This window comes from Pseudomonas sp. NPDC087817, from assembly GCF_044742875.1.
Classification (GTDB): domain Bacteria; phylum Pseudomonadota; class Gammaproteobacteria; order Pseudomonadales; family Pseudomonadaceae; genus Aquipseudomonas.
Window position 1 is genome coordinate 98346 of record NZ_JBIUVJ010000002.1, and the last position, 115343, is coordinate 213688.

Here is a 115343-nt window from a genome sequence, read left to right on the forward strand (position 1 = left end):
TCAGGCTTCATCACGCCCAACTCAGCACTAAGCGCATAACCATCAAGATCGGGAAGCAGTCGCCTCGCGGAGTCACAGTAAGGCCCCGCCAGGTTGGAGCAAACAGCGATTTTGACGCCGTTAGCCCTTAACAAATCTATCGCTACTACGGCGTCATCAAAGATCCGAATCGATGCCAGCTCAAGCTCTAGGGCGTGCTGCAGCTCTGCCAGTGCCCAAGGGCTCAGCGTGATCCCGAGGCTCGCTGCGGCCTCCCTGAGCCCACCACTCAATGTCATGATCAGGCGCATGTCACCGGGGGACGCCGAGCACCCCTGCTCTGCCCCCATGCGGAGGAGTCGCCGATACGGATTCTGGCGATCCTGGATTTCCAAGACTGTACCGAACAGATCGAAAATCACCGCCTCAGCTACCATGATTCGCTCCCATTGTGGCGAGGCCTCGCTTTATACCGTGCTATCCGAAAAGCCTACTCTATTGGATGAAGTAGGCTAGCGCACTACTACACCATGCGCTGCCAGGTCATTTACTAATGTTTGGCGACGCAACATTTTCGGAAACTTGAAAACACTTCTATAACTCAAATAAAGCCCATAAGGGATGAATAACAAACCAAGCCCGTACGTAGCCGTCGCGATGATCACACCTGCGGGAATAGCAAGCACTCCATATACGAGACCTTTAAGAATAGTAGATCTAGCGACACGTCGCATTTGATCAATATCGTACTCAACCTTTCCGTTAGCCTTCTCAACTGCGATGAGAATGATTGCCTTCTTATTAAGATGCTTATAATACCAAATGTGCGGCGTATCGGTGTTCATGGCACCATGCCTTTTCAGATAGTTAAGCATTACAACTTGTTTGAAGTGGACAGTATCACCCTTATCATCTTCGCATCGAACCATGCTGTAAAGAGCGTCAAGATCACTACTACCCTGCAGGTCATAATTCTTGACGGTGAGTGCTTTCTTAATAAGTTCAGACATACCTTTCCTTAAGTACTTAAATGAGTTTTGCCCTAAGCGCTGAGCAGCCGGAAGCCTCGCTGGCATACTTGAGCCCACCCGAAACTTTCAACCAGCCGCCCCGTTGCTATCCCGAGGGAAATTCAGGCAGCGACAACACCCCTGGCCGCAGTGTTAAAAATTAGATTTTCCACAGTACCCTTTCGTGGGTAGACGGAGCTTCAGGCCCTGCCCCTCGATCTACGAAAGCGTGGATACGATCACGTAATGATCCTGGCCACCTAGACTACGCACCAGAGTGCAACCGCCATGCTCACGGACAGCCCGAACTTCAGGCGTTACTACAGTCATGCCATCTGCGTTGACCCCGGATAAGTCTTGATACACCAGAGCGGTGTAGCGGTTACCCACCATCGCGGCGTCCAAGAGATATGCATCGATGGTCACGCCCCACTCGATCACGGTCGCTCGCGCAACCCGCGCGGGGAACTCGGTCAATTCACACACTAAATACTCTCCACACTTCAAGCAATTTCAATGATTTTGCGAGGATCGAACCCGCATTCTTCCTGCGGATAACCGCGCTGGTTTGACAGTAAGCGGCACCCGCCCAGCACCCTGTCGATCGAGTGGTGCGTGTGACCAAATGCCCAGAAATCCGCTTGCTCGACCAACCCATGCCATCTGTTGAAGTAGGCGGCACTGACATGCCCATCATGTTCGTCACCCGCCACTTCAGGGATTGGGCAGTGATGCGTTACAACGAAGGTCTTGCCAGGAAACGGCTCGCTCAATTCTCGACTGATAAAGTCTTTACTGGCTGCGTTCTTGGCAATCACATCAGCTGGCCGTAGACGACGATAATTTGAGTCAGCCCTGATCACCTTGAAGTCGTTCATCTCGCGGGCGCACGTCATGCTCGCTGCGACCACGTCGCCAGTACTACTGAAGTCCGTCCACCCTGTAGCAACCAAAAACCGTACGTTGCCCACAATCAAAGACTCATTCTCCATCACATGGACATGGACATTGGCAGCGGCTGCGGCCTTCATCTTTTCGACCGTCCTGTCGATGTTGCCCTTGTAGTGCTCATGGTTGCCGGCGCAGTAGATCACCTTGCTTTTGAAGGTCTCGTTTGCCCACAACACACCTCTTGCTTGGATACCGATGTCGCCGGCGAGCACGACCAAGTCGACCTCCACCTCGGGTGGCTGGAACGGTGCGAACTCCACGTGGAGGTCTGAGTAGAGCAGTACTTTCATTGGTTTGAGCGCTTCGGGCCTTGCTGCTGGAGGCGTGGCTGAGAGGGATGACCCGGCTCGCGACACCTCGGAGCTAAAATTCGGTTTAAGCGTATATTGAAGAAGATGGCTGGCTTTGGCCTCATGCGAGCGCGCCAGTGCCCCTCAACTTGAATGCACTGACTATAGGCATTTGCTTGTGACAAGGCAATCCCAGCATATCGTTGCGTTTGCCAGGAACGTTCATGTCGCTTCGCATCGCATACGCCTCCGCGCTTCGTTTTCTCCGTAAACGGAGTGAGGTCTCACAGCAGCAACTGGCACCAGCCGCCAATCCTTCCTATGTGAGCCGCTTGGAAGCTGGGGCTCGTTCGGTGACCCTCGACGTCAGCCAAGAGCTTGCTAAAGCCCTGAATGTGGATCCCCTAACCTTGCTTGTGTTGGCGTATGCAGCGGAGCGTGATCAAACCCCGCAGGAGGTCGTAAATCACCTATGGGGCGACCTCAGTGATCAAGACCTGCTGGGGAGCAAAATCCCTTCTGGGATTACCAAGGATCCACATCCAGAGGTCGTCGCTGGAATGGAGCTGCATGCTCAGATCATCGAACTTATGGATCAGGGGCTAACCCAGGCGGAGGTTGCGAGGCGGCTGGGAATCGCCAGGCAGACAGTCAGCAACCACCTGAAAAGGAAATGATTGTCGGCGAAGTGAGTTCAGCGGGAGGTGAGTGCTGGGCTGGTGGAGCTTCTGCTGCGTCAGGTTTTGCAGGGTAACCATGTTCCCTGGCTGAGAGGGACTGAGACATTCCGTCTGGCCTGACCGCCACCGTAGCAGCACGCCGCGAAGTTGAGACTGGAAGAACTCTCAACCTGAACTCGAAAAATAGAGATCTTCGATGCACGTAAGGCAAACGTGACGCTGTGTCCACTTTACACACTCCAAGAATCTATGATTTTTGAGGGATAGCTCCGGATTCAATTGACCTTGTTGTCTCGACGGTGAGTAAGAACGGACAGGCATCGGGGCATAGGAGGATCATTGACGGCAAGATCCAAATCGACGCTTCTAAAGCGCTCGTCTCGGATCACGGGCCATGAGGTTCAGCTCCCGTCCGACCTGCGGGGATGGCGCTGCTTTCAGCGTGTTCAAGTCCTCATCAATTCCATGGACTCAACGCTTTCGTGACCCTTAAAAACGCCACGCTGTGATAACGTACCTAAGCTGTTTTTAGCCGTCCCAACGTCCCCATTCTGTGGTTACGACGCTGGCTGTGGCACTGGCTGTGAAGACGATCTGGACGAGAGCAGTTTCATAGTATGTTGAGCCCCTTCAATGGCGAGGCGCTCAGCCATCTGTGAGTCCAACCACTTCAGGCCGGATGCCTACTCACCGCTCTTCACTGGATTTAAATTACGTGCCTACCGGCGATCCTAGAAACCTGAACGATTTGTTTTACTTCGCTAAGGTTGTCGAATCAGGCGGCTTCGCTGCAGCAGGCCGTATCTTGGGAGTACCCAAATCACGACTCTCCCGTCGAATCGCTGAGCTTGAGGAGCGCTTGAATGCTCGGCTGATCCAGCGCACCACCCGCAAGCTGCAGTTGACCACTCTGGGCGAGCGGTACTTGAGGCATTGCCAAGCGATGCTGATTGAAGCCGATCTGGCTGATGAGATGGTGGCTAGCGCTGCTAGCGTGCCACGAGGGCCGCTACGAGTGAGCAGCCCGGTGGGTTTGGCGAGTCAATTTCTGACGCCGATTGTGCGGGAATTTTTAGAGAAGTACCCGCAGGTGGAGCTCGATCTGCTGCTGGTCAATCGTCGAGTTGACCTGATCAATGAGGGGATTGATGTCGCCCTCAGGGTTCGCGAGGCGGACGATGAGGAGCTCAACCTAATCACAAGGAGGCTACGTGAAGCCCATACCGAAGTGGTGGCTTCGCCTGATTTCGCGGACGGTCGAAAGTTCGGGCATCCGCGAGAACTGACTGCTCTACCGTTCCTCGGAGCACTGGATCCGGATCGCTTATCGCGAACGCGGCTTTTCAACGAGACAGGTGAACGGTTTGAGTTGACCATGCCCGCAAGGCTAGGGGTCGAAGATTTTTCGATGCGTAAAGAAATGGCGCTGGCCGGACTGGGCTTTACGGTGCTTCCGATGATGTATTGCGAATCGGAACTCGCCGAGGGGAAGCTCGTGCGACTACTGCCAGAGTGGCACTGCCCTCCTGCCTGGTTGCAAGCGGTGTACCCACACCGGAGGGGAGTCTTGCCAGCCGTAAGGGCCTGGCTCGAATGTCTGGCGCATGCATTCGATCAGTGCGGCGACCGTCCTCTTTAAGTATCTCAATAATTGATGAACCGGAGGGGTTGATTCGGGTGGTTTGAGCGCTAGTCTCAGGGAGAGCATCAGTGACGTTTCGAGCGTTATTATTGACGAATCGTCAAAACCTTTTGGGCCTTAACACATTGGTTTTATTCAATAAATCTAGTTTTGATTAATGGTGCGGCTAGGAAAACAGGTCATCTCTACTACTTCGCCAAAGTCGTCGAAGCTGGCGGCTTTGCAGCTGCCGGCCGATTGCTGGGTATTCCCAAATCGCGGCTGTCGCGACGAATCGCCGAACTGGAAGAGCGTCTCGGCGCGCGCCTGTTGCAACGCACCACCCGCCAACTCAATCTCACCGCCGTGGGTGAGCGTTATCTGCGCCACTGCCAGGCCATGTTGCTGGAAGCGGAAATGGCCGACGAAGCCGTCGCCAGCATGTCCACCGAGCCACGCGGGCGCCTGCGCGTGTCATGCCCGACGGGGCTGGCTCGGGAAATGCTGCCGTGGGTGATCAGCGATTTCCTCGGCAAATTCCCTCAGGTGCAACTGGAAGTCGTGCTGCTCAACCGTCGGGTGGATCTGGTTGCAGAAGGTTTCGATGTGGCCTTGCGCGTGCGAGAACTGGGCGACGAAGATCCGCTGCTGGTGACGCGACGTTTGCGTCAGGCGCAAATGGTCGTGGTGGCCAGCCCGGAGTTTATTCAAGGTCAGTCGATCAATCATCCGCAAGACCTGAAGAGCCTGCCGGTGCTCGGTGCATTGGAGGCCGATCGCATGGTCCACGTACGCCTGCTCGATCAACAAGGCGAAAGCTTCGAACTGAACATGGAAGCACGGTTGGGCATCGACGACTTTATCGTGCGCAAGACCTGTGTGCTGGCCGGCCAGGGCTTCACGATGTTGCCGATGATGTATTGCGAAGCGGAGTTGCAAAGCGGCGCGCTGGTGCAGTTGCTGCCCGAATGGTCGCTGCCCGGCGGCTGGCTGCAAGCGGTGTATCCGCATCGGCGCGGCGTGATGCCAGCCGTGCGCGCGTGGATCGATCACCTGGTCGAATCGTTCAATGCCTGTGGGGAGCGGTTGTTATGAAGAAGGGAAAGATGAGCGAAGCGGACGTTGCGGCGTTCTGTCTGGCATTGCCCGGTGCGCGGGAGGACTACAAGTGGGGTGGCGTGCGGGTATTTTCGATTGCCGGCAACAAGATGTTTGCCTTGCAGGGGCTGCGCGGCGACTCGCTGGCATTCAAGGTCGACAAGGATCTGTTTCTCGGCCATTGCGATCGACCGGGCATCCACCCCGCGCCGTATCTGGCCCGGGCACAATGGATCATCATGCACCCGCCCTACCCGCTGGGCGCCGAGGAATTACAGGGGTTGTTGCAGCGCTCACATCAATTGGTGGTGAGCAAGTTGCCGAAGAAAACTCAGGTGGGCTTACTGCTTTAACTCTAATCCCCTCTGGGAGCGAGCCTGCTCGCGAAAGCGGACTTTCATTCAACAATGATGTTGTCTGACACAGCCTTTTCGCGAGCAGGCTCGCTCCTGCATTGGTTTTTTGCAGGTCTTTAGAACAGATTGAGCAGGTTCAAACGGAGGAACAGTTGGTCGATCCAGAACACCTGGTGCAACAGGACGATGACCCAGAACAGAACCTGAAACGACACCTTGCGCGTCTTGTGCCGAAACACCTGCTGAGCAATCAACGCGCCTGGCCAGCCGCCGGCCAGTTCCACCGCGTGCAGGATGTTCTCCGGCGTACGCCATGCATCCGTCCGGGCCTTGCGTTTGTCGGCCCAGTACATGAAGAACGCCAACACGCTGACGATTCCATACGCGGCCATCGGCACCAGTGAAATCCCGCGCAGCCACATCGACAGCGAGCCGAACAACGGCAGCGCGCAGACGATCACCAGCACCACCAGTTTCAATTTCAGATGCTGAATATGGCCGCCAGAGGGGCGACCTTCAGGACGGCGTGCGCGGGAATCGCTCATGGCTTGGCCGCCGCCCAGTCCACCCAGCCGAACTGCCACGTCGCCAGAATGAACAGGCCAAAGACGATCCGATACCAGGCGAATGCCGCGTAGCTGTGGCTGCCGATAAACTTGAGCAGGCCACGCACTGCGATCATCGCGAAGATAAACGCGGTGACGAAACCGATGGCGAACACCGGGAAATCCGCCGGGACAAACAGATGGCGGTATTTGAAGCCCGAGTACACCGCAGCACCGACCATGGTTGGCATGGCAAGGAAGAACGAGAACTCGGTGGCCGTCTTGCGCGACAGACCGAACAGCAAGCCGCCAATGATGGTCGAGCCAGAACGCGATGTGCCGGGGATCATGGCCAGGCATTGGGCGAAACCGATTTTCAGCGCATCGGTCCAGCGAATCTCATCAACCGTTTCTGCGTGCACTTCATGCTGACGTTGTTCAGCCCACAACATGATGATCCCGCCGACGACCAACGCCGCCGCAACGGTGATCGGGTTGAACAGGTATTTGTGGATCAGGTCGGCAAAGATCACGCCCAGCACGACGGCGGGCAAAAACGCGATCAGCAGGTTGGCGGTGAAACGCCGTGCGCTTGGCTGTGTTGGCAAACCGACCACCACATCCAGAATCTTGCGGCGAAACTCCCAGACCACCGCGAGGATCGCGCCGAGCTGAATAATGATGTTGAACGCCATGGCCCTCTCGCCGCCGAAGTCGAGCAAATCGGCAACGATGATCTGGTGTCCGGTACTGGAAATGGGCAAAAACTCCGTCAGCCCTTCTACAACTCCTAGTATCAGTGCCTGCAAGGCGGTCCAAAGATCCATCAATCCCCCAAAGAGCGATGCACGCAGGCATGCCCCGATAGTATTTTTTTACGTTCACTGCGATCAGCGTAGCTGGTTGTTGCTGTACCGATTCCGCGCGCACAGGATCCACACGAAAGGGTCAAAATTCCGTGAAATATCAACTTGGATTCAGGTTTTCACGCGCGGGGCCGAAATCCTAACAGACAAGCCTTAATAGCGCTGCCGCGTTATACGACTTGGGTCGCGTATGCCTGACCGCGAAATCGTGGTTGGATGCTGGCGGTCGTTTATTACAAGAAAAAGAATCCGGAGTGACAGCGTTATGAACAGCTTGCGCAGTGTGTCGATCAGCCGACGCTTGTGGCTCATTTTGGTGGTGGCAGTGGTCATGTTGCTGACCTTGGGCGTATTGATGCTCAAGCAGATCCATGATGACCTGTATCGCGCCAAAGCCCAGAAAACCCAGCATGTGGTGCAGACCGCCAGCGGTTTGCTGACCTACTACCACGACCTGGAAACCGCCGGCACTCTGAGCAAAGAGGCTGCGCAAAAGCAGGCGCTCACCGCCATCCGTGGTCTGCGTTATGACCAGAGCGACTATTTCTGGATCAACGACCTCACCCCCGTGATGGTCATGCACCCGACCAACCCCAAACTCGAGGGCCAGAATCTCTCGGCAATTCGCGATCCGGATGGTTTCGCGGTGTTCAACGAGATGGTTGCCATTGCCAGGTCCAAAGGCGCCGGCATGGTCGATTACCGGTGGCCGAAGCCCGGTGCCAGTGAGCCCGTGGCAAAAACCTCGTACGTAAAACTGTTCGAGCCATGGGGCTGGGTGCTCGGTTCTGGCGTGTATGTGGACGATGTGCAGGCCGAGTTCCAGGGACAGGTGATCAAGGCCACGGTCATTGGCTTGGCCATCGCCGTGATCATGGCATTGCTGGTGATCCTGATTGCGCGCAGCATCGTCCGTCCGCTGCAGGAAACCGTGAACGCCATGGCCAACATCGCCAGCGGTGAAAGCGACCTGACCCGCAGCCTCGATACCCATGGCAAGGATGAAGTGACTGAGCTGGCTCATCATTTCAACGCGTTTACGGCCAAACTGCGCCGGGTGATCGGCGACTTGCAGGTCTCGGCCAGCGCGCTGGGCCAGTCGTCCAGCGAACTGGGCAACGATGCGTCGCAGGCCCAGCAGCGCAGCCAGCAGCAATCGCAGCAGATGGAACTGGTGGCCACCGCGATCAACGAGGTGACCTACGGTGTGCAGGATGTGGCGAAAAACGCCGAGCATGCCGCCGCCGAAATGCGTGATGCCGAGGCCCAGGCGCAGCAAGGCCAGATCAACATTGACGGTAGCCTGCAACAGATCGACAAGCTGTCCGGCACTATCGATCAAGCGGTAGAGGTGATTCGCACCCTTGCCGCCGAAAGCACGCAGATCGGCAGCGTCCTGGAAGTGATTCGCTCGATTGCCGAGCAGACCAATCTGCTCGCACTGAATGCGGCCATCGAAGCGGCCCGGGCCGGTGAACAGGGGCGTGGTTTTGCCGTGGTGGCAGATGAAGTGCGCTTGCTCGCGCAGCGTACACAGAAGTCGACGGCGGAAATCCAGTCGATGATCGAGCGCCTGCAAAACCACTCCGAGGCAGCGGTCAAGGTGATTGGTGACAGCAGCAAAGCTTCGCAACTGACCATTGAACAAGCCGGACTGGCCGGCGCCAGCCTGAACGCTATCGGCCAGGCGCTGCGCAATCTCAATGGCCTGAATGCATCGATTGCCAGCGCCACGTTGCAACAGGCGCATGTGGTCGAGGACATCAATCAGAACGTGACCCAGGCTGCCGGGCTGTCGCACAGCACGGCCATCGCAGCCGAGCAGTCGAGTGCCGCCAGCGTGCGGCTCGGCCAGTTGAGCGAACAATTGAACAGCCTGCTGCGTCAGTTCCGCGTCTAGCACCGCCCCAGTATAGGAGTGAGCCTGCTGGAGACAGGTTTATGTCAGCCAATATCTACCGTGCTGACATACCGCCTTCGCTGGCAAGCCAGCTCCCACAAGGATTTATGCCATGCCCACCCATCTTGGGCATTACTCAAAACCCTGTGGGAGCTGGCTTGCCAGCGATGAGGGCGGAACATTCAACATCATTGTTGACGGAGCCGAAGCCATCGCGGACAGGCTCACTCCTACAGCTTTTCTGGGTACAATCCGCCCCCTCCTCAACTCCCTCCAAGGAACCCACATGTCCGGGCTTGAACTGTTTGCCGCCGCTCTCGGTGTGATTGCCGTGTGGCTGACGGTTAAACAGAATCCGTGGTGCTGGCCGATCGGGCTGGTCATGGTGCTGCTCTATAGCTGGGTCTTCTTTGAAGTGAAGCTCTATTCGGACATGTTGCTGCAAGTGATCTATGCCGCGCTGCAAGTCTATGGCTGGTGGCAATGGACCCGCGCCGGGACGATGCACGACGGACGTCAGGTCACGCACCTGGATGCTCGCTCGATAATGCTGGGGCTGAGCGTGGGCGCCATCGGCAGCGTGTTGCTGGGCGCCGCCATGGCGCACTGGACTGACGCCGCGCAACCCTGGCTGGACGCGGCGCTGACCGGTTTCAGCCTGGTGGCGCAGCTGTGGATGGCACAGAAACGCCTGCAATGCTGGGCGCTGTGGTTCGTGCTGGATGTGATTTTCGTCGGATTGTTTCTTTATAAGGGTCTGTACCTCACCGCCGCCCTGTATGCCTTGTTCACGCTGATTGCGATTCAGGGCTGGCGCGAATGGCGCGCCGATCCGGCGTTGCGCACATGAAGGTCGTGGTGCTGACCGGCCCCGAGTCCACCGGCAAGAGCTGGCTGGCGGCCGGCCTGCAACAACGTTTCGGCGGGCTGCGGGTAGACGAGTACGTGCGCTGGTTTATCGAGCAGAACCCTCGCGACACCCGTCTGGCCGACATTCCCGAGATCGCTCGCGGGCAACTGCAATGGGAAGATCAGGCTCGGGCGCAACGGCCGCCGCTGCTGATTCTCGACACTCATCTGCTGAGCAACATGCTCTGGAGCCAGACGCTGTTCGGCGACTGTCCGGCCTGGCTTGAGCCGCAATTGCTGGCGCGGCATTACGACCTGCACCTTCTCCTGTCTCCCGAGCAGATCGACTGGACCGATGACGGTCAGCGCTGCCAGCCGGGTCTGGATCAGCGCCTGGCGTTCTACCAGGCCACCCGCGAGTGGCTGGAACGCCATGACCAGCCATTCAAGGTCATAGAGGGCAATTGGGCTGAACGCCAGACTCGAGCCTTCGCAGCGGTCGAGGAACTGCTCGCGCAATAACCCGTCTTTGTGGGTCCGTTTACCCGGTTTCGGGGGCAAAGTGTCCGTTCCTGAAACACTTCCTCGCGTGCAAACGGCCCGTTTCAGCGGATTGATCAGTTTGACACTGTCGTTGTTACGTTACTGAAACACTGCGCCGCAAACCCTTGTCCCAGAGCATTGTTCAGCCAATAGACAGCTCAACGCAGCAGTGCCTGTTTCACCGCTGAAACAGCTTGTGTATCAAGTGCGCGCTCTTTCTGCGTAACTCATTGAAAATCCTAAGCAATTAAAAAGCGGCACAGCTTTCGCTCTCTCCTTCACAACGCTGACAAGGGCAGCCCACTGAAGAAGGAATTGCAGCCGTGGGGAACTTCAATAAAACCTTTACCTGCCTCCTGCTGATCGGATCAGCGGCCAGTGCGTTCATCAGTTTCAACGTTCAGGCCGAAGGCAATGGCGTGATCGTCCTCAACCGCGATGTCCAGCCGATCCCTATCGGTCGCAGCGGGGGCAAAGACCCCTACCCGACCACCGTCAACGCCAACCCTTCGGCGCGCATCAATCAAGCGATGACCAGCACCGAACTCAATGACGGTGACTTTGCCAGTATCGCCAGCGGCTCTTCGATTCGCGGCAACATCACCACCCCTACTTCGAACATGCCTGGCATGAACGTGCTGAGCAATCCCAACGGCCTGCCAGGGATGAGCTCCGGTCATGGCGGCGGCGGTGGCGGCTCGATCTCCAACACCGTCAACCGCGCAATGGGCGCCGGCCTGGCCCCGCTGACCCGCATGGCTGGAGGCCAATAAGATGAATCGCTCCCTGCTCCTGCTTGCCCTCTTCGGCTGCGCCAGCGCGATGGCGGACCCCAGCTCAGTGAACGACGCGAACATTCAAGACACCGGCATCCAGTACCGCGGCAACTACAACATCAACCAGGCCGCCGGCGACCAGATGCAACAGACCAACACCAAGGCAATCGCCATTGGCACCTCGGCCAGCGCCACCACCATCGTCAGGCAGAAGCTCGATACACCGGCCGATCCGTCGATGAATGCCAGCGCAACCATTGGCGGCAACTCTTTCAGTAACGGCAACGGGATCCTTGGTGTGAACCAGGGCGCCGGTGCCAACAACCAGATGGCCAACGTGACGCGCGTCAGCATCAGTGCTGCGCCGCAGAGCGTTGACGACAGCGCCCTGTCGCAACAGAACGTGGCGCTTTTACCGAGCTCAGGAGCAACTGGCACCTCATCCGGCAGTCGCCAGATCACGACAAGTGATCAGGCCTTCACCGGCAGCCGAGGGGTGATTCAGGTGAACCAGAGTGCCGGGGTGGGGAACCGAATGGCTAACACCCTGAGCATCCGGGTCGCTGACTGACCCAAATAACAAAAGCAGTGCAATTAGAAAGTACCAACACTTAACCAACTAATAAGCACGATGGAGAAACACCATGAAACCTACAATGGCTCTCAAACCACTGGTTTTCGCACTTGCAGCAGTGATGGCAATCGCAGCACAGGCAGGCGGTCGTGATGACGATCATGGTAATGGTAATGGTAACGGGCACGGCAACGGTCATGGCAACAACCATGATCCGAAAGGCCCTACCCTCGAAGAACTGCTGCAAATCGGCGCTGGCGCCGGTGCCGCAGTGCTCGATGTGCAGAACAGCCAAGGCAACGTAGTCGGCAACCAAGGCACAAAAAATAGTGCCGGTATCGAAAACTCGGCCAACGGTTCCAACGGCAACCTGGGCATGAACAACACCGCTGGCGACGGCAACCAACAAGACAACGCCGCCGCACTGGCCACTGCTGACGAAAGCTTCATTTTCGGCACCGCAGTCGCTGCATCCAGCGCTACTCAGGTCAACGCCAGCAACTCCGTTGCCAACTACTCCACCACCAACACCGCAGGCTTGAACAATGTGGGTAACGGCGGTTCCGGCAACATTGGCGTGAACAACAGTGCCGGCAACTTCAACCAACAGAAAAACAACCTCGCAATCGCCGTATCCGGTGGCCGTGTGGCCCAGGCTGCTGCCGCTGCGAACCAAAGCTCCACAGGTCTGAACGTAGGCAACTACGGCACTCAAACCTACAAAAAAGATACCCTCACTGGCACTGTTGCCGCCGTCGGCGTGTTCGGCGCCGTTGGCGAAGCTACCATCAAAGATGACGATCACGGTCACGGCGGTGGCGGCTACGGCAACAACGACCGTGGCGGTAACGGTGGGCATGGCGGTAGCAAAGATCAGAAAGCTACCTTCGAAGCTGTGGGTGTCTTCGGTCTGGCTGGCGTAACCACTCAACAAGTGATGACTCCAGACGGCTGGAAAAACCCTGTAACCAACAATGCTGCAGTCAGCAACGTTGGCAACAACTTCTCCGGCAACGCTGGCTTCAACAACGCCGCAGGTGTTGGCAACCAACAAAGCAACTCGCTGTCCATCGCTGCAGGTTGCAAAGCCTGCATGTAATCGCGATCGAAACGAAAGCCCCGGAAACGGGGCTTTTCCTCAGTCCGCAAAGGCGTATCGATCATGCGTAAGACTGCCCTCATCGCTCTGCTTTGTCTGTCTGGCCTGACCCAGGCGGCGCAGATGCCCGTGGCTGCCCTTCCCGGCGGCACACTCATCTACAAGAACGTGCAAAGCATTCGTGAGCGCAAGTTTGCCGACATTGTCGAACAGAAAACCGATTTCAGCTGCGGCGCTGCTGCACTGGCCACGGTGTTACGCCAAGGCTATTGGCTCGACGTCGATGAGGAGCACATCATCAAAGGCATGCTGGTCAACGCTGACCAGGACCTTGTTCGTACTCAGGGTTTTTCCATGCTCGACATGAAGCGCTACATAGAAAGCATCGGCATGCGCGCCAGAGGCTACAAGATTCCGCCGGAAAAACTCGACGCTGTAACAATCCCGGTGGTGGTACTGATGGAAATTCGCGGCTACAAGCATTTCGTGGTGTTGCAACGTGCGGACAAGGATTGGGTTTACATCGGAGACCCGGTTCTGGGCCACAAACGTTACTCCCATGATGACTTTGTCAAAGGTTGGAACGGCATCGTCTTCGCCATCGTCGGGCCCGGATATGACAAGGCCAACGCCTTGCGCAGCCCGCCGACACCGCTGACGGCCAAGAACAAGCTGGATAACTTCAACCCTGTCAAAGATGCTGAATTGATGGACTTCGGGTTCATACAGAGCGACTTCTTTTAATCGCCGATTATAAAGAATGGGGCTGGATGTCCCGGGAGCAGCAGATGAAAACCTCATACTGGCTGGCCGCCGCCTGCCTGGCAGCGAGCGCGTCAGGCTATGCCAATGCAGGATTCAAACCTATAGAAATACAGGACAAGGAATTGTCCGAGCTACGTGGTCGTTATGTCATGCCGGGGCGGATTATCAGCTTCGGCATTGTCATGAGTAGTACCTGGCGCAACGCCAGTGGTGATCTGATCGGGGCTGCGACCTCGATGCAGCTTCAAGCAGCGACAATCAAACCAGAATTCTATGTGCAAACCATCAAGGAGCACGGCAACGGCAGCACGCTGCCAACGGGCACCGGGACAATCACCGGTGGCGCTGGCCTCGACAGCAGCCAGGGCGTGACGCAAAGCGTGCGTGCCGCTGGCGACAGCAATACGGCCTATAACAACGTTGCCATTAACGTTTCGGAAGCCAGTCAGGCACCGGCACTGGTGCCCGCGCAAGGACAGGCCCTGATGGCCGGGCAAACCATCGGCGCCAGTAACGCCGCCGGCAGCGTCGCGGTCTCGGCCACCGGCAGTGGCGTACAAATGGCCATTCAGGCTTCTGGTAATCAGGGCACGGCCCTGCAACAAGTGGCCCAGGGCGGTTTGCTGCAGAACACCCGTCTGCTCGGCAGTGCCAACGTGGTCAATAACATGACCCAACTCAACGTTGTGTTGAACAATAACGGCATGAGTGCCGGCGCACTGGACTGCAACCTGACTCAACTCAGGGCACTACGCAATATCGGATATTGAACTACGCTGAGTCTCGATCATTGGGCTTAAAGGGACGGCTTATTCATGTATCGATCAGTATCACTGCGTGCCGCTGTATGTCTGAGTACGCTTCTACCGGCCGCGATGCTGCAAGCAGCACCCGACGCTGACGTGGAAACGCTGAAACAGGAACTTCTGGAGCTGAAGCAACGATACGAAGTACAACAAAAGGCCCTGGCGGTACTCGAACAACGGGTCCGCCAGGTCGAAGATCAACCCGCCGCTCCACAACCCAAACGCCTGGCCAAATCGCCATCCGACATGAAAGGCAATCCGAAAGTGGCCACCGGCACCGGGGCCGCAGCAGCGTCGGGGGGCGCCGCCGGGGGCAGTGGCGCTTCCTACGGGCAATCGCTGGCCGACGATTCGCAACCGGCACAGAGTGTGTCCAACCTGTACGACGAGGCCAGCGGCTTCTTCGGTGGGGGCAAATTCAGCTTTGAAACCGGCATCACCTATTCGCGTTATGACACTCGCCAGTTGATTCTCAACGGCTTCCTGGCGCTGGACTCGATCTTCCTCGGCAATATCAACCTTGACCGGATCAAGGCGGATACCTGGACGCTTGACCTCACCGGTCGCTACAACTTCGACAATCGTTGGCAGTTCGACCTGAACGTGCCAGTGGTCTACCGCGATTCGACCTATCAGTCCGGCGGCGGCAATGGCGGTGCGTCCAACGTCACCACCGAGCAGGATGTCGACCGCGACCCGACCATCGGCGACGTCAACTTCGGCATCGCCTACAAGTTCCTCGACGAGTCGGTCAACACCCCGGACGCCGTGGTCACCTTGCGCGTCAAGGCGCCTACCGGCAAAGACCCCTTCGGCATCAAGTTGCGTCAGACCGATGCCAACTCCAACCTGTTCGTGCCTGACACCCTGCCGACCGGCAACGGCGTCTGGTCGGTCACGCCCGGCATCTCGCTGGTCAAGACGTTCGACCCGGCGGTGCTGTTCGGTAGCCTGTCCTACACCCACAACCTGGAAGAGTCGTTCGACGACATCAGCTCCACCGTCAACCAGAAAAACCCGGGCAAGGTGAAGATCGGCGACAGCTTCCAGATCGGTGCAGGTATCGCCTTTGCACTGAACGAGAAGATGAGTATGTCGTTCTCGATGTCTGACCTGGTGCAACGCAAGAGCAAGCTGAAACAGGATGGCGGAGATTGGCAATCGGTGGTGTCCAGCGACGCCAACGCCGGTTACTTCAACGTCGGCATGACCATTGCGGCCACCGACAACCTGACCATTGTGCCTAACCTGTCCATCGGCCTTACGGATGATGCCCCGGACTTTTCCTTCAGCCTCAAATTCCCGTACTACTTCTAAACCACGCACAAGCAAAAGATCGCAGCCTGCGCTAGCGCCTACAAGATTCAAATGTAGGCGTTGGCGCAGGCTGCGATCTTTTGATCTATGGCTTCTACCGAATCTGATGCTTGTGCAACAGCCGATAAAACGTCGGCCGTGAAACCCCGAGTACCTTGGCGGCCACGCTGAGATTATCGCTGTGCCGGTTCAACACATCGCACAACGCCTGACGCTCAGCGCGGGTCTTGTAGTCCTCCAGCGTCCCCATGGGCGTGGCGATCGACTGCTGACTGATCAGGCCCAGATCACGCGCCTCAATCTGCCGACCTTCAGCCAGGACCAGGCCGCGACGCACCCGGTTGGCCAGTTCGCGCACGTTCCCTGGCCAATCGTGTTTGCCCATCGCAATCAGCGCATCCTCACTGAAACTGCGCGGACGACGCCCGGTTTCATGACTGTAGAAATGCGAGAAGTGGTTGGCCAGCATCGACAGATCGCCGTGCCGTTCTCGCAACGGTGCCGTCACGACTTGCAGCACGTTGAGCCGGTAATACAGGTCTTCACGAAAACGTTTTTTCTCGATGGCGGCCTCAAGATCGACGTGAGTCGCCGCCAATACCCGCACATCAACCGGGATCGGCTGACTGCCGCCCACGCGCTCGATGTGTTTTTCCTGCAGGAAGCGCAGCAGATTGGCTTGCAATTCCAGCGGTAGATCACCGATTTCATCGAGAAACAACGTGCCGCCGTTGGCCGCTTCAATCCGCCCGACCTTGCGCTGATGAGCGCCGGTAAACGCACCTTTTTCATGACCAAACAGTTCGGACTGGATCAAGTGTTCGGGAATTGCCCCGCAGTTGATCGCGACAAAAGGTTTGCTGTGGCGCTGGGACTGACGGTGCAGCGTACGCGCAACCAGTTCTTTACCGGTGCCGCTTTCACCGCGAATCAACACCGGCGATTCGGTCGGCGCCAGTTTGCTCAGCAGCTTGCGCAGTTCGCGGATCGGCTTGCTGTCGCCCAGCAGTTCGTGTTCGGGCTGATCGACGTGAATCGTGCCCTGCCCGCGCAGTCGCGCCATGCCGAACGCCCGGCCGAGGGTGACCTGCACTCGCGACACGTCGAACGGCAAGGTATGGAAATCGAAAAACCACTCGCAGACGAAGTCACCGACGTTCTGCAAACGCAGGACTTCCTGATTGAGCACAGCGATCCATTCGGTGCCGCTGCGGCTGATCAGTTCTTTGACGGCTTCAGGGCGTTCAAGGTGAAAAGGCTGCAAACGCAGCAAGCCGACATCACAACTGCGGTCGGCGGCGTTTTCCAGAGTACAACTGTCGACATCCCACCCTACCGCTCGCAAACCGGGCAATAAGCGGTGACAGTCGTCGCAGGGGTCGACTACCAATAAACGTCGTAACGCAGGCGCTTCGCTCATGACTGTTCCTTGGCGCCAAATTATTAGAAATGATTGTAAAAACAGTCATTTGGCAGACCCGACTGTAACGTTAGCAAGATTTTGACAGCGCCTTGTATCGATTGCTTATAGGTGTACAAGTAAATTCGTTATAAGAATCTGGTTGATTAGTTAGCTATCGACTTAATCACTGTAAAAGACCTTTCAACAACCTTTCAAAAGCGCTCGAAAAACCGAATGAATGAAAGAAAGTTGAAATTTCTTTGTTTCGAGTGTGACCTGCCCCCGGGTTGCGTGCATCAGTACAAGTAACCAGCCGAACGGTAAGCCCAACCGACGGTACATCACTTGATTGGGCACTAAAGAGAGAAGACCCCATGACCGCCCCGCTCCGTATCAACGAAGCTCTTTTGATTGCCAACCGCGCGTTCCAACCTTTCCAATGCGTGGCCTGGGCCCCACAAGACGGCAATGGCGAGCTGAACCTGACCGTCATCGATCGCACTAATTCGCACATCGGCCGCAAACAGATTCCATGCAGCACCTACTCCGATCCGGCGCAGCTGGAGCAACTGTTGCAACAGGCCCGCGCTGAACTGAGCAAAGAAGGTTATGCGCTGCAATCCTGGTCGATGTCACACTGACCAGCCGGGCGCTGCGGATGACGTCAACGTCATCCGCCCTCCTCTTGTTAGTTACACTTGCTGATTATCCCCCGATTCTTTTGTACAACTTCTGGCAGCGCGTTCTCGCGTAACTGCTTGGCAGGCTTGCTATTGGTTCAAAAAGACACTGTTCTGGCACAGTGTGACCCTCCACCTGTTAGTTCTTACAGTTGTACTTCTTCTAGTTCAGGTTTTGAATGTTCCGCTCATGCAGTTAGCCACCGGTTCCCCGGTCATGGTCAACTTGCAAGGAGATGCGTGCATGTCCACCCTGAACGCCGTTGCGCTCCCGACGTTATTGAATAATGCCGGTCAACTCGACAAATCGTTTGCCAGCACCGGCGTGGCTCAGGTGTATTTCGCCGGCAGCCTGTCCAGCCTGACCCAGGATGTCGCACTCGACGCGCAGGGGCGGATTCTGGTTGCCGCCAAAGTCGGCATCACCGAGGGCAGCCGTTTCGGTTTGGCACGCCTGCTGGCGGATGGCTCGGCCGATCTGTCCTTTGGTGAGCAAGGCAGCGTGATCGATACATTTGCCCCGGGCTTCGAAGCCATGGCCGGCAAAGTGCAGGCGCTGCCCGATGGACGGATCCTGCTGGCGGGCCTGCATTATGAAAACAGTCACCGCACCCTGCCCGCGCTTGCCCTGTTCGACGCGCAGGGCCAACCGGATCAATCTTTCGGTGACAACGGTTACCAAGTGGTGCGCCTACCGGGCGACTTGTCCATGGGCACCCGCGACAGCTGGCTACCGCCCGGAGTGCCGGGCGCAGAGGCCTGCGATTTTGCGGTGCAGGATGACGGACATATTCTACTGATCGCCAACCATCACTTCGAACTGGCCGACCACGCCGGCATGCTCATCCGCCTCAAGCCTGACGGCAGCCTGGATGACACGTTCAACGGGCGCGGTTTCGTGATGATCCGCCATCTGCTGCTCAACACCTGGCTCAGCCGGCTGATGCTGCAGAAGGATGGGCGAATTTTGGTGGGCGGCTCGATCGATTTTCCTCAGGAAGGCCTGTTGGCGCGTTACCTGCCCGATGGCCGGCTGGACGAACGTTTTGCGGTAGACGGTTTCATGGCATTCAAGGCCCACGGCAAAAGCGCTCTGGTCAGTCAGATCCTTGAATCGGCGGACACCCTGCACTGCTTCGGCAGCAGCCGCGACCCGATCCGATGCATGGCATTCAGCCTGCACCTCAATGGCCGGCCGGACCTGTGCAGCAATAACGGCCAGCCCCATTTGCTGGAAATCGGCCCCAGCGGCTGTCAGTGGAGCGCCGCCCAGTGCATGGCAGACGGCCGCATCATCGCAGTGGGCGCCACCCTTGGCGGGGTCGAGGCCGACTTCATCGTCGCGCGTTACTGCGCAGACGGGCGCCTTGACCAGAGTTTCGGTCAGGGCCGCGGCTGGTTGCGTACGCGCCTGGGACGCAGCCTCGACACGGCGAATTCACTGGCCGTGCAATCGGATGACGCCATTCTGGTCGGTGGCTATTCGCTGGATGGCAACTACCGGGCGATGGTCGCGCGGTATCTCAATCAATAACAGCCTTCGGCAGCACCTACATGGAATCGTGTTCAAGTCAGGAACAACTTGAACTTGGCTGACACATCCGGCAACTTGCGCGCTTCTTAAAAACAAGGAGCAACCGATGTCCGGTTCAATGGCCCAGGCGTTCGCGCAAAATTTTCTCGGGCACTCGCCACGCTGGTACAAGGCGACCATCGTCGGATTTCTGATCCTTAACGCTGTCGTGCTGTTCACGGTGGGGCCGGTCGCGGCTGGCTGGTTGCTGGTGATCGAGTTCATCTTCACCTTGGCCATGGCGCTCAAGTGCTATCCGTTGATGCCCGGCGGTTTGCTGTTGATCGAAGCTTTGCTGCTGAAGATGACCACACCGCAGGCGCTCTACGATGAACTGGTGCACAACTTCCCGGTGATCCTGCTGCTGATGTTCATGGTGGCCGGCATTTACTTCATGAAGGATCTGCTGCTGTTTCTGTTCTCGCGGTTGTTATTGGGCGTGCGCTCGAAAGCGGCACTGGCCCTGATGTTCTGCTTTCTATCAGCATTTCTTTCGGCGTTTCTCGATGCGTTGACGGTTACTGCGGTGATCATCAGCGCGGCGGTCGGCTTTTACTCGGTCTACCATCGGGTGGCGTCGGGTAACGATCCGCGTCAGGACAGCGGGTTCAGCGACGACCAACACCTGCCGACACTTCATCACGATGATCTGAATCAGTTTCGCGCATTCCTGCGCAGCCTGTTGATGCACGGCGCGGTCGGTACGGCGCTCGGTGGCGTGTGTACGCTGGTAGGTGAGCCGCAGAATCTGCTGATCGGCCATGAAATGGGCTGGCACTTCGCGGAGTTCTTTCAGAAAGTCGCACCGGTTTCGCTGCCAGTGCTGGCGGCCGGCCTGGTCACCTGCGTACTGCTGGAGAAACTGCGCTGGTTCGGCTACGGCACGCTGCTGCCGGACAACGTCCGCGCCGTGTTGGCCAATTACGCCGCCGAAGACAACGCCGAACGCACCCCGCGCCAACGTGCGGCGCTGCTGGTGCAAGGCACTGCGGCACTGATCCTGATCGGCTGCCTGGCGTTTCACGTCGCCGAGGTCGGCCTGATCGGCTTGATGGTGATTGTGCTGATCACCGCGTTTACCGGCATCACCGACGAGCATCGTCTGGGCAGCGCATTCAAGGATGCCATGCCGTTTACCGCGCTGCTGGTGGTGTTCTTTGCCGTGGTCGCGGTGATTCACGATCAACAGCTGTTTGTGCCGCTGATCGAGTGGGTGCTGGCTCTGCCAGTGGATCAACAACCGGGCATGCTGTTTATTGCCAACGGTCTGCTCTCGGCGATCAGCGACAACGTCTTCGTTGCGACGATTTACATCACCGAAGTGAAACAGGCGTTCCTTGCCGGGCACATGAGCCGCGAGCACTTCGAGACGCTGGCAATCGCGATCAACACTGGTACTAACCTGCCAAGCGTGGCGACGCCAAATGGCCAGGCAGCGTTTCTGTTTCTGCTGACGTCGGCAATTGCGCCGCTGGTGCGCCTGTCGTATGGGCGGATGGTGTGGATGGCGTTACCGTACACCGTGGTGATGGGGCTGCTGGGCTGGTACGCGGTCAGCTACTGGCTGTAATTACACCGAATAAAGTGTAGGAGTGAGCCTGCTCGCGATAGCGGTGTGTCAGCCCAGAAAATGGTGACTGAAACATTGCTATCGCAAGCAGGCTCACTCCTACATTTGTTTTGGGGTGAATTCAGTGAGGAAGGATGTACTTTTCGATCGCCTGAGCCACGCCGTCTTCGGTGTTCGGCGCGGTGATCACGTCGGCCTGACGCTTCACCGCCTCCTCCGCCTGTCCCATGGCAATCGACAGTCCCGCGCAATGGAACATCGCCGGGTCGTTGCCGCCATCGCCAATCGCGGCCGTCTGCTCCAGCGGGATGCCCAGGTGCGCGGCAATGGTCGTCAGTGCGGTGCCTTTGTTGGCCTCCAGCGCCGTGACGTCGAGGTACACCGGTTGCGAGCGCGAGACTTGCGCCATGCCGTTGACCTTGGACAGTAAACGCGCCTCCAGTTCGATCAACAGCTCAGTGTTGTTGCTGGTCGCGACGATCTTGTCGATGCGCTCAAGATACGGTTCGAAACTCTCAACCACCACCGGCGGATAGCCGAGGCCATGCTGCTCGCGCGGCACCATCGGCCCGTGCGGATCCTTGAGCAGCCAGTCGCCGCCGCTGAACACCCAGATTTCGACATCCGGTTGATCGGCAAACGTCGCGAGAGCAATCAGCGCCGTTGTCGCCGGCAGGTAATGCGCGACGAGCAAACTACCGTCCGGATTGACGATTGTGCCGCCATTGAACGCCGCCGTCGGCAGATCGACGCCCAAGGCTTCGATCTGCTGCAACATGGCTTTCGGCGGACGCCCGGTGGCGAGACTGAACAGCACGCCCGCCTCACGTAACGACCGCACGGCGTCGATAGTACGCTGGCTCAGCGTGTGATCGGGCAGCAACAGCGTGCCGTCCATGTCGCTCAGCAGAAAACGGATCGGCTTGCTCATCCGAGGCCATGCCAGACGCGACCATCGCGAGTCAGCAGATCTTCGGCGGCCTGCGGGCCATCTTCGCCGGCGGCATAGGTTTGCACGCTCGCGTCCTGCTGCCAGGCATCGAGAAACGGTTGCACCGCACGCCAGCCGTTCTCGATGTTGTCGGCACGCTGGAATAGCGTCTGATCGCCGGTCAGGCAGTCGTAGATCAGGGTTTCGTAACCGGTCGACGGCTGCATTTCGAAGAAGTCTTTGTAGGCAAACCCCAATTCGATGTTGGCCATGTTCAGTGCCGGCCCCGGGCGCTTGGCCAGCAGGTCGAACCACATGCCCTCATTGGGCTGGATCTGGATACGCAGATAGGTCGGTTGTAGTTCGTCGACTTCGGTGTCGCGAAATTGCGCATAAGGCGCCGGTTTGAAGCAGATGACGATCTCGGTGTCGCGCACACTCATGCGCTTGCCGGTACGCAGGTAGAACGGCACGCCGACCCAACGCCAGTTGTCGATCATCACCTTCAGCGCCACATAGGTTTCCGTGGTGCTGTCGGGCGAGACGTTGGCCTCCTGGCGATAACCGGCCAGTGCCTTGCCGCCGACTTCACCGGCGCTGTACTGGCCACGCACCGAGTTGGCCCGAGCCTCTTCAACCGTCCATGGACGGATCGCGCCGACCACTTTGGCTTTCTCGCCACGTACCGCATCGGCGCCGAACGCCGCCGGCGGTTCCATGGCAACCATGGCCAGCAACTGGAACAGGTGATTGGGCACCATGTCGCGCAACGCACCGGTGTGCTCGTAAAAACTGCCACGGGTTTCGACGCCGACGGTTTCGGCGGCGGTGATCTGTACGTGGTCGATGTAATGGTTGTTCCAGAACGCCTCGAACAGGCTGTTGGAGAACCGGCTGACCAGAATGTTCTGCACGGTCTCCTTGCCCAGGTAATGGTCGATCCGATAGATCTGTTTCTCGGACATCACCTTGAGCAGGCAGGCGTTCAGTGCTTCGGCGGTCTGCAGATCGGAGCCGAACGGCTTCTCGATCACCACCCTTCTGAACGCTTCGGGGGTTTCTTCTAGCAAACCGGCGCTGCCGAGTCGGCGCACCACTTCACTGAAGAAACGCGGCGCGGTGGCCAGGTAGAACACCGCATTGCCGGTGCCGCTGTCGGCGATTTTCGCCGCCAGCGCTGAATAAGTGCTGTCGTCGAGGAAGTCGCCCTGGACGTAGCTGATACCTTTGGCGAGCTTGGCCCACAAGGCCGGATCAAGCATCTGATCGCCCTTGCCGACCTTCGCCGCCACTTCGGTACGGATGAAGTCCTCGAGCTTTTGCGCGAAGGCCTCATCGGTAATGGCGTTGTGGTCAACGCCAACGATCCGCAGGTTCTCATCAAGCAGGCCGTCGCGACTGAGGTTGTACAGCGCCGGCATCAGCAAGCGCTTGACCAGGTCGCCGTGGGCACCGAACAGAAACAGCGTGGTCGGTGGTGCCGGTTCTGCCTTGGATTTCCTGCGGATCGTATGGGTCATTTCTTCGGTGTCTCCACATGGCCGCCGAAGCCGAAGCGCTGGGCCGAAAGAATCTTGTCGCCAAAGGTGCCTTGGCCACGTGAGCGGTAGCGCGAGAACAGCGAGTTGGACAGCACCGGTACCGGCACCGCTTGCTCCATGGCGGCTTCGATGGTCCATTGACCTTCACCGCTGTCGGCAACCGAACCGGAGAAACCGTCAAGTTTCGGATCGCTGGCCAGCGCGTCAGCCGTCAGGTCGAGCAACCACGACGACACCACGCTGCCACGACGCCAGACTTCAGCGATGTCAGCCACATTCAGATCAAAACGCTGATCTTCCGGCAGGCGCTCGCTGGACTTGGTCTTGAGGATGTCGAAGCCTTCGGCGAACGCGGCCATCATGCCGTACTCGATGCCGTTGTGGATCATCTTGACGAAGTGACCGGCACCGGCAGGACCGGCGTGAATGTAGCCGTGCTCGGCGCGCGGGTCATCGGACTTGCGATCCTTGGTGCGCGGGATGTCGCCCATGCCTGGCGCCAGTGCGGCGAACAGCGGATCAAGACGCTTAACGGTCTCGGCATCGCCGCCGATCATCATGCAGTAGCCGCGTTCCAGGCCCCAGACGCCGCCAGAGGTACCGACGTCGATGTAGTGCAGGCCTTTCTCGGCCAGGGTTTTGGCGCGGCGGATGTCATCCTTATAGTTGGTGTTGCCGCCGTCGATGATGGTGTCACCGGCTTCCAGCAGAGTGCTCAGGGTGTTGATGGTGTCTTCGGTCGGCGCGCCGGCCGGCAGCATGACCCACACGGCACGCGGCTTGGCCAGGCCTGCAACCAGTGCCGGCAAGTCGGCAACGCCGGTGGATCCCTCGGCGACCAGGTTGTCGATGAAAGCGGTATTGCGGTCGTAAACAACGGTGGTGTGACCGTTGAGCATCAGGCGCCGCGCAATATTACCGCCCATGCGGCCCAGTCCAATAATCCCGAGTTGCATGTGCTGATGCTCCTTACTACAAATAAATGTGTGTCAAAGGTTATAGCCCAACGCGACTAATGGAGGTTAGTCCAGAGCGTCGGGGTGAAGTTTCCGGGCATTGTGCCCGATTCAGACAGATAACGCCCTGAATCGTGCCGAAGACACACCGACCATGAAAAATAAAAAAGTTCCATTCACTGGCAAAAGAAATCAAAATTGGCGCCGATAGTAAGTCAGTCACCCGAAATCGGGGGCGATTTACAGTTGAGACACACCATTTGCGAGGTGAGCAATGGGCACAGTACACACAGCAATGCCGCCACAAACCCTGTACGTGACAATCCGTCGCGATGAATTGCGCCAGTTGAAAGACGAGCGCGACCAACTGAAACAGGAGTTGGCGCAACTGCGCGCGATGACACTGGGTGCTCAGCCCAAGCCGCTGCCGGTTGTTCAGCGCCACCCGCACGCCTGATCTCCCCCGCCTGATTCGGGAACGGCACTCGCGGTTCCCGACACGCTGTACTTCTGACCGTTGCCACGTCTACTGGCGCGGCAATTAACAAAACTTTCACATTCGCTTCGTAATACTCCGCCTCCATTCTGGCCGTACCTGCGCGTGCGGCCTTTGTTCGTCGGCTTCATGGATGTTCCGGCGGTGGTTGTAACGAGACAGCTGGAGCGCCGAATGGCATTGTTCAAACGCAGCACAACGACTGCGGCAGGTTTCGACTGGGCCGGTCTACTCTGGCTTTTTGTGTTCTTCTGGTACTTTTCCGGCATTACCCAACTGCTGATTCAGATCACCGGCACCTCCGGTTTCAGCGGGTTCCGCCAAGCGTTCTTCATGAGCGCACTCTGGCTGGCGCCGATGCTGCTGTTCCCCAAGCGCACCAAACTGCTGGCCGCCGTGATCGGCATCGTGCTGTGGGCTTGCTCGATGGCCAGTCTGGGTTACTTCTTCATTTACCAGCAGGAATTCTCCCAGAGCGTCATCTTCATCATGTTCGAGTCGAACGTGTCCGAAGCCGGCGAGTACATGACCCAGTACTTTGCCTGGTGGATGGTGCCGGCGTTCCTCGCGCATACGGCATTCGCCTACTTCCTGTGGACGCGCCTGCGCCCGGTGTACATGCCGCGCGGCCGCGCCATGGTCGCCGCCGCCGCCATCGTGATTGCCGTGGTCGGTTATCCGCTGGTCAAACAGACCCTGCGTATGGGCACCTTCGCTCAAGGCTTCGAGAAATTCGAGACCCGCATCGAGCCGGCCGTGCCGTGGCAAATGGCCGTGGCCTACCACCGTTATCTCGATACGCTGGCCGACATGCAAGGCATGCTGCACAGCGCGAGCAAGATCCCGCCGCTACATAACCTCAAGACAGCGGGCGCCGATCAGCCGTCCACGCTAGTGCTGGTGATCGGCGAATCGACCAACCGCCAGCGCATGAGCCTCTACGGTTATCAACGCAACACCACGCCTGAGCTGGACAAACTCAAGGATCAACTGGCTGTCTTCGACAACGTCGTCACCCCTCGCCCGTACACCATCGAGGCGTTGCAGCAGGTGCTGACCTTCGCTGACGAAGAAAATCCCGACCTGTACCTGTCGACGCCGTCGCTGGTCAGCATGATGAAACAGGCAGGCTACAAGACCTTCTGGATCACCAACCAGCAGACCATGACCAAGCGCAACACCATGCTCACGACGTTCTCCGAGCAGGCTGACGAGCAGGTCTACCTGAACAACAACCGCAACCAGAACGCCGCCCAATACGACGGTGACGTGATCGAACCGTTCAACAAAGCCCTGGCCGATGCTGCACCGCGCAAATTGATCGTTGTTCATCTGCTCGGCACGCACATGAGCTACCAGTACCGCTATCCGCCGACCTTCGACAAGTTCCAGGATCGCAATGGCGTCCCGGCCGGCGTACGTGACGATCAGGTGCCAACCTACAACAGCTACGACAACGCGGTGCTGTACAACGACTTCGTGGTGTCGAGCCTGATCAAGGATTACGCCAAGTCCGATCCGAACGGCTTCCTGCTGTATCTCTCGGACCACGGTGAAGACGTGTTCGACTCTGCCGGTCACAGCACCCTGGGGCGTAACGAAAACAAGCCGACGGCGCCGATGTACACCATCCCGTTCATGGCTTGGGCATCGCCTAAATGGAAGGCCAACCATGACTGGAACTTCGCCGGCGACCTTGACCGTCCGTACAGCAGCTCGCACCTGATACACACCTGGGCGGACATGGCCGGTTTGAGTTTCGATGAGCTGGACCGCAGCAAGAGCGTGGTCAGCGAAAGCTTCAAGCAACGCCCGTTGCTGATCGGTGATCCGTACCAGACCGAGCAGCGTGCGCTGATCGACTTCAGTCTGATGAAGCCGAAAAAGCCCGACACCGCACCCGCAGACGTCGCGCAAAAGTAACACTGTGAAGGGGCCGAAACCGGCCCCTTTTTCTTGCCCGCCACATATACAAACAATAATGTTTCGCGTTTGATACTAAATCTCAGGCTGGCGCTTCGTCTTTGAGCAAACGGATTTTTTCCCTCGAAGACAAGGAGTCGGCTGCGATGTTCGCGCCCATCACCCGTTCCATGACCCTCACGCTCGGCCTCTGTGGAGCCGCCCTGAGCCCCGATCTGCTGGCTGAATCCGAAACTGAAAAGCCGCCGGAATCCGCCACCACGGCGCTGGAGCTGGCATCGACCAGCGTCACCGCACAAGGTTTGGGCACCACCACTGAAAATACCAGCGCCTATACCACCGGCGCCATGAGCACCGCGACGCGGATGAACCTGTCGATCAAGGAAACCCCGCAATCGGTTTCCGTGATCACTCGTCAACAGATGGATGATTTCAAACTCGGTACATTGTCCGAGGCCATGCGCCAGACCACGGGCGTGGTTGTGCAGCACATGGACTCCGACCGGGTCGACTATTCGGCGCGCGGTTATTCGATCGAAAACTTCCAGATCGACGGAATGCTCAACACCTTCGACCGCATGAAGACGGATGCCGACACGATCATTTACGACCGCATCGAGGTGGTACGCGGCGCCACCGGGCTGACGACGGGTGCGGGCGATCCTTCGGCGACCATCAACATGGTGCGCAAACGTCCGACCGCGCAATGGCAGGCGCTGGCCGGAGTCAGTGGCGGCAGCTACGACAATTACTACAGCTACGTCGACGTCGGCGGGCCGTTGGCTTTCGACGGGCGCTTGCGCGGGCGGACGGTATTGGCCTATCGCGACAACCAGTCGATCAAAGACAAATACGCGCTGCAACGCGAAGTCGGTTACGGCGTGCTGGAAGCCGACTTGACCGACTCCACGGTGCTGGCGGTCGGTTACGACTATCAGAACAAGCACGTGCAAGGCTCATCCTGGGGCACCGTACCCTACTGGAATGCCGATGGCGGCAAGGCCGGTCTGGGGCGTTCGACCAACATGGCGACGTCCTGGAGCTCCTGGCCGCTGCAAGACAAAACCGCATTCGCCACCCTCGATCAGCAACTGGCCGGCGGCTGGCACCTGAAAGCGGCGTACACCCATCGCGACAGCACCAGTGACGGCAAGGTCTATTACGGCGGAGGCGGTTTCCCCGAGGCCGACCGCAGCGGCATGAACGCCTACACCTCGCACATGATCGGCACGCAGAAAATGCAGGCGTATGACTTCAACGTCTCCGGTCCTTACTCGCTGCTGGGGCGTGAGCACGAAATGATGTTCGGCTACGGTGAGGCGGAGCGCCGCTCAAACTCCCCTTACACCATTGCCGGTGCGCGCCCCAAGGATTACGCAACCATCCGCGACTGGAAATACATGGGTGACATCGCAAAATTCAGCGACACCGTCACCGACCTCACCAGCTCGAAGGACAATACCCGACAAAAGGCCGGATACATCGCCACGCGCCTGAGCCTGACTGATGAGTTGCACGCGGTGCTGGGCAGCCGATACGGCAGTTGGGAAGCCTCCAGCACCAGCAACCGTTACGACGCCAATCGGCAACTGAGCAAAGTCGATTACACCAGTCAGAAACAGAACGACGTATGGACGCCTTACGCTGGCCTGTTATATGACCTGACCCCGGAATACACCGCGTACGTGAGCTACACCGACATCTTCAAACCCCAAGGCAACCGCGACAAGAATCGCAAGTACATCGACCCGGTGGTTGGCAAAAACTATGAAGTGGGCATCAAGGGCAGTTTGCTGGAGGAGCGCCTGAACCTGTCAACGGCGGTGTTCTGGAGCAAACAGGACAACGTCGCCGAACTCGATAACTCGGTACCGGCGGATCCGGTTACCCGCGAACAGTTCTATAAATCCGGCGGCAAGGGCAACAAGGTCAACGGTTTTGAGGCCGAAGTGTCCGGGGAAGTCCTCCAGGGCTGGAACATGACCGCCGGTTACACCTATACCCACTCGGTGAACGGCGAGAGCGAGCGCACCAACACCAATCAGCCGATGAACCTGTTACGCGTCTCCACGGCGTACCGTTTGCCGGGCGAATGGCAGGCCCTGACCGTGGGCGGTGCGGTGAACTGGCAAAGCGATGTATATGGCACCTCAAGCCGACCGGTCGGTCTCGACACTGAAGAGGCACGAATCAACCAGAGCGCCTACACAGTGGTCAATCTGATGTCGCGGTACGAATTTGATCGGCATCTGTCGGCGTCGCTGAACGTCAACAACCTGTTCGACAAGAAGTATTACGACAACGTCGGCTTCTATAACGGCGTGTACTGGGGCGATCCGCGCACAGTGACGATGAGTCTCGACTGGAAGCTTTGACCCCTTCACCTCTGGCGCGGTGCACCTTGGCCTGATGTGCGCCGCGTCTGTCAGACAGCGCCCGGCAACATGCTGCAAAAACCACACTGAGCGGGCGTTAACCCGGTGTTAATTCAGGCCACCCAGACTCGCTTCCGAGATCTGCTTCATGGACGAACGGCTCCCACTTGTTCAGTAGGAGGCACCATGAAAATCACTACCGTAATCCTTGCCGGGGTGTTTGCCCTCGGTTCTGCCAGCGTTTTCGCCGAAGGTGGCGCTGAGCGCATGCGTTATTACTACGACAACTTCCCTGTCCACCAGGCCCAGAGCGAGCAGAAGAGCGACGCCAACGCGAAAGAAATTCGCGTTCCCGCCGATCAGACGGCGCAAGTGACCGAGTCCTATCGCGACTGAGATTGACCGAGCAACCGATGGACCTCTCATGGCTCCGCTCTGGCCTGGGAGAAGACAGTTGGGCGCCCTTTTCGGGCGCCTTTTTTTATGGCTAAAGGTTTTTGATCCAGAACAACATGCGTCCGTGATCCGGATTGAACATACCGGGCGCAAAGCCGAATTTGCTATAGGAATTCTGGGCCACAGTATTGCCTTCGAGCACTTCGAGGGTGATCTTGCAGCAGCCGCGCTGCCGGGCGATTTCCTCGACTTTCTGCAGCATTTTCTGACTCAGACCGAGGCCGCGAAACTCGTTCACCACCATCACGTCATGGACATTGACCAACGGTTTGCAGGCAAATGTGGAAAACCCTTCAAAGCAGTTAACCAGACCCGCCGGTTCACCACCGACAAAGGCCAGCACGCTGAACGCATGCGGCCGGCGAGCCAGTTCTTCGGGCAGGCGACGCAGCAGATCAGGGTCGAGAGAATGGCCACCGCCCATAGGGTCTTCGGCGTAATGATTGAGCACGATACCGATGGCCTCGGCGTGCGTTGGATTGCTGTAGCTGGCTTGAAGCACAAGAATTTCTGTGGAATCCATTTCCATCCCCAAACACACAAAAGCCCCGGCGCGCAAAGTGCTTGCTGAAAGGCTGTCCCGACCTTAGCGCGAGCGTGGTACAGCAAACAACCCTGTAGTGAGGGGATTTAGCGAAACGTCGCACCGCCCCGATGGGGGTGCGAAGCAGCCCTTTTTTAAATCAAAAGTGGGCCTGCTGCGCACGCCATCGGGGATAAATCCCCTCACCACAGGCAGATTTCAGGCAGGGGTTTCTCAGTGACCCCAGATCAGTTCTTCGGTCCAGCCCAGTTCGGCGAAGTCTTCTGCGCGTAATGCCGCTTCACCGACGCAGAAAAATTCGTCCAGTTGCGGCGGTTTTACCGAGGTGTCGCTGAGCATCGCATGCACTTGCCCACGATGATGGATCTGGTGTTCGAACAGGTGCGAAAGCATGCGCAGGCGGCTGTCATGCTGCGGTGTATCGCGGGCAATGGTCACGATCCGGGCCAGATCGGCATCGCGCAGTTGCTCGCAATAGGCAATCAGCCGCCGATCAACATGGGCCTGTTCTTCGCGCAGTTGCGGGCCGTCGGTAAACGGCTCCTCCACGTTGAAAAACACATAGCAGTCGGGGTGCGGCTCGGCCCCGCGCAGCTCGCGTTCAAGCGCGTCCACGTAGAACCAGTCACAGGCAAGAATGTGATTGAGGGTCAGGCGGATGCTCGGGAAAAAACTCACTCGCGGCGCAGCCAAATCATGGTCATCGAGTTGCGTCCAGGCCTTGGCCAAGCGGTGATTGGCCCACGCATTCTGGTAAGCCATGGTCAACAGATGATGTGATAACGGTTGGCTCATGTCGGCGCCCTCTTCACTCAAGCTTCGGCAAAGCGCTGCAGCTGCATCTCCTGCAAGCGGCTGAGGGTGCGGCGGAACGGGAATTCCAGATAACCCTCGGTGTACAGCGCATCCATTGACACTTGAGCCTCGATGTACAACGGCACCTTGCGGTCGTAGCACTCGTCGACCAACGCGATGAAACGCCGCACGCCATCGTCGTGAACCGACAATTGCGGCAACTCGCGGTCACCCGCCACCACCCGCTGCGCACCGTCTTCGGTGCCGCGCGCGATGCGCCCTTCGCGTTTCTGTGCGCTGAGGTTCGGCACTTCGCTCAACAGGATAGCCCGGTAGCGGTCGCACAGCGCGATGAAATCCATGGCGGCGAATGGCTGCTCGCAGAGGTCAGCGTAGCGACACCAGATAACGCTTTCACTGGCCTGCACCACATTGAGCACACGATGCCCGACCGGCACCGGTTCCGCGCTGCTCGACTGCCCTGAGGTCAGCACTCGAAAAACCTCTGCCAATGCACTGGCGGCTCCCGGCGCGGCAATAAAGTAGCGCTGTTCGATAGCGCCCGGATGCAGCCGATGATCCTCGGCTCCATTTACCGCGACCACCTGCATATGCGCCTTGATCGCAGCGATCGCCGGAACAAAACGGTCGCGATTGAAGCCATCGGCATACAGGTCATCCGGTGGCAGATTCGAGGTACAGACCACCACCACACCTTCGTCAAACATCACCTGAAACAGCCGGCCGAGAATGATCGCGTCGCCAATGTCGTTGACGAACAGTTCATCGAAGCACAATACCCGCACTTCGGCTGCCAGCTCTTTGGCCAGTGCGCGCAGTGGATCGGCGATCCCGGTCAACTGGAACGAACGCTGATGCACCCAGCCCATGAAATGATGGAAATGCTGACGCCGCGCCGGCACCCGCAGGCTCTGATAAAACTGATCCATCAGCCAGGTCTTGCCGCGCCCCACCGGGCCCCACAGATAAACGCCGGTGACCGAGCGGGCACCGGCGTGCAAGGCTTCGTGGCATTTTTGCAGCGCCCAGACGGCATGTTCCTGAGCTTCATCCTGGATGAAACCCTTGTGGTCGATGGCGTGCTGCCAGGCGCTTAGCGGAGAGTCGAAAGTCATGCGCGGCAGTATGCACGATGCTCCCCGGCCAACACAAAACCCCGCCCAGATCTCCTGTGGGAGCGGGTTTATTCGGTGCTGTTGAGATCGACTTTATGTCGGGCGGCATAGAGACAGAGCATTTCCATAGCCAATGTAGCGGCGGCTAATGAAGTGACTTCTGCATGATCGTAAGCCGGCGCCACTTCCACCACGTCCATGCCCACCAGATTGATCCCGCGCAAACCACCGAGAATCTCCAGCGCCTGCACCGTGCTCAAACCGCCGCACACCGGGGTGCCGGTGCCGGGAGCGAACGCCGGATCGAGGCAATCGATGTCGAACGTCAGGTACACCGGGTTATCGCCGACGCGTGCGCGAATCGCTTCGACGATTGCCTCGCAGCCACGCCGATGCACTTGCCGGGCGTCGAGCACCTGAAACCCCTGATGATCGTCATTGGTGGTACGCAAGCCGATCTGCACCGAACGCGCCGGATCGACCAGGCCTTCGCGCGCCGCATGCCAGAACATGGTGCCGTGATCGACACGCTTGCCCTCCTCGTCCGGCCAGGTGTCGCTGTGCGCATCGAAGTGGATCAGCGACAGCGTGCCGTGCTTGCGGGCATGCGCCTTGAGCAGCGGATAACTGATGAAGTGGTCGCCACCGAAGGTCAGCATGGCGCTGCCGGCATTGAGAATATGTTCGGCGTGGGCCTCGATGCTTTCCGGGATGCTGTGGGGCGAGCCGTAATCGAAATCACAGTCGCCGTAATCGATCACCGCCAGCTGATCGAACGGATCAAACGCCCATGGCCAATGGCGCTCCCAGGCAATCCCGGTGGACGCAGCGCGTATCCCCCGTGGCCCGAAACGGGCGCCCGGACGGTTGCTGGTGGCGGTGTCGAACGGCACGCCGCTGACCGCTACGTCGACACCGCGCAGGTCGCGGCTGTAGCGGCGGCGCATGAAACTGGTGATGCCGGCGTAGGTGCTTTCGGCGGCTGTGCCGTACAGGCTGTCACGGGTCAAAGCCTGGTCATTGAGCATGGGCTGATCCATCGGTGTGCTCCTGGTTGTCATTGTTGAGTTATTGATGGCTACGGAACGTGGTCCACAGACGCGTGCGCTGACGCATGTCCTTGAGACTCATGCTGCGGTCGGCGTACAGGCGTTCGCGCACTGCGCTCGGCGGGTAGATGTCAGGGTCGTTGCGCACCGCTTCATCCACCAGCGGCGTCGCGGCCTGGTTGGCGGTGGCGAAAAACAGCGTGTTGGTCAGTTCCGCCACCGAGTCGGGACGCAACATGAACTCGATAAACGCCCGCGCCGCTTCGGGGTGCGGCGCGTCCTTGGGGATCGCCAGGTTGTCCTGCCAGATCAGCGTGCCTTCCTTGGGAATGCGATAAGCGACTTCGTACGGCTTGTTGGCCTTACGCGCCTGATCGGCGGCCATGCTCGCGTCACCGTTGTAGGTCAGGGCCAGGCACACGTTACCGCTGGCCAGATCGTTGATCTGCCGGCCGGTGGCGACGTACAGCACCGACGGCTGAAGCTTTTGCAACAACGCTTCGGCGGCGGCCAGATCCTGCTTGTCGGTGCTGTAGGGATCTTTGCCGAGGTAGTGCAGCGCCAGACCGATCACTTCCTGCGGCGAATCGAGAATCGCGATGCCGCAGTCCTTGAGCTTGCTGGCGTATTCGGGTTTGAACAGCAAGTCGAGACTGTTCAGCGGCACGTTCGGAAGACGTTGCTTGACCGCTTCGACGTTCATGCCCAAGCCGAGCGTGCCCCAGGTGTAGGGAACGCCGTAGCGATTACCCGGGTCGACGGCGGCAAGTTTCTCCAGCAGATCGGCATCAAGATTGGCGTAGCCCTTGAGCCCGTCGTGGGGAATCTCTTTCAGCGCCCCGGCTGCCAGCCCACGGGCCAGCACGCTGGAGGACGGCACCACAACGTCGTACCCGCTGCCGCCAGTAAGCAATTTGGTTTCCAGCACTTCGGAGGTATCGAACGTGTCGTAGCGCACGTGAATCCCGGTTTGCTGTTCGAAACGCTGCAGGGTCTGAGGCGGCACGTAATCGGCCCAGCTGTAGAGATTGAGGGTTTGGTCCTCGGCCTGGGCATTGATGGCCACGGACAACAACAGCGCGGGGAAACACAGCTTGAACATGGGAGCCATGACGAACACCTGACCGGAGGAAGTGGTGACAGGATGCGCGCTCGGATACATTGGCAAAATTCCAAGTTTATTAACCTGACTTTATCGCGGAGTAATGTGATGCTCGGACAGCTTCACGACGTCGATCTGCAGCTGTTGCGCCTGTTCGTGCGGGTGGTCGAGTGCGGGGGCTTCAGTGCCGCGCAAGGCGAACTGGGCCTGAGCCAATCGAGCATCAGCCAGCAAATGGCCAAACTGGAAACCCGTCTCGGCTATCGGCTGTGCAGCCGTGGCAAGGGCGGTTTCAGTGTCACCCCCAAAGGTGAGCAGTTACTGATCGCCGTGCGCAGTCTGTTTGAGTCGATTGAAACCTTCCGCCATCAATCCAACGGCGTCGCCGGGCGATTGATCGGTGAAGTGCGGTTGGGCATTTCCGAGGCCGTCGATCAATCGGTGCTGCAACGCGTCGCCGAGGCAATCCGCCGTTTTCGTGAGCGCGATCAATCGGTGCGCATCGAGTTGATCAGCGCAATGCCCGGCGAGATGGAGCGCTTGCTGCTGCAACAGCGGCTGGATCTGGCGATCGGCTACTTCTCGCAGGTACAGAGTGCCTTCGACTACCGCCAGTTGTTCAGTGAAACCCAGCATTTGTATTGCGCGCCCGGGCATCCGTTGTTCACGGATGAAGCGCCCAGTGATGCGGCAATAGAGGCTTGTGACCGGGTCGATCACCCGTATCGGTTTTTGCGTTCGGATGAGCCGTTTCAGGGCAAGCACTGTTCGGCGCGCTCGGAGCAGGTCGAGGGAACGCTGGCGTTTATCTTGTCGGGCAAGCATGTCGGTTATCTGCCGGATCACTATGCGCGTGACTGGCAGGCCAAAGGCTTGTTGCGGCCGGTGCGTGAGGGCGAATTGAGTTTCGAGGTGGCATTTCATCTGGCCCGTCATCGCGCGCAGGTGCCGGGGGATACGCAGAAAGCCTTTGAAGAGGATTTGCTCGCGGCGTTTGCTTGAACAACCTTTGAGAACACACCCCTGTGGCGAGGGGATTTATCCCCGATGGACTGCGCAGCAGGCCCATTCTTTCAGGGCAAAGAGCTGGGGGCGCTTCGCACCCCATCGGGGATAAATCCCCTCGCCACAGATAAATCCCCTCGCCACAAAGTTCTCTGTTGGTCTGATGGCTATGTTCAAACCCGCTTGCCCCAATAAAACCTGACCTTTCAGGCAGTTTTAATGCGTTGCCCTCGCCGCCCTCTTCCGGCATTCTGCGCCTCCATTTTTTGACCCGGCCTCGCCTCACGGCGCGCAAAACACCATGACCGTCTCTGAAAAAGTCCCGCGCAACAACGATCTGATCTACGGCCTCAACGACCGCCCGCACCTCACCGCGACCGTATTTGCCGCACTGCAGCATGTGCTCGCCAGTTTCGTCGGCATCATCACCCCGACCCTGATCATGGGCGGTGCCCTCGGCCTGCAAAGCGAAATTCCGTATCTGATCAGCATGGCGCTGTTCGTCTCCGGCCTCGGCACCTTCGTGCAAGCCAAGCGCTTCGGCCCGGTCGGTTCGGGGCTGCTGTGCCTGCAAGGGACGAGTTTTTCCTTTATCAGCGTGATTCTCAGCGCCGGTTTCATGGTCAAGGCGCGCGGCGGCGGCACCGATGAAATCCTCTCGACGATCTTTGGCGTGTGCTTCTTCGCCGCGTTCATCGAGGTGGTCCTTAGCCAGTTCATCGGCAAACTGCGCATGCTGATCACCCCGGTGGTGACGGGCACGATCATCACCCTGATGGGCTTGTCGCTGATCAAAGTGGCAATGACCGACATTGCCGGCGGTTTCGGCGCGCCTGACCTGGGCGCCGCCAGCCACATCTTCCTCGCGGCGCTGGTGATCGGCACCATCGTTGTGCTGAACCGCGTCGACGTACCGTTTCTGCGTCTGGGTGCCATCGTCATCGGCCTGACCCTCGGCTACGTGGTGGCGTGGATGATGGGCACCGTGGATTTCGCGACGATGCCCGAGGTACCGCTGGTCAGCGTGCCGGTGCCGTTCAAATATGGTTTCAACTTCGACTGGGTGGCGTTCGTGCCCGTGGCGGTAATTTTCCTCGTGTCGCCGCTGGAAGCCGCCGGCGACCTGACCGCCAACTCGATGATCTCCCGGCAACCGGTGAAAGGCCCGCTGTACATCCGCCGGATCAAGTCCGGCCTGCTCGCCGACGGCCTCAACTCGGCCATGGCCGCTGTGTTCAACAGCATGCCGATGGTGACCTTCGCACAGAACAACGGGGTGATTCAGCTCACCGGCGTGGCCAGCCGTTACGTGGCGTTCTTTATCGCCGGCCTGCTGGTGGTGTTGGGGCTGTTCCCGATGATTGGCGCTGTTCTGCAACTGATGCCGAAACCGGTGCTCGGCGGTGCGGAACTGGTGATGTTCGGCACCGTCGCCGTGGCCGGGATCAAGATTCTCGCCGAGGCCGGCCTGCATCGACGCAACATGCTCATCGTGGCGATTTCCCTGGGGATGGGCCTGGGCATCGCCGCTGTTCCGGAAGTGCTGCGCGAACTGCCGCAGGCTTTGCGCAACATCTTTGAATCGCCGATCACCGTCGGTGCCTTGTGCGCTATCGTGCTGAACATTTTCCTGCCGGAGGAATTCATCGAGCTGGAAGAAGACGACTTCGATCCGGAAGCCTCTATTCTTCAGGTCATGGAAAACCCGGACGTCCCGGCCAAGGGTGAACCTGCCTCGGCTGCGGCTGTCGCACAGTTGAACCGCTAAAAGCTTCGCCAATAAAAAGGGCTGAGCCGGCAACGGTTCAGCCCTTTTTTATTGAGAGATTTTTATGCGCCGTTTGCACGCCGTCATCCTGTCGCTACTGCTGTTGTCGCTCAGTGCCTGCGCGCTGTTTCCCAATCGTGATCCGGTCAATATCAACGTGGTCGGCATCGAGCCACTGACCAGCCAGGATCTGGAAGTGCGCTTCGCCATCAAACTGCGCGTGCAAAACCCCAACGAAACCGCCATCGATTACAACGGCATTGCCCTGGATCTTGAAGTCAACGGCCACCCGCTGGCCTCTGGCGTCAGCGACCAGCGCGGTACGATCGCGCGCTTCTCTGAAACCGTGGTCAGTGTGCCGGTCAGCGTTTCCGCATTCTCGGTGCTACGCCAGACCCTGGGTCTGAGCCAGACACAAACCCTCGACAACCTGCCTTACGTGCTGCGCGGCAAGCTCGCCGGCGGGCTGTTCGGCACCATGCGCTTTACCGACAGCGGCAAACTGAGCCTGCCCAAAGCCAGCGCCGCGACCTGGTAAAGATGCGGTAGTCTGCGTCGTTCAACACAGACACACATGGAGGCCGCAGGTTTATGGAAGACACACCGACGTTGTACACCGAACGGCTGATCCTGCGTCCGCTGGAGCTGGCGGATGCCCACGCTGTACAACAGGAGTTTGCCCACTGGGAAGTGGTGCGCTACCTGAACGCCGCCGTGCCGTGGCCGTACCCGGAGGATGGCGCACTCACCTACCTGCGCGACATTGCGTTGCCAGCGATGGCCGCCGGCAAGGAATGGCATTGGTCGATTCGCCCGAAGACCGCGCCGCAACAGTTGATCGGCAATATCAGCCTGATGGATCAAGCAGACAACAACCGTGGACTCTGGCTGGCACCGGCCTGGCAAGGTCAGGGTTTGATGAGCGAAGCCTGCGTGGCGGTGACTGACCACTGGTTTGGAACCCTTGCTCGCCCGGTGATGCGAGTGCCGAAAGCGGCGCCGAATATCGGCTCGCGCCGCCTCTCCGAACGCGCCGGCATGCGCCTGATTCGCAGCGACGAAGACAATTTTGTCGGAGGGCGCTTTGCTCGGGATCTCTGGGAAATCACCCGCGAGGAATGGCTGCAACAGAAGTGATCCCTGAACCCTGGATCTCTGAACCCTGTGGGAGCTGGCTTGCCAGCGATGGGGCCTTATCTGCCGACATCATTGTTGTCAGCCCCACCGCCATCGCTGGCAAGCCAGCTCCCACATGTTATGTGTCAAGCCCGAACGTCATGTGTTGAAGCGCACCCCCGGTTTGGCGCGTTCGTCGACGCTCAGCTCGAAGATATCGGGCCGGGCGTAATGGCCGACCACGTCGTAGTCATACCGGGCGCGAACCAGGTCTGCGGTATCGATTTCGGCCGTCAGCAACCCCGCCTCCCCACGCAACGGCCCTGCGAGTACGTCGCCCATCGGCCCGACGATCACACTGCCACCGGCAATCAACGAACGATCCGCCGGCCAGTTGGCAATCTCCACGCCCAGTTGATTCGGCGACGCCTGCACCTGACAGGCACTAACCACAAAGCAACGGCCCTCATGGGCGATGTGGCGCATGCTCACCTGCCACATTTCACGCTCATCCACGGTCGGCGCGCACCAGACTTCAATGCCCTTGGCGTACATCGCCGTGCGCAGCAGCGGCATCATGTTTTCCCAGCACACCACCGCGCCGAGTTTGCCGACCTGCGTGTCGAGCACAGGCAATGTCGAGCCATCGCCCTTGCCCCAGATCAGCCGTTCGGTGCCCGTAGGCATCAGTTTGCGGTGCTTGGCTACCAGTCCGGTCGGCGGATCGAAATACAGCACCGTGCAATACAAGGTGCTGCCGGCGCGCTCGATCACGCCGATCACCAGATTGGCGCCGGTACGCGCCGACAGACCGGCCAAGGCTTCGGTTTCCGCCCCGGGTACATCAATCGCATTGGCGAAATAACGCGCATACGCCTCGCGACCTTCCGGCAACCGATAACCCAGCTGCGTGCCGAAGCCTTCGCCTTTCGGATAACCACCGAGCAACGCTTCCGGCATCACCACCAACGCCGCGCCGGACTCGATGATCGCCGCCTCCCAGCCCAGAATCTGCTCCAGGGTTTCGCCCTTGCCACCGGGCAAAGAGCCGATTTGCAGGGCAGCAACAATTGACTTTGGCATCGCGGTCACTCCATCCGATTCAAGTGTTGCTGATTCTCCGGCGCCACGGGATCATGAATAAAGCCCCGATCACTGCTGAATGATATGAGCCAGATGAATATCGCCAATGTCGACCTCAACCTGCTGAAAGTCTTCGAAGCGCTGCATGAGGAATCCAGTGCCAGCCGTGCAGCGTTGCGCCTGGGCGTGACGCAATCGGCCGTCAGCGCGGCGTTGCGGCGCTTGCGTGAGGTGTATGGCGATCAACTGTTTGTGCGCACCGGCCGGGGACTCGCGCCGACGCTCAGGGCCAATCAGCTCAAACCGGTGGTCAGCGAGGCCCTGAACAAATGCCGACAAAGCCTGGCGATGGTCGACCCGGCGGCCAATCAATACGACGGGCGTTCGGTGACCGTTGGTCTGTCGGACGACTTTGAAATCGCCTATGGCCGTCGCTTGATCGAAGAAATCGCCCGGAGCGCGCCGAAACTGCGGCTGATTTTCCGCCAGACGCATAGCCAGATCGTCGCCCGCGCCCTGATGGAACGCAGTATCGATCTGGCGATAACCGCTGGCGGATTTGCCGAGCGCCTGCTCAGTCGTCAGGTCTTGGGTGAAGGGGGTTACGCCTGTCTGGTCGACTCGGCGAGCCTCGCGCCCGGCCAGCAGCAGATCACTCTGCACGAGTTCGTCGACCGCGAGCACATTCTGGTGTCGTCCGGCGGTTTTATCGGGATTACCGATGAGGGTCTGGCAGCGGTGGGGATGAGTCGCCGGGTATGCGCGTCGACCACGCATTTTGCTGCACTGCCTCATCTGCTCAAGGGCAGTCAGGCCGTGGCGACGATCCCGGCACATGCCGCCGAAAGTATCGCCGCGCTTACCGGTCTGGCGTTGTTGCCCTGCCCGCTGGCCTTGCCGCGTTACCCGATCGAACTGGGCTGGCGCACCAGCACGCAGATCGACCCGGTGGTGGTGAAGGTCCGCGAGGCGATCGTCGCGTGTTTCGCCCTCGACTGAGGCGGCGTTACTTGTTCGCCGCCATCAGGCGATTGACTTCACTGCGCACCATGTTGGCGAACTCGGGTGGCGACATGCCGTCGAGCTCAGCGCGGACCCACTCGGCCCACTTGCCCTTGCGCTTGGCGCGCTCGCCGAACAAACGCGCGGCTTCGCCTTTGGCTTTGCCCAGATTGTTCTGCCAGAGTTCGAACAGACGGGATTTCTCATCTTCCAGCGCGGCGCGCTCTGCGAGGGATTTGTCGGCCAGATTGAAACTCATGGGGAATTATCCTGCTGCGTAAAATGGCGACATCTTACACGCTCGACGGAAATCTCCCGCGCAGGTTTTTGTTCACGGGCTAAATTCAGTGCAACTTTTTACAAAGCGCCACACTCCATTGATCACTGTCCATTCAACTGCAAGGAGTCACCCAATGGCCCGGAAATCCGCCGTGCAAGCCGCCGAAGACCAAATCAAGGATCAAGCCTTCAGCGAACTTCAGGCTCTGATCGAAGAGTCCGACAAACTGCTCAAGAGCAGCGCCTCACTGGTCGGTGAAGAAGCGGAGACCCTGCGCGGGCAAATCGCCCTGAAACTGCAACAGGCGCTGGATTCGGTTTCCAGCGTACGCGACCGCACCAAACCTGCCGTCGATGCGACCGAAAGCTACATTGGCGGCCATCCATGGCAGACCGTGGCGATTTCCGCCGGTTTCGGTCTGGTGGTTGGCTTGTTGCTCGGCCGTCGTTAAGCAAAATAATTTTGAGCAGAAACTCGTACCTGAGTTTGAACTCATTGTGGTGAGGGAATTTATCCCCGATGGGGCACGAAGTGGACCCGCTTTTAAATTAAAAGCCGGGCCTGCTGTGCAGGCCATCGGGGATAAATCCCCTCGCCACATATTTACTACCAGTCAACTCAATCAGCAGCCAGTTCCCGTAACTGCGCCAGCGCCTGCTGATCCAGCACGATTCCCTCAGCCAACGACTTCGCCCGCTGCAAATGCCGACGATCGCCCGGCAAACGCTTGAGCCCGACCCCGTGCATCTGCCGCACCAGCTCTTCACTGCGCTCGGCAAAACTCTGCCCGGCAGCCTTGCTCGGGTCTATAACGATCAGCAACTGCCCGGTCCATGGGGTTTTCGCCCCGGGATGATTCGACCAGTCGAACTCGAAGGAGAAGTTGCCGCCAGTCAGCGCCGCCGCCAACAATTCCACCATCATCGACAGCGCCGAGCCCTTGTGCCCGCCAAACGGCAACAACGCTCCACCTTCGAGAATCGCCTTCGGGTCCTGGGTGGGCTGACCGAGGCTGTCGACGCCCATGCCTGCCGGTAACTTCTCACCCTTGCGTGCAGCGATTTGTACGTCGCCATGGGCGATTGCGCTGGTGGCCAGATCGAAGACGATCGGTGCAGCGCCGGCACGTGGTGCGGCAAAGGCAATCGGATTGGTGCCGAACAACGGCCGATCGGCGCCGTGCGGTACCACGCAGGTCATGCTGTTGACCACGCTGAGCGCCACCAGACCTTCGTCGGCGAAGGGTTCGACATCCGGCCACAGCGCCGCAAAGTGATGGGAATTGCGAATCGCCAAGACCGCGATGCCGGCATGCCGCGCCTTCTCTACCAGCAATGGTCTGGCGGCGGCCAATGCCGGTTGGGCGAAACCGTTACCGGCATCGACGCGGACAAATCCGGGCGCGATGTCTTCGACCTGAGGCACGGCATGTCCATTGACCCAGCCGCTGTTCAGGGTCGAGACGTAACCAGGAATGCGGAACACGCCATGGCTGTGGGCACCGTCGCGCTCGGCGTTGGCGCAGTTGGCGGCCAGCACCCGGGCGACTTCAGAAGAGGTCCCGTGGCGCAGAAAAATCGTTTCGAGCAGTTGTGTCAGCGCTTCAAGCGATAACACGGAGGATTCGGCGGTTGAGACGTGATCGTGTGGCGCAGACATCTGAAGCTCCAGAATAATTATTGGAGGGAACAACAGCGTACGAACAACTTGCCGACCGATTAACCATGCCCGGGCGGCCGCGTGTCAACCCTCAATACCGAGCGTGTCATGGATAACCCGTCAGCCTGACAGTTTTACCTGTGCACCGTGACCTAACTATCTACCGCCTGCGCAGCAGCGTGCGGTCCTAGTCTGGCGGCTCCGTCTGCTGGCGCTGATCCATGCGCCCCGAAAAGAGCCTCGATGATGACCACCTCCGTTTCTCCCCTCCTGTTTCCCGAAACCTTGAACTCGCCCGGTTTGTGGAAAGCGCTGGCCAAGACTCATCTGCTGAATCAAAACGATTTTGACTGGCTGGCCCATGTGAAGCTGGCCTCGCACACACTGCGCAACGAGCAGAAGCCGCCCATGCTCGCCCAACGCATTCGTATCACGGCGGGCACGCAATCACCCGTCACCCTGGCGGGAAGTTTCATCCTCAGTGCCACTCCCGATGACAACGGCGCGATCCTCTACACGCCATACGACGGCATCAAGAAATACGACAGCCTGGCGTCGCTGCAAACGGCACTTGAAGAGCGGGTGAAAGAAGCTGCCGAGGAAGATGAGTTACTGGCGTTTCTCGGTTCGCTTCAACGCCAACAACTTGTCGAGCAAACCAGCATTGCGTTGACCTACGAGACCATCGAGGGCGATGTGTTTGATGATCGGAAGGCGGCCATTCTGGCGTCTCGACAGTTGAATGCCGAGGCCATGCTGAGCGAGTTGAAACAACTGCCATCGCTCACGGCCCTGCTGGAGACCAGCCTCGACGAGTTGCTGAAGGAACATTTTCCGAACCTGCAGCAAGGGCAGACCCGCACCAGTTTCTATACGCTGGCAGACCCGAGCGCCAAGGAGACATCCGCCCGGCACTGGCACGACTCGACCAGCCTGAGTGAAGCGGTGCTGATGCGTTACCGCCAGCAGAACTGGCCTGCCGGGCAACTGCATGAGTTTTCCAACCCGCGCCACACCCCGATCCCCGGTGATCAGGCGCTGTGGGACAACGCCCTCAAAGCCGCGTCGGGCAAGTTGCTGGTACTGCTGTTTCACGCGATGGAAAGCTATTGGGATGGCGCCAGCGCAGACGGCTCGACTCGCCGCGTATTTTTCGCCAAGGCCCTGCTCGAACAGGCGCGTACCGAGCTGATGATCAAACGCGAAACCGGCATCATCGATGCCGCCCAATTCGCCACCCTGCACCAGATGATTCGCCCCGCCGCTTTGCCGACCCGCCGCGCGACCATCGAAAACGTACGGCTGTGGGAATACGAGCCCAACTACGTCGAACTGGCCGGCTCGTTGATGATCAGTTTCAGCGAGGCCTGTCTCTACACGCCAACCCTGGGTCTGCAAGTGCTCAAGGATTACCAGGACCTGAAAGACACCGTGCAGAGCAAATTCCTCGCGGCCGGCCATGAAGACGAGTTGTATGGCCTGCTGAGCCTCGAAGAACGAAAACGCTTTGTAGGCTTCGACAAGCCCCACGTGACGGGTGTGTCGATCGGCGGCGAGATTTTCGAGGTGCTGTTCGAAGCCATCATCACCAAACAGCGGCAGAACATCGAATACGCCTTGCAGGTGTTCCGCTTCAGTGATGGTGCCGTGGATATCCATGCGCTGTTCGACAAGGCCCTCGACATACGCGCCATGATCCAGGAACGCTTGCTGGAACTTGATGCCGGCGAGCGCTGGACTACGCGACCGGTACTGGTGGGCGTACAACAACCGTCCGCGGTCCTCGCAGAGAAGGCCGATAACCTGGCGCGCTCCTGCACGGGCGTCGAAGCGTTACTCACCGGGTCGTTTCGCGGCCAGCCCATTGCTACAGCGGCGGCACAGCGCAGCTACCTTGAGGGCATGCAGTCACGATTGGGGCATTCACTGTATGTCGGGGTACGCGGTGAAGCCCAATTGCGCGAACTCAGCGGGTCGCTGAAGGCTGCCGAACGGGCCATTGTCGATACCGTGTTCCATTCCGATCAACCGAGCCGCCGCGAGCGACGTTCGCTCAACGGCTTTCGGCCGGATGCCTGGTCACTGAGCGTTGAACGTGAGGGCATCCAGGCACTATTGCCCTTGGCCCACTGTGTGTTGCTGACCGAACGCGGCGGGCTCGACGATGCGCACTCCGGGCGCGCGGTGCTGTGGACGCCCGCCCTCGGGCTGGAAGTGTTCGCAGGCATCGGCATTGCACGCCAAGCGCTGGCGCGACGGCTCAAGGACCCGGTTGACAGCCTGACCCTGCTGGAAAACCTTGCCCCGCAAAAGCGCCAGCCCCATCAGCGCTACACCCTGGGCGCCCTGCGCTTGATCGAGGACGATGTGCTGCACAACCGGGCGCAATCGGGCATCGAGCACTTTCTTGCCCGCTGTGATCAAGTACGTGAGCACATGAAAGATAAAACCGGCCTGCCCGCCGCCCTCGACAAGCTGAAGAGGACGCTGATCGACACCAACCTGCCTCGCGCCATTCACCTTGCGAAAGCCATCAATCAGCAACAGACGCTACCGGCATGGCTGGGCATGGCACCGGTCGCTGAGCAACAACTGCACCTGGAATTGCTGGAGCAGTGGCACAACAGCGTCGTCGACAACAAGGATTACCTCAGCGGTGTCCCGACTCTGCAGGATTACGTGGACAAGACATTGCAGTCACTGCTCGACAGCCGGTTTACCGATAGCAAGCTCGCGCCGAAAGACATCGAGATCACCCCGAACCTGACCCTCGCCGGCCCTGCCCTCACCCTGGGCGAATTTGCCCTGAACCATGTAAATATCGCTCAAGGCACTGGCTTCAAGGTCGCGTCAAAAACCACGCAGAAATTGCCGAAAGGGTTTGACCAGGCGGCGGTCAATCAACTGTTGCTGTCGCTGGAAATACCCTCGACTTTTGCCGCGCAGGTGACCGAGGCCCTGACGGGGGATTCGACCGAGGTGCAGGAACGCAAACAACGTTTTTATCGGCAGATCCCCTGGCAACTGTTGCAGCATGCCCACGCCATGAAACTGCAACAGCGATTGTCCGGCACGGCGTTCGACCAGATCTGCCAGGTGCTGGACATGCCTGACGGCATCGCCCGCGCGACGGTCGAGGGCGCTCATGCTCTGGTCTCGCCGTTGTCGCTGATCAAAACAGCTGGCACCGACGCGGTGGAAGCGTTGGGGTTGTATGTGATCGGCCCGGGCACGGGGCACAAAGGCCCGTCGGTGCTTTACACACCCTATGCCGACCAGGTGTTTCACGAATTCGAAGGCCAGACGCAACTGATCGCGGCACTGAATTCGCCGGGGCCTCTGCAGGATTTGCTGATTCGCCGGTTGCCGGCCGAGCATCAGGCGGTCTTTCGCGCATTGCTGAAGTCGAGTGTCGGCGAAACCAGTGAAATGACCCTGTCAGGCGCCGCCATTACCGGCAATCTGTTGCACCGGTTGTTCAAGGACAACCTACAACTGTTGACGCAATTTTTGGGCTGCCAGGGGCAAAGCACGGCGCAGGGTGATTGGGAAAACGCGAAAAACCTGTTCAGCCACGGGATCAAACTGCTCTCCGGTCTGCTGCCGGGTAAATTGTCCTATCTGACGTTTCTCTGGCAGGCCTACAAGGACTTCAAGGTCTCGGCCGAAGCGCTGCAGGATCACCATTGGGCGATAGCCTTGAAAGCTTTTATCGACGGAGGGATGCAGATGATCAGTCTTGGCCGGATAGCACTTGAGGGATCGGAAGCCTCGGCGCAGGCACCCGAGGTGGCGGTTGCGACGGCAAGGGTCAGGCGTCAGACGCCAGCCACTGTGGCGACGATCACTGAAGTGACAACCAAAGCGGTCGACCTGACAAAACCACTCACGCTGCCTGTTCCACGCTGGTCAACCATCAGGCTCACGTCGCCATTGCGCACGGTGCTGCAAGTATTTGAAGCGGTAAACGTGGCACTTGAGGGTCTCAAGCGCAATGCGAAGAATGGCACCTACGAGCAGTCGCTCAGCAAGCGGATTTACAACGTTATTGCGGGCAAGGTTTATCGCGTCGAAAAACCTGGAATTGCCTGGCGCATCGTCACTGATCAAATCCAGGGGCCGTCGCTAAAAGAACAGGATAAGCGGCTGTTACTGGCGCCGGATCCACACACGGTCCATTACGGCAAAGCCATTTCCAGACTGCACAATCGCTTCGTCGTCGAGCAAAGTCGGCGGACTGTGCTGAACATCGAAGCCAAGGGCATGGAGAATATCCGTCGCCATCATCCCGATAAAGCCCACGCCATTCAGCATGCAGTCGATATGGCGCGGTTCTATGCGTTCAACAGCCTGCACAATCTGGTTCAACTGAAAAACAACGTATCTGGTAGTCGTCTGAATGGCTTTCTGAAGAGTTTTTTCGGGGTCTCACAGATTGATAAGGTGCTGTTGGGCAAAATCAACAACGCCATCGTGCCTATCTGCAATACCCTGGTCGATCCTGACGAAGACCTGATGAACACCGATCGCTTCATTGTCGGCTCAAATGTTTTCAAGTCATCGCTCATTGCGTTCGTGTTGATCAACGACAAGCAAAAAAATGTGCATTTCACCGAGCACTTCTTCAATCAACAGTTGGACTTGTACGAAGGTTTCTTGTCCGAGTCCTTCGATGTCAACGGACACGCGCAAGCTGCGACCCTGATCCACGAATTCGCCCATCAATTTTCCAAGGCCGAGGACATCGCCTCACTGGAAGCGCGCCGACCGTTTTTCGATTTGATTGATCCCCTGACCCACTACGGACAGGAGCTGCGCAATGACCTGGAGTCTTTCCAGAGCAAGGCGCTGTCACTGCTTACCCCCCGCGACGAGCTGTTTGCACATTGGAGCGCCAAAAAGGGCGCGTTTGTCAGTCTGGACAAGATTCGCGGAGGGGAAGTATTGACCCAGAATATTCTCAAGTTGACCCAGAGTTCGACCATCGATGAGGCACGCAACAAATTTTATGATCGAACGTCATCGGATGTACGTGCCGATGTCATCCTGCGCAACGCCGACTCGATCGCACGGCTGATTTGCGAGATGGGCCGACGGCTTGATCCGGTGCCCGTGCGCTGAAAACCGGACATGAAAAAGGCGCAGGTCGTAACCTGCGCCTTTTTCGGGTCAAGCCGGATCAGTCTTTCTGATCACGCAGCACATTGCCCGATGCGCCGTCGATGCGGAATTCGTAGACGATGCCATCGGCCTTGCGTCCTTCGCCTTCCCAGTAACCGTCGTTGTCGGCTTCGATTTTGTAGATTTCTACATAACCGGCCTTGGTTTTAGCGGTTTCGATGGCTTTTTCGATAGTGATCCAGCCTGCGCCTGGCTTGTCAGCCAACGCGGCACCCGCGCTGAGCAAAGTGGCAGTGGCAATCAGGGCTGCAAAAGTCTTTTTGATCATTTTTTCACTCCATTTATGGATAGTGGTCATTGGCGTCCTGCTTTTTGGGCGCCTGTGGGAAAAATAAGTTCCACTTTGATGGGTAAATGCCATGACGGTTGTTCTCGGTAACTTCCCGTCAAGGTTAGAATGTGCGAAATCAGGACGAGTCAATGACCCAAGACACCCTCTCGGAAGCCGAATACGACGCGATCACCGATGCCGCCGCGCACTGGTGCATGCGTCTGCACGCCGCCGACTGCACGGACGACGAGCGTCGCGCATTCGAACATTGGCACGAAGCCCATCCTCTGCATGCGTTCGAGTACGAAGCCATGCTGGAAATCTGGGACGTGGCCGAGCATTTGCCGCGCCCCGAACCAGCGCTGGCCACCCCGATCCGGCAAGCCCCTCGCTCCTGGCGTCAATACACGGTAGCCGCCAGTGTCTGCGCACTGGCGTTGCCGCTGGCGGCTTTCACCGGCTGGAACCTCGGCTGGCTGCCCGACAGCTATCAGCATTTCACCGCCACCGACAACGTCCGTCAGGTCACCCTGAGTGATGGCAGTCAGCTTGAGTTGAATCTCAATACTGATCTAACCTTCAGCAACTACAAGGACGAGCGGCGGGTCACGCTGAAAAAAGGCGAGGCGTTCTTCACCGTCAGTCATGACACCTCGCACCCGTTTGTCGTGCGCGCCGGTGAAGGCAAAATCCGCGTGACCGGCACGCGCTTCAACGTCTGGATGTATGAAGATCAAGTGCGAGTGAACCTGATCGAAGGTTCAGTGCTGGTGACCAGCAACAGTGCATTACCGGGCGACGGGTTGCGCCTGGGGCCGGCCATGCAGGCACGCTATAAACACGGCGATTACATGCCGCAGATCAGCCAGACCCATCCCGGCGACACTTCGCTGACCTGGCGCAGCGGCAAACTGGTGCTGGATAACCTGGCACTCAATGACGCCCTGCCACTGATCAATCGTTACCTGGACAAGCCGTTGATGCTCGCCGACAGCAGCACTGGCTCGATTCGCATTGGCGGCATTTACAACGTCAAAGAACTGCACAATCTGGCCAACTCCCTGCCCAAGGTGTTGCCCGTCTACCTGACGCGCAACAAGGAAGGCAACCCGGTAATCAACCCGATGCCGCAACAGCCACCCAAAAACTGAAGGCCGCGCCCCTTGCGGGATGCGGCCTTCAACGTTTGCTCAACTGACGCTCGGTTTTACTGCGCGGCGACTTTCCCCGCCTTGTCCAACGCCCCGCGAATGGTCTGTACCTGATAGTGCGGATCCGCCTGGATCTGCTGCTCGGTGAATGGCATCACACTCCACTGCTTCTTCGAGAAGGCCTCGGTCTGATCCCGCGAATATTTCGATGCCGGATCACTGGACAGCGAGAATGCCAACAGCCCCTGCGCGTGCGGGCCCTTTTCATCGAACGTCACCACTTGCAGGTAGCTGGTGCCGCTGACCACTTCAAGTTTGCCGTCTTCCCGTGGCACGCTCTGGATGGCGTTGTAGATCCCCAGCGTGCCCGGCCCGCCATGAATCGGCGTCTGCTGCCCGCCGCTGCTGACCACCTGGATATCGCCCCAACTAGTTTTCGGGGTAAGCCCCATCTTGCCGGCCAGTTCAGCCGATGCCAGCATCGCCGCGCGCAATGCCTTGGCCACCTCTGGCTGCTCGATCGCCAGACCACGCGGCGTGTGTTGCGGATCTTTTGCATCGAAGGCAACGCGCCAGACATCGGCGGAGCCCTGCATGGCCTGCATGATGTTCTGGAAGTGCACCAGGCCTGCGCCCGAATCCAGATTGGCCCGACCGTCCCACGCCTTGAGGCTCGCGCATACCGGTTTCAGTGCTTGCGCATCAGCCCCCAGATCGGCGGCGCAGAACTTCAACAGATCCGGTACGACCTGAGTCGCCAGATACACCTGATCATCCATCACCATCTGCTGCAAATCTTTCACCGCCAGCGGACCTTTTTTACTCAGGCCCGCCAGACGATCGAGGGCAAAGCGCGAACGCAGGCCCAACGGTTGACTGTCCTGACTGATCACTGGCGAGAAACCGGTCAGCGGTTGCGCCGGGTTGGCCAGCCACGCGGAATCGTTGGAGTGCTGGACGAAGTCCTTGCGCAACAGTTGCGGCAATTGGCTGGACGCATAGATGCCCTTCTGCGCCGCTTGCGGATCAATGTCCCAGGCGCAGGCGCTGTTGGAGCCGTCCAGCACGATCATCTGTGTGCCGATGCGCGGGTCGCTGCACCGGGCAAGTTTTTCGCGGTTGACGTTCGGCACCACCGACAGGTTCATGTACAGCGTCTGCCCCTTGTCATCAACGGCGAGCGTGTTGACCCATGGAATGCCCTGGATCTTGTGCACCGAATCCTGCAGCGCCTGAAGCGTCGGGGCCTGATTCATCGCATACCACTGCGTGAGGACGCGATCGTTGTCGAGGTTGGCATCGCGCAGGCTGTAGGCGAACTGATTGTCCCAGTCGAGCTTGCCCGGCCATTGCACGATCGGGCCGAACTTAGAGCTGTAAACGTCGCGGGCCACCGGCACCACTTGCCCGTCAGCCTGTTTGACCTGCACGGTAACGGTCTGCTTGTTCATGGGCACGGATTGACCGTCGAGCAGATAATGCGTCGGGTCTTTCGGATCGAGTTGCAGGCGATACAGGGTGAAGTGCTTCGATGAGTCGACCGTGTGCGTCCAGGCCAGATGCTGGTTGAAGCCGATGTTGATCATCGGCAGGCCCGGCAAGGCCGCGCCCATCACGTCGAGTTTGCCCGGGATGGTCAGGTGCATTTGATAGAAGCGCATGCCGCCGACCCACGGAAAGTGCGGGTTGGCCAAGAGCATGCCGCGTCCGTTGAACGAGCGTTCGCTGCCCACCGCCACCGCATTGCTGCCACGATCCAGGGCAAAACGCTGCTGACGGGCGTCGGCCATCTGGTAGGCGTGCTTATCGTGTTCGACGCGAGCCGTTGCCTGCGGAGGTGTCGCACCCGCCAGTGCTTCGGCGAATTGGCCGACACCGCCCTCCACCAGCAGACGGCGGGTCAGTTTGACCAGATCTTCCGGCGCAATGTCGCGTACCCATTCGCCCTGACATTGCTGCGGCAACCCCTGCGGACGACGCTCGGCGAGATAACGGTTGTAGCCAGCGGCGTAACCTTCGACCAGATCCCGCACCTGTGCCGGCTGGGCTTGCCAGAACGCATTGACCGCTTCAGGCGTATTGAGCCAGTTGAAGAAGACGTCGCTGACGCGGTTTTCGCGTTCTTCCACGGTCAATTGATCCGGACCGAAGTAGCGTGAGCGCTGGCCATTGACCGTAACAATCTCGTTGGCCAACAGGCACAGGTTGTCCTGTGCGTACGCATAACCGATGCCGAAACCCAGGCCGCGCTCATCTTCGGCGCGGATATGCGGCACACCAAAACCGGTACGACGAATCTCGGCGCTGGCATCAACGGCCGAGGTCAATGCATGAGCCGACGGGCTCAGCCCGAAAAACAGACCGGCAAGGGTCAGCCCGGTTAATTGCCTGGAAATAATCACGCTCGCTCCTGATCGAAATGCCGAAGAGCGGATCTGGCGCTGCCACACGAAGACGATATGACGGGCAATGGATCCGCTCTGGAAACACCCACGCGTCCACGCGCAATGAGCCTGTCCTGAAAACGAACCCGAAGAAAAAATATTTAGTGCGGCGCAGGGCGTTTTTTGCCCGGCATTACAAGGTGAGGACGAATTTCCGACAAATTTTCTACATTTTTTCTTTCATGATTTGTCGAGCTGATACGTCTTGTTTAGAGAACGCAAAAAAACCTTTCCCGATCAGGCTCTGAAAAGGAGTAATCGCATGTACAACTCGCAACTACCAACGGACGGTAGCCAGGCCCCACAAGGAGTTTCCATGAGCCCCCACGCGAGCGATTTCGGGCAACGCGTCGAGCGTCACGGTAACGAACGCATCCGGCTGTTGCTGAAAAGTTTCGGTCTGCGCACCAGCCTGATTCGCCTGAAAGTCATCGACGCGCTGCTGGTAGCAGCACAAAGCGAGCGCCGTCTGGGCGTGCGTGGCGTCCACAGCCAATTGCTCGACCTGGATATTCCGCTGTCCTTCCTCAGTGTGCGCGAAGTCCTCAAGCGTCTGTGCGCCGAAGGCGTGATCACCTTCAATGCGGACAAGAGCTACAGCCTGCATCCACAGGCTGCTGCCGTGCTCAACAACGACTGAAGCGTAGAGCGATCGCCGTCAGGGCTTGACCTTGCGGCGCATCACGCCGTTGATCACCACCACAACCACCGCCACACCGATGGCGATGTACTGGAACGTCTTTTCATCGATTTTTCCGGCGTTTTGCAGCCAGGACAGGCCGAGCATGATCGCCAGTACGGACACGGCGATCAGAATCGAATAAATCAAGCGTTGCTTCTGGGTCATTGCGGCTTCCTGAATCTTTGAAATGTATCCGGTTTGTATCCGTTCGCATGCCATGCACTTACCGTGTTTCGGGGATGCACCGACGCAAACGGGGTCTCATGTTACAGCCGATGAAGAGTTTTGGCTTCATGACGGCATCACCATGAGGACTTTTGAAATGCTGCGTCGAATCACCTGGCTGATTCCCCTTCTCGCCCTGCTGACCCTGAGCGGTTGCATCATCTTCCCCCACGGCGGCTGGCATGACGATCACCATCGCTATTACCAGGGCGGTCCTGGTTATTATCAACATCGTTAGAACAGGATTGTTCGCCCTGCTCACTGACCGATAAATGCGCAGGGACATTCACAGCCCACCCCACTTCCAACAATGCCCGCTTACAGCGGGCATTGTTTTTTGCGCAACTTGCCCACGACGCATCCTGGATCCAATAAACACGATGCAAGCATTTGAAATTTAATGTCGTAGCAAACAACTAGGTCACCCACACCACACCCCCTAGTCTCTGCAAGCTTCCTGAAAACTAACTGACAAGGATGTTTTATGCAGAGAACACTTATAACTATCGGCCCTCGTAAACTGATCGGATTCTGTTTGGCCCTGACCGCTTTCGAGCTGCTGACTTATATGGCCAGCGACTTGATCATGCCGGCGATGTTGAATGTCACTACTGATTTACAAGCCGATATCCGCCATGTCCCCAATGCGTTCAATCTTTATTTGCTGGGGGGCGTCTGCCTGCAATGGTTGATGGGGCCGCTGTCCGATCATTGGGGCCGACGACCGATGTTATTGATCGGTTGCGCAGTGTTCGGTGTGGCTTGTGCTGCCACATTCGTCACTCACAGCATTGAACTGTTCAATCTGCTGCGACTGATTCAAGGCGCAGGCCTGGGGTTCGTCGTTGCCGTCAGTTATCCGGCACTGCAGGAAGTGTTCCGCGAGGCCGATGCCGTGCGGCTGATGGCCCTGCTGGGCAACGTCGCTCTGTTATCGCCATTGCTCGGTCCATTGCTCGGCAGCCTGCTGCTGGAATGGCTGACCTGGCGCGAGTTGTTTCTGGCTCTCGGTCTCGCTGCAGCGGCGGTGTGGCTGGGGCTCTACGCTTGCATGCCGGAGACCGTGGGCGTTGTGCGCCATGATGGCCGGCAACAGCCGCAAGTGCGTTTTTCCCTGCGGCAGACGTGGCAGCGCTACCTGGCATTGTTTGGCAATCGGCGGTTCCTCTGGGCGTGCCTCGCATTGGGGCTGATGAGCCTGCCGCTGATTGCCTGGATCGGCCTGGCACCGCTATTGCTGATCCAGTTGCTGGGCCTGACTCCACTGGAGTACGGGCTGTGGCAGATCCCGATTTTCTCGGCCGTCATCGCCGGCAATCTGATCCTCGACCGCTTGCTGGTCACGCATTCGTTGCCCCAATTGATTCAACTGGGGCAGTGGCCATTTTGCCTGGGCCTGGTGGGGCTGATTGGCTGCGCGCTACTGAGGACCGGCCTGGAACCCGTGGTCGCCAGCCTGGCGCTTTACGCCGTCGGGCTGGGCATGAGCAATGCCGCACTGTATCGAGTGGCCCTGTTTTGCACCGATGACAGTAAAGGCCTGGTCTCGGCCATGATCGGCATGATTTCGATTGCCGTGATGGGCGTCGGTGGAACACTCATTGCCACCCTCAGCGGCGGCACACACCTTGAACTTTTCGCGCTCTTGTCCGCCTTCGGCGGCCTGATGTGCCTGCCCTTTCTGCACGGAATCCTGCAGGACGGGAACAACAATTCCACCTCACTTCAATAAAGGAATATTGATGACTCACTTACCCGCGAGCGACGCGCTCTGCGCGTTGCCAAGGCCTTATTGCCCGGATTCCGTGCCCTGTGGTCTGTTTGACCAGGCCATGGCCGAAATCAGCCGGTTTCACTGCCGGCACACACCCGGTTATGAAGGCTGGCTGAACGCCAACGGCCTCACGGTAGACGATCTGGACAGCCTCGATGACTGGTCACGCCTGCCGCCAATCTTCGCCAATTTTTTCAAGCAGCGACTGCTGCTCAGCACCACCGGCGAAGACGCGCTGGAACTGACCTCTTCCGGCACCAGCGGTCAGCAAAGCCGCATGCGCTATGACGCGCGCAGTCTGGCAGCGGCGCAGTTCATGGTCGCGCAGATATTCCGGCACTACGGCTGGGACACCCCGGACACGCCCTGCAACTACTTGCTGCTGAGTTACGAGCCGCAAGGCCGGATCACCCTGGGCACCTCATTCACTGACCAGTTTCTCTGTGGTTTTGCCCCCGCCAACCGCGTGGTGTATGCCCTGCGCAATACCGGTGGCGGTCACCAATTCGATGTGTTCGGCGTGATCCAGGCCTTGCAGGCATTCGCCGAAGAAGGGCTGCCCGTGCGCATCCTCGGCTTCCCGGCATTTCTCTGGCAGACCCTGCAACGGATGCAGGCCACCGGCGCTGCGGATCTTCAGTTGCCCGCCGGCTCGCTGGCTTTTTTTGGTGGTGGCTGGAAAACCCAAGCCGCACAAGAAATTCCCCGACAGCAGTTATACGCACGCATCCACCGGCAACTGGGCATTGAAAAGGTCCGTTGTCGCGATGGCTACGGCGCTGTCGAGCACGCGGTGCCTTATATCGAATGTGACCACCATCACTTCCATGTCCCGGTTTATTCAAAGGTACTGGTGCGCAATCCGGCGGACTTTTCCCTGCAGCCTTATGGCCAGCAAGGCCTGCTCGGTTTTATCTCGCCATATATCTCGTCGAGTCCCGGGCATGCGGTGGTGATGAGTGATCTGGCGACGCTGCACCCTGGCGCAAGCTGCGGTTGTGGATTGGCCAGCGACTGGTTTGAACTGCATGGCCGCGCGGGCACCACGCCGGGCAGAAGCTGTGCGATGGCAGCTTCCGAACTGCTCGGAGGTCGATGACATGTACTTGATCAACGGACAGCAACACGACGTCTGCAACTTCGACAATGCACTCGAAAACCTTGAGGCGCAGCTGGCGCAACAGTTGAGTACGCCGCTGGACAGCCACACGGTCATTGAAGCCGCCGCGCACTTTGCGCTAAACCTGCGCAGCGCTGACATAACGCTGCCACTCACTATCGAGCAACGGCAGGCGTTGATCGACTTCTGCGAACCGCAGGCGTTGCGCCGCAAGATGCAGCGCGAACTCGGCACGCAACCCGGCTCATTGCGACGATTCGATTATCGTCAGGCCCGATTCGAATGCTGGAGCCCGCTTGGCCTGGTGGTGCATATCACGCCGGGCAACGCGCCCTTGCTGGCATTTTGCGCGGTGCTGGAAAGTCTGCTGGCCGGCAACGTCAACTGGTTGCGGCCCAGCAGTAGCGATCAGGGTCTGACCGCGAGCCTGCTTGGCGCTTTGCTGCAATGCGACCCGAGCGGTCAACTCGCCCGTTACGTTGCCGTACTGCCGGTCAGCACTGCGCAGATCGCGCGCCTGTGCAAACGGGCCAACGGGGTCGCAGCCTGGGGCGGTGAAGCGGCCCTGCAAGCCATTCGCCAACAGATCCCGACCGGCTGCCGCTGGATCGATTGGGGCCACCGCATCAGTTTCGTTTATCTGACGCCTGACGCCGCCACCCCACAAGGGCTGGATGCCGTGGCGGATGAAGTCTGCCGGCTGGATCAGCAAGCCTGCTCCAGTCCGCAATGGTTACTGGTCGACAGCGACGATCCGCAGGTTCTGCGGGACATCGGCGAACGGCTGGCGGCCGCCTTCGAACGCCGCGCCGGACAATGGCCGGCGTTGTTGCCTACGTCGCAAGAAGCCGCGCAAATCACCACGCACACACAAATGGCGCGGCTGGCGCAGAGTTTCGCTGAACAAACCGGACATGTCTGGAGCGCACCGGGCTGGCGAATCATCTGGGCGCACAACCGTCAACTGACGCCTTCGCCGCTGTTTCGCAGCGTACTGCTGCATCCCGTGCCCCGCGCCCTGATCACCGAGACGCTGTTGCCGTGGCGCAACGTCCTGCAAAGTTGCGCGCTGCTGTGTGGCGCAGCGCAGACCGGCGAGCTGGCACGCACGCTGCTCAGCGCGGGCGTCACGCGAATCGCCCCGGTCAGCAGCATTCATGACGGCTATGACGGTGAGCCACATGACGGCGTCTACGCCTTGCAACGGCTGAGCCGACGTGTGTCCGTCAGCCTGCCCGCCGATGTCCTGCCGAACCATGCCACGCTTGATCGCACGTCATTGCCCGCGACGCAATCCGGGCAGCCGCTCATGGACAAGGCTGCTTTCGTCACCCAACCATTCAACGCCGCTGCGCGGCTATATTTCCGTTCCGGAGGCAGCAGCGGTACTCCGGCGTTATCGGCTTACAGCTATGCCGATTTCCATCGGCAAATGCGTGCTACCGCCGACGGACTGTTCGCCGCCGGCCTCGACCCGGCTCGGGATCGAGTGATGAACCTGTTCTTCTGCGGCGGCTTGTACGGCGGCTTCCTCAGTTTTGCCAAAGTGCTTGAGTTGCTGGACATCCCGCACCTGCCGATGGGCGCTCCGGCCGATGACGATTACCGCGAAATCGCCGAAATGATCGTCAGTCAGCGCGTGACCGTGTTGATTGGCATGCCGAGCACCGTGCATCGCCTGTTCCTCAACGAACGACAACGGTTGCAGGCCTATGGCGGGATCGACAAGGTTTTTCTCGGCGGCGAACACCTCAGTGCACAAAGTCGCGAGCTGCTGCACAGCTGTGGCGTGCCGAGCATCCGCTCGGCGATTTACGGCAGTGTCGACGCCGGCCCGCTTGGCCACGCTTGCCAAGCCACCGACGATGGCGTCTTCCATTTGCTGAGTGACACCCAGCACCTGGAAATTGTCGGCCTCGACATCGATGAACCCGTCACGGGCAATCAAGTCGGCCGCTTGCTGTTCACGTCGATCGCACGCGAGGCGCAAAACGTTCGGCGTTACGAGGTGGGCGACACGGGACGCTGGATTTCCGGCCCCTGCGCCTGCGGACTCACGTCGCCGCGCTTCGAACTGTTGCAACGGCACGGGAAGCTGATTCGCATCGGCTCTGACTTCATCTCGTTGAGCGAACTGGAAGAACACCTGCAGGTGCCGTTCCAGTTGCTGCTCGGCCATGCCCCCGATGGACTGGAACGCATGTGCCTGCGAATCGGGATTGACGCGGCAGACGCACGATTGCGGTTGTCCCGCTACCCGACTCTGGCGACGCTGATCGAAACCGGACTATTGCATCTGGACGTTGACGTCTGTGCCGTCGAGCACTTCACCCGCAACAGACACAGCGGCAAGACGCCGATCCTGATTGATTCACGTAGTTGATGCCGTGAGTTCGATCAGACCACAACAAGAATGGTGAACATTATGAAAACTTCCGAACAACTGAACGAGTTGATCAACTACGCTCGTCAACATTCGCCCTATTACCGCGCACACTTTTCTGGCGTCTCGAAACAAACATCAACATTGACCGAACTGCCGCTGATTGAACCTGCTGAATATTGGCAAAACAGTCAGACGCTAAATAAATGGCCGGTACTCACCGGCGCTGTGGCACAGGCTCTGATATTTAAAACCGGCGGTTCAACCAGCGCCGGGAAGCTCTCTGTTTATACGCAAAATGAATGGCGTTTATTGGTCAGTGAATTCGGCAAAAGTCTGAGTTCACAATTCCAGCCCGGTGATCGCGTCGCCAATCTATTCTTTGCCGGTGACCTGTATGCCAGCTTCCTGTTCGTCCACGACGCACTGGCCCATGTTGCCGTAGAGATTACCGAGTTCCCCTTTACCGGCAATGTCGACTCCGCCGTTCTGGCGCAATCCATCGTGCAGCATGAGATCAATGTACTGGCGGGCGTGCCGGCACATCTGCTGACCTTCGCGGCGTGGCTCAATCGTCAGGAACAGACCCTGCCTGAGGTCGACACCCTGCTTTACGGCGGGGAAAGTCTGTTCGCGTCGCAACGCCAACAACTAGAACTGGCATTTCCCAACGCGCGCATTGCCTCTGTCGGCTATGCCAGTGTCGATGCCGGTTTCATCGGTAGCAGTCAGCGCGACTGCGCCGAAGGCGAGCATCGAATGCATGCCGAGCACACCTTGGTGGAAATCATCGACGAACATTCCGGTGCCGTGATCGATGCCTGTGATCACACCGGTTTGCTGGTGATCACCAGTCTGCACCGTCGGTTGATGCCGCTGATTCGCTACCCGGTCGGCGACCGCGCATGCTGGCGAGAGCCCGCAGGCAGCGCCCGGCGCAAGTTCGCGCTCAAGGGCCGCAGCGCTGACAGCCAACGGGTTCGGCTGGGGATTTTGTCGCTGATGCCGCAGGAAATCGGTGCGCTGATCCAGCACACCGCCAACAGTGACGACTGGCAACTGCTGATCGAACAGGTCGGGCATACGGATGTGCTGAGCCTGAAATGGGTGGCGACCGCGCAATCCCCCGCCGTGGCCGACGTCAACCGGGATCTGGAGGCGGGATTGGTTGAACAGTACCCGCTGATCGCGCAACTGCAGGCAGATCATCTGCTGAATGTGCGAATCGAGTGCTGCCCCCATGGGGATCTGTCACGCCACGCCCGCTCGGGCAAATGCCTGCGCGTGGTGGATCTGCGCTGCTATGAACACAGGCACAAGGAGGTGCCCTATGCCACCGCTGATTCTGCGTAACTACCGTGAAACCGATGCAACGGCCGTCAGCCAATTGTTTCGCGAGGTGTACGGCGACCTTTATGTGCAGCCCCATGTGTATCTGCCGCACATGATCAGTCAGAACCACGCCGACAAGCGCTGGCACTCGCTGGTTGCAGTGGTCGGTGAGGAAATTTGCGGGCACGCCACGCTGTTCCGCGAGCCAAACGCCAGCACGGCCGAACTGGCCCTGTGTGTGGTTCACCCTGATACCCGGGGACAAAATATTGCGACACGTCTGGGCCAGCAATTATTGACCCACGCACAGGCATTGGGCTGTCAGAACGTCGTGATCAAACAGGTCACCCACCATCCGTACACGCAGCGGATGGCAATCAACCTCGGCTTTCATAACACCGGATTATTGCCGGACTACGTCCCTTCACCGTTCGATAGCCCGGTGCCGGAATCAATTGTCCTGGGATGTTATGCCATCGACGGCTACCGACGCCCCTTGCCCCGGCAAACCTGGCCTGCCGGTTACCGGGATTTCATGCAGCAGTTAGGTCGGGTGTTCGGTACGAAGAAGCAAACATTTCGATGGCACGGCGCGGCCGTTCAGCTGGAAAAGCACGCTAATCGTTATGACATGCGCCTGAAAAAACTGCGGCCCGGGCTGCTCAAACAATTACGCGAACTGCCTCGGCAATGGCTGATTTCGCTTCAACTGCGACTGTCGCGGCACTTTGCCTGGGACCTGACCCGGCTGAACGCGATTGGCTTTTTCTTTACCGGGCTGGCGCCCATGGAAGGTAAAGGGGGGGGATGGCTGGCGCTGTTTCACCGGGGGTTCCGGTCACGGCAGCTGACATTGCCCTGTCCGCACATGCAGCACCTGCATGATCAGGCCCAACAGGAACTCGCCGCTCACTTGAGCGAGAGCCCGCCACCGCAGGTTTGAACGCGGTGCCGGTTTTCGACCAAGGCCCGCTCGATGTCGGGCGGGCCACATTAACGTCTCAAGCCTTGGCTTTAACGCCTTGGTCGATCGGTTTCGGCGCGTTGCCTTCACCATACGTCTTGAGATTCTGCAGGACGTAGATGGCTTTTTTGTACTCAGGGATCAGCGCTTTGCCGTAAGCGTTGCCATTGAGGCCATTGTTCTGGATCGCATCAAGCTGAGTCGCGAAATATTCCAGTGCGTTGAATTTGACATCAATGTCTTTGGTCACGCCGAAACGGTCAAACTTGTCGCCGGCGTTCATCAGCGTAAAAGATGTGATCTCGGAAATCAGCCCGCGGCTACGCAGCATGGCGGCAAGGTTGCCCATCTGTTTGACCGAAACGTTCGCAGGATCGAAGCCCTTGATGTTCTTGCGCAGGCCTTGCTTGTCCATTTCGGCGGTATTGATAGCGTTGGGATCATTCCCCACCATGGTGAGCATCTGCTGCACCTTGACGCTTTGAGCCACCTGTTTCTTCGCGCCAGTGTTACGCACCATCACGCCAGCCTTGCTCTCCCAACCGCCGACTATGCCGATCGTCATGAGAAAACTCCCTGTGCAATAAACATGAAATGTCCTTGTTGAACCATTCGAATGCCGGGGAGTATCTACCGGCTAACTGATAGCACCAACCCTTTTAGTGCGCCTTTTTACAATTCTTGTACATTCTCGATACAAACCAGCAAACGCCCATAAATGCTGGCCTGCACGCCCTCGCTTGAAAAGCTTTCAATAGATCTTTTGCTCTAACGGGCGGTATTGAGAGGTTGTCTGTATCAGAGTTGATACTGACCGGTCATCCGCTCCCTGGTTTTTTAGTACGGCGGTACCTAAAGCTTCTCTGAGTGCCGACGATACGTTAGGGATACCCGTACTGTTTTATCCCCGCCCCTAATAAGAACTGCAGCTCAAGGACCGGTCTCCATGCCCGCATTCCGCACTATTCAGGCTCGCTACACGCTGTTTCTGGTTCTGTTCATTCTGCTGCTGTCGGTACTGACCGTCGCGGGCATCAGCCAACTGGTTGCGCCAAAACTGCGGCATACCGAAGAACAGGTGGTGCTCAACCGCATCGCTGAAGTCGCCGAGCAGATTCAGGGCGAACTGAACAAGGTTCAGGCCCAGCAACGCAGCATCACCCAGACTATTCCGTTGCTCGACAGTGCAGCCATCGACACGGTATTGCCGGGACTGGTGGATCAGTACGGCGAGTTGAAAGTATTTGGCGGCGGGATCTGGCCTTTGCCGGGCCAGCGTGAAGCCGGACGCAACAAGTTCAGCACCTTCTGGCACCGCGATGCCTCGGGCAAACTGGCCGTAAACACGTTCTGGAACAGTGACGCGGCGCCCAACTATTACGACCAGAGCTGGTACAAGGGCGGCATGGCCACACCTCGCGGTCAGTGCGCCTGGGCGGCGGCCTATAAAGATGACGCCAGTGCCGAGCCGCGCACCAACTGCGCCATGGCTATCCAGAAAAACGGCAACGCCTGGGGCGTCTCGACGATTGACGTGACCCTGGGCTTTTTCAATGACCTGGTGGCCCGCAAGGAAAAAGACCTCAACGCCGAAATGCTGATCGTCGAGGCCGACGGCAAGATCATCAGCAACAGTTCGCGCATCAGCGGCCCGATCGTGCTGAAGAACATCAGCGAACTGGCCGCCAACTCGACCTTCGCCAGCCAGGTCAAGGCCGGCCTGCAAAACCGCGATCAGGCGCAGCGCGTCGAGTTCGACAACAACGGGCAGGACAGCACTTTCTTCATGCGCCCGATCGAAGGCACACCGTGGTTCCTCGCCACCGCCCTGCCGACCCAAATGCTCACCGCCCAGCGTGACGACGTGCTCAGCACCCTGAGCCTGTTGCAGATACCGCTGGTGATCCTGTTGGTATTGCTGCAGATCTATGCGATTCGCCAGTTGGTGCAGCGCATGAAAGCGCTGAAAGCCAACATCGATTTACTGTCCAGCGGCGATGCCGACCTGACCCGACGCATCACCATCCGCGCCGAAGACGAACTCGGCGCCATCGGTCACTCGGTCAACACCTTTATCGCCTACCTGCAAAACATGATCGGCGAAGTCACTCAGGCCACCGGCGCCATGGCGGCGAGCCTCGACAACCTGCAACGCACGTCGACGCACACCAGCCAGATTCTCCTGCGTCACGCCTCGGAAACCGATCAGACCGTCACCGCCATTACCGAGATGAGTTCGACCGCCGAAAGCGTGGCGCAGAACGCTGCTGAAACCGCAGCATTTACCCAGCGCGCCAACGAAAACGCCGACCGTTCGCGGGTGGTCGTCGGCGAGGCAACCAACAGCGTGGTGGCACTGATCGACGAGGTGGCCAGCGCCACCCATAAAGTTGAAAACATGCAACAGGACGCCCAGCGCATCACCGAGATTCTCGGCGTGATCGGCGCGATTGCCGGCCAGACCAATCTGCTGGCCCTCAACGCCGCCATTGAAGCGGCCCGTGCCGGTGAACAGGGCCGCGGGTTTGCCGTGGTCGCCGACGAAGTCCGCGCCCTCGCCGCCCGCACCCAGGCCAGCACTTCGGAGATCAACGAGATGTTGACGCGTCTGACGCAAGGCGTGAGTTCGTCGGTCAGTGCCATGGAAAACACCCAGGCCAGCTGTCAGTCGGCCGCCGACGCCACCGCCCGGGTCAACTCCGGGCTGGATGAAATGGCCGGCTCGGTCAGCCACATCAACAGCCTCAGCACGCAGATTGCCACCGCCGCGGAACAGCAAAGTGCAGTGACCGAAGAAATCAATCGCAGCATGGTGCAGATCCGCCACATGGTTGATGAACTGGTGCAGAGCGGCCAGGCCAGCGAACTCAACACCCGTCAGTTGCTGGAAGCCAATGGCCGGGTGAGTGTGATCATGGGGCGGTTCAAGGTCCGCTGATTCGTGCAGGGATTTTCGCCAATCAGATAACCCCTGTGGGAGCTGGCTTGCCAGCGATGGGGCCCGGTCAGTCAGACATTCATTGACTGACTCTGCGCCATCGCGGGCAAGCCCGCTCCCACAGGGTTCTACTTCGTTCCCACCACCGACCTGACAACATTGTCATCTCGCGCTCAGCAAGCTGTCAGCCGTGATCTACGATCATCCTGCCTGTCCGCGTTGCAACAACTGGAAACATTGCGTTGATGCCCGGCGGAAAAAACCGGTCAAAATGCGTGCTTTCCGATCGTCACCCGAGCCGAGAATCCGTTATGCGAACCCATCTGCGTCTGCTCGCCCTGAGCGCCCTGTTCATCTCCTCCCTGGCCCAGGCCGCCGATTTGATCCCTATCGAAGTGCATCGCGACGCCAACTGCGGCTGCTGCAAAAAATGGATCAGCCACCTGGAAGCCAATGGTTTCAAGGTTGAAGATCACGTCGAAAGCGACATGAGCAGCTTCAAGCAACAACATGGCGTGCCACCACGCCTGGCTTCGTGCCACACCGCAATCATCAATGGCAAGTTCGTCGAAGGCCACGTGCCGGCAGAACAGGTGCTGGCCCTGAGCAAGCGCGACGATCTGCTCGGTGTTGCCGCGCCGGGCATGCCGATGGGCTCGCCGGGCATGGAAATGGACGGCATGAGCGATGCCTATCAAGTGATCGGCCTGAAAAAGGACGGATCTGACGTAGTGGTGGCGGACTACCCTGCCCATTGATGGGCGCCGCGTACCTCGGATTGTTCTTTGCCGCTTTTGGCGCAGCGACTCTGTTACCGCTGCAATCCGAGGCGTTGCTGGTCGGGTTGATTGTCAGCGACCGGTACTGGCTCTGGGGTTTGCTGGCGGTGGCGACCGTGGGCAATGTACTCGGCTCGCTGGTCAACTGGTGGCTGGGCCGTGGGCTGGAACGTTTTCAGGATCGGCGCTGGTTTCCGGTCAGCGCCAGACACATGGCCACGGCACGCCGACACTATGAACGTTACGGGCATTGGTCGCTGTTGCTCAGTTGGCTGCCAGTCATCGGTGATCCGCTGACACTGATTGCCGGCGTCATGCGCGAGCCACTTGGGCGCTTTCTCTTCATCGTCACCCTCGCCAAAGGCGCGCGTTATGCCGTGTTGGCGATGCTGACGCTGGGCTGGCTGGGGTGAACGATCAGTGCGAGGCGTTGCCTGTGTTTAACGTCGCCCTAATCCGGTCATTCCAGCATCGGCCGATTTCAAACGGAGTTTGACCTTATGTCTGTCACGATTTCCCGTTGGTTGCCGGGCCTGCTCCTTACCGCTGCCCTCCCCCTGTTCGCCCACGCCGCTGCATCAGCCGAAGGCCCGGCGTACGGCCCGGAGCTGCAAGGCTTCGAATATCCCTACACGCTTAAACATTTCGCTTTCCAGTCCCAGGGCAAATCCCTGCAAATGGGTTACATGGACGTCGCCGCCCACGGCAAGGCCAACGGCCGCACGGTGGTGCTGATGCACGGCAAAAACTTTTGCGCTGCCACCTGGGACAATTCGATCAAGGCGCTGAGCGAGGCTGGATACCGGGTCATCGCACCGGATCAGATCGGCTTTTGCACCTCCAGCAAACCGGACAATTATCAGTACAGCTTCCAGCAACTGGCGACCAACACCCAGCAATTGCTCAAGGCGCTGGGCATTCAGAAGGCCACCCTTTTAGGTCACTCCACCGGCGGCATGCTCGCCACGCGTTATGCGCTGTTGTTCCCAGAGCAGGTCGATCAACTGGCACTGGTCAACCCGATCGGTCTGGAAGACTGGAAAGCCCTCGGCGTGCCGTACCGCACCGTGGATCAGTGGTACCAGCGCGAGCTGAAAGTCAGCGCCCAAGGCATTCGTGAATACGAGCGCACCACCTACTACGATGGCCGCTGGAAACCGGAATTCGACCGCTGGGTCGACATGCTCGCCGGCCTGAGCAAGGGCCCGGGCAAAACCCAGGTGGCATGGAACTCGGCGCTGATCTACGACATGATTTTCACCCAGCCGGTGTATTACGAGTTCAAAGACCTGAAAATGCCGACACTGCTGCTGATCGGTACGTCGGACACCACCGCCATCGGCAAAGACCTCGCGCCACCCGAGGTGAAAGCGAAAATCGGTCACTATGACGTGCTCGGCAAACAAGTGGCGAAGCTGATCCCGCAGTCGACACTGGTGGAATTCCCCGGCATGGGCCACGCGCCGCAAATGGAAGAACCGACGCAGTTCCATCAGGCGCTGCTCGGCTGGCTGGACAAAATCAATCCCGTTCGTTGATGAGGTAAGGCTGATGGCGGTGCAGATTGCAGTGATCGATGACTGGCAGGACGTGGCTCGCGACGTGGTCGACTGGTCGGTACTCGATAGCCTCGGTGAGGTGACGTTCGAACACGATTACCCGGCCGACAACGCGACCCTGGCCGAACGCCTCGGCCAATACCAGGTGATCTGTGTGATGCGCGAACGCACACGATTCGACGAAGACCTGCTTAAGCGCCTGCCTAATCTCAAGCTGCTGGTCACCGGAGGCATGCGCAATGCCGCACTCGACATGGCGGCTGCGGCGGCACTGGGCATCAAGGTCTGTGGCACCGACAGCTACAAACATGCCGCGCCGGAACTGACTTGGGCGCTGATCATGGCCGCCACGCGCAATCTGCTGAATGAAGCCAACTCATTGCGTGCAGGCCGCTGGCAGCAGGGCCTGGGTGGCGATCTGCATGGCAAGACTTTGGGTATCCTCGGGCTGGGCAGCATCGGCCAGCGTGTAGCGCAGTTCGGACAGGTGTTCGGTATGCGCGTGATTGCCTGGAGCGAAAACCTTACCGCTGAACGCGCACAGCAGGTCGGCGTGACCTATGTGAGCAAGCAGCAATTGTTCGAACAGGCCGATGTGCTGTCAGTGCATCTGGTGCTCAGCGAACGCAGTCGCGGGCTGGTCGATGCGCAGGCACTGGACTGGATGAAGCCGACGGCACTGCTGGTCAACACTGCCCGTGGGCCGATTGTCGATGAAGCGGCACTGATCAAGGCATTACAAAAACAGCGCATTGCCGGTGCAGCGCTGGATGTATTCGAGCAGGAGCCTTTGCCGGCACTGCACCCGTTTCGCACACTGGACAATGTGCTGGCGACGCCCCACGTGGGCTATGTCAGTCGGCAGAACTATGAGCAGTTCTTTTCGCAGATGATCGAGGATATTCAAGCCTGGGCGGCCGGCAATCCGCTTCGCCAACTGAACTGACGCCTGCCCGATGGCTGTGGGTGGATTCACCGACGCCTTCGCGATCATGCCCGCTCCCACAGGGTATCTGTGTTGAACACCAGATTTGTGTAACAACAGAAATCCGCTGTGGGAGCGGGCTTGCTCGCGCAGAGTCTTCAGAAGCAACAAATCAGCAAACTGTTCGCACCACAACAGTGCGACCGCCCTCCCCGCTAGCACGAAATAGTGACTGATCAGTCACCGTTTTGATCCGCGCCTGCCAAAAAACCTGCACTTCGTCGGTGCGTTTGCACCCTCACACCGCGATTTCCGTGGCCCCCCAACCGATTGTCGAACAATTTACCCATTTGCTCTGGCCCGCTCTAGGATCTGGCCTAGACTGATTTTCGCGGGGCAAACCCGGCCGGTCGCAAACTGGAAAAATTATCGAAACTTTTGATGATCGCGCCGGGTCATCTGAAAGGCAGGGCCAAAGCGACTGGTGCAATCCTTGCAATGGCCTCTTCACCCATTCTGCTTGCGCGTGTTGGGTAGCGTTTGCTTACCGATGCGCGGCGCGTTTGCGCCCGGCCACAGGACGTGGTCATGGACAGGGTTTGTTCAAGACAAGAATCAGATCAACGACACGGGAGATTCATATGATCAGTGCGGCATTGGATATTCAGGGAGAACGTGCTCAGCAGTCAGTAGGCGAAGCGAGCACCGTCAGCGTTCCCGGCAGCCGATCGATCAACATCCCCGGCACCAAGACGCTGACTCCGGTAGCGAGTCAGAATCCCAACAAGAAAAAAGTGTTGTTCGTCACCTCGGAAATTGCCGATCTGGTGAAGACCGGCGGCCTCGGTGACGTTTCTGCCGCCCTGCCCCGTGCCATGGCGCATCTGCATGACGTACGGGTGTTGATCCCCGGTTATCCGCAAGTGATGCACAGCGAAAACCCAATTCATATCATCGGCGAACTGGGCGGCCATGCAGCGCTGCCGCCGTGCAAGATCGGGCGCATGGACATGCCGGACGGGCTGGTGATCTACGTGCTGATCTGCCCCGAACTGTACGAGCGTGAAGGCTCGCCTTACGGCGCCAACAACGGCCGCGACTGGCCGGACAACCACATTCGTTTCGCCCGCCTGGGCCTGGCTGCCGCCGATATCGCCGCCAACCTCGCGCAAATCCACTGGTGCCCGGATCTGGTGCACGCCCATGACTGGCCGGCTGGCCTGGCGCCTGCTTATATGCACTGGCGCGGTCAGCGCACCCCGACGCTGTTTACCATTCACAACCTCGCCTACCAAGGCGTGACCAGCCTCGGCTCTTGCCCGGAGCTGGGCATTCCGACCCACGCGCTGCAACAGGAAGGCATGGAGTTCTACGGCAAGATGTCGTTCCTCAAGGCCGGCATGGCCTATTCGAGCCACATCACCACGGTCAGCGCCACCTACGCACAGGAAATCACCACCCCGGATTTCGGCTGCGGACTCGACGGTTTTCTTGCCGCCAAGACCCAGCAAGGCTTGCTCAGCGGCATTCCCAACGGCATTGACGAGAGCTGGGACGCGGCCACCGATCCACACCTGTTCGCGCCGTTCCACATCGGCGACTGGGAAGGCAAAGCGGTCAACGCCGCTCACGTTCGCGAATTGTTCGGCTTGAAAGACTCCGAAGGCCCGTTGTTCGCCGTGGTTTCGCGGCTCGTCTACCAGAAAGGTCTGGATCTGACCGAAGCGGTCTCCGAGTACATCGTGCAGAACGGCGGCCAGATCGCGATCATCGGCCGTGGCGAACCGGAAGAAGAGCAAGCCATGCGCGAACTGGCATTGCGCTTCCCCGGTCAGGTCGGCGTACGCATCGGCTTCAACGAAACCGACGCCCGCCGCATGTTTGCCGGCAGCGACTTCCTGTTGATGCCTTCGCGTTACGAACCGTGTGGCTTGAGTCAGATGTACGCCCAGCGTTTCGGCTCGTTGCCGGTGGCGCGCAATACCGGCGGTCTGGCCGACACCATCGAAAACGGCGTGACCGGTTTTCTCTTCGACGAATCCACCGTCGAGAGTTACCGCGAAGCCCTGAGCCGCGCGTTCAAGGTGTTCGCCTTCCCCGAACTGCTCAACGCCATGCGTTGCCGCGCAATGGCCGCACCGTTCAACTGGTGCAAAGCCGTCGAACCGTACGCTGAACTTTACGAACAACTGGTCGCCAAGGCGCTGGGTAAAGCACACCACAAATAATCAGGGAGTTTTCCACGATGCCGTTACGGACCCAAGAGAACTGGCCCCACGGCGCGATCAAGCTGGACGCCGAACACACACAATTTGCACTGTGGGCACCTGACGCGTTTTCCGTAAGCGTCGAACTGCAAGATGGCCAGTCGCTGCCGATGCTGCCCCAGGCAGACGGCTGGTTCATGATCGAGGCCCGCTGTCCGGCGGGCACGCGTTACCGCTACAACATCGATGGTGAAATGGAGGTGCCTGACCCCGCCTCCCGCGCCCAGGATGGCGACATCGACCGCTACAGCGTGGTGGTCGACCCTGACGCTTATCAATGGCAACACACTACCTGGCACGGGCGGCCGTGGAACGAAGCGGTCATCTATGAGTTGCATGTCGGCGCGCTGGGCGGCTTTGCGGCAGTTGAACAGCAGCTGGCGCGGCTCGCAGAGTTGGGTATCACCGCCATCGAACTGATGCCGATCGCACAATTTCCCGGTGACCGCAACTGGGGCTACGACGGCGTCCTGCACTACGCACCGCAAGCGTCTTACGGCACGCCGGAACAGCTCAAACACTTGATCGACACCGCCCACGGCCACGGTCTGGCGGTGATTCTTGACGTGGTCTACAACCACTTCGGCCCCGACGGCAACTACCTGAGCCGCTACGCCAAAGGCTTTTTCCGCGAGGACAAGCACACGCCATGGGGCGCCGGGATCGATTTTCGGCGTCGTGAAGTTCGCGAGTTTTTCATCGAAAACGCACTGATGTGGTTGCTGGAGTATCGCTTCGACGGCTTGCGCCTGGACGCCGTACACGCCATTGAGGACCCGCGTTTTCTACGAAAACTGGCGCAGCGCATTCGCCAACAGGTTGATCCCGGCCGCCATGTCTGGCTGACCGTCGAGAATGAGCTCAACCAGTCGAGTTTGCTGGAAGAAGACTACGACGCGCAGTGGAACGACGACGGCCATAACGCCCTGCACGTATTACTGACCGGGGAAACCGACGCCTATTACGCCGACTATGCGCTGCAACCCACCGAACAGTTGGTCCGTTGCCTGAGCCAGGGCTTCGTGTTTCAAGGCCATATCACCCGTCACGGCGAACCACGGGGCGAGCCGAGCGAACATCTGCCGTCGACCGCGTTCGTCCTGTTTCTGCAGAACCACGACCAGATCGGCAACCGCGCTTTCGGTGAACGTCTGCATCAACTGGCCGATCCGCGCGCCTTGCAAGCGGCGACGGTGTTGTTGCTGCTGTCGCCGATGATCCCGCTGATGTTCATGGGCGACGAGTTTGCCGCCGAACAGCCGTTCCTGTTTTTTACCAGCCATCACGGCGAACTGGCCGAGTTGGTGCGCGAAGGCCGGCGCAACGAATTCGCCGGGTTCAGCGCCTTCACCGATCCACACAAACGCGAGCAAATCCCCGATCCCAACGACGAACGAACCTTCCAGACGACGCGCCCCGAACTGCTCGGCAACGGCACGCCGCAGCAACAGGAAACCCTTGCGCTGTACCGGGAACTGCTGCAATTGCGCCATCGCTACATCATCCCCAATCTTTCCGGCACGCAGGCGCTGGGCGCGCACATGCTGGGCCACGCCGCCGTCAGCGCACGCTGGCGACTGGGCGATGGCAGTGAGCTGCGAATCGACCTGAACCTCAGCGATACGGCAGTGGTCAACCCTCCACGGACCGGCGCGGTGTGGCTGTTTCAAAAGCCACCTGCGATCGAAATGTCGGATGAGGGCCTGTTGCCCCCGTATTGCGCGCTCGTCAGCCTCACGGCCGCAACCCCTCTGCAACCTCTGAATGGAGAGCGCCTATGAGCGATGCGCAACTGGAAATTCTGGCCAGCCGGGCCGGCCTCGCGGTCGACTGGATCGACGCCAACGGCCGCCCGCAAAAAGTCGCCCCGGCGGTATTGCGCAATGTCCTGATCGGCTTGGGCCACCCCGCCAGCACTGCCCAGGAAATCGACGCCAGCCTGCTTGAACTGCAACAAGTCCAACAAGATCGCCATTTGCCGCCGCTGCTGACCAGTGACGTCGGTATCGGCGTCGATCTGGCGCGCTATTTCAAACCTGAGACGCCGTGTGAGATCCACCTTGAGGACGGTTCGCGAATGAACCTGAAACTCGACGCCGAGGCGATACTGCCCGGCCTGATCCCGGTCGGCTATCAGCAGGTTCACATTGACGATCAATACTTCACGCTCGCCGTAGCGCCGGAGCGCTGCTTCAGCGTCGGCGACGCGGTTGACAATCCGATCCCCCGCGCCTGGGGCCTGAGCGTGCAGTTGTATGGCCTGCGTCGCCCCGGCGATGGCGGTTTTGGCGACACCCAGGCCTTGGAAGAACTGGCTCGCGTGGCCGGTGAGCGCGGCGCCGACGCCCTCGCGATCAGCCCGTTGCATGCGATGTTCAGCGCCGACACCGGACGTTACAGCCCGTATTCGCCGTCCAGCCGTCTGTTCCTCAACCCGCTGTATGCCGCGCCGGGCGCGATTCTTGGCGAGCGCGCCTTGCGCGATGCCATCGAGGCCAGCGGTCTGGCGGAGCAATTTGCCCAACTGGAAAGCCTGAAACTCATCGACTGGCCAGCCGCCGCCGAAGCCAAGCAGAAACTTCTGCAAGCCTTGTACGAGGGTTTCGTCGCCGGCGATCACCCGCTCCACCCCGACTTCGCCAGTTTCCGTCACGCCGGTGGTGAAGCACTGGAGAACCATTGCCGCTTCGAGGCCATTCAAGAGATGCGCGCCGCCCGCGGCGAAAGCCTCGACTGGCGCGAATGGCCCGAGCATTGGCATGACCCACGCGGCGCCGCCCTTGGAGCGTTTGCCGAGGAGTACGCCGAGCGCATCGGTTACTTCGCCTTTTGCCAGTGGCTGATCCACCGTTGTCTGGAACGCGCGCAAACCACCGCACGCAGCGCCGGCATGGGCATCGGCCTTATCGCCGACCTCGCGGTCGGTGCAGATGGCGCCGGCAGTCAGGCCTGGAGCTTTCAGGACGAACTGCTCGCTTCGCTGACCGTTGGCGCACCGCCGGACATCCTCAATCGCTCGGGTCAGGGCTGGGGTATTTCCGCGTTTTCCCCGGAAGGCCTGATCCGCAATGGCTTTCGCGCATTCATCGAAATGCTCCGCGCCAACTTCGCCCACGCCGGAGGCCTGCGCATCGACCATGTGATGGGCCTGCAACGGTTGTGGGTGATTCCCAACGGCGCGGCGCCCGCCGACGGTGCGTATCTGTATTACCCGGTGGATGATCTGCTGCGTTTGTTGACCCTCGAATCCCATCGTCATCAAGCCATCGTGCTCGGTGAAGACCTCGGCACCGTGCCCGACGGTCTCCAGGAAAAGCTCATCGCCCGTTCAATGCTCGGCATGCGCGTACTGTTGTTCGAGCAGGACAACACCCATTTCAAACCGATTCTCGACTGGCCCGACAATGCGCTAGCCACTACCAGCACCCACGATCTGCCGACGCTCAACGGCTGGTGGCATGGCCGCGATATCGACTGGAATGCACGCCTGGGTTTTGTCGATGCCAACGGTGAAATCGAATGGCGACGCCACCGCCAGCGTGAGCGCGAAGGTCTGCGCGGTGCGCTGAGTCAGGACCCGCAGAACTTCCGCGAAGAGTCCCACGAGGCCGATCAAGTGGTCGACGCCAGCGTGCGTTTCCTTGGCCATACCCGAGCGCCGCTGGTGCTGCTGCCGCTTGAAGATGCGCTAGGCATTGACGAGCAGGCCAATCTGCCGGGGACCATCGACACGCACCCGAACTGGTCGCGGCGTTTGCCGGGCACCAGTGAAGCGTTGCTCGACGGCGCGGATGCCGCGCGACGTCTGGAACTTCTGGCGTGCGCGCGCCTGCAGGCTGCCGAGCGTGACCAATGAATCAATCGCTTATCCAACCATTGCGCGCCACCCTGCGCCTGCAATTTCATAAAGGCTTCACCCTCGAACACGCGGTGCCGCTGGTGCCGTATTTCGCCCGGCTCGGCATCAGCCACATTTATGCCTCGCCGTTGCTCGCCGCTCGCGCCGGTTCGATGCACGGCTACGACGTGGTCGACCCGACGCAAGTCAACCCGGAACTGGGCGGCGAACCGGCGCTGCGGCGGCTGGTCAACACCCTGCGCGACCACGACATGGGCCTGATTCTCGACATCGTCTCCAACCACATGGCGGTCGGCGGCAATGACAATCCCTGGTGGCTTGATCTCCTCGAATGGGGACGCTTGAGCCCCTACGGCGAGTTTTTCGACATTCAGTGGCACTCGCCGGACCCGTTGATGGAAGGCCAGTTACTGCTGCCGTTTCTCGGCAGTGACTACGGCGTGGCATTGCAGGAAGGCACGCTGAAACTGCAGTTTGATGCGCAGCGCGGCAGCTTTTATGTCGAGCACTACGACCACCACTTCCCGATCTGCCCGAACGATTACGCTGATTTGCTTAACGGTGATGATGCGCTGAGGTCACTGGCTGAGCGCTTCAGCGCGCTCAGCGACCAGACCGACGCGCATTCACTGGCCGTTCCTTTAAAGGAAGAACTGCGGCAATTGGCGAGCGATCCGTCGATACTCGACGCCATCCAGCGCAACCTCGCGGCCTACGATTCCACTACCGAAGAAGGCTTCCACAAGCTGCATCAATTGCTGGAACGGCAGAGTTACCGCCTCGCCAGTTGGCGCACTGCTGCCGACGACATCAACTGGCGGCGCTTCTTCGATATCAATGAACTCGGCGGTCTGCGCGTCGAACGCCCGGCGGTGTTCGAAGCGACTCACGGCAAAATTTTCCAGTTGATCGCTGAAGGCCTGGTCGATGGTTTGCGCATCGACCACATCGACGGCCTCGCCGATCCACGTGGCTACTGCCGCAAATTGCGTCGCCGTGTCGATCTGCTCGCACCGGGGCGGCATCTGCCGATCTACATCGAGAAGATCCTCGGCGCCGGTGAAACGCCGCGCCGCGACTGGGCGGTGGACGGCACCACCGGTTACGAGTTCATGAATCAGCTGTCGTTGCTGCAACACGATCCGGACGGCGAACACGTCCTCGGTGATTTGTGGCAACGCCGCACCGAGCGCCCTGCGGCGTTTATCGAAGAAGCGCAACTGGCGCGTCAGCAGATTCTCAATGGCTCGCTGGCCAGCGATTTCGAAAGCGTTGCTCAAGCCTTGCTGCAGGTCGCCCGCGATGACCTGATGACCCGTGACCTGACCCTCGGCGCGATCCGTCGGGCGTTGCAGGCGCTGATCGTGCATTTCCCGGTGTACCGCACTTACATCAGCGCGATGGGTCGCTCGGCCCAGGATGAAGAATTCTTTCAGCAGGCCATGGACGGTGCGCGGCAGACGCTGGGCGAAGGCGACTGGCCGGTGCTCGATTGTCTGGCAGCCTGGCTCGGTGGCACGCCGTGGCGACACAAGCCCCGAGGCCGTTCAAGAAAAATCCTCAAACATGCATGCGTGCGTTTCCAGCAACTGACGTCGCCGGCGGCCGCCAAAGCCGTGGAAGACACCGCGCTGTATCGCTCCGCCGTGCTGCTGTCGCGCAATGACGTCGGCTACAACACCGAGCAATTCAGCGCACCGCTCAGCGACTTCCACGCCCTCAATCAGCAACGCCTTGAGGCGTTCCCCGACAACCTGTTAGCCACCGCCACCCACGATCACAAACGCGGCGAAGACACCCGGGCGCGTCTGGCCGTGCTCAGCGAGCGCAGCCATTGGTATGCCGAGCAAATCGAATTGTGGCGTGCCCTCGCCCGGCCGGTGCGCAGTGACGAGCAGATGCCGTCTACCGGCGACGAGCTGATTTTGTATCAGGCCCTGATCGGCAGTTGGCCGCTGGAGCTGCGCGACGATGATCAGGCCGGATTTGCCGACTACGCCAAACGGATCTGGCAATGGCAGCAGAAAGCGTTGCGCGAAGCCAAGTTGCAAAGCAGTTGGAGCGCACCGAACGAGGCCTATGAAAACGCCGCGCAATCGTTCACCGAAAAACTCCTGACCGGTGATGAAGGTGAACTGCTACGCGCGGCGCTGAGTAAAACCGTCAACAGCATCGCGGCGGCGGGTGCGCTGAATGGCTTGGCGCAAACCTTGCTGCGCATGACCGTGCCGGGGGTACCGGATCTGTATCAGGGCAACGAGTTCTGGGACTTCAGCCTGGTTGATCCGGACAACCGCCGGCCGGTGGATTACGCCGCTCGCGAGCAAGCCTTGCAGGCACCCGTGCCGGTCAAGGAAATGCTGTCGAACTGGCGTGACGGGCGCATCAAGCAAGCCTTGATTGCCCAGGTGCTGAACCTGCGTGTCGAGCACGCCGAGTTGTTCCGGCGGGGTTCGTACCAGGCCCTTGAGGTGCTGGGCAGCCAAGCGCACAACGTGCTCGCGTTTGCCCGTGAACATGAGGGAATGCAAGCCATCGTGATCGTGCCGGTCCGTTGCGCAACCCTGCTGGAAAACAGTGCTGTACCTCAGGTCGATGCGCTGCGCTGGGGCGATACGCGGGTGGTTTTACCGTTCGCCGCCTCCGACACAAACTTGAAGGGACTTTTTTCGAGCGGCGCAGTCACAAAAAACAGGGAGCTGAATATCAGCGACGCGCTGGGGGATGTCCCGGTCAATCTCTTTATCCAACACTTAACGTAAAGCATGAGTTCAGTTCAGGAGCATTGCGATGAGCACCGACGATAAACGCATCCGCGAATTCGCCTATCAGATCTGGGAGTCGGAGGGTAAACCCGAAGGCCAGGAAGATCGCCACTGGGAAATGGCGCGCAAGCTGGCCGAAGCCGAAGCCCTGGCGCCGAAAAAATCGCCGAAGGCGGCGGGCAGCAAGGCTGCCGGCAAAACCGCCGAGGTGAAAGCCCCCGCCGCCAAACCCAAAGCCCCGGCCAAAGCCAAGCCAGCAAGTGCTGCGAAAGTGATTCCCCCGGGCGAGAAAGCCGTCGAGAAAAAGCCGCGAGCTGCGCGCAAGCCCCCGGCGAACTGACGCTACCCGTTTTATTGAACTGAACAACCGTGTGGCGGGCTTGCTCGCCACAGAGGGCCAACTCGTCCTCAAAAAATACTAACCGCCATGTGGGTGAAGACCTCTGTGGTGAGGGGATTTATCCCCGATGGGTTGCGAAGCGACCCCAAAAACAACAAATGCGGAGCATCTGCCACACCGCATCCAATGGTTTTGCGACTGCTACGCAGCCGATCGGGGATAAATCCCCTCACCACAAAATCACTCTGCCACAGGTTCAGGTTTAACCGAACGACCCCCGATTTTTGCAGGAGCAATCATGACCCGTCCAAACAAAGCCGAGCCAGTCACGCACGCCGAACCCTCGAGAATCCGCGAAGGCCTGCCCTTCCCGCTCGGTGCGACCTGGGATGGCCTGGGGGTGAACTTTGCCCTGTTCTCCGCCAACGCCACCAAGGTCGAACTGTGCATCTTCGACGACACAGGCGAGGTCGAACTCGAACGCATCGAACTGCCGGAATACACCGACGAGATTTTCCACGGTTATTTGCCCGACGCGCATCCCGGGCTGATCTACGGCTATCGCGTTTACGGCCCGTATGACCCGGCCAACGGTCATCGCTTCAACCACAACAAATTGCTTATCGACCCGTACGCCAAACAACTGGTCGGCGAGCTGAAATGGTCGGAAGCGCTGTTCGGCTACACCATCGGCCATCCCGACGCTGACCTCAGTTTCGACGAACGCGACAGCGCGCCGTTCGTGCCCAAGTGCAAGGTCATCGACCCGGCGCACACCTGGGGCAACGACCACCGCGTCAGCATTCCCTGGGACAAAACGATCATTTATGAGACCCACGTGCGCGGCATCAGCATGCGTCACCCGTCGGTGCCGGAGAACGTGCGCGGCACCTTCGCCGGGCTGATGGTCGATGACGTGCTGGAACACATCCGCAAACTTGGCGTGTCCACGGTCGAGTTGCTGCCGATCCATGCCTTCGTCAACGATCAGCATTTGCTGCACAAGGGCATGACCAACTACTGGGGTTACAACAGCATCGCGTTCTTCGCCCCGGACCCGCGCTATCTCGCCAGCGGCAAGATCGCCGAGTTCAAGGAAATGGTCGCGCACCTCCACGAGGCCAATCTGGAAGTGATCCTCGACGTGGTCTACAACCACACCGCCGAGGGCAACGAACAAGGCCCGACCCTGTCGATGCGCGGCATCGACAACGCCTCGTACTACCGACTGATGCCGGATGACAAACGCTTCTACATCAACGATTCCGGCACCGGCAACACGCTGGACCTGAGCCACCCGTGCGTGCTGCAAATGGTCACCGACTCGCTGCGCTATTGGGCCAGCGAGATGCATGTCGACGGCTTCCGCTTCGATCTGGCGACCATTCTCGGTCGTTATCACGACGGTTTTGACGAACGCCACAGCTTCCTCGTCGCCTGCCGTCAGGACCCGGTGCTGCGTCAGGTGAAAATGATTGCCGAACCTTGGGACTGCGGCCCCGGCGGCTATCAGGTCGGCAACTTCCCGCCGGGCTGGGTCGAGTGGAACGACAAATTCCGCGACACCGTGCGCGCCTTCTGGAAAGGCGATGACGGCCAGGTCGCCGACTTCGCCAGTCGCATGACCGCGTCGGGCGAGATGTTCAACCAGCGCGGACGGCGGCCGTATTCGTCGGTGAACTTCATCACCGCCCACGACGGCTTCACCCTCAACGATCTGGTGTCGTACAACGACAAGCACAACGAAGCCAACGACGAGAACAATCAGGACGGCAGCAACAACAACCTGTCGTGGAACCACGGTGTCGAAGGGCCAACCGACGATCCCGAAATCAATGCGCTGCGCCATCGGCAGATGCGCAATTTCTTCGCCACCCTGCTGCTGTCACAAGGCACACCGATGATCGTTGCTGGCGACGAATTCGCCCGCACACAGGACGGCAACAACAACGCGTACTGTCAGGACAGTGAAATCGGCTGGGTCAACTGGGACCTGAGCGAGGACGGCAAAGCCCTGCTGAAATTCGTCAAACGCCTGATCAAGTTGCGCCTGGCTTACCCGATCCTGCGTCGCGGCCGCTTCCTGGTCGGCGAATACAACGAAGACATCGGCGTCAAGGACGTGACGTGGCTCGCTCCCGATGCCACCGAGATGACCACCGAACACTGGCATGACGCGCACAACCGGTGCCTGGGCATGCTCCTCGATGGCCGCGCGCAGGAAACCGGCATTCGCCGCAAGGGCGCCGACGCGACCCTGCTGTTGGTGGTCAACGCCCATCACGACATCGTCAACTTCACCTTGCCGGAAGTGCCTGAAGGCAGTTTCTGGACCTGCATGATCGACACCAATCAGCCGTCGATTCGCGGTCAGGAACGCTTCGACTTCGGTCACGAATATTCAGTCACCGGCCGTTCGTTGCTGCTGTTTGAACTGCAACGCGAAGAAGAAGATTGATATGGAATTGCAGAACTATCTCGCGCGCCGGCCACCGGACTATGCCAACACCGTAGCCCTCGGCGGTTGCCTGCGGGCGATGGTCGAGGCCGGTCTGGATCGTTTGCCGCTGCCGGGCAGTGGCCACACGCTGGAGCGCTTTCGGCATCTGGCCGATGTCGGCGGACATGATCTGGGCTTGTGCAAACTCTACGAAGGTCACACCGACGCGCTGTCGATCATCGAGCAACTGGGTGGTTCGCCAACGCCGGGTAGCACCTGGGGCATGTGGGCCGCGGAACCACCGCAGGCGCGGGTACAAGTGCGCCCCGCCGGGCACATGGTCGCGCTGCAAGGGCGCAAGGCTTGGTGTTCCGGCGCGGCGGTGCTCAGCCATGCGCTGCTCACCGCGTGGGATGCCGATGATCAGCAGCAACTGGTGGCGGTGGCGCTCGATCAACCGGGCGTGAGCATTACCGATCAAGGCTGGCAAGCGGTGGGCATGGGCGCCACCGGCAGCGTCGAAGTAGTGTTCGAGGGCGCCGAGGGCCAAGCCATCGGCAACCCTGGCGACTACCTGCAACGCCCGGGTTTCTGGCAGGGCGGGATCGGCATTGCCGCCTGCTGGTACGGCGCCGCGCGGCAGATTGCCGAGGCGCTGCGCCAACACTGCGCGCAACATGAAGAGCCGCACGCCCTTGCCCATCTCGGCGCGGTCGATGCCGCGTTGCAGGCGGCGGCCGATGTCCTGCGCTTCAGCGCTTTGCACATCGATGCGCACCCCGAAGCCAACGCCGAACTGTTGGCCCGGCGTGCCCGCGCTGTGGTTGAACAGTCTGCCGAGCAAGTCATCCGCGACGTCGGCCGCGCACTGGGTGCCGGGCCTTACTGCAAGAATCGGCATTTCGCCCGACTGCTCGCCGACCTGCCGGTCTTCCTGCGCCAGAGCCACGCCGAACGCGACCTCGCGGCCCTCGGCCACATCGTCGCCGCGCGACCGAAAGAGGCATGGACGCTATGAACGCCGTCAAAAAAGATAATCCAATCGTCGGCCAAGGCACGTCCCTACAGCAATGGCAGGGCTCGCGGCATCTGGCGCAACTGCAAAGCATCGACATTCTTGATCTGGTGCCACCGGGCTCGCGTGCGGTGGTCATCGCCCCGCACCCCGATGACGAAGTGCTCGGCTGCGGTGGCTTGCTGCAACTGCTCGCCGCCGCTGGCCGTCCGTTACAGTTGATCTCCGTGACTGACGGCAGCGCCAGTCATCCCGGTTCCGAACGCTGGCCCGTCGAGCGCCTCAGCGTGATTCGCCCACAGGAGTCCGCCGAAGCATTGCGCCGGCTCGGTGTGCCCATGCATCGCCTGAAATGGTTGCGCGGCGGCTTCAGCGATACGCAAGTGGCCTCTCAAGAACAGGCACTGAGCGAGTTTATCGAACACCACTTGCGCCCCGATGATGTGGTCTTCACCACGTGGTGCGAGGACGGCCATTGCGATCACGAGGCTGTCGGCCGCGCCAGTGCCGAGGCGGCGCAAAGAGTCGGTGCGACTTGTCACGAGTTGCCCGTGTGGACTTGGCACTGGGCAACGCCCGAAGACGCCGCTGTGCCGTGGCAACGGGCGCGCAAGATTCTGTTGTCGCCGGCGCAGGTGGCGCGCAAACGCCATGCTGTACATGCCTTCGCCAGTCAACTGGAAGGCGATCCCGAAGCAGGGCTTGGCCCGGTGCTGGCGCCCTATGTGCTCGATCGCCTGCTGCAGCCATTCGAGGTGGTGTTTCTATGAGCGTCGAAGATCGCTACTTCGATGGCCTGTTCGCCGGCAACGACGACCCGTGGGCCTTTCGCGAGCGCTGGTACGAGCAACGCAAACGCGCAATCACTCTCGCAGCATTGCCGCGCCCGCGTTACCGCTCGATTTTCGAACCGGGCTGCGCCAACGGTGAGTTGAGCGCTGAACTGGCCACGCGCTGCGACCGCTTGCTGTGCTGTGACACGGCGAGCGCCGCGGTCAAACTGGCGACCACCCGACTGAGCCTGTTTGACCACGCTCAGGTTCGGCAAAGTCGCTTGCCAGGTGACTGGCCGGAGGAAAAATTCGACCTGATTGTATTTAGCGAGATCGGCTACTACCTCGACAGTAAGGATCTGACAGACCTGATCCGCCGGATCAGTGATTCCCTGACGGCCGACGGGCAATTGCTCGCCTGCCATTGGCGCCCGCCCATTGATGATTGCCCGCTGAACGCACGGCAGGTTCACGACCTGATCCATGAGCAGTTGAAGCTGCCGCGTCTGGTCCTGCATCAGGAAGCGGATTTCATCCTCGAAGTCTGGAGCCGTGAGCCGCGCTCCGTGGCCGCCCTGGAGGGTTTGCGATGATTGGCATTCTGATTCCGGCGCACAACGAAGAGGACCTGCTCGATGAGTGCCTGAGCGCCGCCATGCGTGCGAGCCGCCACGGTTTGCTCGCGGGCGAACCGGTTGAAGTGCTGGTGGTGCTCGACAGCTGCACCGACCGCTCGGCACAGATTGTCGATAACTACCCGGTGCTGAGCCTGCACATCGACGCGCGCAATGTCGGCCAGGCCCGCGCTGCCGGCGCTCAGGTGCTGTTGGAGCGCGGCGCCCGCTGGATTTCCTGCTCGGACGCCGACAGCCGCGTCGCCGATGACTGGCTGGTGGCCCAGCTCGGATTGGGCGCCGACGCGGTGTGCGGCACCGTCACGGTCGAGCGCTGGCACGAGTCATTCGATGCCGCGGCGCAAATCCGCTACCACCGTCACTACCGCGCCTGCGATGGCCATCGGCATATCCACGGCGCTAACCTGGGCGTCAGCGCTGATGCCTATCGCTGGGCCGGCGGCTTTAAGCCACTGGCGTGCGATGAAGATGTGCAACTGGTGCGCGAGCTGGAACTGGTTGGCGCAAACATCGCCTGGAGTCACCGCCCGCAAGTTCACACCAGCGCTCGTTTCGACAGCCGTGCGCGAGGCGGATTTGGTGACTATTTGCGAAAACTGGCACAGATAGAGCAAAAAAATACGGATCAGATTGATCTGTGACGCGACGAACGTCACTTCATGAGCAATACTCTGCTGCGCGGCAATCCAGGGTTCGGAGCGTCGCACCGCAATCAACCAGCCTTCACGGGTCGGCCGCGCCAGATATTCATGGTCACGGGCACGACTGAGGGCGAGACCACACAAGGACGTCGCACCCATGAAACCGTTATCGCTCACCGAAAACAGTCCGTCGGCGCAAATCTGGAACAGCGCCCCGCAACTGGACAACATTCCTGTCATCAACACCCGCAGCCTCGTGCCACCCGGCGCCCGCGCCGTGGTGATCGCCCCGCACCCCGGCGATGAAGTCGTGACCTGCGGCGGATTGCTGCAATTACTTTCAAGCCTCGGCCATCCATTGCAGTTGCTGTCCATCACCGACGGCAGCGCCAGTCACCCCGGCTCCCGGCAATGGTCGGAAAAACGCCTGAGCGTGTTTCGCCCGCAGGAAAGCGTCGAAGCCCTGCGCCGTCTCGGCCTGCCAATGCACAGCCTGAAATGGGTGCGCGGCGGCTTCACCGACAACGCCCTGAACGATCAGCACAGCCAGCTCACCGAGTTCATCGGCCGCTACCTGCGCCCCGGCGACGTGGTGTTCAGCACCTGGCGCGGCGACCGCAACGACGATCATGAAGCGGTCGGTCGCGCCAGCGCCGAAGCCGCCGAACTGGCCGGTGCGACCTTCCACGACGTGCCGGTCTGGGCGTGGCACTGGCCGGAGCGCGACCAAAAACTGATCCCCTGGGAACGCGCACGCAAACTGCGCCTCGACACCTGGACCGTCGCGCGCAAAAGCCACGCCACCCACGCCTACGCCAGCCAGCTCAAGGGCGAACCGGCGATCGGCATCGCGCCGATGCTGCCGCCGGTGATTCTTGAGCGGATGCGTTTGCCGTATGAAATTGTCTTCGTCTGAACGACTTCAGGCCTGCTCTGTGTAGGAACTGCCGAGGCTGCGCCCCCTTTAACGTCCGCATTTTCCTAATGACCGTTCGTCGAAAAACCCTGCGCACCTGTCAGGTCTGACAGGTGCGCTTTTCCTAAATCCCGCGTTCAATCACTCCGTCACCTTCCCTAATGGAGTACGCACCATGTCCACCAACGATCTGCCCGAAAACACCACCCTCACCGTGGTGAACCTGAATACCGCCACGCATCCCGCACTCATCGTGGACACGTCCCCGCTCACCCTCAACGGGTTCAATATATCGATCCTGGACTCGGGGCTGAAGTGGACCGCCAAAGGCGACCCCGCTGAAACCGCAGCTGATCGCAGCGCCCGAGGCGGAGTCCCCCCCTATTGTTATGTATCCTCCAACGAGCGTATCGCCTCAGTTGATTTGAACGGCATCGTCAGAAGTGAAGGAAATGGAAAAACCACCATCACTGTTACGGACTTCGCCGGCCAGAGTAAGAGTTTCACTGTCACTACATCCAACGTCAGCAGATATTTGTCCACCGGTGAACAATATTTGCCTTATAAGGATTACTTCCCATGGACACAGAGTGTCGGAGGTGATCCTCTCGAACTCTCCGCCATCGACAAACACGTCGCCCTCCTCAATATCAAATACGAAGCCTACATGAAATACCCACACCTATGGTCACACCCAAACCCGGCAGACCCGACCCAAAGCGCCGTTTTACGCTACGACGGTAACCCCCACCATTCATTCGTCGGGTTTTTCATGAGCAATGGAGGCGGTTCAGCAAGCGATCGACCATCCATCTGCATATCCAGAAGGCCGTGGTGAATCAAGCACCTCTGCCCCCGGTTAATACGAAAAAACGTTAATCCACCTCATCCATTGCCCGCCAAGGGCAGTGAATGGAGCTTGCTCCCAAAGCTGGCGTTCATTCGCTGAACAGAAACTACATAAGAGGCTATTGGGCGGGGTCGCGCTTTCCCAGGAACGTGAAACCCCGTTCAATACGCCCGACATAGGTTTTGTCGGGATACTTTTTCAAATCGAGCTCATCGAACAGGTCATTGACCACCCGCACCGCTTGACGCCGTTTATGGCATGTCGGGGCCAGTACCAGCCCGTCATCCATATAGCGCACATTGAACACGTCTGGCCGCCTCAGGCCACATCCAAACGGGATAAGAAAAGCCGCCCAGCAAGGGGACGAGCGAGCACACCAGTGGAATGCATTGTGTGTGATCCCCAAAAAAGCCGTCGCGCTCGGCAGTGCATATGAAGCATTGGACGACCACTTCGAGACCTATGCATTTTCCGCTATGCAATGCAGTCAAGTGTTGGAGTGGGCTTGCTCTGGGAAATCGGTGTAGTTCAGCAAGTTTTGTGGCGGTTGACTGCCCTGCCCTCACTCCCTATCCTCGCGCCCGTCACGACTCATTCGTGATCGGGTTTGACGGCTCGGAATATCCAAGATGCACATTGCTCTCCAATGTGCGCGTGCACTCGTGTGCCCGACGCATTGCTTAATGGTGACTGTGTGCGGGGCATCTTCGGGTGCGCCGGGTATCTTGGACCGGTCCGTCAACCTGCACACAGTTGCCACCCATTCGTTTGACGGCGATGACGTGGCAGCTCTCTGACTTCCAAGAGGCTGCACCGATGACCGATCCAACCACGATTTCCACACCCTTCACCCCCTGCGACCACGTCGCCCACCACCTCTTCGCCGTTCAACCCGGCATCCCGCTACTAGACGCCCTCGAACACGCCACGGTCTACCTCAGTTGCGCCGAAGCCCTCGCCCATCAAGCACCCACCGCCACCCGCCCGGAACACAGCGGCTCCTTGCGCTGGGCCAGCCAACAAATGCTCAGCACCGCACGCGCATTGGTGCAGGCATCGGTCGATGGTTTGCACGCCGCTCGCGCCGGAGGTGAGGCATGAATTCGCACCTTTCGATGACGCATAACGAAGACGACATTCCCGTGTTGCTGGTCTCCACCGAAGCACCGCTGGATGTGTTGCACGCCAGTGCGGCGAGTCGGTTTCTGGCGGTGACGCAGATGATGGAGAGCCTGGCCAGTCTCGATATCACCTCGGCCAAGGGCGCCGATGTGCAGCAACTGGCCCACGCGGCGGCGATGTTGCTGCGCGATGGCTGTGATGTGATGGATGTGCTGGGACGGCAGATTCAGTTGCGGGTCTGAGGGATAAATCAAAACATCGCAGCCTCTGGCAGCTCAGAGGCATGCGGTTTTATGAAGAATTGAATTCTCAGGTTTTGGGGCTGCTGCGCAGCCCAGCGGGACGGTGCGACGATTCGACAAGCTCCCTCGCCAAAATGGCTATGAGCTGCCGAAGGCTGCGCTTGTTATTCACTCTCTCCTAATGACCGTTCGTCGAAAACCAGCCTGCACCTGTCAGATCTGACAGGTGCGCAATTCCCCGATCCCACGTTCAATCACTCCGTCGCCCCCACCATCGACCGGAGCCCGCCACCATGACCACGTCCCAACACCCGCTAGCCCTCAAACCGCTGTATTTTCCCGCGCTGGTCGCCCTGAATCCTGCCGAGCATTACAGCGGTGGCATCCCCATCCGGGCGGTGGAGGACGACCTGCAAGGCATCATCCCCGCCTGGTTCAACATGAACATTGGCGACAAGGCCGAAGTGTTCTGGGGCAATGCCAATTCGGCGGTCTGGAGCAAGACCCTCGACTTCGATATCGAACTCAACAAGGACCTGTCGTTCACCATTCCCAAGGCCCACGTGCTCGACGGCGAGGCCAAGCCGGTGTTTTACCGGATCACCTACAAGAACCAGACGGAGGAAGACTCCAAACCCGAACTGGTCCTGCTGGTCAAGCTCACGCGTCCCGGCGAATACGATGACATTCCCGGCGATGACGGCCACTCCGATCTGAAGTTTTCCCTCGACCATGACGAGGTCGATGAAACCCTGCCGGCCAAGGGCGTGACGATGCGCATCGTGCCCTACCGCAACCTCACCCGCTACGATCGCATCCTCGCTCGCTGGGGCAGTCAGCAGGTCACTCACGTTGTCACGCCGGAACAGGCCCTGGACCCGGTCGGCCATCCAATCGACGTGGTGTTCAGTCGCGCCGTGATCGAGGTCGCAGGTGATGGCCCGGAAGTGGCGGTGGCTTATCAGGTCGTCGATCGCTGCGGCAATTACCCGGACGAGCGCGCGCCGTGGTCGGCCATTCGCAAAGTGCTGGTGGATCTGGGCGGCAATCGACTGAAGGAGCCCTTGGTGCTGGTCAAAGGCCAGCCGACCAACAGCATCAATCTCGACCAGCTCGGCGATGACGATGTGGTGGTTCTGGTCAATACCCCGGAGGCTGATTTCAAGGTCGGTGACAAGGTGTTCCTGACCTGGACAGGCACCCCGGCGCAAGGCTCGCAAATCATCGTCGGGCCACTTGAATTGCCGGTCAACTTCGTCGACCTCCCGCTCAAGTTTTCCATTCCCAATGCATCGGTCAGGGCCATCGCCAAGGGCAGCGCCTCGGTAGGCTACATCCGTCAGCGCAGCGGTGCAGCCGACCGTCCTTCAAAAAATGCCAGCGCCACGGTGATTGGTGACATCAGCCAACTGCGCGCCCCTACCGTGGACGAGGCCCCGGGTGGCAACTTGCCGCCGGAGACAACCTGGGCGACGGTGAACATTCCCTGGTATCCCGGTCGCAACAGCAGCGACCAGATCAATCTGATCTGGCAAGCCCAGGCACCGGGTGGTAGCACGGTCTATTACGAAGACCCGCGTCCGGTTGGCGACATCGCGGAAAACCAGCCAGTGCTGCGTAGCGTGAGCAATGCCGAAATCCAGCGCTTCAACGGCCTGAACGTCAAGGTTTTTTACATCGTCACCAACAGCGAAACCGCATTACTGAGCGTGCGCGAATCGCTGGTATTCCCGATGCAGGTCGGCGTGCCCTTGCCAACCTTTGACCGACCGGAAGTCGAAGGTGCAGACAATGACGCGCTTGATCCGGACAAGGTGCCGCCCACCGGTGCGACGCTGGTGGTGCCGTATTTGGGCACCCGCGACAAGGACCGCGTGACCTGGCGCTGGCGCGGTTCGGCCAGCGGCGGCAGCACCAGCGACCATATCGACCTGATCCCCGCCACCGCCGGCAAACCTGTGCGCATCACCGTGGCCAAGCAATACGTGACGGCCAACCTCAACGGCACGGTGGTCGCCGATTACAGCATTCAGCGAGCCGGGGCGACGGTAGGAAATTCGCATGAATTGACGTTGCGTATTGGCGCGGCGCTGGATCTGGACGCGCCGAAGATCAAGGAGGCCAATGGCAGCACCAGCCTCAATCCGTTAGCGGCCAAGGACAGCCTGACTGCCATCGTCGACTACACCGGTATGGCCATCGGTGATGACATCATCGTCACCTGGACCGGCACGCCACCGAACGGCTCGGACACCTCCGCGAAAAAAACCGTGACCACGCTGGGACCACAATCGATCACGCTGAAAAACGCGGTCGTGGCCTTCAACCTGGGCAAAGCGGTGACGGTGAGCTACACCGTGACGCGCGGTGGAGCGCCTGTGCCTTCGAAAGAGTTGGCGCTGACGGTGCTGGCGATTCCGCAAGAAGACCCGGCATTGGGTAAGCCCTTGATCACGCAAGCGGCGAACAACGGCGAGGGGCCGGAGCTGGACGTCAGAGCTTTGACCGCTAACGCGACCATGCGCATCAACAGTTGGCCGCTGATTGCGCTCAAGCAATACGTCTGGTTGCGCGTGGAAGGCACCAACAAAGACGAAAGCAAATACGACAAGACGTTCTTGCAGCCACCGGGCTCACAGACCAACCAGGGGTGGGTCGACCAAGGCTATTACCTGCACCAGATCCCGCTGGCCGACCTGCAAAACCTGAAAGACGGCTCAGACCTGATCCTGTATTTCAAAGCCGGATTGGGGGGCAGCCAGAACGTGAATGAGGCGGTGAGTTTTCCTGTGCGGAAATATACCGTCAAGATCGCCTTGGCCCAGCCGATCAAACCTTCCATCAAGGAAGCCCCAGGCAGCAGCACACTGAACCCGATCGCCGCCAAGGATCGCTTGACCGTGGTGGTGCCGCAGTACGCCGGCATGGCCAGCACCGACCAGCTCACCGTAACCTGGAGCGGCGCCGCCAGCACTCTGCCAGAAGGTTCGCACACCTCGGCGGCGGTGGCCGTGGGCACCGTTGGCCCGAAAGACATCGCGATTCCCAATACGGTGGTGGCCTTCAACCTGGGCAAGGCGGTGACGGTGTTCTACACCGTCACGCGCAACGGTACGCCGACCAAGTCCGCCGAATTTGCCTTGAGCGTGCAGGTCATCCCGGCTGGACATGCAGAACTCACCAAACCGACCATCGATGGGGCCGCCGGAGATGTCCTGGATGTCACGGCCTTGCCGTCTGGTGGTAGTACCCGTATCACCCGTTGGCCGCTGATTGCCGTGAGACAAACCTTGTGGTTACGATTTTCCGGGACCAAGGCCGATGGTTCGGCTTACACCTCGGCGCCCTATCTGTCGACTCCATTGGCCCAGGGGGGGCTGCCCAATGGCCCAGGACCAATTACCCCCAACCTGCGCGGTTTGAAGGATGGCTCGTCACTGCGGGTGGAGTTCAAGGTCGGGTTTGATCGCAGTACCGATGAAGCCAAGGCGGTGAGTTTTACGCTGCGGAACTACACCGTTAAAGCTCAACCCGCGCATCCCGAACTCATCGTGGATACAACTCCTATCAAACTTAGCGGGCTTAATATATCGGTCTGGGATGGCAACGCGAAATGGAGGCGCGCAACTGACCCCGACGGAGCTTTCGCAGAACCGCATGTGGAAGGTGGGGTCCGTCCTTACACCTACAAGTCTTCCGATCCTCTCATTGCCTCCGTTGATTCGTACGGGAGAATCAGAAGCGAAAAAGATGGGGAGACCGAAATGATCGTGAGCGATTCTGTCGGCCAGTCGAAGACAATCAAAGTTAGCGTCACAAATGCCATATCCTACTTGTTACATCGTACTAGCCCTGGAAACTACATCACCTCAACAAATTGGGTAAGAGGCATAGGCGGCAGGTACGTAAAACCGGAGGAGGTCGATGCACACCTAAAAGTGCTAAATCAGAAATTTAGCATAGACAGTTACAACCCAGAGCATTTTTGGTGGGTGGAAAGACCTGCGGGCGAGCCTAATAAAAACGGAATGGTACTTAACCTAAACCCCGGCTTTTCAAGTTCTGGATACCTTTCGGAAGATTCAGATTTTAATGGTGTTTTATGCATCATTCCATAGAAACAAGCGATATCTCCACACTGCCTACGCACCTCCAATAATACTAAAAAAAGCATAAACTCACCCCCTTTACTCGCCCGAGGAAGGGGGGTAAAGTTTATTTCAATCAACTCACGACATTATGATAAAAAAATAATAAAAGAGACTATAGCAGCAGCGTCACTTCAGAATCAGTTTAACGCGCACACTGTTTGATGAAGCCATTCTTTTATATCCAGCACCTGCAAACAAACGATTGAGCGTGTAAATACTTGTATCAGCCTCAGTACAAGTCCGCCATTGATATACGCGCAAAAAAAGCAGAATTCAATTAAAGGTAACTTCCAAATACCATGGATCATGGGCCAAGCTGTAGGAACGCCACTGGCCTTTTAGAAGTGATGCATGAACTCGCATTTTTAGAGGACGCATAACGAAGACGGCATTCCCGTAACACTGGTCTCCATGGAAGCGCCGCTGGATGTGTTGTACGTCAGCGCGGCGAGTCGTTTTTTGGCAATGAGAGCTTCACCATGATCAAACCAACACCCAACCTGCCCGAAACCGATCTCACCTCACCTCACCCTACGAATCTCTCGATTCGAAAAAGCTCAACGACGCCGCCGACCGCGCCCTCGATCACTACCTCTGCCCGCCCGGATCCACACCATCGCCCGCAGAACCCGCAGGATGTACGCCGTTACTGCGGACTTCAAAAACGAGGAAATGCTGGTCGATGCCCTCGAGACCCTTGCTTCAGTAAGAACCATTGCCAGTGACTTCGCCCATCTCTTGCCAGCATCGGACGCTGTTGGGGATTGCGCAGCTGATCATGCTCGGGGAGCTGGCGGTGAATCGGGTGTTGGATAATTTGCAGATTCCGGACTGACACCTGCCCCATTGTGGCGAGGGGATTCAGCGAACCGTCGCACCGCCCCGATCGGCTGCGCAGCAGTCGTAAATCCTGAGTACGCGGTAATTCTGAACATTCGCGGTGATTGGTTTTGGGGCTGCTGCGCAGCCCATCGGGGATGAATCCCCTCACCACAATGATTTTGTAAAAACTGCCGCAGGCTGCGATTTTTTTGATCTTGAGAAGCAAGTCAAAAGATCGCAGCCTTCGGCAGCTCCTGCATAAGGTGGGTGTGGTGTTTTCAGACGGAACTGCCGCCCTCACCCATCAGTCGCATGAACAGGCACTCAGGATTCAGAGGAGTAACCGTGTCCAGCGATCCCAAGCGTCATGCCGTCGACGCCCCCGTCATTCATCGCCTGCGGGTGTTGACGGTCAATACCCACAAGGGTTTCACCGCGCTCAACCGGCGTTTCATCCTGCCGGAGTTGCGCGAAGCGGTACGCAGTACCTCGGCCGATCTGGTGTTTCTGCAAGAGGTCGTAGGTGAGCACGAGCGGCATTCGAGCCGTTACCACGAGTGGCCGCAAACCTCGCAATACGAATTTCTCGCCGACAGCATGTGGAGTGATTTCGCCTATGGGCGCAACGCGGTCTATCCCGACGGCCATCATGGCAATGCACTGTTGTCGAAATACCCGATCCGCGAATACCGCAATCTCGACGTGTCGATCACCGGCCCCGAACGGCGAGGCTTGTTGCACTGTGTGCTGGATGTACCGGGCCATGCCGAAGTCCACGCGATTTGCGTGCATTTGAGTCTGCTCGAAAGCCATCGCCAATTGCAGTTGCAGCTGCTTTGCCAGTTGCTCGAATCGTTGCCGGACGATGCTCCGGTGATCATCGCCGGCGACTTCAATGACTGGCAGTTGCAAGGCAACACCGCCCTCGCCCGGCGCGATTATCTGCACGAAGCGTTTGAGCGCCATCATGGCCGCCCGGCGAAGACTTATCCGGCACGCTTTCCGTTGTTGCGCCTGGATCGGATCTATCTGCGCAATGCCAGCAGCCATGACCCGCAGATCCTCGGCAACAAGCCGTGGACGCACCTGTCGGATCACCTGCCGTTGGCGGTGGAAGTGCATCTTTGATCGCCATCGACGGCATCGCGACCAGCCGCAGTATTGACAGCAACATGCTGTGCACTTTGGCTGGTCGTTGGCATATCACGATCCGCGAACAGACCTTCCGTCGGCAATAAAAGACCTCTGGCGCGGGGCCTGCGCAGTGATTTTCCATACAAACAATCACTTAGTTATGTGCAGAAAAACAAACGCTTGCGTAATGCGATTCGGCATTACCGCTCATCGTTCAATTTCTTGACGCACAGGCCCGACTCTTCTTATCTCTACCTTACTACCCCCGGAATCACTACCCGGGGCGAGCCTCCGGACTCTCGCGAAAGCGAGCGCCCACGGTTCGCCTCGCTCCATTCGGTCGCCCCTCGTTCGGGGTAGGAGAGACGCCACATCGAGATGCCGCATGCGCCTGCAAGGTAGACCTCCATGAAAATTTCACTCACACCACACGAGATCAAAATCACTTTTTGCACAGTGTCGAGTTCTATCTTGCTGTGCTCATCCATGGAGGCGCAGGCCCGCCCTGCGGCGGATGAAACCACGCCCTGGTACCGAGAGAACGTACCGGTCATGAACCTGCCCGCGACGGTCATCACTCCCGACCCGCAGCGTTTCAGCCCCCGGCCTGACCTGCGCGGCGCCAACCTGCTCACCGAAGAGCTGGCGCCGGGTGCCTGGGACCAATTGTATGGACGTAGCGCCCGCCAGGCGCAAACCGACGTGTTGTCCTCGGGTTTCGCAACGCCCGGCAGCGGTGACTTCAAAGGCCCCGCCGTGCTGACCTTGCAAAGCGGCAACGGCCACACCCAGAAGATCGGCCTGATCGGCGGCGAAAACCAGATTCAGGCCAATGGCAATGGGCTGATCACCAGCCGCGCCCTCGCCGATCCGAACACCGACACCCTCAATCTGCAGGGCCAGAGCCTGGGGGCCTATTACAGTCTGATCGGCGCGCAGGGTTGGCACGTCGATGTGTCGGCCAGCGGCGGCCGGGTCAGCGGGTTCAGCCGCAATGAACAAGGTGCGCGGCAGGCCACTGAAGGCAGCGCGATGACCTTCTCGGTGGAGGGCGGTTTTCCGATTGGCTTGAGCGAAAACTGGGTGGTCGAACCCCAGGCGCAATTGATCAATCAGCGCATCACCCTCGATACACCCTATGCAGGCTCGGGCAATGCCTCGTCAACCGATCTGACGGCATGGAGCGGTCGCGTCGGTGCGCGTTTGAAAGGCAGTTATGACTTGAGCGGCCTGCCGGTCGAGCCGTACGTGCGCACCAACCTCTGGCACACGGTGTATACGGGTAATACGGTGACGCTGGATCAGGTCGACAAGATCAGCAGCAGTCGCAAGTCATCGACCGTCGAACTGGGCTTGGGTCTGGTGGCGCGGGTGACGCCGGCGGTGAGTTTGTATGTCAGCGCCGATTACAGCAGTGATGTCGATGACAATGATCTGAACGGGTTGATCGGCAGTCTGGGTGTGCGGATGCGCTGGTGAAACGGGATTTTCAGAGTGTCTGGGCTGGCACCTTCGCGAGCAGGCTCGCTCCCACAATGGATCGCATTTCTCCGGTGAGAACAGCCTGGAATGCAATTCCCTGTGGGAGCGAGCCTGCTCGCGAAGACGGTGGATCAGCCAATACAACTATTGAATGTCCGGCCCTCATCGCGGGCAAGCCCGCTCCCACAATGGATCGCATTTCTCCAGTGAGAACAGCCTGGAATGCAATTCCCTGTGGGAGCGGGCTTGCCCGCGATGGCGGTGGATCAGCCAACAGAAATGTTGAATGTCATGTCCGCGATGGGCGCGACGCGGTATCGGATCAGCCCCCCGGCCTGAGGATCAACACCGCCAGCGGCGGCAGATTCAGTTCCAGCGACAGCGCCTGGCCATGGCTCGGCACTTCCTCGGTAAACGCCCCGCCGCCGTTGCCATAGTTGGAGCCGGCGTAAGTATCGGCGTCGCTGTTGAGCAACTCGCTCCAGCGCCCGGCGAACGGCACGCCAACCCGATATGACTGACGCGGTACCGGCGTAAAGTTGGCCACTACCAGCACCGGTTCGCCGTCCTTGCTCCAGCGCAGCCAGGCATAAACGCTGTTGATCGCATCGTCGCCGATCAGCCACTGAAAGCCTTGCGGTGCATCGTCCTGATCGTGCAGTGCCGGCAGCTCGCGGTACAGCCGGTTAAGGTCGCCCACCAATTTCTGTACGCCTTTGTGCTCGGAGTATTGCAGCAGATACCAGTCGAGTTGCTGATCGTGGTTCCACTCGCGCCACTGGCCAAACTCGCAGCCCATAAACAGCAGTTTCTTGCCCGGATGCGTCCACATGAAACTCAGGTAGGCGCGCAGGTTGGCAAATTTCTGCCAGCGGTCGCCGGGCATCTTGTCGATCAGCGAGTGCTTGCCGTGTACCACTTCGTCGTGGGAGATCGGCAGAATGAAACGTTCGGACCAGGCGTAGACCAGGCCAAAGCTCAACTCGTTGTGATGATGGGCGCGGTACACCGGGTCCTGCTGGATGTAATGCAGCGAATCGTGCATCCAGCCCATGTTCCATTTATAGGCAAAACCGAGGCCGCCCTGCTGCGTACTCTGGCTGACGCCGGGCCACGCGGTGGATTCTTCGGCGATCACCAGCGCCCCCGGTGCTTCCAGTTCAACCACGTCGTTCAAGTGGCGGAGGAAGTCGATGGCCTCCAGGTTTTCCCGACCGCCATGACGGTTCGGTACCCACTCGCCGGCCTTGCGCGAATAGTCGCGATAAAGCATCGAAGCCACCGCATCCACGCGCAGGCCATCGATGTGGAAATGCTTCAACCAGTGCAACGCCGAAGCGAGCATGTAGCCATGCACTTCGGTGCGGCCGAGGTTGTAGATCAGCGTGTCCCAATCCTGGTGAAAGCCTTCCAGCGGATTGCCGTACTCGTACAGCGCGGTGCCGTCGAACTGCGCGAGGCCGTGGGTATCGGTAGGAAAATGCGCCGGCACCCAGTCGAGGATCACGCCGATATCGGCTTTATGGCAGGCGTTGACGAACTCACCAAACTGCTCCGGTGTGCCGTAACGCGCACTCGGGGCGAATTGCGAGAGCAACTGATAGCCCCACGAACCACCGAACGGGTGTTCCATGATCGGCATCAGTTCAATGTGGGTGAAACCCAACTCTTTCACGTACGGAATCAAGCGTTCGGCCAGTTCCGGCCAGGTGTATTGGCGCGCAACCTCACCGAGGTCATCCAGCTCGCACTGCCAGGAGCCGACATGCAACTCGTAGATCGACAGCGGCGCGGAATGCTTCTGGTGTTCGCGGCGAGCGCTCATCCATTCCTGATCCTGCCAGTCGACTCGCAGCGGCGCAGCGACTTTCGACGCAGTGTCCGGCGGCAGACTGGTGGCCAGCGCCATCGGGTCAGCCTTGAGCGGCAGAATGCCGTGGCTGCCGAGGATTTCGTATTTGTACAACTCCCCCGCTTGCAGGCGCGGGATGAACAATTCCCAGACCCCGGACGGATGACGCAGGCGCATCGGATGGCGACGGCCGTCCCAGACGTTGAAATCGCCGACCACGGAAACCCGCCGCGCATTCGGCGCCCACACGGCGAAACGCACGCCATCAACGCCATCGACGGTCATCAGTTGCGCGCCGAGGCAGGCGCTGAGGTCGCGGTGATTACCTTCGGCAAACAGATACAAATCCATTTCACCGAGCAACTGACCGAAGCTGTAGGGATCTTCCGCTTCCTGTTCACCACCGGCCCAACGGGTACGCAGTCGATAAGGCCGCGCCTGATCGAAATGGCCGACAAACAGCCCCGGCGTTTCGCTCGGCTCCAGTGGGCCGCGCTCTTCGCCAGAATCCTTGTCGATCACCACAACGCTCAGCGCACCGGGTAAATAGGCGCGAATAAACTGTCCACCAGCGCCATCGCCGTGCGGACCGAGAATGGAAAACGGATCGTGATGCTCGGCACGTACCAGCGCATCGATGTCTTTCGCCGACGGCAGCAATGCCTCTTTGACCTGACCCTGTTCCTTGTTCGAGAAACTCATGACTACTCTCCACCAAGATCGGAAAAGGGTTTAAGCCCTGTCAATAACCCATACAAACCGTGCAACGGCACGGGCAGCCACGTCGGGCGATTTTCGGCTTCATAGGCCACTTCATAGGCCGCCTTCTCCAGACCGAACAACGCCAGCGCGGCGTCGGCACCCTCAGGATCTTGCCAAGCATGATCAAGACTAGCTGCCGCTCGGCGATATGCCTGAACAAATGCCTCGCGTGCCTCACGCAAATAACGCTCGGCGACGCGATGACGGGCCGCTTCGGACTCCGCACTGTGATCGACGTTGTGCACGTTGATGGTCATCGCCGCCGCGTAATCGAACGAACGCAGCACGCCGCTGACATCTTTGTACGGACTGTGTTTGCCACGACGCTCACTCAATGGCCGCGCCGGTTCGCCCTCGAAGTCGATCAGATAGGCGTCGCCCTTGATCACCAGCACCTGGCCCAAGTGCAAGTCGCCATGCACGCGAATACGCAGACCACCGACGGACTTTTTCGCCAGATCCTGCACATGAGCAAGGATGGTCTTTTTCTCGTCGAGCAGGCGCTTGACCAGTTTCTGATCCGCCGCGTTGAGTTCGCCCTGATGCTGCTTGAGCAGTTTCAACGCATGCTCGACCTGCGCAGCAACGTCCTTGCCGCTGGCCTGTGCATCCTTGGCCGTACTGACTTGCGGCGCGAAATCGGCATTCTCGGTCGGCGCGGCGAGCACTTGGTGCATTTCGCCCAGACGCTGACCGAGCATCGCGGCGAAGTCCTTCAATTCGCCCAAGGCGTTGTAGTGTTGTTCCTGCTCGGACATGGCATCGGCCAGTTCATCGCGCAACGCCCGTTCGAGGTTGTTTTGCGTCCATTCCCAGGCGTCGCCTTGATTGCTCAGATAGCCCTGCGCGATCATCAACAGATTGTCTTCACCCTGCGCGTCGCGGCGAATCACCGAGCCGAGCAGCGGAGAGATATTGGCAAATCCGGCAGCGGTCAGGTAAGCGCTCATCTCCAGTTCCGGGTGTACGCCGGACGCGACTTTACGGATCAGCTTAAGCACCAGGCTGTTGCCGATTACCACCGAACTGTTCGATTGCTCGGCCGACAGATAGCGCACTTCGGATTCGCCACCGAGGTTGAGTTTTTCCAGGTGCGGGGTGGGTGCGAAACGGATTTCGCCATCGCTGGATTCCAGCACGGTGTTGTTCTGCATGCCTTGCAGGACAGCGCGGACAAACGCTTCAAGACTGAAGGCGTCAGTGATCAAACCAACCTGACGCACTCGACGCACACGGGCCAGTGCCAATTGCTGTGGCAGCGCCGGACCGACCTGATCTTCAGAAATGAAGCCGAACGGCAGTTGATAACGGCTGGTCTGGCCGCCGCTGGTGACTTCGATCTCGCTGAGCAGCACCGGGTGTTCGGCATCGCCAAACCGCACACCGTAGGCCAGGTTGACCTTGTCGATAGCTGCATCCTTGCCGGCGAACCAGCGACGGTTCTGCAGCCAGCTCGGCAGAATGCCCTGCTCCAGCGTGGCGCGGGACGGCGCTTCGAGCAGTTCTTCCATGCGCTTTTTCAGCACCAATGTGGTGAAGTCCGGCAGGCTCTGCGCCGGCTCCACGTGCCAGCTCGGCATCTGGTTTTCGGTGGCCAGGGCGAACCAATAGAAGCCGTACGGCGCCAGGGTAAGTAGGAAAGGCAGTTGGCCAATCGGCGGGAACGCATTACCGCCAAGCATCTCCACCGGGACCATGCCGACGTAAGCCGACAGGTCCAGTTCCGCCGCCTGCGCACTGCGCGAGACGTTGGCCACGCAGAGGATGATTTCGTGTTTGCCGTCGGCGTCGGTGAATTCGCGGGTATAGGCCAGAATTCGCCGGTTGCTCGGCGAAAGCATTTTCAACGTGCCACGGCCAAATGCCTTGGATTGCTTGCGCACGGCGAGCATGCGCCGCGTCCAGTTGAGCAGCGAATGCGGATCGCCGGCCTGGGTTTCGACGTTGACCGACAGATAGCCGTATTGCGGATCCATGATCGGCGGCAGCACCAGGCTGGCCGGATCGGCGCGGGAGAAGCCACCGTTGCGGTCAATCGACCATTGCATCGGTGTACGCACGCCGTCACGGTCGCCGAGGTAGATGTTGTCGCCCATGCCGATCTCGTCGCCGTAATACAGCGTCGGCGTGCCCGGCATCGACAGCAACAGGCTGTTGAGCAATTCGACACGGCGGCGATCGCGTTCCATCAACGGCGCCAAGCGGCGTCGGATACCCAGGTTGATCCGCGCCCGACGGTCAGCGGCGTAGTAATTCCACAGATAGTCACGTTCTTTGTCGGTGACCATCTCCAGCGTCAATTCATCATGGTTACGCAGGAAAATCGCCCACTGGCAATTGGCGGGAATTTCCGGCGTCTGGCGCAAAATGTCGGTAATCGGAAAGCGATCTTCCTGGGCCAGCGCCATGTACATGCGCGGCATCAGCGGGAAGTGAAACGCCATGTGGCATTCGTCGCCATTGAGGCCGTGCGCATCGGTGTCGCCGAAATACAGTTGAGTATCTTCCGGCCATTGGTTGGCCTCGGCCAGCAACATGCGATCGGGATAATTGGCGTCGATTTCGGCGCGGATCTGCTTGAGGACGTCGTGGGTTTCCGGGAGGTTTTCGTTGTTGGTGCCGTCTCGTTCGATCAGGTACGGAATCGCGTCGAGACGCAGACCGTCGATGCCCATGTCCAGCCAGTAGCGCATGACCGAGAGCACCGCTTTCATGACTTGCGGGTTGTCGAAGTTCAGGTCGGGCTGGTGCGAATAGAAGCGGTGCCAGAAGTATTGGCCGGCGACCGGGTCCCAGGTCCAGTTGGACTTTTCGGTGTCGAGAAAAATGATCCGCGTGCCGTCGTATTTCTGATCGTCATCCGACCACACGTAAAAATCCCGCGCCGCCGAACCGGGTTTGGCCTTGCGTGCGCGCTGGAACCAGGGGTGTTGGTCGGAGGTGTGGTTGATGACCAGTTCGGTAATCACCCGCAAACCGCGCTTGTGCGCCTCGGCGATAAAGCGCTTGGCGTCGGCCATGGTGCCGTAATCGCTGTGCACGCCACGGTATTCGGCGATGTCGTAACCGTCATCACGGCGTGGCGACGGGTAGAACGGCAACAGCCAGATGGTGTTGACGCCGAGTTCGGCAATGTAATCAAGTTTGGCGATCAGGCCGGGAAAGTCGCCGATCCCGTCGTTGTTGGAGTCGAAAAACGATTTGACGTGAACTTGATAAATCACCGCATCCTTGTACCAGAGCGGGTCTTTGATAAAGGTGGCTGCCTTGGGTTTCTTCGCCATGTGAAACTCCTGAAAAATTCTGAAGATGTCTTAACTGAAGAAATACGGTCCATGTGGGAGCTGGCTTGCCGGCGATAGCGGTGGTTCAGCACCGAAGATGCAAGCTGACAGACCGCAATCGCTGGCAAGCCAGCTCCCACATTCAAATGTCGCGAGCCTTAAGAGGCAGTAATCCGCCAAATGCCGAACGGCTGGTAAGCCGGGTCTAAACGCATGAACTGATACTTGCCATGCCAGTCCCAGCGATGCCCGTTCATCAAATCCTCACCATGGGTCGTCGCATCGTCGGGCAGGCCCATCTCCCACAGTGGCAATTCGAAATTCGCTTCCTGCACGTTATTTGGATCGAGGTTGACGGCCACCAGAATGAAGTTGCTGCCGTCAAAGCTGCGCTTGCCGAAGTACAGAATGTTGTCGTTCCAGGCGTTGTAGATTTTCAGGCCCAGGTGCGTGTGCAGCGCCGGGTTCTGCCGGCGGATGCGGTTGAGCTGGGCAATCTCGGCAATGATGTTGCCCGGCGCATTGAAGTCGCGGACGCGGATCTCGTATTTCTCCGAATCGAGATATTCCTCCTTGCCTGGCACGGGTGCCGCTTCGCACAGTTCGTAGCCCGAATACATGCCCCACAGGCCCGAGCCCATGGTCGCCAGCGCCGCGCGGATGAGAAAACCGGGGCGCCCGGACTCGTGCAGGAACGCCGGGTTGATGTCCGGCGTGTTGACGAAGAAATTCGGCCGGTAGCATTCGCGCCACGGCGACTCATTCAGTTCGGTGAAATAGGTCGCCAGTTCGGCCTTGGTGTTGCGCCAGGTGAAATAGGTGTAGCTCTGGGTGTAACCAACCTTGCCCAGACGCGCCATCATCGCCGGTGTGGTGAATGCCTCGGCGAGGAAGATCACTTCCGGATGCAGCGCCCGCACATCGGCAATCAGCCATTGCCAGAACGGCAGCGGTTTGGTGTGGGGATTGTCGACGCGAAAGATCTTCACGCCCTCCTCGACCCAGCCAACGACGATGTCGCGCAACTCGACCCACAGACTCGGAATCGCGTCCGGCGCATAGAAGTCGACGTTGACGATGTCCTGATATTTCTTCGGCGGGTTTTCCGCGTATTTGATCGTGCCGTCCGGCCGCCAGTTGAACCAGCCCGGATGCTGCTTGAGCCACGGGTGATCCTGGGAACACTGGATGGCGAAATCGAGGGCTATTTCCAGGCCATGCTCAGCCGCAGCGGCCACCAGCCGGCGGAAATCTTCACGGGTGCCAAGTTGCGAATGGATCGCCTCGTGGCCGCCCTCCTCGCTGCCGATCGCATACGGGCTGCCGGGATCGTCCGGGCCGGCGGTCAGGGAATTGTTGCGGCCCTTGCGATGCGCACGACCAATCGGGTGGATCGGCGTGAAGTACAGCACGTCGAAACCCATGTCCTGAATCATCGGCAACCGCGAGTGCACATCATTAAAAGTGCCATGGCGGTTGGGATCATCGGTGATCGAGCGCGGAAACAGCTCATACCAACTGGCGAACTCGGCGAGTTCACGCTCGACGTCCATGGGGAATTCGGCACTGACGCTCAGATAGGCACGGTGATCGGCCTCGGCCATCAGTTGCGCACTGTGCGAGTGCAGAAACAGCGCGACCTGCTCGGTTTCGAGCAGTCCGGACAGTTCGTGGTGCAACGCCGCGAGCTGTTCGCTGAGCTGGCCTTCGCTGCGCTCGGCGGCCTGCTGCACCATCGTCCGGCCTTCTTGCAGCTCAAGCGAAACCGGCACGGCGGCGTTGTGCTTCTTCTCCAGTTCGTACTGGAAACTGGCGAAGTGATCGATCCACGCTTCGATGCAATACAGAAAGCGGCCCTGATGCTCGGGGCGGAACTGGCCTCGCCAGCCGTTGTTGCCCTGATCGGACATGACCTCGCTATGCCAGGCCTCTTCGCCCTCCTCGCGCCAGCGAATGCGCACCGCAAGTTTGTCGTGGCCATCGGCGAACACTTTGCTGGTGACCACCACGTCGCGGCCGGCAATCGACTTCACGGCGAACTGCCCGCCATCGAGGGTCGGCATGGTGTTTTCGATCACGATGCGCGGCAGCAGTAATGCCTGCGACAGCGGCATGTGCGGGTTGTAGCTCAGTTCCGAAGGTCTTTCAGCAGTCATTGAGCATCTCTCCTTAACGCCCCAAGGACGCTCTTGTGCCGGATCAGTGTTCACAACAAGACACCGGCCCCGTCATGAACTCGCTTAGGTTCCGAGCAACCGGCACCGGGAAAAGTTCAGAGCAAATTGCCCGACACGAAAAGCGGATCGAATTCGCCACGAGGTGGTCAATCCACTTAAGCACTTCTCACGCCATGTGCCACACGGAGGTCTACCGATGAACAACCCATTCCCGGCGGAAACGCCCGATCCGAACATCGACAACCCGACTATTCCCGAAACCGAACCGCAACCGGTCCCCGAGCAGGAGCCGCCAGGCACCACGCCACCGCCGAAGGAAGAGCCGCCAACGACCATGCCACCAGTGATCCTCTGAACCGTCAGTGAATTGATTGATCGTGATTGATCGTTCCCACGCTCTGCGTGGGAATGCAGCCCGGGACGCTCCGTGTCCCAAAGCGGACGCGGAGCGTCCATTCAGGCATTCCCACGCAGCGCGTGGGAATGATCAACATCAGTCAGTGGTCATCCGTCTTCTGCTCTTCTTTTTCGAAGAGTTTTACGATGCGCGGCATCACGCTGAAAATCCCCAGCGCCAGCAAGGTACTGAGCAATGCCGTCGCTTCCTTGCCCAACCCGGTCGCGACACCAATTGCCGCGGTCATCCACAACCCGGCAGCCGTGGTCAGGCCCTTGACGTGGCCCTCATCGCCTTCGGGCTTTTTCAGAATGGTCCCGGCGCCGAGGAAACCAATCCCGGCGATCACGCCTTGCAGCACTCGACTCATTGCATCGGACTCGGCGCCTGAGGTTTGCGGCACCAGCACAAACAGCGCCGCGCCGAGCGCCACCAGCATATGTGTACGCACTCCGGCGGCCTTGCCCTTGTGTTCGCGCTCGAACCCGAGAATGCCACCCAGAATGGCTGCCATCAGCAGGCGCACGGTAATGCGCGTCAGTTGCGAAGCATCGCCAACGTCGGCGAACTCCGCTTGCAGGGTTCCCCACACTTCATGCCACCACGCGTTCATCGTGCAGTCCTTGTTATTGGTTCGATAGACGATGGACAACGGCGACCATTAATCGGTTGCGCAGAACGAACGGCAAAGCGTGTGCCCTAACGCTTTAGACATCCCCATAAAAAGGACAGCCACCATGACCCTGCGAGTCGATGAGTCCAATCCCGAGAAAAAAGTCTGTTTTTTCACCGTTGAGAATGGCGAGGAAATTCGTATTTGCGATGAGTTGGAAGTCAAAACCGATAGCGACAAAGCCATGTCGTTTGTGGAAATCGAATCCCGGCGCGTCTACATCACCGAAGCAGAAGCCGATGCTCTGACTGTTGCCGGCGCCAAGGATGGTCGCAAACACCTGAAAGCCGACGAGAGTGATTCGGTGATTTGACTGACCTGGATCAACACCCCGCGCAACCGTCTGGGTCAGGCGTTTGCGCCTTTGCCTGCGGGCTGCTTCAAGTTGTCGCAGGACTAGTGTCGAAGGCCATCTGATCCGCTTTTTATTGAAATAGCTGAGTCTGTTATGCAAACAGATCGGCGCTCATAGTGCATCGGCCTGATGGAGGCTGATGAGCGAACGACCATGAGCGAACAAATCCCCGTCCGAACCGTAGAAGCATCTCCAACTATTAAAAGTGTGCCCGCACGCCCAATGAAGGCGACGGCCAAATCCAGCGACAACCAGATCCACACCCGCAGCTTCACCGGCCTGTTCCGCACCCTGCGCATGAGCGGTGCGGGTTTCCTGTTTGTGCTGTTTTTCGGCACGGTGTGGCTGAACTGGGGCGGTCGTCAGGCTGTGTTGTGGGATTTGTCGGAAAGCAAATTCCACATCTTCGGCGCGACCTTCTGGCCGCAGGATTTCATCCTGCTCTCGGCGCTGCTGATCATTGCCGCGTTCGGCCTGTTCGCCATCACCGTGTTCGCCGGACGCGTCTGGTGTGGCTACACCTGCCCGCAGAGTTCGTGGACGTGGATCTTCATGTGGTGCGAGAAGATCACCGAGGGCGAACGCAACCAGCGGATCAAACTTCAAGCGGCGCCGTGGGGCCTGAACAAACTGGCCCGGCGTGCGGCCAAGCACACGCTGTGGCTGGCAATCAGCGTGATGACCGGTCTGACCTTTGTCGGCTACTTCACGCCGATCCGGCCGCTGGCCGAAGAACTGCTGACCCTGCAAATCGGCGGTGTCAGTCTGTTCTGGGTGTTGTTCTTCACCGGCGCGACTTACATCAACGCCGGTTGGCTGCGCGAAGCGGTGTGCATGCACATGTGCCCGTATGCGCGATTCCAGAGCGTGATGTTCGACAAGGACACCCTGGCGATTTCCTACGACGTGGCCCGTGGCGAAAACCGTGGCCCGCGCAAACGCGATGTGAAACCGGTCGAGGCCGGGCTCGGCGATTGCATCGATTGCCAGTTGTGTGTGCAGGTGTGCCCGACCGGCATCGACATCCGCGATGGCTTGCAGATGGAATGCATCGGTTGCGCGGCGTGCATCGATGCCTGTGATTCGATCATGGACAAAATGAACTACCCACGCGGTTTGATCCGCTACAGTTCCGAGCGCGAATTGCAGGGTGGCAAGACGCATCTGTTGCGGCCACGACTGATCGGTTATGTCGCGGTGCTGCTGGTGATGATCGGCGCACTCGCCCTGGCACTGGTCGAGCGACCAATGGTCTCGCTGGACGTGACCAAGGATCGCGGGCTGTTCCGTGAAAACGGTCAGGGCCAGATCGAAAACATCTACACCCTCAAAGTCATCAACAAGACCCAGCAGCGTCAGGACTACAATCTGAGCCTGGTCGACGGCGACGGCTTCCAGCTGCAAGGCAAGACCGAGCTGAGCCTGGCGCCGGGCGAGATTGTCGATGTGCCGGTGTCGGTGGCGATGACCACGGAACGCCCGAGCAGCAGCTCGCAGACCTTGAGTTTCAAGATCGCCGACAGTGATGAGCCTGAGATTTACAGCGTGGCGAAAAGCAGGTTTGTGGCGCCGATGAATCGCTGAGCCGCTAGAATCCTCCCCCTCACCCCAGCCCTCTCCCGGAGGGAGAGGGGGCCGTTCGAGGTGTCTGGCGCGGTACATAGACCTGACAGACCGAGTCGATTATGGATTCAGCAAAGCAATTTCAGGTCGGTGTGTTTCGCGAGCATCTCCCAATCAGTCCCCTCTCCCTCTGGGAGAGGGTTAGGGTGAGGGGCAGTTCCCTGACACCCCGCACAACCAACAAACACCAAGGGCCCCGATGAAACGCTACGAAAAATTCGCCGACGACATCGCTGAACTGATCCGCTCCGGAGTCCTCGGCCCCGGTCAGCGCGTGCCGTCGGTGCGCTACGCCAGCCAGACCTACGGCGTCAGCCCGTCCACGGTGTTCCAGGCCTATTACCTGCTCGAACGCCGTGGCCTGATCCGCGCCCGGCCGCGCTCCGGTTATTTCGTCAACACCCACGCTCCGAGTCCGTTCTCGGAGCCGGTAATCAGCAGCCACGTCAACGACTCCACCGAAGTCGACGTCAGCGAACTGGTGTTCTCGGTGCTGGAGTCGATCAAGGACCCGAGCACCGTGCCGTTCGGCTCGGCGTTCCCCAGCCCGACGCTGTTTCCGCTGCAACGCCTGTCGCGTTCGCTGGCCAGCGCCGCCAGGGAAATGGACCCGCGCATGGTCGTCACCGACATGTCGCCGGGCAACCCGCAACTGCGTCGACAAATCGCCCTGCGCTACATGGTTGGCGGGCTGATGCTGCCGATGGAAGAACTGCTGATCACCAACGGCGCCCTCGAAGCACTCAACCTGTGCCTGCAAGCCGTCACCGAACCGGGCGATCTGGTGGCCATCGAAGCCCCAGCGTTCTACGCCAGCCTGCAAGTACTGGAGCGCCTCAAGCTCAAAGCCGTGGAAATCCCCGTGCACCCGCGCGACGGCATCGACCTCGGCGTACTCGCGCAGACGCTGGAACGCCACCCGATCAAGGCCTGCTGGTGCATGACCAGTTTCCAGAACCCGATGGGCGCGACCATGCCGGAGGCCAAGAAGCAGGAACTGGTCGAACTGTTGCGCCGCCATCAGGTGCCGTTGATCGAAGACGACGTCTACGCCGAACTCTATTACGGCCAACAGGCCCCGAAACCAGCCAAGGCGTTCGACACCGAAGGACTGGTGATGCATTGCGGCTCGTTCGCCAAGAGCCTGGCCCCCGGCTACCGCATCGGCTGGGTCGCTGCCGGGCGTTACGCGCAGAAGATCGAGCGGTTGAAACTGATGACGTCGTTGTGCGCGTCGATGCCGGCGCAAGCGGCAATTGCCGATTACCTGCAACACGGCGGTTACGATCGGCATCTGCGCAAACTGCGTTATGCGCTGGAAGAGCAGCAAAGCGCGATGCTGGCGGCGATTGCCCGATATTTCCCGGCGCAGACGCGGGTCAGTCAACCGGCAGGCGGCTATTTTCTTTGGCTGGAACTACCGCCACAGATGGATTCGTTGAAGTTGTTTCAGATGGCGCTGGCGCAAGGCATCAGCATCGCGCCGGGGCCGATCTTTTCGCCGACGCAGCGGTTTCGCAATTGCATTCGACTGAACTATGGCAGCCCGTGGACCGAGGATTCGGAGAAAGCCATGGAGACGCTGGGGCGGATTGTGCGGTCGTTCTGACAGGCTGAGGGTGTTTGCACTGGCCCTATCGCTGGCAAGCCAGCTCCCACAGGTTTCAGTGTCGTACACTATATTTGCGACTGGCATCGATTGTTCTGGGAGCAGGCAAGCCAGCTCCCAAAGGTTTCGAAGTCGATCACAAAATTTGTGTTCAATACAAAACACTGTGGGAGCTGGCTTGCCAGCGATGAGGCCCTAACAAGCAATAAAAATCCTGAAGATCAACGCCCACCACCCAGATCAACAAACGTCCCGGTTGCATAAGAAGCCTTGTCCGACAGCAACCAGACAATCGCCTCCGCCACCTCATCCGGCCGCCCGCCCCGGGCCATCGGGATTGCCGATTCCAGCTTGCTGACCCGATCCGGATCACCGCTCAACGCATGGAAATCGGTGTAGATGTAACCCGGGCGCACCGCGTTGACCCGAATCCCCTCGCCCGCCACTTCTTTGGACAGACCGATGGTAAAGGTGTCGAGCGCGCCTTTGGACGCCGCGTAATCGACGTATTCATTGGGTGACCCCAGACGCGCAGCCACTGAAGAGACGTTGACGATACTGCCACCCTGCCCGCCATGCTTGGGCGACATGCGCAGGATCGCGTGCTTGGCACAAAGGATCGGCGCCAGGACATTGGTTTTCATGATTTTCAGGATACGGAATTCGGACATTTCATCGACTCGCGATTTGTGCCCGACAGTGCCGGCGTTGTTCACCAGTGCGGTGACCCGGCCCAGCTCGGTGTCGACCCGATGGAACATCGCGACCACTTCGTCTTCGATGCTGACGTCGGCACGCACCGCGATGGCCTGTGCGCCCAGCGCCCGGACTTGCTCCAGCACACTATGCGCGGCCTGTTCGTCTGACTGGTAATTGATGCAGATCCGATAGCCCTGCTCGGCCGCCAACAACGCCGTCGCGGCGCCAATCCCGCGCCCGCCGCCGGTGATCACAATGACTTTATCCATGCTGGCCTTTCCCCCCCAATGCACACGCAATAGTCGGGGGGAAGAATAACCGCCATTGGCGGGTTTTGCATGAGGTGTGTGCGAAGCGAAACCTGAGCTGAACACTTGTGGTGAGGGGATTTCTCACTCACCACAGAGCTTTCCTCATCAGATATGAATTGTGGCGATCAAGCAGTCGTGTGCTTCTCGCTCCGAGCAATGCCCTGCATGAACTGATCTGCCGGCATCGGATGCCCGAGCAGATAACCCTGCAACGAGTCACAGCCCAATTGCGTAAGAAAATCCTGCTGCGAGCCCGTCTCTACCCCTTCCGCGACAATCCGTAACCCCAACGCCTGGCCCAGCGCGACAATCGCCGAAACAATGGCGGCATCGTCGCTGTCGTGCTCCAGATCGCGGACAAAACCGCGGTCGATCTTCAGCTCATTGGCCGGCAGGCGCTTGAGGTACATCAGGCTCGAATAGCCGGTGCCAAAGTCATCGATGGACAGGTCGACGCCCATGTCCGACAACTCCTGCAACACAGTCATGCTCGCATCGGCGTCGCTCATGGCCGTGGTTTCGGTGATTTCCAGGGTCAGGCTGTTGGCCGGCAAATGGTGCGTCGCCAGCGCCTTGGCAACACTTTGCACCAGCCCGGCATGGCAGAACTGCAAGGCCGAGAGGTTCACCGCGATGCGCCAGTCGGTGTAGCCCAGCACGTACCACTCGCGCATCTGACGGCAGGCTTCATTGAGCACCCATTCGCCGATCGGGATGATCAGGCCGGATTTCTCCGCCAGATCAATGAATTTGTCCGGCATCAACATGCCGTGGCTCGGGTGCTGCCAGCGCAGCAACGCTTCGGCGCCGACCGGATGCCCGTTGGCGGCGTTGAACTTGGGCTGGTAATGCAGGCTGAACTGGCTGTGTTCCAGCGCGGCGCGCAAGTCCTGCAACAATTGCAGTTGTTTGCGCGCGTTGTTGTTCATCGAGGCGTCGAAGAAGCTGTAACCATTCTTGCCGCCACCCTTGGCGTGATACATCGCGGCGTCGGCGTTCATCAACAATTCCTGGGCGGTTTGGCCATTGCCCGGATACAGGGCGATGCCAACGCTGGCGGAGATCTGCAAATCATGTTCAGCCACGCGGAACGACTGGGCGATCAGGCCGACCTGACGCGCGGCCAGCCCCAATGCATCGTTGGGTTCGCTCAGGCGCACCAGCAAAACGAACTCATCACCACCGATTCGCGCCAGCGTGTCCAGGCTGCGCAAGTCTTCGCGCAGACGCACACCGACTTCGCGCAACAGTTGATCGCCCATGTGATGGCCGAAGGCATCGTTGACCGGTTTGAAACCGTCCAGATCGATGAACATCAGCGCAAAGCAACCGCCCTGCTCGTTGACCTTTTTCATCGCCTGATTGATCCGGTCATCCAGCAGCATGCGATTGGGCAGACCGGTCAAGGTGTCGTGCAGCGCCAGTTGCGTCAGTTCGCGATTGGCCACCGTCAGCGAGTGCGCCAGATCGGCCGTGCGCGCTTCGAGGCGTGCGTCGAGAATCGAAGTCAGCAAGGCAATCGACAACACCGCCAACGTGGTGATCAGCACCAGGCTGTCGAGGCCATTGCCCTTCAAACCGTTGAGCGTCGCACCGCAGAAACTGCCGTCGGGAAACTGTGCGGCCGCCATGCCGGTGTAGTGCATGCCGACAATCGCGATGCCCATGATCACAGCAGCACCAGCGCGAATCAGCCGAACATAGGGTGAATGCTGGCGCAGACGAAAAGCGATCCACAACGCGGCGGCGGAAGCGCCGACGGCGATCAGCAATGATGCGCCGAACAGCGTCGGGTCGTAGTCGATCCCGGGGGTCATGCGCATGGCCGCCATGCCGGTGTAATGCATGGCACTGATGCCGGTGCCCATGATCAATGCACCAAACGCCAATTGCAGGACCGGCAGTTTCGGCTGGCTCACCAGCCACAAGGCAAACCCGCAGGACAGCATCGCGATCAGCAGCGACAGTGATGTGAGCGTGACGTCATAACCGAGGCTGATTGGCAGTTTGAAGGCAAGCATGCCGATGAAGTGCATCGACCAGACGCCGACACCCATAGCGAACGCGCCACCGGCCGTCCAGAAATGCACTGCCCGCCCTTTTGCCGTAGCGATGCGCCCGGTGAGGTCGAGCGCGGTGTACGAGGCGAGGATTGCTACGCACAGCGAAATGAAAACCAGCGTGGAGGAATAAGTACCGATGAGCATGCGAATTCTCGTGGCCACCCAACCCCGATAGCGTCCATTCTCGGTCGGGCAAATGCGGCGATTGTACTGATTGCGCAGAAGAACGCACTGACAAAGTGAGCAATTTGCCATCAACCCGATGAAACGCTTGTTCCATTGCCCTAAAAGGCTCTAGCCCGGTGTTCACGGCTTTACCCGATCGTTCCCACGCTCTGCGTGGGAACGATCAAAGCCAGCCTTCAGCGGGTGTTATCGCTCACATCAAGCTGGCCATCCCAACCACCGCCCAGCGCGGCAATCAATTGCACGCTGGCAATCAATCGGCTCTGCAGAATGTTCAGCACAGTACGCTCGTTGCTCAGCGCCGTGGCTTGCACCACCACCACATCGATATAGGCAATCAGCCCGGCCTTGTACTGGTTTTCCGTCAGACGCAAAGAATCACGCGCAGCGTCGAGGGCCTCCTGGCGCACCGCCGCTTCGTCTTCATAAACCTTCAACTGCACCAGATAGTTTTCCACTTCGCGGAAACCATCGAGCACGGTCTGCCGGTATTTGGCCACTGTCTGGTCATACACCGCCTCAGTGCGGTCGACTTCCGCCGAACGTATGCCACCGTCGAACAACGGCAGGTCGAGTTTCGGCCCGACCGACCAGAACCGGTTCGGCAGACTGATCAGGTCTTTTGAGGTGCTGCTGCTGTAACCGCCACTCAGGCTCAGGGACAGGTCCGGGTAGTACGCTGCTTTCGCCACGCCAATGTTGGCGTTGGCGGCAATCACCGAGCGCTCGGCCGAGGCGATGTCCGGGCGCCGCTCGAGCAACTGCGACGGCAGACTCAACGGCACCTGCGGCAAGTTCGGAATGCTCTGCGTTTCCGCAATGTTGAAATCCGCCGGGGCCTGCCCGGTCAGCACGGCGATGGCATTCTCGAATTGCGCCCGCTGCCAGATCAGATCGACCAGATCGGCCTGGGTGCTCTTCAACTGTGTTTGCGCCTGAGCCACCGCGTCCCGCCCGGAAACGCCCGCACGGTACTGGTTCTGGGTCATTCTCAACGATTTTTCGTAAGCTGCCACCGTCGATTCAAGCAGGCGTTTCTGCTGGTCGATCACCCGCAGTTGCAGGTAGTTCTGCACCAGTTCCGACTGTTGGCTCAGACGCATTGCCGCCAGATCGGCAAAGCTGGCCTGCGCACTGGCCTTGTCGGCTTCAAGCCCGCGACGCAGCTTGCCCCAGATATCGGCTTCCCAACTGACACCCAACTGCGCGTTGTAGGTGTCGCGGATACCGCTGGAAGAACTGCTCAGACTTGAACTGCTACTGCCAGTACCCTGGCTTGAGCGGGTTTTGCCCAGGCTCAGATCGACATTCGGATAAAACGCCCCACGTGCGCTGCGTACCAGAGCCTGGGCCTGACGGTATTGCGCTTCCGATTGGGCGACCGTCTGGTTGGAACTGTTGAGCTTTTCGACCAGGCCGTTGAGCTGCTGATCGCCATACAGTTCCCACCAGGCGCCACGGGCCAGCGAGTCGCTCGGATTGGCCTGACGCCAGCCTTCGGCTTCCTTGTATTGGGCAATTTCGGCGGTCTGCGGGCGCTGGTAATCCGGGCCGACAGCGCAGGCACTGAGCATCGCCACGCACAGCGACAGGCTCAACAGACGCGAGCCGCGAACAGTGGCCAGATGGATAAGCGAACGGTCAGTCATAGCGGAGTTTCCAGAGCGGCATCAGTACGCACGCCACGCCATTTGTTGAAGCGATGGCGCAGCTTGTCGAGATAAAGGTAAACCACCGGGGTGGTGTAAAGCGTCAGCACCTGGCTGAAAATCAGCCCGCCGATGATGGTCAAGCCCAATGGCTGGCGCATTTCCGCACCTTCGGCACGGCTGAGCAGCAGCGGCAAGGCACCCAGAATCGCCGCCAGCGTCGTCATCAGAATCGGCCGCAGACGTTGCAGACAGGCGCTGCGGATCGACTCCAGAGGGGACAGTCCCTGATGGCGCTCCAGTTGCAGCGCGAGATCAATCATCAGGATCGCGTTTTTCTTTACCACGCCGATCAGCAGGAACAACCCGAGCAGCGAGATCAGGCTGAACTCGCCGCCCAGCGCATAGATCGACAGCAATGCGCCGACCCCGGCCGAAGGCAGCGTCGACAGAATCGTCAGTGGGTGAATGTAGCTTTCATACAGCACGCCCAGCACCAGATACACCGCCAACAGCGCGCCAAGGATCATGAACGGCTGGCTCTTCTGGGTCGCGGCAAAGGCGTCGGCGGTACCGGCCATTTTCGCGATCACATCTTCCGGCAAACCGAGTTTGGCAATCGCCCGCTCGATGGCAGCGCTGCCCTGCTCCACCGTCACGCCTTCGGCCATGTCGAAGGAAATGTCCTCGGAGGCAAACTGGCCTTCGTGGCTGACCCGGTCGTCTTCCAGGCTGCTCTCGTAGTGAGCGATGGTCGACAGCGGAATTCGCGCACCGTCAGCCGTGATCACCTGCACCTGCTTGAGCGTCACAGGGTCCTGGGCGTATTTCGGATTGACCTCCATCACCACTTGATACTGGTTGAGGCTGTCGTAGATCGTCGAAATCTGCCGCTGGCTGTAAGCGTTGTTCAGCACTGCCGTGACCATGTTCATGTCGACGCCCAGGCGTTTGGCCTGATCGCGGTCGACAATCAACGTCACCTGCTGCGCGCCCGCGCCTTCACGGGCATCAATCGCAGTCAGTTCCGGCAACGCTCGCAATGCCGCGACGACCTTTGGATACCACTTGCGCAACTCGCCCAGATCACCGCTCTGCAGGATATAGCTGTACTGCGAAGTGGTCTGTTCGCGGCCACCGCCGAATTGCAGGTCCTGATCCGCCATGAGCATCAATTGCGCACCGGCCACCTTGGGCATTTCCTTGCGCAGGCGCTCGATGACTTTCTGCGCCGACAACTGGCGCTCCTTGATCGGCTTCAAGCGGACCAGCATGAACGCGTTGTTGGTGCCGTTGGTGCCGCCGATGAACCCGGCGACACTCTCTACCGCGTCATCCTTGAGCACCGCACGGCGGAAGGTTTCCATCTTTGGCTGCATCACACTGAACGACAGACCGTCGTCACCGCGAACAAAACCGATCAACTGCCCGGTGTCCTGCTGCGGCATGAAGGTTTTCGGCACCACCACGTAGAGCGCCACGTTGACGCCAACAGTGATGATCAGGCTGAGCAGCGTCAGGCGCCGATGGCGCAGCACCCAATCAAGGCTGGTGGCGTATTTGCCGACCATCCAGTCGTTGGTCTTGCGGCTCCAGCGCTGCAAGCGGTTTTCCTGCCCCGGCGTGTGCGGCTTGAGCCAGCGGGCGCAGAGCATCGGCGTGAGTGTCAGGGACACCACCAGCGAGACCACAATGGCCGCTGCCAGGGTGATGGAAAACTCGCGAAACAGGCTTTCGACAATCCCGCCCATGAACAGGATCGACAGGAACACCGCCACCAGCGAGACGTTCATCGACAGGAGCGTGAAGCCGACTTCCTTGGCCCCGAGGTACGCGGCCTGCATCGGTTTGACGCCCTCGTCGATGTGCCGGGAAATGTTCTCCAGCACCACAATGGCGTCGTCCACCACCAGGCCAGTGGCAAGAATCAGCGCCATCAGCGACAGGTTGTTCAGCGAAAAACCGTACAGGTACATCACCGCGAAGGTACCGACCAGCGACACCGGCACCGCCAACGTCGGAATCAACGAGGCGCGGAAGTTACCGAGGAACAGGAACACCACCAGAATCACCAGTGCCACGGCAATCAGCAAAGTCATCTCGGCTTCGTGCAATGTCGCCTTGATCACCGGCGAGCGGTCCATCGCCAGATTCAGCTTCACGCTGGCCGGCAGCACCGCTTGCAGGGCAGGGAGTTGCGCCTTGATCTCGTTGACCGTCTCGATGATGTTGGCCCCGGCCTGGCGGTTGATCACCAGCAACACCGCCGCGTCGTCGTTGAAGAAACCGCTGTTGTAGCGGTCTTCGACGCCGTCGCTGACCTTGGCCACGTCCTTGAGGCGCAACGCAGCACCGTCGGCGTAATGGATGATCAGCGATTCGTAATCCTTGGCTTTCTCCAGTTGGTCGTTGGCCTGAATCTGCCACAACCGTTGACCGTCCTCGACCGAACCTTTGGGCCTACGCACGTTGGCGTCGGCGATGGTCTTGCGCACATCGTCGAGCGCTACGCCGTATTGGTTGAGTGCCTGCGGTTCGAGTTCGATGCGCACGGCGGGCAAGGAGCTGCCGCCGATCTGCACTTCGCCGACGCCCTGAACCTGCGACAGGCTCTGCGAAAGAATGGTCGAGGCCAAATCGTAGAGCTGGCCTTTTTCCAGCACGTCCGAGGTCAGCGACAGCACCATGATCGGCGCCTGCGACGGATTGACCTTCTTGTAGGTCGGCATGCTGCGCATCCCGCTCGGCAGCAGATTACGCGAAGCGTTGATCGCCGCTTGCACTTCCCGCGCCGCGCCGTTGATGTCGCGGTCGAGGTCAAACTGCAGAATCACCCGCGTCGAGCCCTGACTGGATCGACTGCTCATGGTATTGACGCCGGCAATCGCGCCGAACGAGCGTTCCAGCGGCGTGGCCACGGTGGACGCCATGACCTCCGGACTGGCGCCGGGCAGGCTCGCCTGGACGACAATCACCGGGAAATCCATCTGCGGCAACGGCGAAACCGGCAACAAGCCGAAACTCACACCGCCGAGCAACATGATCGCCAGGCTCAGGAGCATTGTCGCGACCGGGCGCTTGATGAAAGGACCGGACAGATTCATTGACCGCGATCCCCAACTTCACACCGCTCCATTGTAGGAGCGAGCCTGCTCGCGATAGCGGTGTGTCTGCCGACACTGATGTCGGATTCGGCGGCCTCATCGCGAGCAGGCTCACTCCTACAGGTTTTGTACTGGGTCATACCGCCACCTCTTCGGTGTCGGCATCGGTTTTGCCAAAACGACGGCCGAGACGGTCGAAGTACAGGTAGATCACCGGTGTGGTGAACAAGGTCAGCACCTGGCTCACCAGCAATCCACCGACCATTACCAGACCCAACGGTTGGCGCAATTCAGCCCCGGAGCCGGTGGCCAGCATCAACGGCACGGCGCCAAACAACGCCGCCAGTGTGGTCATCAGAATCGGCCGGAACCGCAACAGCGCCGCCTGATAGATCGCCTCCTCGGGCGCCATGCCCTGGTTGCGTTCGGCGTCGAGGGCGAAGTCGATCATCATGATCGCGTTCTTCTTGACGATGCCGATCAGCAGAATGATGCCGATGATCGCGATCATGCCCAGATCATTGCCGCTGAGCAGCAACGCCAGCAAGGCGCCGACCGCCGCCGACGGCAGGGTCGAGAGAATGGTGATCGGGTGGATGTAGCTCTCGTACAGCACGCCGAGCACGATGTACATGGTCACCACTGCCGCCAGAATCAGCAGCAAGGTGCTCGACAGCGACGCCTGGAAGGCTTCGGCCGCGCCCTGGAACTGGGTCTGCACGCCAATCGGCATGCCGATGTCTTTCTGCACCTGTTCGATAACGTCCACTGCATGCCCCAGCGCCACACCCGGTGCGAGGTTGAACGACATCATCACCGCCGGGAACTGGCCGATGTGAGTGATCGCCAGTTGCGCCTGACGTTCTTCGACGTGGGCCAGACTCGACAGGCGTACTTGCGCACCGTCGGTGGTTTTGACGTGAATCTGATCCAGCGCCTGCGGGCCGATCTTCTCCCCGGCCTGCGCTTGCAAAACCACGCGGTACTGACTGGCCTGCGTATAAATAGTCGAAATCTGCCGCTGGCCGAAGGCGTCGTACAGCGCATCGGTAATGTTCGCCACCGAAACGCCGAGGCGCGAAGCGGCATCACGGTCGATGACCAGATAGACCTGCAAGCCTTTGTCCTGCAAATCGCTGGCAATGTCGGTCAGTTCCGGACGCTGCGCCAATGCCTCGACCAGTCGCCCACTCCATTGGCTGAGCAACTCAGAGTCAGGCGAAGACATGCTGAACTGGTACTGCGTGCGACTGACGCGATCTTCGATGGTCAGGTCCTGCACCGGTTGCATGAACAGACGGATACCGACCAGTTTGTCCAGTTGCGGTTGCAGGCGTGCAATCACTTCGCTAGCGGTCAGATCACGCTCGCCGTGAGGCTTGAGGTTGATCAGCAAGCGACCACTGTTGAGCGTGGCGTTGTCGCCATCGACGCCGATGTAGGACGACAGGCTTTGCACCGCGGGGTCTTGAAGAATGACCTTGGCCAGTTCCTGCTGACGCGCGCCCATCGCGGCGAAGGAAATTGACTGCGGGGCTTCGGAAATACCCTGAATTACTCCGGTGTCCTGCACCGGGAAGAAACCTTTGGGTACGACCATATAAAGGAACACGGTCAGTGCCAGTGTGCCGATGGCCACCAGCAACGTCAGCGGTTGATGCTTGAGCACCCACTGCAACTTGCGCCCGTAAGCAGCGATCATCCAGTCGATGCAGGCGCCACTGGCCCGGTAGAAACGGCCCTGCTCATGCTCTTCCGGCTCGCGCTTGAGCAGACGCGCGCACATCATCGGCGTCAAAGTCAGCGAGACCACGAGGGAAATCAGGATTGCCACCGCCAGAGTGATGGCGAATTCGCGGAACAGCCGTCCGACCACGTCGGCCATGAACAGCAACGGAATCAGCACCGCAATCAACGACAGCGTCAGGGAAATCAGGGTGAAGCCGATCTGCTTGGCGCCCTTGAGCGCAGCTTGCATCGGACTGTCGCCCTCTTCGATGAAGCGCGCGATGTTTTCCAGCATCACGATCGCATCGTCGACCACAAAACCGGTGGCGATGGTCAGGGCCATCAGGGTCAGGTTGTTGACCGAGAACCCGGCCAGGTACATCACGCCGAAGGTGCCGATCAGCGACAGCGGCACGGCCACAGACGGAATGATCGTCGCGCTGAAACGGCGCAGAAACAGGAACGTCACCATCACCACCAAGGCGATAGCGATCAGCAGTTCGTGCTGCACGTCAGTGACGGAGGCGCGGATGGTCTGAGTGCGGTCGGTCAGCACCGTGACTTCGAGACCGGCCGGCAGGTTGTCGGTGATGCTCGGCAGCAAGGCCTTGATCCGGTCGACCACTTCAATCACGTTGGCGCCCGGCTGGCGCTGGATGTTCAGCAATACGGCCTGATTCAGGTTGGCCCACGCGGCAAGACGCTCGTTCTCGGCACCGTCGACGATTTCAGCGACGTCCTTGAGCCGCAGCGGCGCGCCATTCTTGTAGGCGAGGATCAGGTTGGCGTAATCCTTGGGCGACGTCAGTTGATCGTTGGCATCAAGCATCGACACCCGGGTCGGGCCGTCGAAGTTACCTTTCGGCTGGTTGACGTTGGAGGCGCTGATCAGTGTGCGCACGTCCGACAGGTTCAGGCTATTGGCGGCCAGCGCCTCCGGGTTGACCTTGATCCGCACCGCCTGACGCTGACCGCCGGCAATGCTGACCATGCCGACGCCGCTGATCTGGGCGATTTTCTGCGCCATGCGCGTATCGACCAGGTCATTGAGTTTGGGCAGAAGCATGGTTTTCGAGGTGATGGCCAGGGTCAGCACCGGGGTGTCCGCCGGGTTGACCTTGTTGTACACCGGCGGCGCCGGCAAGTCGGTCGGCAGCAGGTTGGTCGCGGCGTTGATCGCGGCTTGCACCTGTTGTTCGGCGACGTCCATGTTGATGTCGAG

At 59.4% G+C, this 115343-nt stretch carries 91 protein-coding genes and 3 pseudogenes (2 of these 94 cut by a window edge); 63 read left to right on the forward strand and 31 right to left on the reverse strand.

Translation table 11 applies throughout. The annotated features are described in order from the left end of the window. The 3 genes from ACIONG_RS02455 to ACIONG_RS02465 form a co-directional block, all read right to left on the reverse strand. On the reverse strand, window positions 1-416 hold the 5' portion of the coding sequence (locus tag ACIONG_RS02455) for an HAD family hydrolase (RefSeq protein WP_016486466.1). 220 nt of this gene lie to the left of the window's left edge; the window shows 416 of its 636 coding nt (coding positions 1-416); its start codon is at window positions 414-416; its stop codon lies beyond the left edge, outside the window. Between the two features lie 75 nt (window positions 417-491). Then, window positions 492-989 carry a hypothetical protein gene (locus ACIONG_RS02460; protein ID WP_401296477.1) on the reverse strand — a complete coding sequence of 166 codons (498 nt, stop codon included), beginning with the start codon at window positions 987-989 and terminating at the stop codon, window positions 492-494. Between the two features lie 503 nt (window positions 990-1492). Continuing rightward, window positions 1493-2230 carry a metallophosphoesterase gene (locus tag ACIONG_RS02465; RefSeq protein WP_401296479.1) on the reverse strand — a complete coding sequence of 246 codons (738 nt, stop codon included), beginning with the start codon at window positions 2228-2230 and terminating at the stop codon, window positions 1493-1495. A gap of 224 nt (window positions 2231-2454) precedes the next feature. Between ACIONG_RS02465 and ACIONG_RS02470 the strand changes: the two genes are divergently transcribed. The 4 genes from ACIONG_RS02470 (at window position 2455) to ACIONG_RS02485 (ending at window position 5982) form a co-directional block, all read left to right on the forward strand. Beyond that, a complete protein-coding gene (locus ACIONG_RS02470) occupies window positions 2455-2907 on the forward strand; it encodes a helix-turn-helix domain-containing protein (protein WP_016486462.1) in 453 nt (150 codons plus the stop codon). 682 nt (window positions 2908-3589) lie between these two features. Further along, complete coding sequence (locus tag ACIONG_RS02475) at window positions 3590-4549, forward strand: LysR substrate-binding domain-containing protein (RefSeq protein WP_197888430.1); 960 nt, start codon at window positions 3590-3592, stop codon at window positions 4547-4549. A gap of 156 nt (window positions 4550-4705) precedes the next feature. Beyond that, window positions 4706-5626: a LysR substrate-binding domain-containing protein gene (locus ACIONG_RS02480; protein WP_401296797.1), complete on the forward strand. Its 921-nt coding sequence runs from the start codon at window positions 4706-4708 to the stop codon at window positions 5624-5626. After that, complete coding sequence (locus ACIONG_RS02485) at window positions 5623-5982, forward strand: MmcQ/YjbR family DNA-binding protein (RefSeq protein ID WP_103302080.1); 360 nt, start codon at window positions 5623-5625, stop codon at window positions 5980-5982. The genes ACIONG_RS02480 and ACIONG_RS02485 overlap by 4 nt, the downstream gene beginning before the upstream one ends. 119 nt (window positions 5983-6101) lie before the next feature. Here the strand turns inward: ACIONG_RS02485 and ACIONG_RS02490 are convergent, their stop codons facing one another. Continuing rightward, window positions 6102-6530, reverse strand: a complete 429-nt coding sequence (locus ACIONG_RS02490; protein WP_401296481.1) for a DUF1294 domain-containing protein — start codon at window positions 6528-6530, stop codon at window positions 6102-6104. Beyond that, complete coding sequence (locus ACIONG_RS02495; protein WP_315445499.1) at window positions 6527-7357, reverse strand: undecaprenyl-diphosphate phosphatase; 831 nt, start codon at window positions 7355-7357, stop codon at window positions 6527-6529. Before ACIONG_RS02495 ends, ACIONG_RS02490 begins: the two co-directional genes overlap by 4 nt. Window positions 7358-7661: 304 nt before the next feature. Between ACIONG_RS02495 and ACIONG_RS02500 the strand changes: the two genes are divergently transcribed. The 9 genes from ACIONG_RS02500 (at window position 7662) to ACIONG_RS02540 (ending at window position 16025) form a co-directional block, all read left to right on the forward strand. Next, window positions 7662-9296, forward strand: coding sequence for a methyl-accepting chemotaxis protein (locus ACIONG_RS02500; RefSeq protein ID WP_212808912.1), 1635 nt, complete (start codon window positions 7662-7664; stop codon window positions 9294-9296). Between the two features lie 286 nt (window positions 9297-9582). Further along, entirely contained in the window at window positions 9583-10146 is a 564-nt protein-coding gene (gene pnuC / locus ACIONG_RS02505; RefSeq protein WP_212808913.1) for a nicotinamide riboside transporter PnuC, read from the forward strand. Then, the gene (locus ACIONG_RS02510) at window positions 10143-10667 is read left to right on the forward strand and encodes an AAA family ATPase (RefSeq protein WP_213028798.1); all 525 of its coding nucleotides are present in this window, start codon (window positions 10143-10145) and stop codon (window positions 10665-10667) included. The genes pnuC and ACIONG_RS02510 overlap by 4 nt, the downstream gene beginning before the upstream one ends. 344 nt (window positions 10668-11011) lie before the next feature. Next, window positions 11012-11461 carry a hypothetical protein gene (locus ACIONG_RS02515; protein ID WP_103302086.1) on the forward strand — a complete coding sequence of 150 codons (450 nt, stop codon included), beginning with the start codon at window positions 11012-11014 and terminating at the stop codon, window positions 11459-11461. Between the two features lies 1 nt (window position 11462). Next, window positions 11463-12035, forward strand: coding sequence for an adhesin (locus tag ACIONG_RS02520; protein ID WP_401296484.1), 573 nt, complete (start codon window positions 11463-11465; stop codon window positions 12033-12035). A gap of 73 nt (window positions 12036-12108) precedes the next feature. Continuing rightward, window positions 12109-13137, forward strand: coding sequence for a heme utilization protein (locus tag ACIONG_RS02525; RefSeq protein WP_401296486.1), 1029 nt, complete (start codon window positions 12109-12111; stop codon window positions 13135-13137). 63 nt (window positions 13138-13200) lie between these two features. Continuing rightward, window positions 13201-13881, forward strand: coding sequence for a C39 family peptidase (locus tag ACIONG_RS02530; protein WP_103302089.1), 681 nt, complete (start codon window positions 13201-13203; stop codon window positions 13879-13881). A 44-nt stretch (window positions 13882-13925) separates the two neighbouring features. Next, window positions 13926-14672, forward strand: coding sequence for a hypothetical protein (locus ACIONG_RS02535; RefSeq protein ID WP_401296488.1), 747 nt, complete (start codon window positions 13926-13928; stop codon window positions 14670-14672). Window positions 14673-14717: 45 nt separating this feature from the next. Beyond that, window positions 14718-16025: a transporter gene (locus tag ACIONG_RS02540; protein WP_103302091.1), complete on the forward strand. Its 1308-nt coding sequence runs from the start codon at window positions 14718-14720 to the stop codon at window positions 16023-16025. Window positions 16026-16119: 94 nt separating this feature from the next. Here the strand turns inward: ACIONG_RS02540 and ACIONG_RS02545 are convergent, their stop codons facing one another. After that, the gene (locus ACIONG_RS02545; protein WP_103302092.1) at window positions 16120-17445 is read right to left on the reverse strand and encodes a sigma-54 dependent transcriptional regulator; all 1326 of its coding nucleotides are present in this window, start codon (window positions 17443-17445) and stop codon (window positions 16120-16122) included. Window positions 17446-17801: 356 nt separating this feature from the next. Here ACIONG_RS02545 and ACIONG_RS02550 point away from each other — a divergent pair, with 356 nt between their 5' ends. The 3 genes from ACIONG_RS02550 (at window position 17802) to nhaB (ending at window position 21250) form a co-directional block, all read left to right on the forward strand. Continuing rightward, window positions 17802-18068, forward strand: coding sequence for a hypothetical protein (locus tag ACIONG_RS02550; RefSeq protein ID WP_103302093.1), 267 nt, complete (start codon window positions 17802-17804; stop codon window positions 18066-18068). Window positions 18069-18351: 283 nt separating this feature from the next. Then, window positions 18352-19641, forward strand: coding sequence for a hypothetical protein (locus ACIONG_RS02555; protein WP_401296490.1), 1290 nt, complete (start codon window positions 18352-18354; stop codon window positions 19639-19641). A 106-nt stretch (window positions 19642-19747) separates the two neighbouring features. Then, window positions 19748-21250 (forward strand): sodium/proton antiporter NhaB, encoded by a 1503-nt coding sequence (nhaB, locus tag ACIONG_RS02560; protein WP_401296492.1) that lies wholly within the window; start codon window positions 19748-19750, stop codon window positions 21248-21250. A 121-nt stretch (window positions 21251-21371) separates the two neighbouring features. Here the strand turns inward: nhaB and ACIONG_RS02565 are convergent, their stop codons facing one another. Genes ACIONG_RS02565 through gnd form a run of 3 tightly spaced genes read right to left on the reverse strand, consistent with a single transcriptional unit; the run spans window position 21372 to window position 24678 of the window. Next, entirely contained in the window at window positions 21372-22181 is an 810-nt protein-coding gene (locus ACIONG_RS02565; RefSeq protein ID WP_401296494.1) for an HAD family hydrolase, read from the reverse strand. Continuing rightward, window positions 22178-23701, reverse strand: coding sequence for a glucose-6-phosphate dehydrogenase (zwf, locus tag ACIONG_RS02570; RefSeq protein WP_103302097.1), 1524 nt, complete (start codon window positions 23699-23701; stop codon window positions 22178-22180). Before zwf ends, ACIONG_RS02565 begins: the two co-directional genes overlap by 4 nt. After that, window positions 23698-24678: a phosphogluconate dehydrogenase (NAD(+)-dependent, decarboxylating) gene (gene gnd, locus ACIONG_RS02575; RefSeq protein WP_103302098.1), complete on the reverse strand. Its 981-nt coding sequence runs from the start codon at window positions 24676-24678 to the stop codon at window positions 23698-23700. The genes zwf and gnd overlap by 4 nt, the downstream gene beginning before the upstream one ends. A gap of 274 nt (window positions 24679-24952) precedes the next feature. On the opposite strand from gnd, the gene ACIONG_RS02580 reads away from it, so the two are divergent. From ACIONG_RS02580 to ACIONG_RS02595, 4 genes are all read left to right on the forward strand, one after another. Beyond that, window positions 24953-25135 (forward strand): DUF6026 family protein, encoded by a 183-nt coding sequence (locus tag ACIONG_RS02580; RefSeq protein WP_103302099.1) that lies wholly within the window; start codon window positions 24953-24955, stop codon window positions 25133-25135. A 213-nt stretch (window positions 25136-25348) separates the two neighbouring features. Next, window positions 25349-27097, forward strand: coding sequence for a phosphoethanolamine transferase CptA (locus ACIONG_RS02585; RefSeq protein WP_401296497.1), 1749 nt, complete (start codon window positions 25349-25351; stop codon window positions 27095-27097). Between the two features lie 146 nt (window positions 27098-27243). Continuing rightward, complete coding sequence (locus ACIONG_RS02590; protein ID WP_401296499.1) at window positions 27244-29472, forward strand: TonB-dependent siderophore receptor; 2229 nt, start codon at window positions 27244-27246, stop codon at window positions 29470-29472. A 186-nt stretch (window positions 29473-29658) separates the two neighbouring features. Continuing rightward, complete coding sequence (locus tag ACIONG_RS02595) at window positions 29659-29868, forward strand: hypothetical protein (protein WP_103302102.1); 210 nt, start codon at window positions 29659-29661, stop codon at window positions 29866-29868. A gap of 91 nt (window positions 29869-29959) precedes the next feature. On the opposite strand, the gene ACIONG_RS02600 is transcribed toward ACIONG_RS02595, so the two are convergent. The 5 genes from ACIONG_RS02600 to ACIONG_RS02620 all read right to left on the reverse strand — a co-directional run bounded on the left by ACIONG_RS02600 (window position 29960) and on the right by ACIONG_RS02620 (window position 34563). After that, complete coding sequence (locus ACIONG_RS02600; RefSeq protein ID WP_103302103.1) at window positions 29960-30451, reverse strand: GNAT family N-acetyltransferase; 492 nt, start codon at window positions 30449-30451, stop codon at window positions 29960-29962. Between the two features lie 234 nt (window positions 30452-30685). Next, a complete protein-coding gene (locus ACIONG_RS02605; RefSeq protein ID WP_401296501.1) occupies window positions 30686-31267 on the reverse strand; it encodes a DinB family protein in 582 nt (193 codons plus the stop codon). Between the two features lie 17 nt (window positions 31268-31284). Then, window positions 31285-32403 (reverse strand): cell division protein ZapE, encoded by a 1119-nt coding sequence (gene zapE, locus ACIONG_RS02610; RefSeq protein WP_401296503.1) that lies wholly within the window; start codon window positions 32401-32403, stop codon window positions 31285-31287. Window positions 32404-32471: 68 nt separating this feature from the next. Then, on the reverse strand, window positions 32472-33443 hold the full coding sequence (speB, locus tag ACIONG_RS02615; protein ID WP_103302105.1) for an agmatinase: 972 nt from the start codon (window positions 33441-33443) through the stop codon (window positions 32472-32474). A 28-nt stretch (window positions 33444-33471) separates the two neighbouring features. Continuing rightward, entirely contained in the window at window positions 33472-34563 is a 1092-nt protein-coding gene (locus ACIONG_RS02620; protein WP_315445508.1) for a polyamine ABC transporter substrate-binding protein, read from the reverse strand. Between the two features lie 99 nt (window positions 34564-34662). Here ACIONG_RS02620 and ACIONG_RS02625 point away from each other — a divergent pair, with 99 nt between their 5' ends. From ACIONG_RS02625 to ACIONG_RS02640, 4 genes are all read left to right on the forward strand, one after another. After that, window positions 34663-35556 carry a LysR family transcriptional regulator gene (locus ACIONG_RS02625; RefSeq protein WP_401296505.1) on the forward strand — a complete coding sequence of 298 codons (894 nt, stop codon included), beginning with the start codon at window positions 34663-34665 and terminating at the stop codon, window positions 35554-35556. 304 nt (window positions 35557-35860) lie between these two features. Beyond that, window positions 35861-37327: a nucleobase:cation symporter-2 family protein gene (locus tag ACIONG_RS02630; protein WP_401296507.1), complete on the forward strand. Its 1467-nt coding sequence runs from the start codon at window positions 35861-35863 to the stop codon at window positions 37325-37327. 64 nt (window positions 37328-37391) lie between these two features. Next, the gene (locus tag ACIONG_RS02635) at window positions 37392-37865 is read left to right on the forward strand and encodes an LEA type 2 family protein (RefSeq protein WP_401296509.1); all 474 of its coding nucleotides are present in this window, start codon (window positions 37392-37394) and stop codon (window positions 37863-37865) included. Window positions 37866-37918: 53 nt separating this feature from the next. Continuing rightward, the gene (locus tag ACIONG_RS02640) at window positions 37919-38464 is read left to right on the forward strand and encodes a GNAT family N-acetyltransferase (RefSeq protein ID WP_401296511.1); all 546 of its coding nucleotides are present in this window, start codon (window positions 37919-37921) and stop codon (window positions 38462-38464) included. A 138-nt stretch (window positions 38465-38602) separates the two neighbouring features. Here ACIONG_RS02640 and ACIONG_RS02645 read toward each other — a convergent pair whose 3' ends face one another. Beyond that, the gene (locus ACIONG_RS02645; protein ID WP_401296513.1) at window positions 38603-39526 is read right to left on the reverse strand and encodes a carbon-nitrogen hydrolase family protein; all 924 of its coding nucleotides are present in this window, start codon (window positions 39524-39526) and stop codon (window positions 38603-38605) included. 84 nt (window positions 39527-39610) lie between these two features. Here ACIONG_RS02645 and ACIONG_RS02650 point away from each other — a divergent pair, with 84 nt between their 5' ends. Continuing rightward, on the forward strand, window positions 39611-40525 hold the full coding sequence (locus ACIONG_RS02650) for a LysR family transcriptional regulator (RefSeq protein WP_315445514.1): 915 nt from the start codon (window positions 39611-39613) through the stop codon (window positions 40523-40525). 7 nt (window positions 40526-40532) lie between these two features. Here the strand turns inward: ACIONG_RS02650 and ACIONG_RS02655 are convergent, their stop codons facing one another. Beyond that, entirely contained in the window at window positions 40533-40787 is a 255-nt protein-coding gene (locus ACIONG_RS02655) for a hypothetical protein (RefSeq protein ID WP_038363082.1), read from the reverse strand. 154 nt (window positions 40788-40941) lie between these two features. On the opposite strand from ACIONG_RS02655, the gene ACIONG_RS02660 reads away from it, so the two are divergent. After that, the gene (locus ACIONG_RS02660; protein WP_016982860.1) at window positions 40942-41259 is read left to right on the forward strand and encodes a YqjD family protein; all 318 of its coding nucleotides are present in this window, start codon (window positions 40942-40944) and stop codon (window positions 41257-41259) included. A 167-nt stretch (window positions 41260-41426) separates the two neighbouring features. Here ACIONG_RS02660 and ACIONG_RS02665 read toward each other — a convergent pair whose 3' ends face one another. After that, window positions 41427-42467, reverse strand: a complete 1041-nt coding sequence (locus tag ACIONG_RS02665; RefSeq protein ID WP_401296516.1) for an Ldh family oxidoreductase — start codon at window positions 42465-42467, stop codon at window positions 41427-41429. A 243-nt stretch (window positions 42468-42710) separates the two neighbouring features. Between ACIONG_RS02665 and ACIONG_RS02670 the strand changes: the two genes are divergently transcribed. Then, the gene (locus ACIONG_RS02670) at window positions 42711-47588 is read left to right on the forward strand and encodes a dermonecrotic toxin domain-containing protein (protein ID WP_401296518.1); all 4878 of its coding nucleotides are present in this window, start codon (window positions 42711-42713) and stop codon (window positions 47586-47588) included. A gap of 58 nt (window positions 47589-47646) precedes the next feature. On the opposite strand, the gene ACIONG_RS02675 is transcribed toward ACIONG_RS02670, so the two are convergent. Continuing rightward, window positions 47647-47916 (reverse strand): PepSY domain-containing protein, encoded by a 270-nt coding sequence (locus tag ACIONG_RS02675; RefSeq protein ID WP_103302113.1) that lies wholly within the window; start codon window positions 47914-47916, stop codon window positions 47647-47649. Window positions 47917-48068: 152 nt separating this feature from the next. On the opposite strand from ACIONG_RS02675, the gene ACIONG_RS02680 reads away from it, so the two are divergent. Beyond that, the gene (locus ACIONG_RS02680; RefSeq protein ID WP_401296520.1) at window positions 48069-49070 is read left to right on the forward strand and encodes a FecR family protein; all 1002 of its coding nucleotides are present in this window, start codon (window positions 48069-48071) and stop codon (window positions 49068-49070) included. Between the two features lie 56 nt (window positions 49071-49126). On the opposite strand, the gene ACIONG_RS02685 is transcribed toward ACIONG_RS02680, so the two are convergent. Next, a complete protein-coding gene (locus tag ACIONG_RS02685; protein WP_401296522.1) occupies window positions 49127-51472 on the reverse strand; it encodes an acylase in 2346 nt (781 codons plus the stop codon). A 304-nt stretch (window positions 51473-51776) separates the two neighbouring features. Here ACIONG_RS02685 and ACIONG_RS02690 point away from each other — a divergent pair, with 304 nt between their 5' ends. Beyond that, window positions 51777-52154 (forward strand): fe2+ zn2+ uptake regulation protein, encoded by a 378-nt coding sequence (locus ACIONG_RS02690; protein WP_103302116.1) that lies wholly within the window; start codon window positions 51777-51779, stop codon window positions 52152-52154. An 18-nt stretch (window positions 52155-52172) separates the two neighbouring features. Here the strand turns inward: ACIONG_RS02690 and ACIONG_RS02695 are convergent, their stop codons facing one another. After that, window positions 52173-52361, reverse strand: coding sequence for a hypothetical protein (locus ACIONG_RS02695; RefSeq protein ID WP_103302117.1), 189 nt, complete (start codon window positions 52359-52361; stop codon window positions 52173-52175). Window positions 52362-52518: 157 nt separating this feature from the next. Here ACIONG_RS02695 and ACIONG_RS02700 point away from each other — a divergent pair, with 157 nt between their 5' ends. From ACIONG_RS02700 to ACIONG_RS02725, 6 genes are all read left to right on the forward strand, one after another. Continuing rightward, window positions 52519-52659, forward strand: coding sequence for a hypothetical protein (locus ACIONG_RS02700; protein WP_177431341.1), 141 nt, complete (start codon window positions 52519-52521; stop codon window positions 52657-52659). A 246-nt stretch (window positions 52660-52905) separates the two neighbouring features. Next, a complete protein-coding gene (locus ACIONG_RS02705; RefSeq protein WP_401296524.1) occupies window positions 52906-54153 on the forward strand; it encodes an MFS transporter in 1248 nt (415 codons plus the stop codon). A 10-nt stretch (window positions 54154-54163) separates the two neighbouring features. After that, window positions 54164-55294: an acyl-protein synthase gene (locus tag ACIONG_RS02710; protein ID WP_401296526.1), complete on the forward strand. Its 1131-nt coding sequence runs from the start codon at window positions 54164-54166 to the stop codon at window positions 55292-55294. A gap of 1 nt (window position 55295) precedes the next feature. Further along, window positions 55296-57698 carry an acyl-CoA reductase gene (locus tag ACIONG_RS02715; protein ID WP_401296528.1) on the forward strand — a complete coding sequence of 801 codons (2403 nt, stop codon included), beginning with the start codon at window positions 55296-55298 and terminating at the stop codon, window positions 57696-57698. 42 nt (window positions 57699-57740) lie between these two features. Next, window positions 57741-59051 (forward strand): phenylacetate--CoA ligase family protein, encoded by a 1311-nt coding sequence (locus ACIONG_RS02720; RefSeq protein WP_401296530.1) that lies wholly within the window; start codon window positions 57741-57743, stop codon window positions 59049-59051. After that, the gene (locus tag ACIONG_RS02725) at window positions 59029-59973 is read left to right on the forward strand and encodes a GNAT family N-acetyltransferase (protein ID WP_401296532.1); all 945 of its coding nucleotides are present in this window, start codon (window positions 59029-59031) and stop codon (window positions 59971-59973) included. Before ACIONG_RS02720 ends, ACIONG_RS02725 begins: the two co-directional genes overlap by 23 nt. A gap of 58 nt (window positions 59974-60031) precedes the next feature. Here the strand turns inward: ACIONG_RS02725 and ACIONG_RS02730 are convergent, their stop codons facing one another. Then, on the reverse strand, window positions 60032-60559 hold the full coding sequence (locus ACIONG_RS02730; protein ID WP_103302123.1) for a hypothetical protein: 528 nt from the start codon (window positions 60557-60559) through the stop codon (window positions 60032-60034). Window positions 60560-60940: 381 nt separating this feature from the next. Between ACIONG_RS02730 and ACIONG_RS02735 the strand changes: the two are divergent. The 18 genes and pseudogenes from ACIONG_RS02735 to ACIONG_RS02820 form a co-directional block, all read left to right on the forward strand. Then, window positions 60941-62071, forward strand: a pseudogene (locus tag ACIONG_RS02735) (cache domain-containing protein); the annotation flags it as partial. A gap of 333 nt (window positions 62072-62404) precedes the next feature. Then, window positions 62405-62932, forward strand: a pseudogene (locus ACIONG_RS02740) (methyl-accepting chemotaxis protein); the annotation flags it as partial. A gap of 311 nt (window positions 62933-63243) precedes the next feature. Beyond that, window positions 63244-63690: a DUF411 domain-containing protein gene (locus ACIONG_RS02745; protein WP_103302125.1), complete on the forward strand. Its 447-nt coding sequence runs from the start codon at window positions 63244-63246 to the stop codon at window positions 63688-63690. Continuing rightward, window positions 63690-64124 carry a YqaA family protein gene (locus ACIONG_RS02750; protein WP_103302126.1) on the forward strand — a complete coding sequence of 145 codons (435 nt, stop codon included), beginning with the start codon at window positions 63690-63692 and terminating at the stop codon, window positions 64122-64124. The genes ACIONG_RS02745 and ACIONG_RS02750 overlap by 1 nt, the downstream gene beginning before the upstream one ends. An 87-nt stretch (window positions 64125-64211) precedes the next feature. Next, on the forward strand, window positions 64212-65249 hold the full coding sequence (locus ACIONG_RS02755) for an alpha/beta fold hydrolase (RefSeq protein ID WP_401296536.1): 1038 nt from the start codon (window positions 64212-64214) through the stop codon (window positions 65247-65249). A gap of 13 nt (window positions 65250-65262) precedes the next feature. Beyond that, window positions 65263-66216 (forward strand): D-2-hydroxyacid dehydrogenase family protein, encoded by a 954-nt coding sequence (locus ACIONG_RS02760; RefSeq protein WP_401296538.1) that lies wholly within the window; start codon window positions 65263-65265, stop codon window positions 66214-66216. Between the two features lie 620 nt (window positions 66217-66836). After that, window positions 66837-68423 carry a glycogen synthase GlgA gene (gene glgA / locus ACIONG_RS02765; protein ID WP_103302129.1) on the forward strand — a complete coding sequence of 529 codons (1587 nt, stop codon included), beginning with the start codon at window positions 66837-66839 and terminating at the stop codon, window positions 68421-68423. A 17-nt stretch (window positions 68424-68440) separates the two neighbouring features. Further along, a complete protein-coding gene (treZ, locus tag ACIONG_RS02770) occupies window positions 68441-70243 on the forward strand; it encodes a malto-oligosyltrehalose trehalohydrolase (protein ID WP_401296540.1) in 1803 nt (600 codons plus the stop codon). Then, the gene (gene malQ, locus ACIONG_RS02775) at window positions 70240-72318 is read left to right on the forward strand and encodes a 4-alpha-glucanotransferase (RefSeq protein WP_103302131.1); all 2079 of its coding nucleotides are present in this window, start codon (window positions 70240-70242) and stop codon (window positions 72316-72318) included. Before treZ ends, malQ begins: the two co-directional genes overlap by 4 nt. After that, a complete protein-coding gene (locus tag ACIONG_RS02780; RefSeq protein ID WP_401296543.1) occupies window positions 72315-75083 on the forward strand; it encodes a malto-oligosyltrehalose synthase in 2769 nt (922 codons plus the stop codon). The genes malQ and ACIONG_RS02780 overlap by 4 nt, the downstream gene beginning before the upstream one ends. Before the next feature lie 28 nt (window positions 75084-75111). Continuing rightward, the gene (locus ACIONG_RS02785; protein WP_103302133.1) at window positions 75112-75426 is read left to right on the forward strand and encodes a DUF2934 domain-containing protein; all 315 of its coding nucleotides are present in this window, start codon (window positions 75112-75114) and stop codon (window positions 75424-75426) included. 298 nt (window positions 75427-75724) lie between these two features. Next, a complete protein-coding gene (gene glgX / locus ACIONG_RS02790; protein ID WP_401296545.1) occupies window positions 75725-77884 on the forward strand; it encodes a glycogen debranching protein GlgX in 2160 nt (719 codons plus the stop codon). Between the two features lies 1 nt (window position 77885). Then, window positions 77886-78884, forward strand: coding sequence for an acyl-CoA dehydrogenase (locus ACIONG_RS02795; protein ID WP_401296547.1), 999 nt, complete (start codon window positions 77886-77888; stop codon window positions 78882-78884). Next, a complete protein-coding gene (locus ACIONG_RS02800) occupies window positions 78881-79651 on the forward strand; it encodes a PIG-L deacetylase family protein (protein WP_401296549.1) in 771 nt (256 codons plus the stop codon). Before ACIONG_RS02795 ends, ACIONG_RS02800 begins: the two co-directional genes overlap by 4 nt. After that, window positions 79648-80247, forward strand: a complete 600-nt coding sequence (locus ACIONG_RS02805) for an SAM-dependent methyltransferase (RefSeq protein WP_401296551.1) — start codon at window positions 79648-79650, stop codon at window positions 80245-80247. The genes ACIONG_RS02800 and ACIONG_RS02805 overlap by 4 nt, the downstream gene beginning before the upstream one ends. Continuing rightward, on the forward strand, window positions 80244-80930 hold the full coding sequence (locus ACIONG_RS02810; protein ID WP_103302138.1) for a glycosyltransferase family 2 protein: 687 nt from the start codon (window positions 80244-80246) through the stop codon (window positions 80928-80930). Before ACIONG_RS02805 ends, ACIONG_RS02810 begins: the two co-directional genes overlap by 4 nt. Window positions 80931-81087: 157 nt before the next feature. Continuing rightward, window positions 81088-81846 carry a PIG-L deacetylase family protein gene (locus tag ACIONG_RS02815; protein ID WP_103302139.1) on the forward strand — a complete coding sequence of 253 codons (759 nt, stop codon included), beginning with the start codon at window positions 81088-81090 and terminating at the stop codon, window positions 81844-81846. 175 nt (window positions 81847-82021) lie between these two features. Continuing rightward, complete coding sequence (locus ACIONG_RS02820; protein WP_401296554.1) at window positions 82022-82684, forward strand: Ig-like domain-containing protein; 663 nt, start codon at window positions 82022-82024, stop codon at window positions 82682-82684. Window positions 82685-82814: 130 nt separating this feature from the next. Here the strand turns inward: ACIONG_RS02820 and ACIONG_RS02825 are convergent, their stop codons facing one another. Next, a complete protein-coding gene (locus tag ACIONG_RS02825) occupies window positions 82815-83003 on the reverse strand; it encodes a hypothetical protein (RefSeq protein ID WP_401296556.1) in 189 nt (62 codons plus the stop codon). A gap of 509 nt (window positions 83004-83512) precedes the next feature. On the opposite strand from ACIONG_RS02825, the gene ACIONG_RS02830 reads away from it, so the two are divergent. The 6 genes and pseudogenes from ACIONG_RS02830 (at window position 83513) to ACIONG_RS02855 (ending at window position 91646) form a co-directional block, all read left to right on the forward strand. Continuing rightward, entirely contained in the window at window positions 83513-83797 is a 285-nt protein-coding gene (locus tag ACIONG_RS02830) for a DUF3077 domain-containing protein (protein ID WP_401296558.1), read from the forward strand. Further along, the gene (locus ACIONG_RS02835) at window positions 83794-84060 is read left to right on the forward strand and encodes a short-chain dehydrogenase (protein ID WP_401296560.1); all 267 of its coding nucleotides are present in this window, start codon (window positions 83794-83796) and stop codon (window positions 84058-84060) included. Before ACIONG_RS02830 ends, ACIONG_RS02835 begins: the two co-directional genes overlap by 4 nt. A 293-nt stretch (window positions 84061-84353) precedes the next feature. Further along, a complete protein-coding gene (locus tag ACIONG_RS02840) occupies window positions 84354-88178 on the forward strand; it encodes a hypothetical protein (RefSeq protein ID WP_401296562.1) in 3825 nt (1274 codons plus the stop codon). Window positions 88179-88690: 512 nt separating this feature from the next. Further along, window positions 88691-89046: pseudogene (locus ACIONG_RS02845) on the forward strand (DUF6124 family protein). 332 nt (window positions 89047-89378) lie between these two features. Continuing rightward, window positions 89379-90161 carry an endonuclease/exonuclease/phosphatase family protein gene (locus ACIONG_RS02850; protein ID WP_401296564.1) on the forward strand — a complete coding sequence of 261 codons (783 nt, stop codon included), beginning with the start codon at window positions 89379-89381 and terminating at the stop codon, window positions 90159-90161. A gap of 414 nt (window positions 90162-90575) precedes the next feature. Further along, window positions 90576-91646: an autotransporter outer membrane beta-barrel domain-containing protein gene (locus ACIONG_RS02855; protein ID WP_212808953.1), complete on the forward strand. Its 1071-nt coding sequence runs from the start codon at window positions 90576-90578 to the stop codon at window positions 91644-91646. A 325-nt stretch (window positions 91647-91971) separates the two neighbouring features. On the opposite strand, the gene glgB is transcribed toward ACIONG_RS02855, so the two are convergent. The 3 genes from glgB to ACIONG_RS02870 form a co-directional block, all read right to left on the reverse strand. Next, complete coding sequence (glgB, locus tag ACIONG_RS02860; RefSeq protein ID WP_103302143.1) at window positions 91972-94203, reverse strand: 1,4-alpha-glucan branching protein GlgB; 2232 nt, start codon at window positions 94201-94203, stop codon at window positions 91972-91974. Between the two features lie 2 nt (window positions 94204-94205). After that, window positions 94206-97547: a maltose alpha-D-glucosyltransferase gene (treS, locus tag ACIONG_RS02865; protein WP_401296566.1), complete on the reverse strand. Its 3342-nt coding sequence runs from the start codon at window positions 97545-97547 to the stop codon at window positions 94206-94208. 158 nt (window positions 97548-97705) lie between these two features. Next, window positions 97706-99703: an alpha-1,4-glucan--maltose-1-phosphate maltosyltransferase gene (locus ACIONG_RS02870; RefSeq protein ID WP_401296568.1), complete on the reverse strand. Its 1998-nt coding sequence runs from the start codon at window positions 99701-99703 to the stop codon at window positions 97706-97708. 217 nt (window positions 99704-99920) lie between these two features. Here ACIONG_RS02870 and ACIONG_RS02875 point away from each other — a divergent pair, with 217 nt between their 5' ends. Next, window positions 99921-100079, forward strand: coding sequence for a hypothetical protein (locus ACIONG_RS02875; protein WP_212808956.1), 159 nt, complete (start codon window positions 99921-99923; stop codon window positions 100077-100079). Between the two features lie 142 nt (window positions 100080-100221). Here ACIONG_RS02875 and ACIONG_RS02880 read toward each other — a convergent pair whose 3' ends face one another. Further along, entirely contained in the window at window positions 100222-100734 is a 513-nt protein-coding gene (locus tag ACIONG_RS02880; RefSeq protein WP_103302146.1) for an MgtC/SapB family protein, read from the reverse strand. Between the two features lie 124 nt (window positions 100735-100858). Here ACIONG_RS02880 and ACIONG_RS02885 point away from each other — a divergent pair, with 124 nt between their 5' ends. From ACIONG_RS02885 to mapR, 3 genes are all read left to right on the forward strand, one after another. Beyond that, window positions 100859-101107 (forward strand): DUF3203 family protein, encoded by a 249-nt coding sequence (locus ACIONG_RS02885; RefSeq protein WP_401296571.1) that lies wholly within the window; start codon window positions 100859-100861, stop codon window positions 101105-101107. Window positions 101108-101302: 195 nt separating this feature from the next. Then, window positions 101303-102733 (forward strand): cytochrome c oxidase accessory protein CcoG, encoded by a 1431-nt coding sequence (gene ccoG / locus ACIONG_RS02890; protein WP_103302148.1) that lies wholly within the window; start codon window positions 101303-101305, stop codon window positions 102731-102733. Between the two features lie 238 nt (window positions 102734-102971). Further along, complete coding sequence (mapR, locus tag ACIONG_RS02895; RefSeq protein WP_008087199.1) at window positions 102972-104381, forward strand: GntR family transcriptional regulator MpaR; 1410 nt, start codon at window positions 102972-102974, stop codon at window positions 104379-104381. A 221-nt stretch (window positions 104382-104602) separates the two neighbouring features. Here mapR and ACIONG_RS02900 read toward each other — a convergent pair whose 3' ends face one another. The 5 genes from ACIONG_RS02900 to ACIONG_RS02920 form a co-directional block, all read right to left on the reverse strand. Then, on the reverse strand, window positions 104603-105349 hold the full coding sequence (locus ACIONG_RS02900; RefSeq protein WP_103302149.1) for an SDR family oxidoreductase: 747 nt from the start codon (window positions 105347-105349) through the stop codon (window positions 104603-104605). Window positions 105350-105516: 167 nt separating this feature from the next. Beyond that, on the reverse strand, window positions 105517-107598 hold the full coding sequence (locus tag ACIONG_RS02905) for a putative bifunctional diguanylate cyclase/phosphodiesterase (protein WP_401296574.1): 2082 nt from the start codon (window positions 107596-107598) through the stop codon (window positions 105517-105519). Window positions 107599-107816: 218 nt separating this feature from the next. Next, a complete protein-coding gene (locus tag ACIONG_RS02910) occupies window positions 107817-109289 on the reverse strand; it encodes an efflux transporter outer membrane subunit (RefSeq protein WP_103302151.1) in 1473 nt (490 codons plus the stop codon). After that, on the reverse strand, window positions 109286-112393 hold the full coding sequence (locus tag ACIONG_RS02915) for an efflux RND transporter permease subunit (protein WP_103302152.1): 3108 nt from the start codon (window positions 112391-112393) through the stop codon (window positions 109286-109288). Before ACIONG_RS02915 ends, ACIONG_RS02910 begins: the two co-directional genes overlap by 4 nt. Before the next feature lie 136 nt (window positions 112394-112529). Then, window positions 112530-115343: the 3' portion of an MdtB/MuxB family multidrug efflux RND transporter permease subunit gene (locus ACIONG_RS02920; RefSeq protein ID WP_401296577.1), read on the reverse strand. The gene runs 288 nt beyond the window's last position; only the last 2814 of its 3102 coding nucleotides appear in the window; the start codon falls outside the window, past its right edge; it ends in the stop codon at window positions 112530-112532.

Coding starts and splice junctions, on each gene's coding strand:
- ACIONG_RS02460 (WP_401296477.1), bottom strand. CDS start 989: ATGTCTGAACTTATTAAGAAAGCACTCACCGTCAAGAATTATGACCTG.
- ACIONG_RS02465 (WP_401296479.1), bottom strand. CDS start 2,230: ATGAAAGTACTGCTCTACTCAGACCTCCACGTGGAGTTCGCACCGTTC.
- ACIONG_RS02470 (WP_016486462.1), top strand. CDS start 2,455: ATGTCGCTTCGCATCGCATACGCCTCCGCGCTTCGTTTTCTCCGTAAA.
- ACIONG_RS02475 (WP_197888430.1), top strand. CDS start 3,590: ATGCCTACTCACCGCTCTTCACTGGATTTAAATTACGTGCCTACCGGC.
- ACIONG_RS02485 (WP_103302080.1), top strand. CDS start 5,623: ATGAAGAAGGGAAAGATGAGCGAAGCGGACGTTGCGGCGTTCTGTCTG.
- ACIONG_RS02490 (WP_401296481.1), bottom strand. CDS start 6,530: ATGAGCGATTCCCGCGCACGCCGTCCTGAAGGTCGCCCCTCTGGCGGC.
- ACIONG_RS02495 (WP_315445499.1), bottom strand. CDS start 7,357: ATGGATCTTTGGACCGCCTTGCAGGCACTGATACTAGGAGTTGTAGAA.
- ACIONG_RS02500 (WP_212808912.1), top strand. CDS start 7,662: ATGAACAGCTTGCGCAGTGTGTCGATCAGCCGACGCTTGTGGCTCATT.
- pnuC (WP_212808913.1), top strand. CDS start 9,583: ATGTCCGGGCTTGAACTGTTTGCCGCCGCTCTCGGTGTGATTGCCGTG.
- ACIONG_RS02510 (WP_213028798.1), top strand. CDS start 10,143: ATGAAGGTCGTGGTGCTGACCGGCCCCGAGTCCACCGGCAAGAGCTGG.
- ACIONG_RS02520 (WP_401296484.1), top strand. CDS start 11,463: ATGAATCGCTCCCTGCTCCTGCTTGCCCTCTTCGGCTGCGCCAGCGCG.
- ACIONG_RS02525 (WP_401296486.1), top strand. CDS start 12,109: ATGAAACCTACAATGGCTCTCAAACCACTGGTTTTCGCACTTGCAGCA.
- ACIONG_RS02530 (WP_103302089.1), top strand. CDS start 13,201: ATGCGTAAGACTGCCCTCATCGCTCTGCTTTGTCTGTCTGGCCTGACC.
- ACIONG_RS02535 (WP_401296488.1), top strand. CDS start 13,926: ATGAAAACCTCATACTGGCTGGCCGCCGCCTGCCTGGCAGCGAGCGCG.
- ACIONG_RS02540 (WP_103302091.1), top strand. CDS start 14,718: ATGTATCGATCAGTATCACTGCGTGCCGCTGTATGTCTGAGTACGCTT.
- ACIONG_RS02545 (WP_103302092.1), bottom strand. CDS start 17,445: ATGAGCGAAGCGCCTGCGTTACGACGTTTATTGGTAGTCGACCCCTGC.
- ACIONG_RS02550 (WP_103302093.1), top strand. CDS start 17,802: ATGACCGCCCCGCTCCGTATCAACGAAGCTCTTTTGATTGCCAACCGC.
- ACIONG_RS02555 (WP_401296490.1), top strand. CDS start 18,352: ATGTCCACCCTGAACGCCGTTGCGCTCCCGACGTTATTGAATAATGCC.
- nhaB (WP_401296492.1), top strand. CDS start 19,748: ATGTCCGGTTCAATGGCCCAGGCGTTCGCGCAAAATTTTCTCGGGCAC.
- ACIONG_RS02565 (WP_401296494.1), bottom strand. CDS start 22,181: ATGAGCAAGCCGATCCGTTTTCTGCTGAGCGACATGGACGGCACGCTG.
- zwf (WP_103302097.1), bottom strand. CDS start 23,701: ATGACCCATACGATCCGCAGGAAATCCAAGGCAGAACCGGCACCACCG.
- gnd (WP_103302098.1), bottom strand. CDS start 24,678: ATGCAACTCGGGATTATTGGACTGGGCCGCATGGGCGGTAATATTGCG.
- ACIONG_RS02580 (WP_103302099.1), top strand. CDS start 24,953: ATGGGCACAGTACACACAGCAATGCCGCCACAAACCCTGTACGTGACA.
- ACIONG_RS02585 (WP_401296497.1), top strand. CDS start 25,349: ATGGCATTGTTCAAACGCAGCACAACGACTGCGGCAGGTTTCGACTGG.
- ACIONG_RS02590 (WP_401296499.1), top strand. CDS start 27,244: ATGTTCGCGCCCATCACCCGTTCCATGACCCTCACGCTCGGCCTCTGT.
- ACIONG_RS02595 (WP_103302102.1), top strand. CDS start 29,659: ATGAAAATCACTACCGTAATCCTTGCCGGGGTGTTTGCCCTCGGTTCT.
- ACIONG_RS02600 (WP_103302103.1), bottom strand. CDS start 30,451: ATGGATTCCACAGAAATTCTTGTGCTTCAAGCCAGCTACAGCAATCCA.
- ACIONG_RS02605 (WP_401296501.1), bottom strand. CDS start 31,267: ATGAGCCAACCGTTATCACATCATCTGTTGACCATGGCTTACCAGAAT.
- zapE (WP_401296503.1), bottom strand. CDS start 32,403: ATGACTTTCGACTCTCCGCTAAGCGCCTGGCAGCACGCCATCGACCAC.
- speB (WP_103302105.1), bottom strand. CDS start 33,443: ATGGATCAGCCCATGCTCAATGACCAGGCTTTGACCCGTGACAGCCTG.
- ACIONG_RS02620 (WP_315445508.1), bottom strand. CDS start 34,563: ATGGCTCCCATGTTCAAGCTGTGTTTCCCCGCGCTGTTGTTGTCCGTG.
- ACIONG_RS02625 (WP_401296505.1), top strand. CDS start 34,663: ATGCTCGGACAGCTTCACGACGTCGATCTGCAGCTGTTGCGCCTGTTC.
- ACIONG_RS02630 (WP_401296507.1), top strand. CDS start 35,861: ATGACCGTCTCTGAAAAAGTCCCGCGCAACAACGATCTGATCTACGGC.
- ACIONG_RS02635 (WP_401296509.1), top strand. CDS start 37,392: ATGCGCCGTTTGCACGCCGTCATCCTGTCGCTACTGCTGTTGTCGCTC.
- ACIONG_RS02640 (WP_401296511.1), top strand. CDS start 37,919: ATGGAAGACACACCGACGTTGTACACCGAACGGCTGATCCTGCGTCCG.
- ACIONG_RS02645 (WP_401296513.1), bottom strand. CDS start 39,526: ATGCCAAAGTCAATTGTTGCTGCCCTGCAAATCGGCTCTTTGCCCGGT.
- ACIONG_RS02650 (WP_315445514.1), top strand. CDS start 39,611: ATGAGCCAGATGAATATCGCCAATGTCGACCTCAACCTGCTGAAAGTC.
- ACIONG_RS02655 (WP_038363082.1), bottom strand. CDS start 40,787: ATGAGTTTCAATCTGGCCGACAAATCCCTCGCAGAGCGCGCCGCGCTG.
- ACIONG_RS02660 (WP_016982860.1), top strand. CDS start 40,942: ATGGCCCGGAAATCCGCCGTGCAAGCCGCCGAAGACCAAATCAAGGAT.
- ACIONG_RS02665 (WP_401296516.1), bottom strand. CDS start 42,467: ATGTCTGCGCCACACGATCACGTCTCAACCGCCGAATCCTCCGTGTTA.
- ACIONG_RS02670 (WP_401296518.1), top strand. CDS start 42,711: ATGATGACCACCTCCGTTTCTCCCCTCCTGTTTCCCGAAACCTTGAAC.
- ACIONG_RS02675 (WP_103302113.1), bottom strand. CDS start 47,916: ATGATCAAAAAGACTTTTGCAGCCCTGATTGCCACTGCCACTTTGCTC.
- ACIONG_RS02680 (WP_401296520.1), top strand. CDS start 48,069: ATGACCCAAGACACCCTCTCGGAAGCCGAATACGACGCGATCACCGAT.
- ACIONG_RS02690 (WP_103302116.1), top strand. CDS start 51,777: ATGTACAACTCGCAACTACCAACGGACGGTAGCCAGGCCCCACAAGGA.
- ACIONG_RS02695 (WP_103302117.1), bottom strand. CDS start 52,361: ATGACCCAGAAGCAACGCTTGATTTATTCGATTCTGATCGCCGTGTCC.
- ACIONG_RS02700 (WP_177431341.1), top strand. CDS start 52,519: ATGCTGCGTCGAATCACCTGGCTGATTCCCCTTCTCGCCCTGCTGACC.
- ACIONG_RS02705 (WP_401296524.1), top strand. CDS start 52,906: ATGCAGAGAACACTTATAACTATCGGCCCTCGTAAACTGATCGGATTC.
- ACIONG_RS02710 (WP_401296526.1), top strand. CDS start 54,164: ATGACTCACTTACCCGCGAGCGACGCGCTCTGCGCGTTGCCAAGGCCT.
- ACIONG_RS02715 (WP_401296528.1), top strand. CDS start 55,296: ATGTACTTGATCAACGGACAGCAACACGACGTCTGCAACTTCGACAAT.
- ACIONG_RS02720 (WP_401296530.1), top strand. CDS start 57,741: ATGAAAACTTCCGAACAACTGAACGAGTTGATCAACTACGCTCGTCAA.
- ACIONG_RS02725 (WP_401296532.1), top strand. CDS start 59,029: ATGCCACCGCTGATTCTGCGTAACTACCGTGAAACCGATGCAACGGCC.
- ACIONG_RS02730 (WP_103302123.1), bottom strand. CDS start 60,559: ATGACGATCGGCATAGTCGGCGGTTGGGAGAGCAAGGCTGGCGTGATG.
- ACIONG_RS02745 (WP_103302125.1), top strand. CDS start 63,244: ATGCGAACCCATCTGCGTCTGCTCGCCCTGAGCGCCCTGTTCATCTCC.
- ACIONG_RS02750 (WP_103302126.1), top strand. CDS start 63,690: ATGGGCGCCGCGTACCTCGGATTGTTCTTTGCCGCTTTTGGCGCAGCG.
- ACIONG_RS02755 (WP_401296536.1), top strand. CDS start 64,212: ATGTCTGTCACGATTTCCCGTTGGTTGCCGGGCCTGCTCCTTACCGCT.
- ACIONG_RS02760 (WP_401296538.1), top strand. CDS start 65,263: ATGGCGGTGCAGATTGCAGTGATCGATGACTGGCAGGACGTGGCTCGC.
- glgA (WP_103302129.1), top strand. CDS start 66,837: ATGATCAGTGCGGCATTGGATATTCAGGGAGAACGTGCTCAGCAGTCA.
- treZ (WP_401296540.1), top strand. CDS start 68,441: ATGCCGTTACGGACCCAAGAGAACTGGCCCCACGGCGCGATCAAGCTG.
- malQ (WP_103302131.1), top strand. CDS start 70,240: ATGAGCGATGCGCAACTGGAAATTCTGGCCAGCCGGGCCGGCCTCGCG.
- ACIONG_RS02780 (WP_401296543.1), top strand. CDS start 72,315: ATGAATCAATCGCTTATCCAACCATTGCGCGCCACCCTGCGCCTGCAA.
- ACIONG_RS02785 (WP_103302133.1), top strand. CDS start 75,112: ATGAGCACCGACGATAAACGCATCCGCGAATTCGCCTATCAGATCTGG.
- glgX (WP_401296545.1), top strand. CDS start 75,725: ATGACCCGTCCAAACAAAGCCGAGCCAGTCACGCACGCCGAACCCTCG.
- ACIONG_RS02795 (WP_401296547.1), top strand. CDS start 77,886: ATGGAATTGCAGAACTATCTCGCGCGCCGGCCACCGGACTATGCCAAC.
- ACIONG_RS02800 (WP_401296549.1), top strand. CDS start 78,881: ATGAACGCCGTCAAAAAAGATAATCCAATCGTCGGCCAAGGCACGTCC.
- ACIONG_RS02805 (WP_401296551.1), top strand. CDS start 79,648: ATGAGCGTCGAAGATCGCTACTTCGATGGCCTGTTCGCCGGCAACGAC.
- ACIONG_RS02810 (WP_103302138.1), top strand. CDS start 80,244: ATGATTGGCATTCTGATTCCGGCGCACAACGAAGAGGACCTGCTCGAT.
- ACIONG_RS02815 (WP_103302139.1), top strand. CDS start 81,088: ATGAAACCGTTATCGCTCACCGAAAACAGTCCGTCGGCGCAAATCTGG.
- ACIONG_RS02820 (WP_401296554.1), top strand. CDS start 82,022: ATGTCCACCAACGATCTGCCCGAAAACACCACCCTCACCGTGGTGAAC.
- ACIONG_RS02830 (WP_401296558.1), top strand. CDS start 83,513: ATGACCGATCCAACCACGATTTCCACACCCTTCACCCCCTGCGACCAC.
- ACIONG_RS02835 (WP_401296560.1), top strand. CDS start 83,794: ATGAATTCGCACCTTTCGATGACGCATAACGAAGACGACATTCCCGTG.
- ACIONG_RS02840 (WP_401296562.1), top strand. CDS start 84,354: ATGACCACGTCCCAACACCCGCTAGCCCTCAAACCGCTGTATTTTCCC.
- ACIONG_RS02855 (WP_212808953.1), top strand. CDS start 90,576: ATGAAAATTTCACTCACACCACACGAGATCAAAATCACTTTTTGCACA.
- glgB (WP_103302143.1), bottom strand. CDS start 94,203: ATGAGTTTCTCGAACAAGGAACAGGGTCAGGTCAAAGAGGCATTGCTG.
- treS (WP_401296566.1), bottom strand. CDS start 97,547: ATGGCGAAGAAACCCAAGGCAGCCACCTTTATCAAAGACCCGCTCTGG.
- ACIONG_RS02870 (WP_401296568.1), bottom strand. CDS start 99,703: ATGACTGCTGAAAGACCTTCGGAACTGAGCTACAACCCGCACATGCCG.
- ACIONG_RS02875 (WP_212808956.1), top strand. CDS start 99,921: ATGAACAACCCATTCCCGGCGGAAACGCCCGATCCGAACATCGACAAC.
- ACIONG_RS02880 (WP_103302146.1), bottom strand. CDS start 100,734: ATGAACGCGTGGTGGCATGAAGTGTGGGGAACCCTGCAAGCGGAGTTC.
- ACIONG_RS02885 (WP_401296571.1), top strand. CDS start 100,859: ATGACCCTGCGAGTCGATGAGTCCAATCCCGAGAAAAAAGTCTGTTTT.
- ccoG (WP_103302148.1), top strand. CDS start 101,303: ATGAGCGAACAAATCCCCGTCCGAACCGTAGAAGCATCTCCAACTATT.
- mapR (WP_008087199.1), top strand. CDS start 102,972: ATGAAACGCTACGAAAAATTCGCCGACGACATCGCTGAACTGATCCGC.
- ACIONG_RS02900 (WP_103302149.1), bottom strand. CDS start 105,349: ATGGATAAAGTCATTGTGATCACCGGCGGCGGGCGCGGGATTGGCGCC.
- ACIONG_RS02905 (WP_401296574.1), bottom strand. CDS start 107,598: ATGCTCATCGGTACTTATTCCTCCACGCTGGTTTTCATTTCGCTGTGC.
- ACIONG_RS02910 (WP_103302151.1), bottom strand. CDS start 109,289: ATGACTGACCGTTCGCTTATCCATCTGGCCACTGTTCGCGGCTCGCGT.
- ACIONG_RS02915 (WP_103302152.1), bottom strand. CDS start 112,393: ATGAATCTGTCCGGTCCTTTCATCAAGCGCCCGGTCGCGACAATGCTC.